Source organism: Phenylobacterium sp. LjRoot225, assembly GCF_964252855.1.
GTDB lineage: Bacteria > Pseudomonadota > Alphaproteobacteria > Caulobacterales > Caulobacteraceae > Phenylobacterium.
The window spans coordinates 1-111,033 of sequence record NZ_CAXUPL020000001.1 but is presented as its reverse complement, the minus strand read 5'-3'; the positions used below and the strand labels follow the sequence as shown (position 1 = coordinate 111,033).

The following is a 111,033-nucleotide window of genomic DNA, read 5'->3' as shown; positions in this document are numbered from 1 at the left end:
ACGGGCGCTTCTCCACGCCGGAGTAGAGCATCCGGCCGCCATCGACGATGAACGGCTGACCCGTCGCGTAGGAGGAGTCATCGCTGGCGAGGAACGGCGCCATCCGGGCCATCTCTATCGACTCGCCGACGCGCTTGAGCGCCGTCACCCTGAGCATGAGTTCGTCGGCGGTCGCCAGGCCGCGGGCCTTCATGTCGTCGCGCTGGGACGCCGCCAGCGGCGTCTGGGTCGCCCCCGGACAGAGCGCGTTGACGCGGATGTTGTGCGGCCCCAGCTCGGCTGCGGCGACCCGGGTCATGGCGGCCGGTGCTCCACCTTCAGCTGGCCGTACCAGGCGAAGGTCATGAAGACGTTGGAGGCGACCAGCATCAGGATGGGCGCGATCGCGGTCCAGGTTGCCGGCATCAGCCGCACGGCTCCGTCGATCATCGGCGGGGGCTCCCTGAATCATGGGGTGGGCCGCATCGGGGCGGTCGGCGACTCGATCGCCGCCGCCTGTCTGCTGCGGACGCGCCGCGCGCCCATCCAGGGAACGGCGCGGCGGGACGCGATCTAAGCCGGAACTTCCGGCTCCTCCTCGCCCATCGCGGCGGAAAAAGCCTCGAAGCTGATCTCCGCCTTGGCGATCAGCAGGCTGCAGTGAAGATAGTCGGTCAGGTAGGCGCCGCTCGGACCCGACCACCAGCGCTGCAGCAGGTTTTGCTTGCGGTGCCCCACGACCACCAGGTCGGCTTTGATCTCACGGGCGTAGGCGGCGATCTCCTGGGCAGGCTCGCCGCGCACCAACTTGCCCTTCACGTGCAGGCCGAAGCGTCCGAGACCGCGGACCGCCTCTTCGAGCAGGGTCTTATAGGTGTCGTCCTGGTGCGCCATGGCGCCGGCGTAGGCGCCCTCGGCCACCCTCATCCCGGGGCTCTCAGGCACCACGGCGAGGATGAAAAGTTCGGCCCCGAGCTGGCGGACCAGCAAGGCGCCTTCGCGCAGCGCGGTTCGCCCCTCGCGCGAGCCGTCGTAGGCGACGATGACCCTGTTATACAATCTTCGCTTCCTCCCGCCTTAAGCGGCCTGGACTATATTAGAGCATCCCCAATAGAAATGCACATCGACGCTCTTTGGCTCACCGCCGCGAAAGCCCGCGCGAAGGGTCACATTGCCGCAACCTGGACTGCGCCCGACCAATACCAGTGTTCTTCTAGTAGAGCGCAACGACCTTGTCGCAATCGGCGCGTAAATATCAGAACCTTATGCCCGCCATGAGAGCGGGCGTCGGAGACCCTCGCCCATATGTCGATCCTGCAGCAGGTTTCTTCTCCTGCAATCTTGGAATCGACGCAGGCTATTTTCCGAAACAACAGGCTGCTTGTGGCGGATGCGCGATGGTGCTTTGTGCACCCGGCCCGCTCCGGGCGTTCCTTTCGCGAGACTTGGGGCCTCATGCCTTCGAAATTCCTGGCCGCGCCTGGACTTGCTCTGCTGCTGCTGCTGCCCGGGTGCGCCAAGAAGCCGGCAAACGCGGCCCAACCGGCCCCGGAGGCCGGCTATGTGACGCTCAAGGCCGAGGCCGCGCCGCTGGAAATTGAGCTGTCGGGCCGCACCACCGCCTACGAGACCTCGGAGGTCCGCCCGCAGGTCTCGGGCCTGATCCAGGCGCGCCGGTTCACCGAGGGCTCGATCGTCCGCCAGGGACAGACGCTCTACGAAATCGATCCCAGCCTCTACCGCGCCTCTGTCGCCCAGGCCCAGGCCAACCTCGCCAACGCCGAGGCCAACCGCGCCGCAGCGGAGGCCAAGGCCGCCCGCTACAAGCCGCTGGTCGCCATCGAGGCGGTCAGCAAGCAGGACTACACCGACGCCGTCGCCGCCGCCCGTCAGGCCGCCGCGACCGTGCAGCAGACCCGAGCCGCCCTGCAGACCGCGCAGATCAACCTGAACTTCACCCGCGTGCCCGCGCCGATCGGCGGCCTCGTCGGGCGCTCGGTGGTGACCACCGGGGCCCTGGTCACCAGCGGCCAGACCACCGCGCTGACGACCATCTCCCGGCTCGACCCGATCCTGGTGGACATCCAGCAGTCGAGCGTCGACCTCGTGGCCTTGCGCAGCCGGCTGGCCTCGGGCGGCGCCCTGCCGTCCGGCGCCGCCGTCCAGCTGCTGCTGGAGGATGGAAGCGTCTATCCGCAAACCGGCCGGGTCGAGTTCACCGAGCCGCTGGTCGATCCGAGCACCGGCACGGTGACCTTGCGCGCCCGCTTTCCCAATCCGCAAAACCTGCTGCTGCCGGGCATGTTCGTCCGCGCCAGGCTGGTCCAGCTCACAGTGCAGAACGCCATCCTGGTTCCCCAGCAGGCGGTCTCGCGCACGCCGCGGGGCGACGCCTCGGTGCTGGTGGTCGGCAAGGACAACCGCGCCGCGCTGCGCCAGATCAAGGCCGAGCGCAGCGTCGGCGACAAATGGCTGGTCACCGACGGCCTGGCCGCGGGCGAGCGGGTGATCACCGAGGGCCTCATCCGCATCAAGCCCGGCCAGGCCGTGCGTCCGGTCCAGGCCGGCTCGCCGACGCAGCGTCCGGCCAACCAGGCTCAGGCCGCGCAGGGCGCCTCGGCCCGATGATCTCACGCGTCTTCATCGACCGCCCGGTCTTCGCCTGGGTCATCGCCATCGTCATCATGCTGGCGGGCATAGCCGGCATCAACTCGCTGTCCGTCGCCCAGTACCCGGACATCGCGCCGCCGACGATCAACGTGCGCGCCACCTATCCGGGCGCCTCGGCCGAGGTGCTGGAGACCAGCGTCACCCAGGTCGTCGAGCAACAGCTCACCGGCCTCGACGGGATGCTCTATTTCCAGTCGACATCGAGCTCGTCCGGCCAGGTCAACATCACCGTCACCTTCGAGAAGGGCGTCGATCCCGACATCGCCCAGGTGCAGGTGCAGAACAAGGTGCAGCAGGCGCTGGCCCGGTTGCCGCAGGAGGTCCAGCAGCAGGGCCTGACCGTCACCAAGTCGAACGCCGACTTCCTGGCGGTGGTGGCGGTCTATGACGGCAGCGACCGTGCCGCCAGCGCCGACGTCCAAGACTATCTCGTCTCCAACATGCAGGAGCCGATCGGCCGGCTGGACGGCGTGGGCGACCTCAACACCTTCGGCGCCCAGTACGCCATGCGCATCTGGCTCGACCCCTACAAGCTGGCGAGCTTCAGCCTGATGCCCAGCGACGTGACCACCGCCCTGGAGGCGCAGAACACCCAGGTCGCCGCGGGCGAGATCGGCGGCCTGCCCTCGGTCACCGGCCAGCAGCTGAACGCCAGCGTCACCGCCCAGTCGCGGCTTTCGACGCCCGAGCAGTTCCGCCAGATCATTCTCAAAACCCAGAGCGATGGGTCCAAGGTGACGCTCGGCCAGGTCGCCCGCGTCGAGCTCGGCAGCGAGAGCTACAGCACGATCGCCCGGCTGAACGGCCACCCGGCCGCGGGCCTCGGGGTCAATCTGGCGCCCGGGGCGGACGCCTTGAAGACCTCGGAGCTGCTGCACGCCGAAGTCGCGCGGCTCGCGAAGGACTTCCCCGCCGGCTACAGCTACGCCTTCCCGAACGAGTCCACCCCCTTCATCAGGCTGTCGATCCACGAGGTCGTGCAGACCCTGCTCGAGGCGATCCTGCTGGTCGTCGTGGTGATGTTCATCTTCCTGCAGAGCTGGCGCGCGACCCTGATCCCGGCGATCGCCGTGCCGATCGTGCTGCTCGGCACCTTCGGCGTGCTGGCCGTCGCCGGCTACAGCATCAACACCCTGACCTTGTTCGGCCTGGTGCTGTCGATCGGCCTCCTGGTCGACGACGCCATCGTCGTGGTCGAGAACGTCGAGCGGGTGATGGCCGAGAACCCCGGAATGTCGGCCCGGGAGGCGACCATCATCTCCATGGGCCAGGTGCAAACGGCGCTGATCGCCATCGCCCTGGTGCTGTCTGCGGTCTTCCTGCCGATGGCCTTCTTCGGCGGCTCCGTGGGGGTGATCTACCGCCAGTTCTCGATCACCCTGGTCTCGTCGATGGTGCTGTCGGTGGTCGTGGCCCTGGTGTTGTCGCCGGCGCTCGCCGCAACCCTGCTCAAGCCGCCTGGCGAGGAGCGCCACGACAGCAATGTGCTCGACCGGATGCTCGGCCGCTTCGGCGAGCGCTTCAACGCCTGGTTCCACCGCACCGCCGACCGCTATCAGCGAGCCGTCGCGGCGGTCACCGCGCACACCCGGCTGGCGCTGATCGTCTTTGCAGCGCTCTGCGCCGTGCTGGTGGTCGTCTTCGTGCGCCTGCCGACCAGCTTCCTGCCGCAGGAGGACCAGGGCGGCGCCCAGCTGCAGTACACCCTGCCGCCCGGCGCGACCCGGGAGCGGACTCTGGCCGCCGCCAAGGCGATCGAGACCTATTTCACGACCCAGGAACGCGCCAACACCCGCCACCTGTTCACCGTGATCGGCACGGGCCCGGCGGGCACGGCGCAAAACACCGGGCGCGGCTTCCTGGCGTTCCAGCCCTGGGACGAGCGCAAGGGCAAGGCCAACACCGCCCAGGCGATCACCCAGCGGGCCACCCAGAATCTGTCGTCGCTGCGCGACGGCCGCTTCATCGCCCTCAACCCGCCGCCGGTGCGGGGCCTCGGCCAGTCCAGCGGCTTCACCATGGAGCTGCTCAACACCGGCGACCTCAGCCGCGCCGAATTCAAATCACGGCTCGACCAGCTGCTGGCCGCCGCCGGGAAGGATCCGACGGTCACCGCCGTGCGGCAGAATTCGCTCGAAGACACCCCCAGCCTGCAGATCACGGTCGACAACGCCAAGGCCGGGGCGCTCGGGGTCACCCAGGCGCAGATCAACAACACCATCAGCGCCGCCTGGGGCGGTTCCTACGTCAACGACTTCGTCGACCGGGGCCGGGTGAAGCGGGTCTATGTGCAGGGCGACGCGCCCTACCGCAGCCGACCGGAGGATCTCAACGCCTGGTTCGTGCGCACGACCAGCGGGACCATGGCCCCCTTCTCCAGCTTCGCCACCACCGCCTGGACCGTGACCCCGCGCAGCGTGCAGCGCTTCAACGGCGTCACCGCCTACGAGATCCAGGGCGACGCAGCGCCTGGCAAGAGCACCGGCGAAGCCATGACGCGCATGACCGAGCTGGCGGCCCAGCTGCCCGGCGTATCGGTGGATTGGAGCGGCCTCTCCTACCAGGAGCGGCTGTCGGGCGGGCAGGCGCCGCTGCTCTACGCCGTCTCGCTGCTGGTGGTCTTCCTCTGCCTGGCCGCGCTTTACGAAAGCTGGACGGTGCCGCTGGCGGTGCTGCTGGTGATCCCGCTCGGCCTGCTGGGCGCGACCCTGGCCGTGGCGCTGCGCGGCCTGTCGAACGACGTCTTTTTCCAGGTCGGGCTGCTGACCACCATGGGACTGTCGGCGAAGAACGCCATCCTCATTGTCGAGTTCGCCGAGGCGGCCGAGAAACAGGGCAAGAGCAGCCTCGAGGCGGCGCTGGAAGCCGCCAGGCTGCGGCTGCGCCCGATCCTGATGACCAGCCTGGCCTTCATGTTCGGGGTGCTGCCGCTGGCGATCGCCACAGGCGCCGGCGCCCAGAGCCGACTGGCCATCGGCACGGCGGTGATCGGCGGCATGCTGACCGCCACCCTGCTGGCGATCTTCTTCGTGCCGATGTTCTTCGTCCTGGTCCGCAGGCTGTTCCATGGCGGCGCCGATCACGAGCCGGAGCCCGCCCGCGACGCCCACGACGGACCGGCGCAAGACGGCGGGGCGGTCCCGGCGTGAAGCACGCCCTCGCCCTCGCCGTCGCAGGTTTGGCGCTGTGCGGCTGCACGCTGGAGCCGCACTACGTACGCCCCGTCCCGGCCATCCCGGCGGCCTGGCCCAAGGGCGAGGCCTATCCGCCCGCCGCGGCCGAACCGGCGCCGACGCTCAGCTACCGCGACCTCTTCAAGGACCCGCATCTGCTGGCCCTGATCGACCAGGCCCTGGCCGGCAACCAGAACCTGCGCGTGGCCATGGCCAACGTCGAGGTCGCCCGCGCCCAGTATCGGGTGCAGCGCGCCGACCTCTTCCCCAGCCTCGACGCCGGAGCGGCCGCCGGCCAGAGCCGCTCCCGTTCGACCTCCACCGGCGCGGTCGGCGTCCAGCGCAGTTACCAGGGCGACCTCGCCGCCGCCTTCGAAATCGACCTGTTCGGTCGGCTGCGCAGCCTCAGCCACGAGGCCCAGGAGCAGTATCTGGCGACCGCCGCCGGCGCGCGGGCCGCGCGCCTGACGCTGGTCGGCGAGGTCGCCCAGGCCTATCTGACGCTCGCCGCGGATCGCACCCTGCTCGCCATCTCGGCCGACACCGTCGCCAGCGCCGCACGGACCGTGGCCCTGACCCAGGCCCGGCTGGAAGGCGGCGTCGCCGCGCGCACTGACCTCGCCCAGGCCCAGACCCTGATGGAGCAGGCGCGCTCCGACCAGGCGCAGCTCACCACCCAGGTCGCCCAGGACCGCAACGCGCTCGAGCTGCTGGTCGGCGGCCGCGTCGCCGACGACCTGCTCCCAGAGGCGATCGAGGCCGTGGACGGTCAGCTCGGGGAGGCGCCGGCCGGCCTCGATTCCCGCATCCTGCTGCGCCGCCCCGACGTGGCCGAGGCCGAGCACGCCCTGCGCGCCGCCAACGCCCAGATCGGCGCCGCCCGCGCCGCCTTCTTCCCGACGATCAGCCTGACGGGGCTCGCCGGCTACGCCAGTCCGCAGCTCGGCGGCCTGTTCGCCGGCCGCAACGCCACCTGGCAGGCCCAGTCCGCGGCCAATCTGCCGATCTTCACGGGCGGGGCCAACGTCGCCGGCCTCGCCGGCGCCAAGGCCTCACGCGAGGCGGCGGTCGCCAACTACCAGCTGGCGGTCCAGTCCGCCTTCCGCAACGTCGCCGACGCGCTCGCCCGTCGCGGCACCATCGACCAGCAGCTGGCGGCGCAGCAGGCGCTGTCCGCCGCGGCCGCCACCAGCTACCAGCTCTCCGACGCCCGCTACCGCGCCGGAGTCGATCCCTACCTCGACGCCCTGGTCTCCCAGCGCACCCTCTACAGCGCCCGCCAGAGCCTGACCCAGACCCGGCTGGCCCGCGCCCAGAACCTCGTCGCCCTCTATGAGGCGCTGGGCGGCGACGCCGCGATCGACGCCCTGCCTGTCGGCGGGCCTGCGTTGCGGAACTGAGGCTTGATGCGCCGAACCCGGTTCGGCGATTGCGGAACGCCTGGCTTAAGGCCGGCGGACGCTACGCCGCGGGCGAGATCCGCAGCTTGAGGCCTTCGAAATAGCGCCAGCCGCTGGCGACCGCCAAAACCGCCGCGAACATCGTCCCGTGCACCAGCCTGTCGGTGAGGGAGCCGTACCGGAAGACGTAGCGGACAGCGCTCTTCATCTCCCAGGTCAGGCGTTTCGGGTGTTCGGGCTTCAGGAAGCCACCAAAGCGCTCCTTCCAGTCGCGCATGTAAAGGTCGTGCGTCTCGGGCTGCAGGACCCGCTTGGCGTAGTAGGCGCCGCGGCCCAGGTCGTAGGACCGGATCTGGGCCGTGATGTCTTTCTGCTTGCGCCGATGGTGGTGGTGGACCTTCGGGCGGGGGTCGTAGAGCCCCGCATAGCCCGCCCAGATGACCGCAGCCGCCGCGTCGATGTCTTCGGCCGGGAAGTCGGTTCCCGCTCCGAGGGCGCGGTCGAAGCCGTCGACCGCCTCCAGGGCCGCACGGCGGAAGGCGATGTTGGCGCCCTGGAAGGAGCCCGTACGGACCAGCGTCCGCGGCTCGATCCGGACGGGGTGTTCGCGCAAGTCGAGGGTGATGGGGGCGTCATCGGGGTCGTAGAGCAGGATCTGTCCGCCCGCGACGCCGATGTCCGGGTTCTCGGCGAACAAGGCCCAGATCTGGTCCACATAGTCCGGCGCCAGGTAGCAATCATCATCGGAGAGGGCGACGATCTCCCCCCGGGACAGCCGCCAGCCGGTGTCGCGCGCCGCGCCCAGGCCGCGCTGGCCTTCATGGGCGTAACGAAAGCGCGGGTTCTCGGCGCAGGCGGCCAGGATGACCTCCCGGGTCTGGTCGGTCGAGCCGTTGTCTAGGAGGATCGCCTCCCACGGGATGCTGGTCTGGATTTCGTTCAGGGAACGGAGCGTTCCGTCGAGCTTGTCGCCTCGATTGCGCGTGCAGACCAGCACCGACACCTGCGGCGCGCAAGAAGCGTCACCGGGTTTCAACTCTGACGCGTCGCTCATGGCCTCATTTTACTAAGGCGCACCGTCATCTCGCAAGCGCGCATCCTGCGGCAGCCTCATTCTCTTGCCACCGCTGGCCGGCCGCAGCCTGATTCCGCAGCGACGGCGCCCAGAATGCGGCCGAGAAAAAATGAGGGATCAGGACGCCGGGAATGGCGAGGCGATTCGGCCCTGCCCGGACGCAGCGCCTTCGTAGCCGTTGCAGTCGGCCCGGGGGAGCGGCTACAGAGAAATAGGTCCGCGGGGGCTTTGTAAAACATCCGCCGGCCCTGTAGAACACAAGGCTGGTTTTCTGATTATCCAGCAAAATCAATACGCCGGATTAGCTCAGCTGGTAGAGCAGCGGTTTTGTAAACCGAAGGTCGCGGGTTCGAGTCCTGCATCCGGCACCACCCCCATCTCCAGACCCGCCATGTCCGCCGCCATTCCTGTCGCGCCGCCCGTCTGGGTCGAGGACCTGTTCCAGCAGGCTGACGCCGCGCGCCGGGAGGGTCGGCTGGCGCTGGCGCTGGCCATGTACCGGCGGGTCGTGGCCGCCTGGCCTGACCATCCCATAGCCTTGCAGCACCTGGGCGCCGTGCTGAACGTCCTGGGCGAACGGCCCGAGGCCGAGCGGGTGCTGCATCATGCGACGGCCGTCAATCCGCGCGATCCGGCCGCGCGCCATGCGCTCGGCGTCGCCCTCATGGGCCAGGGCCGCTACGCCGAGGCGGGTCCACTATATGCGGCGCGCTTCGACCTGCCCCAGCTGGGCCTGCAGCGTCCGGCGGGCCTGCCCTGTCCCGAATGGCGCGGCGAGCCCCTCGCCGGCAAGCAGCTGGCGGTGTTTCCGGAGATGGGCCTGGGCGACGCAATCCAGCACGCCCGCTTCGCCGCCCTGCTGCGCGACCGCGGCGCCCACGTCTCGCTGCTCTGCCTGCCCGCTCTGGCGCGCCTGTTCGCCGACAGCCTGCCCGGCGTCCACGTGGCCGCCGCCGCCGGCAAGGCCGAGTTCCCGGACCCCGACTACTGGGCGATGAGCGGGGCGCTGATGTTCATGCCGGGGATGAGCCTGGAGACCCTGCCCGCCGCCCCCTATCTGCGGGCGCCCAGACCGCTCGCCGACGGCCCGGCGCCGACCCGGCCGCCGGGCTTGCGGATCGGGCTGGTGACCGCCGGCAATCCCGAGCACAAGAACGACGCCAACCGCTCGCTGTCGCCGCAGCTGGCCGCGGGGCTGCGAGCCGCCCTGCCCGGCCAGATCGTCGACCTCGCCCCGGCCGCCACAGGCGCGCGCGACTTCGCCGACACCGCCGCGGTGATGTCGGATCTCGACCTGGTGGTGAGCGTCGACACCTCGGCCGCCCATCTCGCCGGCGCGCTCGGCAAGCGCGCCTTCGTGCTGATCCCGGCCATCAACACCGACTGGCGCTGGATGCATGGGCGGACCGACTCGCCCTGGTACCCCAGCCTGCGCCTCTATCGCGCCGACCTGCGCGCGGGCTGGGCGCCCGCGATCGAGCGGCTGGTGAGCGACGTCCAGGCCGAATTCGGCGGCGGCTGACCCCAGGCCCTCCGAACGCTTGCATCGCGTCCCGATCCAGGCGAGTTGCGCGCCACGGGCCTGGCTTCAGCTTGGCCATTCTCGCCAAGGAGCCTCCTGTATGCGTCGCCTGGTCGCTACGTCCATCGCCCTCGGTCTCGCCGCGACCCTCGCGGCTTGCGGCAAGTCCTCGAACCAGGACCAGGGCGCCCAGACGACCGAGGCCGTCGCGACCGCGCCTTCGCCGGAAGAGCTGAAGAAGATCCAGGCGTCGCTGCCGGCGCCCTACAACACCGCCGACCTGACGAACGGCGCGGCCAGTTTCGCGCTCTGCGCCTCCTGCCACACCATCACCTCCGGCGGCCCCAACCTGACCGGCCCGCACCTGCACGACGTCGTCGGCCGCAAGGTCGGCTCCGTCGCCAACTACAACTACTCCGAGCCGATGAAGACCGCGGGCTTCACCTGGGACGCCGCCCGTCTCGACAGCTGGCTGACCAATCCGCGGGTCATGATGCCCGCGACCAAGATGAGCTTCATCGGCATGAAGAACCCCAAGGACCGCGCCGATCTCATCGCCTATCTAATGGTCAACAGCGCGGCAAAGCCGCAATAACTCTACCGCCAGACGCTTTTCTAGAGTCAGCAACCTTGACGAGCATTTCGGGCGAGAGCATCGTCATCTGGTCGAGGCTCTTGCATCTGTCATCGACACTCTCCTCTCGCGCCGGCGTCCCCCAAGGCCGGCGCGGCGGCGCCGTACGACAGGCCCCCCTCCGTCCGGCGAAGCACCTCCTGGCCTTCCCACGCTCGGGAAGGCCTTTTCTTAGGTGGTCCTCACCCGCGCGACGGCGTCCAGCCAGTGGGCGTAGGCGGCCTCTCGAGGGCGCCGCCCAAGCTCCGGAGCGAAGTCGTCGGTCGCCGGCCGCGCGCGCGCCGCCGCCTCGACGTCCGGATAGAGGCCCGCGCCCAGGCCTGCGAACAGGGCCGCGCCGAGCGCCGTCGTCTCCTGGTAGGCCGCGCGCGCGACGCCCACGCCGGTCAGGTCGGCGAGCCGCTGGCCGAAGCCGTCGCTTTTCGACATGCCCCCGTCGATGCGAAGCTCCACACCGCCATGGAAGGCGTCCGGCGCGTCCGCGCGCATCGCCTCGATCAGGTCGCGGGTTTGCAGGGCCGACGCGTCGAAACAGGCCTGGGCGATCTCGGCCAGGCCTGAGTCACGGGTCAGGCCAAAGATCGCCCCCCTCGCGTCCGGATCCCACCAGGGCGCGCCCAGGCCGGTGAAGGCCGGGACCAGCACCACCCCGTGGTGGGGACGCGCCTGGGCGGCCAGCCGCTCGACGCCCTTGGGCCCGCCGGGCACGCCGAGTTGCTCGTTCATCCACTGGATCGCGGCGCCGGCGACGAAGATCGCCCCTTCCAGCGCATAGGTCGTGCGGCCGCCCAGCCGGGCCGCCACCGTCGTCAGCAGACGGGCGCCGGACTGCGGCGCCGTCTCGCCGGTGTTAAGAAGCAGGAAACAGCCCGTGCCGTAGGTGGCCTTCATCTCGCCGGGGCGGACGCATCCCTGCCCCATCAGCGCGGCCTGCTGGTCGCCCGCCACGCCTCGGATCGGGATCGACCGGCCGAGCAGGCCGGCGTCGGTCTCGCCGTAGTCGTCCGCACAATCCTTCACCTGGGGCAGCAGGCTCAGCGGCACGTCCAGGAGCGCGCCCATCTCCTCCGACCAGGTCTGGGCGCGGATGTCGAACAGCAGGGTGCGCGAGGCGTTGGTGGCGTCGGTGGCGTGCACCCGCCCGCCGGTCAGCTTCCAGATCAGCCAGGTGTCGATCGTGCCGGCCATCAGTTCGCCGGCCGCGGCCCGCGCCCGCGCGCCGTCCACCCGATCCAGCACCCAGCTGAGCTTGGTCCCCGAGAAATAGGGGTCGAGCAGCAAGCCGGTCACCGCCGTCACCTGCGCCTCGCGGCCCTCCCGGCGCAGGCGCTCGCAGGCCTCGGCGGTGCGGCGGTCCTGCCAGACGATCGCCGGATGGATCGGACGGCCGGTGGACCGCTCCCAGACCACGATCGTTTCACGCTGGTTGGTGAGACCGATCGCCGCAACCTCGCTCATGGCGCGGCCGGATTTTTCCACCGCCTCGCGCATCACCGCCACCGAGGCCTCGAAGATCTCCTCCGGGTCATGTTCGACCCATCCGTCCTGCGGATAGCTCTGTTTGAGAGGGCGGCCGGCCTCGGCCAGCGCGTTCCCGGCGGCCTCGAAGAGGATCGCCCGGGTGCTCGTCGTGCCCTCATCGAGCGCGAGGATCAGCGGTTCAGCCATCAGCGCAACATTCCCGCGGCCGATTTCGGCGACAAGTCCTGACCTAGCTTAAGCATGTTTTCATACGGTCTACGCAAAAAGGAGAAAGGCTATGCCGACTCAGAAAGAGGGGGATCGGGCTTTTGGCCGCGATCGAAAGCCAAGAACGGCTTGTCAATCTTGCGAGGACCCGCACACCGGCGGATCGCGACCGGCTGTTGCTGGCGCTTGCGGACCTGTGCCGCGTCGGCGGCGACGGCGGCGGAGCGGCCGCGAATCCGGCTGTCCAGGACCTGCTGTCCACCATCTTCCTTAACCTCGTCGTCGAAGCCGAGCGCGACATGCGCCGCCGGCTCGCCGAAAAGCTGGCGGACGCCGAATGGGCGCCCTCCGCCCTGATCAACGTGCTGGCGCTCGACGAGATCGACGTCGCCCGACCGATTATCGCCGCCAGCCCGGTCCTCAAGGACGAGGACCTGATGCGCCTCCTGCTCGAGGCGACGATCGAACACCAGATCGAAGTCGCGCGCCGCCCCAGGCTCGGTCGGCCGGTGGTCGCCGCCATCCTGCGCCAAGGCGAGCCGGCGGTTCTGACCGCTCTTGCCGGCAACACCACCGCCGATCTGACCGACGCCGACATGCGCGAGCTGGTCGCCGAGGCCCGCCGGGTGGCGGCCCTGCGCGTGCCGCTCGCCGGCCATCCCAGACTGACCAGCGAACTGGCCCTGCAACTCTACGTCTGGCTGGGCCAGGCCATGCGTCAGGCCCTCGTCGAGCGCTTCCGTCTCGACCAGGACGCCCTGGACGAGGCCCTCGCCGAGACGGTGCGCGAAGCCCATGGCGGCGTCCGGCCTTCCGACGACGGCCTTGTCGTGGTGGCCCGGGAGGGCGAGCGCCAGGAGATGGAGCGAAGGCTCGTCGAAAAGCTGCACGTCGCGGGTCAGCTTCGGGCCGGCTACCTTGTCCGCGCCCTGCGCGAAGGCCGGCTGAGCCTGTTCGCCGCGGCGCTCGCCAAGCTTGGCGAGCTGGTCCCTGAACATGTGAGCGAGGCGCTGGACGCCGCCACGCCGGAGCCGCTGCAGCTCGCCTGCGCCGGCGTCGGCATCGACCGCAGCGCCTTCCCCTCCATCCTGCTGATGGTCCGCGGCCTGAACGCCGGACGCCCCGGCGCCGCCACCGAAGGCCCGCCTCCAAACCCGAACGGCATCACCTTCGTCATGCGCCCCGCCAAGCGCCGGTGAGGCCTCACGGTCTTTTTTGGCGCTGACGAAAGACTCCGGCGACGCGCCGGCGTAGGTTTGCGGTCCAGCAGCAGGGCATTCGCGCCATGCCGATCTACACCTTCTACCCCTGCCGGCCGGACGGTTCGTCGGCCACCTTCGAAGCCTTCGAGCTGGCGAACGACGCCGAGGCGCAGCGGCGCGCCCTCGCGCTTCTTCCGCAGCACCCGACCTGCGCCTTCGTGACCGTGTGGCAGGGCGACCGCGAGGTGATGGGGCCCCCGCAGCCGGCGCATGCGAAAGGCCGTTGAAGACGGCGCACGGCGCAGCTCGGCCAACGGCGATTTCCTCACCGCCGCAAAGGCCCGCCGACATCAAATCCGCTGACACGATAGAGGCCGCGCCGAGGTCCGAGGCGTTTGACAACCGCCGCGGCTTGCCCGCTTCCTGACCACTCCATGTTCAAAGCCGAGCCCCCTTTGTGACCCGCATCGCCTTCGTCGCCAGCGAACGTCCTGAGGCCCAGGACGCCCGCGCCAAGCTCGCCCGCCACTACGGCGAGGTGCGTCCGGAGGAGGCCCAGGTGATCGTCGCCCTCGGCGGCGACGGTTTCATGCTGGAGACCCTGCACGCCCAGATCGACTCCTGCACCCCGATCTACGGGATGAACTGGGGCACGCTCGGCTTCCTGATGAACGAATACAGCGAAGACGGCCTGCTGGAGCGCATCAGCGCCGCCGAGCGGACGGTGGTGCATCCGCTGAGGATGGTGGTCGCCGACATGCACGGCGGCCTGCATCGGGCGCTCGCCTTCAACGAGGTGTCGCTGCTGCGCCAGGCCCGCCAGACCGCCAAGCTGCGCATTTCCATCGACGGCAAGGAGCGGCTGGCGGAGCTGTTCTGCGACGGGGCGCTGGTCTCCACCCCGGCGGGCTCCACCGCCTACAACTTTTCCGCCCATGGCCCGATCATCCCGCTCGACGCCCAGGTGCTGGCGCTGACGCCGATCAGCGCCTTTCGGCCGCGCCGCTGGCGCGGCGCCCTGCTGCGCCACACCGCCAAGGTGAAGTTCGAGATCCTCGAGGCCGACAAGCGGCCGGTCAGCGCCGTGGCGGACAACTTCGAAGTGCGCGACGTGCTCGAGGTCCACGTGTCCGAAGATCGCGACCTGGCGCTGACGATGCTGTTCGACGCCGGCCGCAGCCTGGAGGAGAGAGTCCTGGCGGAACAGTTTTCTTCCTAAGTACTTCCGGTTGCAGCCTGCACCTCTTGTTAACGGCTAGGGCACTAGCGTGGCCGCGAGCGGCAGGAGGCCACTTTCGTGAGCGACCAGAACAGCGGGCAAATGATCCAGGTGCCGAACACCCTTCGGCTCAAGGTCGCGGGATCCGGCCGCCTGGGCGCCCTTGATCCCGCAGCGATCGCCAAGGCCGAAGCCGCGCTGAAGAGTCTCTCGGGCAACTTCGCCCAGTGGCTGCAAGACGAGATCACCAAGCTTGAAACTGCGCGCCAGGCGATCCGCACCGACGGCGTGACCATCCAGACCATGGAGTCGCTCTACATTCGCGCCCATGACCTGAAGGGCCTGGGCACGACCTACGGCTTTCCGCTCATCACCCGCATCGCCGCCTCCCTCTGTGTGCTGACCGACGACGAGGAAAAGCGCGCCCGCGCGCCGATGGCGCTGGTCGACGCCCACATCGACGCGATCCGCGCCGCCGTGCGCGACGACATCAAGACCGACGAACATCCGGTGGGCCGCGCGCTTGCTGAAGAGCTCGAAGTTCGCGTCACCGCGGCGATGGCCTAGGCCTTTTTAGCGCTCCACGCCGGAGCGCGACGGTCCCCAAACCAATCCGAGTTTCAGGCGATCTGCGCGACGGCTTCCGTGCGCAGCGAGTCCGACAGCTGATCCATCCTGTCGAGCAGATAGTCGACGTCATCGCGGCTGGCCGGCTGCGGCGTGGTCAGGAACCGCTGCAGCATCTTCTCCTGGAAGCGCTCCTGGTCGCGGGCGCCGCCGTCGAGCTCCACCGAGTGGAAGGTGTCCACCGCCGCGCGGAAGGCCGGATACAGCCGGGCCGGCAGGCCGGCGCGTTCGTAGATCGCCCGCAGGCCCAGCGGCCCCGCATCGTGGATCATCAGCCAGGTGCGGTGATGCGGCACGCCGGCGAGCTCGGAGATTCCCCACTCGAAGAAGGTCATCGAGCCGTTCACCAGCCCGCGCAGCAGCAGCGAGGCGGTGAGCCGCTGGGTCTCGTTGAGATGGGCGACGAAGCCCTTCATGTCCGCCGTGCGGCCGGCCTGGTCGATCAGGTCGACGTTCGCCCGTTCGGCGGTGTCCATGGTGATCTGCAGCGCCGTCTCCGGCTGGAGCGCATGGCGCTGGACCAGGTGCTCGCGGACCTGGTCGCTGACCAGGGCGATCAGCCGCTCGGTCACCGCCAGCGGCAGCACCTGACGGTAGGCCACCGTGGTCAGCACCCGCTCGGAGGCCTCGAACCGCTGGATGACCTTCTGCAGCCCGCTCTCGGAAAATTCGGCCGCCTCGTTGGCGCAGGCGGTGACCACCGCCCGTTCGGCGCCGGTCTCGGCCAGGGAGTCGGCGACCTTCGGCGACAGCTTCGGCCGCTTGGCCACGGCGACCTGGCGGACGGGACCGCCGAGCCGCACGATCTCCACCAGATCCTCGTCGGTGAACGCGGGCGAGAAGCTGAGAACCGGCAGGGCCACGCCCTCCACGTCGCGCGCCAGCCGCATCGCCACGTCGCGCGGCAGCAGGGGGGATTTCTTCAGCGTCAGCGAGAGCGCCCGGCGCACCAGCTCGGCCGCGTCACCCGCCATGATCCGCAGGATCTCTCCCGCCAGGTCGCGGTCGTCCACCGACAGCGGAACCGAATCGATCGTCCGGCAGAGTTTGTGAGCCGCCGCGGCGCGCTCGTCCGGCGTCGCCCCTTTCACCAGCGTACGGATGTCGTCTTCCGTCAACGCCGAGCGTGTCGTCGCCATAGTCGCCGAATTCCCCCACCTGCAGGATCGAAATCCCACGAGTCGAGCTTCCTCCGGTAAGCTTAACGAGCCGTGTGCACGGTGAAGCTGTGTTTGTCGCAGGTGTCGCAGGGGTTCGGACCGCGCCGCGCCCCGTGTTAGGAGCCGCCCCATGAACCAGGATTCTCACCACAACGCCGGGAACGACAACGACGCCGACTCTGGCGGCTTCGACGTCGACGACTGGACCCGGCTCGCGCCCTTCACCGGCCGGGTGGCGACGCTGGAAGACGTCCAGGCCCGCCGCGCGGTCTTCGCGCTGAGCGACACCGAGGCCCCGCGCCCGCTCGACATGCCCCTGCCCCAGCCGGTCATCTGGTGGGATGACGACGGCGAGCAGGCCGCCGTGGCCGTCCAGGCGGAATCCCACGCGACCTCCGAAGGCGAGACCATGGACGTCCTGGGCCTGATCCTGGCCGACGGCGCCTCGGCCGTCGCCCTGCTGGAGGATGTCGACCTGGTCGACGACAGCGACCCGACCTGGCGCGACCTCGTCGCCAGCGTGGTGGGCGACGTCAACGGGGACGAGGACTAGGACCGCCGCGAGATCGCCGCCGACCGCCGTCAGCTGTCGCTGGAGTCCGAGAGCATCTTCAGCATTTCGCTGGTGAACATCGAGCTGGCGAGACGCGAGCCGACGCCCAGTTGGTCCGACGGCTGGGAGCCGCGCAGGATCAGCGACACCAGGGCGTCCTGCTGGCGCTCCCGGTCCGTGCGGCGGGCCGAGGCGTACTGCAGGAAACCGCCGTCCTCGTCGATCGAGGGCGCCGCCTCGGGCGGGGTCGCCCCCGCCGCCCCGCCGACCTTGGCGAGGTTCGCGTAGACCTGGGCGACCGACGTCGGCTGGCCATTGCGGTAGAAGATCGACTTGTTGGCGCGCGCAGCGTCCGGAAACAGGTGGGCCGCCGCCGCGCCCGGGTTGTTCTCCACCGCCTCGATCAGCCGCGCCGACCCCTGGGGCCCCAGGAAGTGGGCGGCGTAGAGTTCGCCCGAGGTCGGCTGGCGTCCCGTCCGCCCCTTCAGATAGGCCGCGTGGTCGGAGGCCAGTTCGCCGGCCATCAGCGAGGAGGCGTGGGGATCGAGCCGCAGGTCCATCACCGCCTTGCGCGCCTCGGCCCCATTGACGTGAAAGCGGCCGTCGGACCCCTTGGTGATCAGTTGCGAGTAACGCGCGTAGCCGTGCTTCGAGCCGTGCAGCTTGAGGGTGGAGAGCCAGGTCTGTTCGACGAATTGGAACAGGCCCGCGGCGGAGGAGGCGCCGGATCTGGCCCGGGGGTTCATCCCGCTCTCGCGCCCGGCGGTCTTCATGAGGAAGCCGAAGTCCACGCCTGTCGCCTTGGCGGCGCGCTGGATCGCCCCCTCAACGACGCTACGGATTCCCTCGATCGCCATGGGGGATTCCTCGGCCCTTATGGTTAACGAGCCGCTAACCCCTGGAGAACGCCGACCGGAGCCGTTGAGCGGGCGAAGTTGACGCAACGTAAGGTCTTCCTTGACGTTGCGTAAAGTCGGGGGTTCCCTCTTCGATAACGCAACCCGGTTGCGACAACGAAATGTAGGGAGCGCGCCTTGGTTATTCGTCAGCCCTTCCCGTTCGCCTTCCACTTGTCCGCGCCGAAAATCCCGCCGCACCACAGCTGGCGGTCGGCATATCCCTCGCCCTGCACGTCGCCGCCGGCGCCTATCTCGCCTACATGAAGTTCACGCCGCCGGCCGAGGCGCCGCCCGCCCCGCCGATGGTCATCGACGTGCCGATCATCGACTGGCCGGCCGTCCAGCCGGATCCGGCCAAGCCGGTCGAGACCCCGCCCAGGGCGCACGCGCCGATCGTCCGCGAAATCCCGCAAGCGCCGGTCCCGCTCGCCCCGACGCCGCCGACGATCCAGCTGACCCCGTCCCAGCCGATCACCCTGCAGCCGGCGACGACGGAGCTTCCGGCCCCGCCAGCCGAGCCGCGCGTGGTCCGGCCGACCTGGCTGCGCGCGCCCTCCGCCGACGAGCTCGCCCGGGCCTATCCGGAACGGGCGGCGCGGGCCGGGATCGACGGCCGGGCGGTGTTGAACTGTGCGGTGACCGCCACCGGCGGCGTGCGCGACTGCCGCGTGGCCAGCGAAACCCCCGGCGGCCAGGGCTTCGGCGAGGCGGCGCTGAAGCTCACGCGCTTCTTCCGGATGAGCCCGCAGACCATCGACGGCCACCCCGTCGAGGGCGGCCAGGTGCGGATCCCGATCCGCTTCAACCTCGACTAGCCGAAGCGCGCCGGGTCCAGGCGCGCCGCGTAGCGGCCGGGGTCGCGCCCGGTCGCGAGTGCGGCCGCCAGTTGCGCCACCAAGGGCGCGAGCAGCCAGCCGTTGCGCCGCGCCCCGGTCGCCAGCAGGACGCCCGCGGCCTGGCTGAAGCCCACCAGCGGCAGGCCGTCGGGGGTTGCTGCGCGCAGGCCCGCCTGCAGCTCGGGCGCCGCCCGGGCCAGCGCCGGAAACAGGGTCGCCCCGGCCGCCAGCAGCGGGGCGGCCTTGGCCGGGTCCGGCCGGACGTCGGCGACGCCGGGCTCCATGGTGGCGCCGATCGCCAGACCGCCGTCGGCGGGGGTGACGTAGACCCCCTCTCCGCGCACCGTGACGCCGGTGAGGTCGGCCATGCGGGCGCGCAGGATATGGCCCTTGATCGGCGACAGGGCCGCCGCCTCGGGGGCGATTTCGGCGAGTCCGGGCGCCGCGCCGGCCGCCAGCACCAGCAGGTCCGCCGCGCCCCGTCCCTTGACCGCCGTCGCCTGGAAGCCGACCCCAGCCGCTGCGGCTGCGACCCGCAGCGCGGCCAGCGCCGCGCAGGGGTCGAGCCGCCAGTCCTCGCGATTGAGCAGCACGCCGTCGAGGTCCTCGGCCAGACCCGGCGCAAGATCCTCAGCGGTGCGGCGCGGGATCTCCGTCGCAAACAGTCCGAGCGTCCCGAACGCCGCCTGCAGTTCGTGCAGCCAGGCGCTGCGGCCGGCCGCCAGCGCGCCGGTGCGGTCCAGGCGGACGCCGCTGCGGGCCTCCAGCGCCGGCCACAGGTTCCGCGCGGCGAGCAGCAGGTCGAAGTGGTCCGCGGCCGCGGAATCCAGCACCGCCTCGAACGAGGGGGCCACCATGCCGCCGGCGACTGCCGAGGCGTTGACGAACGGCGGCCCCGGATCGCAAACGGTGACCTCAAAGCCCGCATCGGCCAGCGCCAACGCGCAGCTCAGGCCCAGCGCGCCCGCCCCAGCCACCGTCGCCGTCGCTTTCTTGCTCATGGCGCTAACCAGCGGGTTCGACGGCGAAAATCAAGCGGAACCGGCATGAGGCGAAGGGGTTGATGGGCGTACGCAATCGCCCACCACGTCACTGGAGCCGACCATGGCCACGCCCATCCCCTCCACCCACGGCAAGACCACGACCAAGCGCTCGACCACGGCCAGCAAGTCCAAGACCGCCGCCGCCTCGGGCGGCAAGGACGCCGTCGCCCTGCTGAAGGCCGACCATCGCGCCGTCGAGAAGCTGTTCAGCCAGTACGAGACGGCTCGCAGCGAGGACCGCAAGGAGCAGATCGCCCAGCAGCTCTGCCTCGAGCTGCGCGTCCACATGCAGATCGAGGAAGAGATCTTCTACCCGACCTCGCGCGAATTCCTGAAGGACGAGGACATCGTCAACGAAGCCATCGTCGAGCACCAGTCGGCCAAGGACCTGATCGAGCAGATCGAAGGCATGGAGCCCGCCGACGAAATGTACGACGCCAAGGTGACGGTGCTGCAGGAAATGATCGAACACCATGTCCAGGAGGAGGAGAAGGAATACTTCCCTCAGACCCAGAAGACCGAGATGGACATGAAGGCCATCGGCGAACAGCTCGCCGCCCGCAAGGAAGAGCTGATGGACGAGATGGGCGACGGGGCCCTCGCTACCCACTAGGTCCCGCGATCTCCCATGGCCGAAGCCCTGGATCCCGCCATCCCGGCCGCGGTGGACGAGCTCGCTGAGCTCGTCCTTCGCGAGGCCTGCGACCGGGGCCTGATGCTGACCGCCGCGGAAAGCTGCACCGGCGGCCTGCTGGCCTCGCTGCTGACCGATATCCCGGGCCGGTCGCACGCCTTCGAACGGGGTTTCGTGACCTATACCGACGAGGCCAAGCAGGAGATGCTGGGCGTGCGGCCGGCTGTGCTGGAGACCGACGGCGCCGTCTCCGAAGCCGCCGCCCGCGCCATGGCCGAGGGGGCGCTCGCCAACTCCCACGCCCATCTCGCCGTCTCGATCACCGGATTTACCGAGGGCGGCCCGGGGCAGCCCGCGGGTCTGGTGCACTTCGCCAGCGCGCGGGCCGGCGGCGCCACCCGTCACCGGGTCGAGCGGTTCGGCGACATCGGCCGCGCGGCTGTGCGGCTGCGCGCCCTGGAGACGGCGCTGGGCATGCTGCGGGACGAACTGATGGGAACGGCGGCGGCCGCGGACGCGGCCTGATCATCGGCGACCGCGAATCTCCCTCCCGCGCGTTTCAGCGCCACCCCTTGTGCCACTCCGGCTCTCCGGCATAGCGCTTGGCGAGGAAGTCGACGAAGGCGCGCACCTTGGGCGCCAGGTGCCGGGCATGGGGGTAGACCGCATGCAGATGGATCAGCTCCGGCTCGAAGTCGCAAAGCAGCGCCGTGAGCCGACCGGCCCGCAGATCTTCCGCCGCCGCGAAGGCCGGCGTGCGGGTGACGCCGAACCCTGCCCGCGCCGCCGCCACGCAGGCCTGGGCGCCGGAGAACCGCAACCGCCCCTCGACGCGCACGTCGCGGGGCGCGCCGTTCACGCCAAAGCGCCAGAGCGAGGGGTCGGGAACGTTGGTGTCGATGATCGCCGTATGGCCGGCGAGCTCCTCGAGCGTCGTCGGCGCACCGGCCCGGGCCAGATAGTCCGGCGAGGCGCTGGCCACCATCCGGACCGCCGCCAGCTTGCGCGCCACCAGCGAGGAGTCGCCCAGCTGGCCGATGCGCACCGCGACGTCGAACCCCTCCTCCACCAGGTTGACCATGCGGTCGGTCGAGGAGACGTCGAGCGAGACGTCCGGATAGGCGGCGGCGAACTCCAGCAGCGCCGGCGTCAGCTCCGCCGTGCCGAAGGTGACCGGAGCGGAGATCCGCAGCAGGCCGTGCGGCCCGGCCTGTTCGCGCACCGAGCTCTCCAGGGACTGGAAATCCTCCAGCACCTGCCGCGCGCGTTCCAGGAAGGCGCGGCCGGTGTCGGTCAGCGAGACGTCCCGGGTGGTGCGGTTGAGCAGCCGCGCGCCCAACCGGTTCTCCAGGCGGGCGACGAGCTTCGACACCTGGGCCGAGGAGACCCCCAGCCGCCGGGCGGCGTGGGTGAAGCTGCGCTGGTCAGCAACGGCGATGAATGCATTGATCTCGTCGAGCCGGTCCACGCCGATTGTTTCCTGTTCGGAAGAACAATGCTTCGACAGGGCAGGATTATCAACGGCGGAGCATGGCCCATCTTGGCCATGTCACGCCGCTAGGAGAGTCTCCATGTCCCAACCCCGCACCGTCGCCGTCATTGTCGGCAGCCTTCGCAAGGACTCCGTCACCCGCAAGGTCGCCCGCGCGATCGAGGCGTTGGCGCCGACGAACCTGAGGTTCGAAGAAGTCCCGATCGGCGACCTGCCGCTTTACAACCAGGAGTACGACGAGACCGATCCGCCGGCGGCGTACCAGGCCTTCCGCGACCGGATCCGGGCGGCCGACGCCGTGCTGTTCGCCACGCCGGAGTACAATCGCGGCCTCCCAGGGGCGCTGAAGAACGCCATCGACGTGGGGTCTCGACCCTATGGCCACAGCGCCTGGAACGGCAAGCCGGCCGCCGTGGTCAGCGTCTCGCCGGGCGCGATCGGCGCCTTCGGGGCCAACCACCAGCTCCGTCAGTCCCTGGTGTTCCTGAACATGCCGACGCTGCAGCACGAGGCCTATGTCGGCAACGCCTTCAGCCTGTTCAGCGAGACCGGCGAGCTCGTCAACGAGGGCACGGCCGGGTTCCTGACCGCCTTCGCCCAGACCTTCGCCGACTGGGTCGAGAAGAACGCCGCGACCTGACCCGGACCGCAGAAGGAGCCGCGCCATGCGACTGCCCACCTACTTCATCCCGCACGGCGCAGGCCCCTGCTTCTTCATGGCGTGGACCCGCGGCCCGGCGGACACCTGGGACAAGACCGCGGCCTGGCTGAAGGGCCTGGTCGCAACCCTCCCGGAGCGGCCCAAGGCGATCCTGGTCGTCTCGGGCCACTGGGAGGAGGCGGTCTTCACCGTGGGCTCCGGCGAGCGGCCGCCGCTGATCTTCGACTACTCCGGCTTCCCGGAGGCGACCTACCAGCTGCGCTTCGACGCGCCGGGCTCGCCGGTCCTGGCCCGGCGGGTTCGCGACCTGCTCGGCCAGGCGGGCTTCCCCACCGCCGAGGACGCCGAGCGCGGCTACGACCATGGGGTCTTCGTGCCGCTGAAGCTGGTGACGCCGGACGCGGACATCCCTGTCGTCCAGCTCTCGCTGCGCGCGGACCTGGACCCTGAGGCTCACCTCGCCGCGGGCCGCGCGCTCTCGCCCCTGCGGGACGAAGGGGTGCTGATCGTCGGGTCGGGCATGAGCTGGCACAACATGCGCGGCTTCAGCCCGGCCTTCACCGGTAAGTCGGAGGCCTTCGACACCTGGCTGTCCCAGGCGATGACCGATCCGACCCGGCGCGAAGAGGCTATCCGCCGCTGGTCGCAAGCGCCCTACGCGCGCGAAGCCCACCCGCGCGAAGAGCATCTCGCGCCGCTGTTCGTCGCCGCCGGCGCCGCCGAGGGCGAGCCGGGCCGGCACGCCTTTCGCGACCTGGCCATGGACGTGGTGATTTCCGGCTACGCCTTCGGCTAGACCGCTCAGGCCGCGGCTTCGGCGTCTCGCTCGCCGCCATCGTCGAGGGCAGCCTGCAGGGCGGCGAACAGGCGGCTGGCGGCGATCGGCTTGGAGACGAAGCCGTCCATGCCGGCGGCCAGGTATCGTGCCACCTGATCCTGCATGGCGTTGGCCGTCAGCGCCACGATCGGGGTGCGCGGGCGGCCCTCGGACAGCTCCCGCGCCCGGATCTCCAGGGTCGCCGAGGGTCCGTCCAGGCGCGGCATCTCCACATCCATCAGGATCAGGTCCCAGGGCTCCCGGGCCCAGGCCTCCACCGCCGCCGCCCCATCGGAGACCATCACCGGCTCGACGCCGATCTGGTTCAGCAGGGTCTTCAGGACCAGCTGATTGACGTTGTTGTCTTCGGCCGCCAGCACCCGCAGCGGCCGCTCCGACGCCGCATGGCTCGGCGCCGGCGCCTCGTCCGGGACGCGAACGGGGGCGGCCTGCTCGACCTTCGGCAGCGGCAAGCTGACCGTGAAGCTCGCGCCGCGGCCCGGGGCGCTGCGCACACGGATCCGACCTTGCATCAGTTCGGAGAGCTCGCGGCAGATCGCCAGCCCCAGACCGGTGCCCCCGTAGCGCCGGGTGGTGGACGCCTCGGCCTGTTCGAAGGCCCGGAACAGCTTGCTCTGCTGCTCCTTTGTCATGCCGATGCCGGTGTCGCGCACCTGGATCTGCAGACGGCCGCTGCGCCGGCCGACAATGATCGCCACCGAGCCCCGGTCGGTAAACTTCAACGCATTGGAGACCAGGTTGTAGAGGATCTGGCGAACCCGCATCGGATCGCCGCGATAGGCCCCCCGAGCCCCCGGCAACACCTTGAGTTCGAACGCCAGGCCCTTGTTCTCCGCCACCGCCTGGAAGGTCGAATGGGCCGCCTGGGCCAGCTGCGAGACGTCGAACTCGCCGTCCTCGAGCGTGAGCTTGCCGGCCTCGATCTTCGACAGGTCGAGCACCTCGTTGAGGATAGCCAGCAGGCCCTCGCCGGACTGCTGGATGATCTCCAGGCGCTCACGCTGGACCGGCTCGAGGCGCGACTTCGCCATCGCCTGGGCCATGCCCAGCAGGCCGTTCAGCGGGGTGCGGATCTCGTGGCTGATGGTGGCCAGGAAGGCGCTCTTGGCCCGGTTCGCCGCCTCGGCCTCTTCCTTGGCCTGGATCAGGGCGCGCTCCTGGCGCTTGCGCTTGGTGACGTCCTGCTGGGCGCAGACCAGGCGCAGCGGTTGTCCCTTGTCGTCGCGGATCAGGCTCGCGGCGCTGGCGGCCCAGACTTCGCGATCGTCGGCGCGGTGGACCCGGTACTCCGGCAGGAAGGGCGTGCCGTCCGCGAGGGATTGCTTCCACGCCGCGACCACCGCCGGGCGGTCGAGCGGATGGATGGCCGCCCAGGGATCCGCATCCAGCTGGGCATAGGTCTGCGGGCTCTCGAAAAAAGCCTCCGAGTCGCCGACCCGACAGATCTCTTCCCGGTCGAAGTCGAGCTCCCAGACGTGAAGCTTGGCGATCTCGACGGCGAGCTTCAGCCGCTCTTCCGAGCGCGTGGTGCGGTCCATCGCCTCGACCATCTGGGTGATGTCGTGGGCCACCATGATCAGCCCGCCGACCTCGCCGCTGGCGACCCGCCAGGGCGCGACCTGGGCCTGCAGCCAGGCCGTGCCGCCGTCAGGACGCGGTATGGCGGCCTTCTCGGCGAACAGGGTCTTTCCGAGGAGGCAGCGATCGAAGGCCCAGCGCCAGGGCTCGAACACCTCCGACGCCAGCTCGTACACGGTCCGGCCGAGCGCCTCCTCGGGAACCAGCTTCCGTTCCTGGAACCAAACGGGGCTGGCGTGGATCAGGCGCATCTCACGATCGGTGAGCGCCAGAGAGATCGGCGCGGACTCGACGATCGAGGCCAGGGTCTCGCGCGCGACGTCGCGCGCCTGGGTCGCGCCCACCCGGGTCCACTCGTCGGCGACAAAGTCGGCGAGGTCCTGCAGACGCGCCGCCAGCACAGGATCGTAAGGCTTCGCCGCAGGCCCGCCGACCACCAGGGTCCCCGGGATCTCTCCGCTCTCCAACCGGATCGGCGCCGCGACGTAGAGACGCAAATGACCGGCGTCATGAGCGGTGCAGAGAGGGCCCAGGACGGGATGTTGGCTCATGTCCTCGACCCAAAGCAGTTCGCCGCTCTCGGCCACGGACCGCGTTCCGGGCGCCTCCATCGGCTTTCCGTCGGGGTCCTCGCACCGCCAGGTCCGCCCCTGGTCCACCAGGATGATGTCGGCGCTGCTCGCATCGAGGCCGAACAGGGCGCCCGCCAAGCGACGCGCACGGTCGAACACCGGGCCGGAACGCGCCAGCTCGGGAGGCACGCCGGTCGGCGCCTCGTTCGGTTCGCCCGACCTTCGCTCCACCTGCTGCCCGTTACCCGCCCCCATGAGGTGGATTGTGGTCGCTGGAGGTTAAACCCGTCTTTCGGCAGAACAGCGTTTGCTTAACTGGTAAAGAACCATACCGCTGGTGGTGGCCACGTTGAGGGAATCGAAGCCCTGGGCCATCTCGATCCGCACGGTCCGCGTGCGGGCGAGCAGCTCCGGCGCCAGGCCGGGCCCCTCCGCGCCGAACAGGGCCGCCACCCTCGGCCCGCAGGCGAGATCGGCCAGCTCCACCTCGCCGCGGGGCGACAGCGCCACCACCTCCAGGCCGGCGGCGGCCAGGGTCTGCGCCAGGTCCTGATCGACGTCGAGGCGGGCGAAAGGGGTGGTCAGGGCCGCGCCCACCGAGACGCGGATGGCCTTGCGGTAAAGCGGGTCGCAGCAGGCGGCGTCGAGCAGCACCGCCTCGGCGCCGAAGGCCGCGGCGTTGCGGAAGATCCCGCCCATGTTGTCGTGGTTGGCGATGGCGCTGAGGCCCACGACCAGGGCGCTGGGCCCCAGCCGCGCCAACAGTTCGTGCGGCGTGATCGGCTGGCGCTGGCCGATCCCCAGCACGCCGCGGTGCACCGGAAAGCCGGCGATCGCATCCATCACCCCCTGCGGCGCCGCATAGACCGGAATGTCCGGCGCCAGGGCGTCGAGCACGGGCTGCAGGCCCGCCAGCCTGGCCTCGGCGACCAGCAGGGAGCAGATCGGATGCCGTCCGGCCCGGACCAGCTTCTCCAGCACGACCCGGCCCTCGGCCACGAACAGGCCTTCCCGTCCCACCAGATCGCGTTCGCGCACCGCGCGATAGGGCGCGATCCGCGGATCGCCCGGGTCCGAGACAGGAATGACGAGAGCCATGGGGCGCCTTGTGACGCCCTGGCGGCCGGTTGGCGAGCCCTGGCGTGGTCTAACCGCCGGCCTCCAGCTGGTGCAGCGCTGGCGCCACCTCGTCGAGCAGCTCGCGCGCCAGATAACCGACCCGGCCGATCCGGCGACTGAGCCGCACGCCGGCCTCGGCGTGGGCCGAGACGCCCCAGACTGCGGCCTGCACGGGGGCGGCCCCGCGGGCGATCAGACCGGCGATGATCCCGGCGAGCACGTCGCCGGAGCCGGAGGTGGCGAGCCCCACCCCGCCGCCCGGATGACGCCAGGCCTTGCCGTCCGGGCTGACGATCAGGGTCGCCGGCCCTTTCAGAACCACCACCGCCTGCAGCCGCGCGGCGGTGCGGCGGGCGACGCCGAGCGGATCGGCGGCGACATCGGCCTTCTCGACCCCGGCCAAAGCGGCCATTTCGCCGGCGTGCGGCGTCAGCACCATCTCGCCGGCGTGGCGGCGGGCGCGGCGCGGATCCTGGGCCACGCCCTGCATGGCGGCGGCGTCGACCACCAGGGCGGGCCCCTCGGTCTGCAGGAGCCGCAGCACCAGTTCGCCGGCCGCGTCGACGTCCAGCATGCCCGGCCCGATCACCGCCGCCTCGCAGCGGGCGAAGGCGTCGGCCAGCTCCGCCGCCGCCAGCGGGGCGAGCTCGCCGCCCACGGTCTCCGCCGCCGGGATCACGCGGGCTTCCGGAATCGCCATCGCCAGGCCGAGGCTGAGCGAGCGTGGCGCGCCGATCTGCAGCTTGCCGGCGCCGGCGCGCAGCGCCGCCACCGCCGTCAGCAGGGTGGCCCCCGCCACCTGGGCGCCGGCGGCCAGCACCAGCACCCGCCCACGCGCCTCCTTGTCGCCGTGCTCGGCGAGACTTCGTGGCCGCCAGCCGCGGAGAAGCTCAGGGGTGACCTGGAGCGCCCCGCTCATCTCGCAGCGACTGGCGCATCCGGCTCGCGGGTCACCGGCGCGCCGGCGCGCTCGAGCGGCGCGGTGAAGTTGTAGGCGGCGAGCTTCAACTCGCCGTTCGGGCCGACCGCGCAGTCGAGGCGATAGTCGGTGACCGAACAGTTGGCGACGTCGGCGGCGGAGTCGATCGCCAGGATCTCCGCCTCGGTCATATTCTCGATCAGGTAGCGCAGGCAGAGCACCACGACCTGATGGCTGACGATCATCACCCGGCGGCCGGCGTAGTGCAGTGAGAGGGTGTCGAGGGCGCTGCGCAGGCGCAGGATCACGTCGCACCAGCTCTCCCCGCCCGGCGGCCGATGATAGAACTTGCCCAGCAGGCGGCGGAACTCGGCCTGTTCGGGATGCAGCTCGGCGATCCCGGCGCCGGTCAGCCGATCCAGAACGCCGAACTCCTTCTCGCGCAGCCGCTCGTCCGGCGTGGGCCGATGCGCATCGGCCGAGACGCCCCGGCACTCGAGGATGATGTCGGCGGTGCGCCGGGCCCGCAGATAGGGCGAGGTCAGCACGACCTCCGGCTTCTCCGTCTCGGGCTGGGCGGCGAACCAATTGCCAAGCGCGCAGGATTGCTCCTCGCCCAGCTTCGACAGCGGCACATCGACGTCGCGTTCGGCGATGTCGATGCGGCCCAGCCCCGAGGCGGTGGCCAGGTTGCGGGCGACATTGCCGGCGCTTTCGCCGTGGCGGACGATCCAGAGCCGTTCAGGCCAACGCAGCGCCACGCTTCACCTCATTGCTTGCGCCGGCGGACCGGCGTCCCGCCCATCAACGCCAGCCTGGCCGATGGGCTCCGTTGAACCGCTGCCTGGAGAAGCTTTCTCTATCCGCGTGTCCGATCCGGACGGATCGCCGCCGCCGTCAGCGCAGGCTCACCGGCTCGTCGGGAAAGGCGAGCTGCTCGCGCGCACGCCAGTCGTCGGAGACATAGTTGACGATCACCGATCGCCGCACGCCGGTGATCGGTCGCGGCTCGAACCCGTGCCAGGTGTTGTCGGACGGGACGAACAGCAGCGCCGCGTTCCACTCGAAGGCGGCGCGGTCGCGCCAGGCCCCCGGGCGCTCGTAGAGGTCGGTGCCCAGATCGCCCTGGCCTTCGGCCGGCAGCTGGATCAGCAGGGTCAGCGCCTTGACGCCCAGGTCGGTGTGCGGCTCGAGCCAGAAGCCCTCGACGTCGAGCGCGTATTCGATGCGCAGGAAGGTGCGGTCGAGCTCGGCGCCGATCAGATCGGCCATGGCCCGGACGACCTGCGGCGCCTGGAAGGCCTGCGCCACGCCGCGGATGATCGGACTGTGGTCCAGCACCCGCCCGGCGAAATAGTGGCGGTGGTCACTATGCAGCTCACGCTTGCCCGAGGGCGCGCCGACGTCCGGCGCGTCGAAGGCCAGCGCCGCGAGCGCGCGCGCCACGGCTTCGGGAAACAGTCGGCTCAGCCGCCAGTTCGGATAGGGCTGATCGTGGCGAACGCCGCTGGCCAGGCTCGCGACCAGGCTGCTTGCGATCTCACGATGCAATCCGGCGTCCACAAGCACTGCCGTCATCGCCGTTTCATCGGCTCCTGAGGTGAATCGCAACATATATGCTCAGACGACAGCGCAGCGCGCATTCCTCAGGGTACGCCGTGTTTTGCACGCGCCCTGCAGAGACTGGGTCACAGGCTCGAGCGCTCCATTCCGCCGCCCAGGAGACGTCCATGACCGCCAAGACCGTCGTCGCCCAGCATGCCCCCCGGCGCGACGACATCGGCGATCTCATGACGCGCCGGCCCCTGCCCGGCCCGCACCTCGCGCAGATCGACCCCTTCCTCTTCCTCAACCACCATGGACCGCAGACCTATCCGCCGGGAAACCGCGGCCTGCCGTTCGGGCCGCATCCCCACCGCGGGTTCGAAACCGTGACCTTCATCCTGGAGGGCGAACTGGCCCACCGGGACTCCGCCGGCCACGACAGCGTGATCCGCGCGGGCGGCGTGCAGTGGATGACCGCGGGCTTCGGCGTGGTCCACTCCGAGCTTTCGCCGGACAGCTTCCTGCGGGAGGGCGGGCGTCTGGAGATCCTCCAGCTCTGGGTGAACCTGCCGGCCCGGCTGAAGATGTCGACGCCGCGCTACCAAGGCGCCCAGCGCGCGGAGATCCCCGCCCTGGTGTCCGACCGGGGGCGCAGCACCGTCAACCTGATCGCCGGGAGCTGGAGCGGCCAGACCGGGCCGATCGCCTCGCTGACCGGCGTGTTCATGACGACGATCGAGCTGAAGGCCGGCGGCCGGACCGGCTTCGGTTCGCTCGCCCGGCGCAACGTCTTCCTCTACCTGGTGCGTGGCGCGGTCAGCGTGAACGGGGTGGCCGTCTCGGACGCCCGCCTTGTCGAGCTGGACCTCCTCGGGGACACGGTCGAGATCCTCGGCCAGACGGACTCCGTCCTGCTGTTCGGCCACGCTGCGCCGATCGGCGAGCCCGTGGTCGCCCATGGCCCGTTCGTGATGAACACCCGCCAGGAGATCGCCCAGGCGATCGGCGACTATCAGGCCGGCCTGTTCGACGGCGTGCGCCTTTAGGCCGATCTACTCCGACGCCTGGACCCGCCTGACCCAAGCCGCGAGCCGTCCGAAGGTCAGCCCCTGGATCACCACCGAGAAGATCACCACGGCGAAGGTGATCGACAGCATCAGGCTTTGCCCCGGGCCGCGCGGGATGCTCAGCGCCAGGGCCAGCGACAGCGCGCCGTGCAGGCCGCCCCAGCCCAGGATCAGGCCCGCGTGGCGTTCCTGCTGGCGCACCTGGAAATAGGCCCCCCAGGGCAGCACCACGGCGAACCGCGCCGCCAGCACCAAGACAATCGCCGCCAGCTGCAGCCCGGCGAGCCGCGCATTGAACGGCACCACCAGCACCTGCAGGCCGAGCAGCAGGAACAGCAGGGCGTTGAGGATCTCGTCCACCAGCATCCAGAAGCTGCGCACGTAGCGGCGGGTGGTGTTGCTCATGGCGGTGCGCAGGCCGCGGTCGCCGACCAGCAGGCCCGCGGCGACCACGGCGATCGGGCCGCTGACCTCGATCGCCTGGGCGACGGCGTAGACCGCCGCGGCCAGGGCCAGCGACAGGGTGACCTCGACGGCGTAGTCGTCGATCGCCCGCATCGCCCAGATCACCACGGCCCCTGAGGCCGCGCCCAGGAGCCCGCCGCCCAGGGCCTGGACCAGGACCTCGCCCATGGTCGCCAGCGGACGCACGTCAGCGCCCCCGGCGGCGATGGCGAGGGCGGCGGTGAAGACGATGATGCCGACACCGTCGTTGAACAGGGCCTCGCCCTGCAGCACCACTTCCAGGGTCTTGGAGAGACTGCCCTCCTTCACGGCGGCGAGCACGGCGACGGGGTCGGTGGGGCTGATCAGGGCCCCGAAGACGATGGCCCAGGGCAGGCTGAGCGGCAGGCCGATCAGGCGACCGGCGAGCCACAGCCCCCCGCCGACGACCGCGGTCGAGGCCAGGACGCCGACGGTCGCCAGCAGCAGGACCGAGAGGCCGCGTCGGCGGAGTTCGGAAAAATCGACCTGCATGGCGCCGGCGAACAGCAGGAACCCCAGCATGTGGCCGATCACGGTCTGCGGGAAGTCGAGCCCGACCACCGACGAGATCATCGCCGTCCCGCCTTCACCCGACCCCAGCCGGGCGACCAGCAGCAGGAGCCCGGCGTTCAACAGGCCCGCCAACACCATCACCGTGGCGATGGGCCAGTGCAGCAGACGGGTGTTGATCCAGCCGAACAGGCCGACGAGGACCAGGAACACGGCGGCGAGCTGGGGACCTGTCATGAATGGATAATCTTCTGGTCCTCGGCGTCGCGCGGGCGTGGCGCGCCCAACGTCAAACGCAGCGCGGCCGTTAAGGTTGGCTGAGCGCCCGCGCCTAGGCTCCAGGGCGCCGCTGCGCTATGGCGGCGCCATGCGGACGGCGGTCTTCCTCGAAGCGGTCTGGCGCGAACCCGCTGAAGTGCTGGGCGCGCTCGGCGAACGACCCTGGGCGATCGGCCTGCTGACCGGCGGAGCGGAGGCGGGCTGGTCCTATGTCGCCGCCGAGCCGGCCGCCAGCCTGGTGCTCACCGCCGCCGATTCGCAGGACCCGATCGACGCCCTGGCCGCCCTCGCCGGCCCGCCCGCCGAGACCGATCCCGCCGGCCCGCCCTTCCAGGGCGGGGTCGCCGGCCTGCTCGGCTACGAACTGGGCGACCGGTTCGAGCCCTTGGGCCTCCTGCGCCACGACGGCTGGCCCGACCTCGCCTGCGCCCGCTACGACGCCCTCCTGGCCTTCGACCACGCCGCGCGGCGCGTCCTGGCGATCGGGCGCGGCGAAAGCCGGGCCGCAGCCGCGCGCCGCGCCGCCGCGGCCCGGGCCTGGCTGGACCTGCCGGCCCGCCCGCTCCGCCCGCTGGGGGTGAAGCTCGAGGCCGATCCGCCCGCGGCCTATGAGGCGGCGGTCGCCGAGACGGTGCGGCGGATCGCGGCCGGCGAGATCTTCCAGGCCAACCTCGCCCGCAGCTGGCGCGGCCGGCTCGCCGCCGACGCCCAGCCGATCGACCTGATGATGCGGCTGGCGGCGTCGAGCCCGGCGCCCTTCGCCGCCTATCTGCGCCTGCCCGACCGGGCGATCGTCTCCAACTCCCCGGAGCGGTTCCTCCGGGTCGACCGGCGCGACGGGGCGCTGCTGGCGTCAACCCAGCCGATCAAGGGCACCGCGCCGCGCGGCGCGACCGCGGCCGAGGACGCCGCCCTCGCCGCCGCCCTGGCCGCCTCGCCGAAGGACCGGGCCGAGAACCTGATGATCGTCGACCTGATGCGCAACGACCTGTCGCGCGTCTGCGCGCCGGGCGCGGTCAAGACGCCCGAGCTCTTCCGCCTGGTCAGCTTCGCCAACGTCCACCACCTGGTCTCGACGGTGACCGGCCGGCTGCGACCGGGCCGCAGCGCCGGCGACCTGCTGCGCGCCGCCTTCCCGCCTGGCTCGATCACCGGCGCGCCCAAGGTTCAGGCGATGAAGGTGATCGCCGAGCTGGAGGGACCGCGGGGCCCGTTCTTCGGGGCCATGGTCTGGCTGGGAGTCGACGGCGCGATGGACAGCAATGTGCTGATCCGCACCGCAGCCTTCGTGCAGGACGCCGAGGGCTGGCGGGTGGAGGCCCGGGCGGGTGCGGGCCTCGTCGCCGACAGCGTGCCCGCGAGCGAACGCGCCGAGACCGAAGCGAAGATCGCCGCGCTCGCCGCCGCGCTCACCGCAGCTCCGGAAGGCCCGAATAGGGAATGACCGACCAGTCCGGCGTGTCGCAGCTTCGCGCCACGCGGGGAAAATAGGCGCCGACGTAGAGACCCTTGGCGGTCATGCGCCAGGCTGGGAAATTCCAGACCTGAGGGTCGGAGTAGTCGCAGTCCTCGCCCTCCGTCGGCGGCGCCATCTCCGCCGGGTGGAAGCGCGCCAACAGAGTGACCAGGCCGGGCGCGAAAACCTTGGTGCGATAGTCGTACCACGCCTCGGTGTCGGCCTTGGGCGCGGGCGCCGGCCAGAACTTCAAGACGTCGTCCAGCGACAGCTCCCGCCCCGTCCGGGCGTCGAAGGCCCGGCCCATCATCCCGAAATCGGGGTGCGCCGCCCGGGCGCAGCTCCAGGCAGATCGCCACGCGTAGCTGACGTGGGCGTCCGAGAGATAGACGTCCGTCGCGGCGGCGCTCTCGACCCCCGGGCCGCCGTCGGCGCCCGGACAGGCGAAGTAGTCCCGGACGTAGTCCCATTGCTCGCGCGCCATGGCCCGGTTCATTTCGGCCATGGCGGCGGGGGCGTAGCCGCGCTCGATCCGGAAGAGGCTGAGGCCGCTGAGCGGCTCGACGTACCAACGGATCGTCCTGCGCCCGATCTTCTGGACCTTCTGCGGCCGCAGGCTGAGGCCGGACAGGCGAAGGCGTTCGTAGAGGTCGGGCGTCGCCGGCGCGTTCGCCGGAAGCCGGCTGGCCGCCCCGGGCGCCGCGACACGCAGCGCCACTGGAAGCGTGCGACCCTTGGCCGTGGTGAGGACGCCGACGTAGCCCGGACCGGATGGACGGAGGCTCAGCTTGTCGCCCGTCGTATCCGCTGACAGCTCCAGGACGCCGTCTCGGTCGCTTCCATCAAGGCCGATGTCGAGCCTGGCGCGACGATAGAAATAGGCGCCGGAGACCCTCTGCGCGTCCGGCTCGAGTTGCATCACCACCGCGGCCGCGCCGACAGTCCCCACGTAAACGCGTGCGGGCGCCGCATCCTCAGCGCGGGCGCTCGCCGCCGCCAAGGCGAAGGCGGCCAGCGCCGCGACAGCCATCCCTCGCATCGACCTCAAAAGCGGCCCCTCCCCCTGCACGACGTCCGTCGCACGCGCTGAAATGAATAGCGGCCACACTAGCCGAAGCCTGTCGAGCGCAGAACACCTCGTTCGGCGCGGTCGCCACGTTCCGGGCCTGGGCTCGTAGGTTTTGTTGCGCCCAGTCCTCCCCCCTGATCCTTCCGTCGAAAGGAATGCCGCGACACAAATCGGCTTTCCAACAAATAAATGGGGCAATCTGATCTGATGATCATCAGGGACGCTGGAACAGGATTCGAAAGACATCCCAACTACATTTGCGATGCGTCATGGGGCCGATACCCTGGGCCGTTGGGCTCAGGGACATGGGTGCGCGCCTTGGTCATTCTGGGAGCGGCAAAAAGCCGACCTCAGGTTGCGCTGCTTTCCTTTCTGTTGAAGTTTCCCGGGGGCGGCATTAGATCGGACTGCGGCTTTGCTCGAGCCGCCTATCAAACAGGTGAAGCCGGATGACGGGTCGGTTGACGCCTCGGCCGGTCCTTCGGCCGCTTGAGGCGGTCGTACGCCGCTTGCGGCACATGTGCCCGTTGTCGGACGCGGAGCTTGGCCTCCTGCGCAGCCTGGGCGCCCACCGCGAACGTCACGCCACAGGCGAAGAGCTGGTCTCCGAAGGCGCCGCCGCCTGCCGTCCGCGATTCCTGCTGTCTGGGTGGGCCTGCCGCCAGCGCGTGCTGCCCGACGGCCGCCGCCAGATCTTCGGCTTTCTGCTCCCGGGCGACGGGTTCGCCCTGCACCGACGCTTCAGGCCGGAGCTTTCGACCATCGCGGCGCTCACGGCGCTGGAGACCGTCGACGCCGAGCCGGCGCTGGAGGCCGTGGACGGGGGCCGCGCACCCGGGCTGGCGCTCGCGCTCGCCGCCATCGAACCGATCGAGCAGAAGCAGTATTTCGACCACATGATGCGGCTAGGCCGGCAGACCGCCTACGAACGGGTCGCCCACCTCCTGCTGGAGCTGCAGCGGCGGCTCGAGATCGCCGGCCTGGGCGACAGCCAGCGGTTCCCCCTGCCGCTCACCCAGGAAATGATGGCCGATGCGCTGGGCCTGAGCATCGTCCACGTCAACCGCACCCTGCAACAGCTCCGTCGCGAGCGCCTGATCGAGCTGCGGTCCGGCGTCACCATCCTGCTGCAGCGCGACCTTCTGGCCCGCATCGCCGACTTCCAGCCGCCGCCACTCCGCACGCCGCCAGCCGCCTCGGCTACAGCCAGTCCGCGCGCCGAGGTGAGAGACGCATCGGCGCCGAGCGGCCCCTAGGACTTGGCGAAGAGGTCGGCGTAGGTCTGGCGCAACAGGTTCTTCTGCACCTTGCCCATGGCGTTGCGCGGCAGCTCGGTGACGAACAGGATCCGCTTGGGCGCCTTGAAGGCGGCGAGCTGGGCGCGGGCGGCGGCGATCAGCGCCGGCTCCTGGCCCTGGCCGATCACCACCGCGACCACGCCCTCGCCGAAGTCCGGATGCGGCAGGCCGATCACGGCGCTTTCGACCACGCCCGGCATCTCGTCGAGCACCAGCTCGACCTCCTTGGGATAGACGTTGTAGCCCCCGGAGATGATCAGATCCTTGGCCCGGCCGGAGATCCAGACCCGGCCGTCCGGGTCGCGCCGGCCGACGTCGCCGGTGATGAAGAAACCGTCGGCGGTGAACTCCTCGGCGGTCTTCTCGGGCATCCGCCAGTAGCCGGAAAAGACGCTGGGGCCGCGGATCTGGATGACGCCCGTCTCCTCAGCCCCGCCGATCCGCAGCTCGACGCCCGGCAGGGGAAAGCCGACGCTGCCGGCGACACGGTCGCCGTGCAGCGGATTCGAGGTGATGATCGCCGCCTCGCTCATGCCGTAGCGCTCGAGGATGCGCTGGCCGGTGCGCGCCTCGAACTCGGCGAAGGTGGATTCCAGCAGCGGCGCGGAGCCGGAGATGAAGACCCGAACGCGTCCAATGCTCTCCCGACCGAAGGCGGGATTGGCGAGGAGTCGGGTGTAGAAGGTCGGCACCCCCATCATCACCGTCGCGCGCGAAAGCCCCGCGAGCACCTCCGCGTCGACGAACTTCGGCAGCCAGACCATCGGGCAGCCGCCCAGCAGGGCGCAATGCAGGGCGACGAACAGGCCGTGGACATGGAAGATCGGCAGGGCGTGCAGCAACACGTCATCGGGCGAAAAACCCCAGGCGTCGTAGAGGGCGAGCGCATTGGACGCCAGATTGCCGTGGCTCAGCATGGCGCCCTTGGAGCGCCCCGTGGTGCCGCTGGTGTAGAGGATGGCGGCGAGGTCCGAGGCCCTCCGCGGCGTGGTCGCCGGCGACGGTTCGGCCGGCGCGCCGGCGAGGAAGGCCGCGGGATCGGTGACCAGCAGCTTCGGCCCGGCGTCGGCGCGGAAATAGTCGACCTCGGCCTGGGTGTAAGCGGCGTTCAGCGGCAGGAAGACCGCGCCGGCTTTGAGCACGCCGAGATAGAGCATCACGCCCTCGACGCTCTTCTCCGCTTGAAAACCGATCCGGTCGCCAGGCTGCACGCCTTCGGCGATCAGCCGCGCGGCGATGCGGCCCGCGCCGGTTTCCAGCGCGCCGTAGCTGACCTCCGAGCCGTCGCTCAGCAGGAAGGCCGGCCGGCTCCGGTCGGCGGGGAAACGGGAGGCCAGCAGGACGTAGAGGTTCTCGGACATGGGAGCTTCGTTAGCGAAGACGGCGTCCGGCCGCAAAGCCCCTCCACCACTTCGTGGTCCCCCTCCCCTAACGGGGGAGGAGATTCGACGCAGCGGCGCGCGCTCTCCTCCCCCTCTGGGGGAGGGGGACCGCGAAGTGGTGGAGGGGGCCGCGCCGCCCTACCCCGTGTTCCGCAAGCCCGCCGCGACGCCGTTGATGGTCAGGTGGATGCCGTTGCGGACGGCTTCGCTGTCGTCGCCGGCGCGCAGGCGGCGGATCAGCTCGATCTGCAGGTGGTTGAGGGGGTCGATGTAGGGCAGCCTCGCGCGGATGACGGCGGCGAGGTCGGGGTTCTTCTCCAGCAACTGCGACTGGCCGGTGATCTTCAGCACCGCCTCGACGGTCTTCTCCCACTCGGCGCGGATCTGGTTGAAGACCGCGTCGGCCAGATTGCGGTCGGGCACGAGGCTGGCGTAGCGGCCGGCGATCGCCATGTCGCTCTTGAAGAGCACCATCTCCATGTTGGCCAGCGTCGCGGCGAAGAAGGGCCAGCTTTCGGCGAACTCGGCCAGGGTCTCCAGCGGCACGCCGGCCTGCTCCACCGCCGAGCCGAAGCCGTACCAGCCCGGCAGCATGGCCCGCGACTGCGACCAGGAGAAGACCCAGGGAATGGCCCGCAACCCCGCCAGGGTGCGCGCGCCCTGCCGCGCGCTCGGGCGGCTGCCGATGTTCAGGTCGGCGATCTCGCTGATCGGGGTGGCGGCATGGAAATAATAGACGAACCCCGGGGTCTCGACGATCTTTCGGTAGGCCGTCAGCGACGCCTGGGCGAGCGCGTCCATCGCCTCGCCACGTCCCTGCCCCAGTTCGTCGGCCGGCGGCCGACGCAGCGACGCGATGACCACGCCGGCGGTCAGGGTCTCCAGGCTCTGCCGGGCGAGCTCGGGATCGGCGTATTTGTTGGCCACCACCTCGCCCTGTTCGGTGATGCGGATGCGGCCGCCGACGGTGCCGGCCGGCTGGGCCAGCAGGGCGTCGAAGCTGGAGCCGCCGCCACGGCCCACCGCGCCGCCGCGGCCATGGAACAGCTGCAGCTTCAGCCCCGCTCCGTGCACCACCTTGGCCAGGGCCCGCGAGCCCTGGAACAGCTCCCAGGTCGAGGTCAGGTAGCTGCCGTCCTTGTTGGAGTCCGAATAGCCGATCATCACCTCCTGCAGCCCGGGCGCCTGGAGAAGCCCGTGGATCAGCGGCAGGCCGAGATAGCGCTTCATCGTCTCGGCGGAGGAGCGGAGGTCCTCGATGGTCTCGAACAGGGGCTCGGCGAAAATCCCGGTGCGCGCCGGCTCGCCAGGGGTGAAGACCCCGACCTCCTTCAGAAGCACATAGACCTCGAGCAGGTCGGAGACCGAGGTGGTGTTGGAGACGATATAGGCGCGGATCGCTTCGACGCCGTAGAGCCGCGTCACCTCGGCGGCGACGCCGAGCGTCTCCAGCTCCCGCCGGGTCTCGTCGCCATAGGCGGCGTAGGGCGAGGCGAGCAGCCGCCCATGGCCCAGCTCGCGGATCAACAGGTCGCAGCGGGCCGCCTCGTCGAGGGCCGCATAGTCGGGGCAGACGCCGGCGGTCTTGAGCAGCTCGGCCACCACTCGCTCGTGCACGGCCGAGTTCTGACGCATGTCGAGCGTCGCCAAGTGGAAGCCGAAGATGTCGACGGCCCGGATCAGCTCCGGCAGCGGGCCCGCGTCGAAGACCTCGCCATGCTGGACCTTCAGGGACTGCAGGATGGTCTGCAGGTCGGCCTTGAACGCCTGGGATGTGGCGTAGGGCTCGGCCTCGAGGGTCGAAGGCCTGGGCGGCGTCTCGTCGGTCAGGCGGCGATAGGTGGCGGCGAGGCGTGCATAGACGCCTGAAAGCGCGAGCCGATAGGGCTCGTCGGCCCGTTGCTTGGAGGGGTCCTGCGCCTGGGCGGCCAGGGCGGCCAGCTCGGGCGTCACCGCCGTCAGCTCCGCCGAGATCGAAAGTTCGGCGCCCAGCGCATGCAGCTGGTCGAGATAGAGCTGCAGGGCGGCCTTGGCCTGCCAGGACAGGGCCTGACGCATCACCTCGCCGGTGACGAAGGGGTTCCCGTCCCGGTCGCCGCCGACCCAGGAGCCGACCTTCAGGAAGCTGGCCAGGTCCTTGACGTCCAGCACCTCCTGCCAGTGGGCGTAGAGCTGGGGCAGGACGGTCAGGAAGCTCCGCTCGAAGAAGGAGACGGCGTTCCAGATCTCGTCGGAGACGGCGATCTTCACCCGCCGCAGCAGACGGGTGCGCCAGAAGATCGAGACCTGCCGGGCCAGCTCCCGCTCGACGGCGGCGCGCTCAAGCTCGCCGGACGCCTCGTCCAGCCGGTCGAGTTCGTGGGTGATGGCGCTTTCACGGTCCAGCACGCTCTTGCGTCGGACCTCGCTGGGGTGGGCGGTGATCACCGGGGCGATCAGGGCGCAGGCCAAGAGCTCGCGCACCGCCTGCGGGTCCACGCCCTCGGCGCCCAGGGTTCGCAGCGTGCCGGCCAGGGTGTCGGGACGGGTGTCGCCGGCCCGGCCGCGGCGGCGCTGGATGTGGTCCTCGGCGATGTTGGCGATCTGCAGGAAGCAGGCGAAGGAATGGGCGAAGCGCACGGTTTCGGCGAGCGACAGCGCGCCCAGCCGCTCGCCCATCAGCCGGGCGGCCTCGTGCGTGCCCTCGCGGTGGAAGGCGACGGAAGCGCGGCGGATGTCCTCGATCTGGTCGAACACCGCCTGGCCGTCCTGGGCGCGGATTACGTCGCCGAGCACACGGCCAAGATAGCGGACGGCTGAGCGGAGCTGGTCGGGCAGCGGCTGGGTCATGCGGGATCAAAACGCCAAGCGCGCGGCCGCGTCATCTGGTTTCCGCCACACGCCTCGGCGATAGTTCGCCCAAGTCACAAAGGACGGCGCATGACCCCCGAGGAGTCCCTGGCCCGCATCCGCCGCTACGACGCGCGCCTGAAGGCCTTCGTGCGCACGTTCGACCCGCCGCTGACCGGGGACATGGCGGGGGGGCCGACCTTCGCGGTCAAGGATTTGATCGACGTGGCGGGCGCGCCCACCGGCGGCGGGGCCATGGTCCCGCTGGATCCCAACCCGCACAGCCACGCGGTCGTCGTCGAGCGGCTGCTGCAGGCCGGCTGGAGCGCCGTCGGCAAGACCCACACCGTCGAGCTCGCCTTCGGCGCCTGGGGCACCAATGCGGCGGTCGGGGCGCCCTGGAACCCCTGGGACGCCAAGGTCCACCGCGCGCCGGGCGGCTCCTCGTCCGGCTCGGCCGTCGCCGTAGCCGCCGGCCTCTGCGACGCAGCGCTCGGCAGCGACACCGGCGGCTCAGTGCGCATTCCGGCGGCGATCTGCGGCGTCGTGGGTCTCAAGCCCGGCCGCGGCCTGGTCAGTTTGAGGGGCGTGCACCCGCTGAGCCCTGCGCTGGACACCGTGGGAACCATCGCCGCCGACGTCGCCACCGCCGCGCGGATGCTGGGGCTGATGTCCGGCCCCGACGGAGCAGCGGCCGAGCGCGACCCCTTCGACCCCGATGAGGCCCTGGCCGCCGACGTCCGCGGCCGCCGCCTGGCGGCCAGCCCGCCCGACCACCTCGGCGTCCTCCATCCGGAGGTCGCGCGCCTTTATCTTGAAGCCCTGGACAAGCTCCGCGGCGCCGGCGTGACCGTCGACATGGTCCCGCCGCTCAAGGCGCTGGACGAGTCCTTCGCGCCCAACGGCCTGATCATGGCGGGCGAAGGCTGGCGGCACTGGCGCGACCGAATCGCGGCCCAGCGGCCGGTGATGGATCCCTGGATCGTCCGGCGCTTCGAATCCGGCCGCGGCTTCACCGATCGCCACCTGGAGGAGGCCCATGCGCGGCGCGCCGCCGACCAGGCCGCCCACTACGACTGGATGGCGCCCTACGACGGGCTCGTCTCGCCCACCTGCCCGATCCCGGCCCCGCCGATCGCCGAGGTCGACGAGACGACCTCGCCGCTGTCGCGCCTGACGCGGGCCGCCAACTATCTGGACCTGCCGGGGATCACCGTCCCCTGCGGCCTGACCCACGAGGGCCTGCCGGCCGGCCTGCAAATCCTCGGCAAACCCCGGGACGAGGCCGCCGTGGTCAGCTTTGGCGCCGCTTTCGAGCGGGTGTCCGGCTGGAACGGGCGGCGGCCGGATTTGAGCGGGTTCGAGGGCTAGCGCCGCCCCCCGGGCCCCGTCCCGGCCACCCATGAACGTCGAAGGCGCTGGACGATCTCCGTCTCGCCGTGTGCATGGGTTCCCGGCACGAGGCCGGGAATGACGATAGCGGAGGGGCGGAGCCGGGCGATGACGGAGAAGGGCGGCCCCTCACTCGTCCCTGAGCGCCGGCGCCGGCCGTTTTGACAGGGCCTGAAACGCCGCGAGCAGGCCGCCCAGGCCCGCCAGCAGGGCCGCGCCGGCGAGCAGCGCCGCGACGCCGGCCCAGTCGACGCGCCAGTGGGCCTGGAAGACCTTCACCACCACCGGCCAGGCCGCCGCATAGCCGAGCGCCACGCCCGCGATCCCGGCGATCAGGCCGACCGCGCCGTACTCCAGGCCGTACGCGGCCAGGATCTGCCCGCGCGACGCGCCCAGCACCTTGAGGATGGCCGCCTCGCGGATCCGCGCCCGGGCGCGCGCGGCGATCGCGCCCGCCAGCACCAGCAGCCCCGCGAGCGCCGCCACCGCCGCCGCGCCGCGCACGGCCAGGGCCAGGCGGCCAAACAGCTCCGTCGCCGCCTCCAGCTGCTCGCGCACCGAAATCACGTTCACTTCGGGAAAGTCCGCGCCCAGCGCGCGGACCGCGGCGGCCTCCTGGGCGCGGCTGGCCTTGGCGATGGCCACCTCGTGCAGCTCTGCGCCGGCGAGCGCGTTCGGCGTCAGCACCAAGGGGAAGCTCGCCCCGAAGGCGCCGAACTCGACCTTGCGCAGCGCCGCCACCCTGGCCTCGACCTCACGGCCAAGCACCGAGAGGGTGACGCTGTCGCCGACCTTCAGCTGGGCGGCGCGGGCCACCTCCACATCCATCGCCAGCAGCGGCGGTCCGGCGTAGTTCGCCGGCCACCAGCGGCCTTCGACGACGGCGGCGTTCGGCGGCTCAGGCCCGATCGCCGAGAGGCTGACGTCGTTGTCATAGGCCCACCGCTCCCCCTCGGGGATCTGCTTGCGGTCGACGGGGCGTCCGCGCAACAGGGTGATCCGCCCGGTGAGGTAGGGCGCGCGCAGATAGGTCTCACGGGTCAGCGGGCTGGCGAAGGCCCGGGTCAGCGCCTGGTCGAAGGCCTGGGCCCGCTCGGCCGGGATGTCGGTGAAGACCAGGGCCGGCGCGGTCTGCGGCGCGACCTCGGCGACCTCGCCCAGCAGACTCGACTGGATCAGCACCACCGCCGACAGGAGCGCCACCCCCAGGCCGATGGCGGGAGCCGCGGTGCGCGCCGCCGAGCGCGGTCCGGCGAGGTTGGCGAGCGCCAGGCGCCACGGTCCCTGCGCCGCGGACCTGAGGCGGCCCGCCACCACGGCCGCGCCGCGTCCCAGCAGCCAGAGCAGGGCGAAGGCCGCCGCCACTCCGCCGATCATGATCCCCGCCGCCAGCCGGCTGGGCGCCGCGGCCACCGCCAGGGCGGCCAGGCCCGCGGCCGCCAGCACCGCCCCGACCGCCTCCGGCCCGAAGCGGACGCCGGCGGCCAGGTCGCTGCGGAACAGGCTGGCCGGCGGGGTGGCGCGGGCCCGCCCAAGCGGGGCCAGCGAAAAGGCCGCCGCCGACAGCAGGCCGAAGGCGCCCGCCTTGAGCAGCGGCCAGGGATAGACGGCGAACAGCGCCGGAACCGGCAGGTCGTTCTTCACCACCGCGCCCAGGACCAGCGGCGCTGCGGCGCCGAGCGCCAGTCCGATCGCCACGCCCAGAGCCGCCAGCAGGCCCACCTGGACGAGGTAGAGGTTGCGCACCAGGGCGCCATCCGCCCCCAGCGCCTTCAGGGTGGCGATCACCGGCTTGCGCGCCTCGAGATAGGCGCTGACCGCGCCGAAGACGCCCAGACCGCCCGCCACCAGCGAGGCCAGGCCGATGAAGCCGAGGAAATATTCCAGCTGGTCGATCAGCCGGCGAATGCCGGGGGCGGCGTCATTGCGGTCGCGCACCCGGCCGTCGGAAACCTTCACCGCCCGGGCCAGAGCCGCCTTGCCGGCGGCGAGCGGAACGCCCGGCTTCAGCGCCAGCCGCGCGGTCTCCACGAACGGCAGGCCAGGTGCGGCGAACCCGCCCTGCTCCACCACCTCGATCCGGGTCAGGACGCGCGGCCCGAGCGCGAAGCCGCGGGACATCCGGTCCGGCTCCTGCACGAGCACGGCGCGGGCCACCACCGGCGTATTGCCCACCAGGAACCGGTCGCCGAGCTTCAGCTGCAGCCGGTCGAGCAGGGCCTGCTCCACCGCGGCCCCGGCGGCGTCGCCCTCGGGCGTCAGCGCTTGCGCCAGCGAGCCCGCACCCACGAGCTTGACCTTTCCGGCCAGCGGATAGTCGCCGCCGACGCCGCGCAGCTCGACCAGCCGGCGCTCGCCCGAAGGCGCTTCGGCCATGGCCCGGTTGGCAAGGGCATAGGAGACCTGGCCCAGGCCCTCGATCGCCGCGCGCTCGGCGGGCGTGAAGTGGCGCTGGCGCACGGAAACCGCCAGGTCGCCGCCGAGGATCTCGCGCGACTGGCCGGCCAGCCCCTGGCGGAAGGCCTCGGCTGTGGAGCTGGCCGCGGCGATCGCCGCCACGCCCAGCGCCAGGCAGGCCAGGAAGATGCGGAAGCCGCGCACGCCGGCGCGCAGCTCGCGCGCGGCGAAACGCACGGAAAGCGGGATCATGCGGCGTCGGCCACCCGTCCATCGCGCAGCCGCACGGCCCGGTCGGCGCGCGCCGCCAAACGCTCGTCGTGGGTCACCAGCACCAGGGCCGCGCCCGTCTGGGCGGTCAGGTCGAACAGCATGTCGGCGACGCGGCCGGCGTTGGCGGCGTCGAGATTGCCGGTCGGCTCGTCGGCGAACAGCAGCGCCGGAGCCGGCGCCAGCGCCCGGGCCAGCGCCACCCGCTGCTGTTCACCGCCGGACAGCTGGTGCGGATAATGCCGCCTTCGCTCGCCCAGGCCCACACGCTCCAGCCAGGTCCGGGCGGTGGCCGCGGCGTTCGGCGCGCGGGCGATCTCGAGCGGGGCGGCGACATTCTCCTCCGCCGTCATGCTGGGCAGCAGGTGGAAGGCCTGGAAGACCAGGGAGACCCGCCCGCGCCGCAGGCGGGCGCGCCCGTCCTCGTCGAGCCGGGCGAGGTCCTGGCCGAACAGCAGCACCCGGCCGCCGCTCGGCTGTTCGAGACCGGCGGCCACGGCGATCAGCGAGGACTTGCCCGAGCCCGAGGGCCCGACCAGGGCCACCCGCTCGCCGGCGGCGACGCAGACGTCGAGGCCGCGCAGGATCTCCACCGGCCCCGCCGCCGACGGCAGGGTCAGCGCGACGTTTTCCAGGACCAGCAGATCGGCGGCGTCGGACAATGGCGATCTCGTACGTTGGAGCGGGGGCGGCTCCCCCCTAAATAGGACGTCGACATGGTCGACACATCCGCGCCCTTCGTTTCCCGCCGCACCCTGCTCGCCCTGCCGCTGCTTGGGCTCGCGAGTCCGGCGCTGGCGGCGCGCGGCAAGGTCGTCACTCTGCTGGGCGACTCGATCACCGCAGGCCTGGGGCTTCCGGCCGCCGACGCCCTGCCCGCCCAGCTGCACCTGGCGCTGAACCGGTTGGGGGTCGCCAATATCGTGCGCGGCGCCGGCGTGTCCGGCGACACCACGGCCGGCGGCGCCGCGCGGGTCGACTTCAGCGTTCGGCCGGACACCGCCGTCGTCGTCGTGGCCCTGGGCGGCAACGACCTGCTGCAAGGTCTCGATCCGCGGGCGACCCGCGCCAACCTGGAGAAGATCCTCGGCCGTCTCGCCGCGCGCCGCATGGGCGTGGTGCTGGCCGGGATCACCGCGCCGCCGGAGATCGGCCGCAGCTACGCCCGCGACTTCAACGCCATCTTCGCCGACCTCGCCAGGACCCGCCGCCTCGCCTTCTATCCGGACCTGCTGGCGGGCGTCGGACGCAATCCGGCGCTCAAGCAGTCCGACGGAATTCACCCCAACGCCCAGGGCGTCCGGCTGATCGCCAGCCGCCTGGCGCCAGTGGTGGCCAAGGCGCTGGCGCAGCGGGCCTAGTAGGATCCCTTCTTCGCCAGAACCGCCTGCACCGTGCAGGCGATGATGTAGGCGTCGAGGCCGGCGTGGCGGCGGCGGGCGTAGAGGCTGTCGAGGGCCACGCGGGTGCGGTAGCTGGTGTCGTTGCGGCCGCTGACCTGCCACAGGCCGGTGATCCCTGGCTTGACGGCGCAGTAGTGGTGGAAGCGACGGCCATATTTGGCGACCTCCGCCTCGACGATCGGACGCGGGCCCACCAGGCTCATGTCGCCGCGCAAGACGTTGAGGAGTTGCGGCAGCTCGTCGAGGCTGCTCTTGCGTAGGAAGGCGCCAAGCGGGGTCACGCGCGGATCGCGGCGCAACTTGTGATCCAGCTCCCATTCCGCGCGCGCCGTCGGATCGGACGCGAGCAGATCGGCCAGCCGCTTCTCGGCGTCGACCGCCATGCTGCGGAACTTCAGGCAGTAGAAGGGGCGGCCGTTCCAGCCGATCCTTCGATGGGCGAAGAGGATCGGCCCGCCATCCTGCAGATAGATGGCCAGAGCAACCATCAGCATCACCGGAAGTAGAAACACCAGCAATGCGAGGGTTACGCCAACATTCATTAGCGCCGTAAACGCCTGATCCGAGAAGCGTCTTTCAATGACACGTCCCGAGGTCGACGCTGAAGACTGAGCGTAGGCAATTTCGGACATTTTCTTTTTTTCGGAAGCAAGCTGGACGGAGACATCCCCGCCACGACCGACCGCTCAACTCATCGCTTCGGCGGCAGGTTCCTAGCTAGGACGCGCATTTTTGGCAGAGTTGCGCAAAAGCGACAGTCTCACTCCCGGCAAAATTGTACAGCTCTTTCTACGCCACCGGGCATGGGGAAATGTCAGCCGTAGGCCGGACGCGATTCGAAACGCTGCGGACCGCCTCGCAGGGTCATCTCGACAGCCTGCTGCGCGCCGTCCCGGCTCACGTCCGCGCCGCCGGCGACCGTTCTGCCGTCCTCATCGATAACGCTCCAGCGCCACCCTTCCTCCACCTGGCACAACGAGTAGGCGAACGACGGCAGCACTTGCATCGCAACCTCCAGACACACGCCACGTCCAAACACCCACTGGCTCAGTTGGTTTCGGAGCGTCGATCACATCTTCGCACCTGCAGCATATCATGACGCAAGTGCGAACACGCAAGCTAAGCTTCGGAGTCGTCCTGCCGCTCTGTTGTGAAGCTTCGCTCGCCGGTCGTGCCGTATTTCGCGGCGATCCGAGGGTCAGGCGCGGCCGGGACGGCCCCCTGGAATGGCTAGACGCGCAGGCCCTTGGCTGTCCACCAGGCGACGAAAACCGCCGCCGCCGCGACAAGCACGGCCCGCCAGACGGGCGCAAACGTCAGGGCCGGGTCGGTCTCGAACTTGCCGCGGCCGGTGACCATCGGCCGGACCAGGTCGGCGCGCTTGTAGACCGCGTAGAAGATCACCGCGGCGATGTGCAGGACGACCAGCGCCTGCAAGGCCGAGAAGCTCAGGTGATGCGCCTTGGCGAACACCCGGCCGGTGTCGAAATCCACCCGGTCCGACAAGGGGCCGGACTCCAGCCCGTCGATGTCCACCGAGAACAGGCCTGAGACGACCTGCACGATCAGCGCCGCCAGGATCGCCAGCACGCTCCAGGCGCCCAGCGGATTGTGGCCCGGCATGGCCTTGTGCGCGCGGGACGGCAGGGTGCGGACGTAGGCGAGCGTCGCCCTGGGCCCCCTCACGAAGCTGGCGAACCGCGCGCTCCCCGAACCCAGGAAGCCCCAGAGCAACCGGAACACGATAAGGCCCAGCACGGTGTAGCCGGCCAGCCGGTGCCAATCCATGCGACCGGTCTCGCCGGCCCACCAGGCGAAGCCGATCGACGCGACGAGCGCCCAGTGGACGATCCGCGTCGGCCCATCCCAGAGCCGCGCAGGGACCACCGGCGCGCTGGAGCTGTCCCGCATCAGTGTTTGTCCGGCACGCGGTACTTCTCGTGGCAGTTCTTGCAGGCGCCGCCGGTCGCCTGGGCCTGGGCCTTGATGGCCGCGCCGTCGCCGGCGACGGCGGCCTGCTGCAGCTTGCCGGTCGCGGCCTGAAGCTTCGCGACGGCTACGGCGAAGCCCTGGGGATCGCTCCAGACTTCCGACTTGGCGTCCGTCTTGACGCCGCTTTCCGCGCCGCTGCCCTTCGGGAACCAGTTCGGCATCTGGCTGGCCAGGGTGTTCAACTTCTGAGCGTTGGCGGCGATCAGCGCCGTATCGGGGGAACCCTTCTTACTCTCGTCGAAGATGGTTTTGAACGCCCCGCCGACCTGCTTGTAGTTCTGGTGCCGCCCCGCCGCGGCCTTGCCGGCCGGCGTGTTGGGAACCGGGCCTGTGTCGTGGGCCAGGGCCACGCTTGCGACCATCGCGCCGCTGACGGCGACGACCGCTGCCGTTTTGCCGAACCTGAAGCTCATGTTGGGGCTCACCTTCCCTGAGGAGACGAAGCGGAGATTGACGGCGCGTCGCAGGCGCCGTCAACCGCCGGTGGCCCCTCAGCGCCGCGAGGCGGTCTTCACCGGCGCGCCCTGCTTCGCGGCCTCGGCGATCAGGCCGGCGCAGTTGGCGTCCTTGGCCAGGCCCGGGTCGACGAAGGGCAGGATAAGCGCGAGCGGCGACAGCACGGTCGCCAGGGCCGCGGCGGCCCCGCCCTGGGCGATCGCTCCGCCCGCCTGCACGCCGAGCTTGGGCCGCAGCAGCGACCCCTTGATGGTGACCGGCACCTTCAACCGAACCACTTGGAACTTCTTCGGGCGGCCCTGGGCCGCCAGATCAAGCCGTTCCTTGTCCATGTCCACCGTCCCCGAGCCGGTCACCAGCACCGGACCGGTGTCGAAGACGATCCGGTCGGCGTTGAACACCCCGTCCACCGCCTGGAAGTGCGCCACCCCGCAGCGGATCGGCGTCGACTGCTCGTCCTTGGACAGCAGCAGGCCCAGCCCCTTGACCACGTTCACGCCGAGCAGCTCGGCGAACGCCTTGCGGATCTCGCCGCTGGGAACGGCCAGCATGACTTCGCCATTGGCGTTGGCGAAGGCCTTGTGGACGGAGTCGCCCGCGCCGCGCAGCCTGGCCCGGCCGACGAAGACCCCGGTGACCGGCGTCCCGCCGCCGACGCGGATCGGCAGCAATTGCTCGATCCGGGCGTTCGACAGCCTCAGATCCAGGGCGGTGACCGGGGTCGCCTTGCGGGCGTCGAGCTGGATGGAGCCGCCGATGCGGCCCCGCGGCAGATCGAAGGCGATCGGATCCGCCGTCAGGAGACCCGCGTCGAGCTTCACATGCGCCGAGCCCGACCGCAGATTCACCGGGGCGTTGTGGATCGAGGCGGCCCGATAGGCGACGTCGGCGTCGATCGAGCGGATGCGGTCCACCTTCAGCGTCGAGTCCGGCAGCAGCCGATCCTGGGTCCGCATCACCCGCGCCGTCGCGACCTGCGCCGGCGAGGCCACCTTGCCGGTCTTCGGCGCGCCGCCGAACAGGGCGCCCAGGTCGGCGAAGTCAAGGCTCCGGGTGTGCAGGTCGGCCTTCAGCAGGGGCCGCGGGCGACCGGTCTCGACCGAAAGCTCGCCCGCCAGGTCGGAGCTGCCGACCCGGCCGCCGAGGCCGTCGATCCGCCAGATCCGTTCGTCGCGTGAGAGCCGGCCATGCAGGTTGTAGGGCGGGGTGTTCGGCAGGGCGACGCCGGTGAGGGCGTAGAGGTCGGCGAGATCGGGACCGCGCGCCGTGGCGTTCATATAGAACTGGCCGAGGTCGAATGGCTTGGGCACCGCGCCGCGAGCGGTGACATAGGTCTGCCCGGCGCGAATGTCGGCGTCGAACGGATAGGGCTTGGCCCGGTCGATGTTCAGGAGCGGGCCGCCGGTCACCTGGAGGGTGAAGGGTTCTTCGTTCAGCCGCCCCTCGCCGCGCATCACGAAACCGCGGTTGTTCGCGCCGAGCGCCTCGCTGGCGTTCAGCGTGCCGGTGAAGTTCAGATGCTTCGGCGCGTCGCGGTAGCTCAGCCGGCCGTCGTGGATGACGAAGTCGCGGATTGGCGGCAGCTTCAGCGGCTGCGCAGTCTGGCGGCCGTCCGAGAAATCCCAGTTCTTCCGGCCCTGGGCGTCGCGCAGGAGGGCGATCCGCGGCTGGTCGAACCTCAGAAGCCTAAGATCCACCTGACCGGTGAGCAAAGGGATCAGCCGGATCTGCACGCCGATGCGGCCGATGTCGGCCATCTTGCCCGGCCCCGCCCAGCCCGGGTTGGCGATGCGCACCCCGTCGACCGTGGCCCGCGGCTGCCATGAGAAGGGATGGACCTTGAGGTCGCCGGCGATGGTGACTTCGCGGTGCATGCGCGCTGAGGCCAGTCGCGCCACCGGCCCGCGGAACCAGTTCCAGTCCCAGATCGCGATCAGGATGGCCACGGCGATCACCAGCAGGGCCAGGATCCCACCGGTCCAGGTCAGCGCCTTGCGGCTGGGGGGCTTGATGCGGCCCATGGCGAGCCGATCTCGCGTCGAACGCCAGTGCTCACGGGTCCAGGCCCCGGCGCGCTGCAGCGGCCGGCGCTCGCCCGAGCGGGCGGTGGGCGGCGTCGCGCCGGGTTCGCTACGGCCTGAGGGTCGTGGGGTCGGGTCGGCGTCGTTGGACACGGGGTGAGCTCCCACAGCGCCCCCTGGACGGTTGAACGCACGCGCCCCTGCCCCCAGTTCCCCTCAACACCTAATGGGTTACGCCCCGTCCCGAGACTGCGGCCCGCGCCGTGGCGGCGAGGATCCGCAGGTCGAACGCCAGCGAGCGCCGCTCGAGGTATTCGATGTCGAGCTTCACCTTCTGCGGGATCGGCAGCTCGTCGCGCCCGTTGACCTGCGCCCAGCCGGTCAGGCCCGGGCGCAGCCGGTGGACGCCGCCCGCCGTGCGCAGCGCCACCAGGTCGTCCTGGTTGAAGAGCGCCGGCCTCGGTCCCACCAGGCTCATGTCGCCGATCAGCACGCTCCAGAGCTGCGGCAGCTCGTCCAGGCTGGTCCGGCGCAGGAACCGGCCGATGGGCGTGACCCACTGGTCCGGATCGTCAAGCAGGTGGGTGGCCACGTTCGGCGCGCCGACGCGCATGCTGCGGAACTTCGGCATGCGGAAGATCCGGTTGTCGCGACCGACCCGGCGCGACCAGTGAAGGGCCGGTCCCCGGCTCTCAAGCGGGATCGCCACGTAGAGCCCCAGCAGCACCGGCGACAGCAGCACCAGGCCCGCCGCCGCGCCCGCGATATCCAGCGCCCGCTTCACCCTTCGCCCTTGCTCCAAGCCCCGCCGCCAGACACCTCTGGCCAGCGGCATTTAGGCCGGGAGTCGGGCGCCGGCCAAGTCAGTGCGGCTTCGCCTCACTGTCGCGCGACTTGCGCTTCGGCGTAGGCGGCGGCGCGGGCTTCGCCTCAGGTTTCGTCTTGGACTCGGCCGCCAGCACGGGTTTCTCGGGGATTGCGGCAGGCTCCGGGGCCACGACCGGTTTGGACGCCTGCGCGATGTCGGCGGCGGGCGCCGGCTTGGGGACAGCGGCAGGCTTCGGGGCCGGGACGGGCTCGGGCGCCTGCGCGAGAACTGGCTTGGGGACAGCGGCAGGCTCCGGGGCCGGGACCGGCTCGGGCGCCTGCGCGAGAACTGGCTTGGGGACAGCGGCAGGCTCCGGGGCCGGGACCGGCTCGGGCGCCTGCGCGAGAACTGGCTTGGGGGCAACGGCAGGCTCCGGGGCCAGGTCTGGCTCGGGCGCCTGCGCAAGGTCGGCCGCGAGGGCGGGCTCGGAGATCAACGCCGCCTCCAGCACCGCGGCGCTGACCGGCGCGGACTCGCCGCCGACCGGCAGGGGCGGGTCCTTGTCGCCGGCCAGGGCCACGGCGACGGGGCCGCCGACGGCGGCGGCGATGGCTTCGGTCGCGGGTTCCAGAGCCGCCTCGACCGCCTCAAGGCTTGTCGGCTGCATCCAGCGGGTCATCCACCACCAGGCGGAGCCCAGCAGGGCGGCTCCAGCGAAATAGCCCCAGAGCGGCGAAGCCGCCCCCACTATCACCTCCGGCCGAAACAGCGGCGGGAGCTCGACTTTCGTGGGCCACGACTGTTCAGACACGACAGGCCTCCTGGAGCGTTTATGTTGCGGCGCACACTATCATGCTAAGCGATTTCGCTTGTGCGAAATGTTGTGATCTCGAGGCCCATAGACACGGCGCTTAAAGGCGATAGACGCGCGCCGTTCCGCCCTCCCCCAGGGTTTCGGCCGTCCAGCGGCAGACCGTGTCGAGGAAAGGCTCCAGGCCCTTGTCCGGACCGACCAGCACCAGGGCGCAGCCGTTCATTCGCATGGGATCGGCGAGCGGCCGCATGCGCGTCTCCGCCGCCAGGATCGGCGCGTCAGTCGCATCCTCCAGGTCCCGCAGGAAGGCGTCGAAAGTCTCCAGGTCCTTCAGCGGCAGCCAGACCAGCACCTGGGCGGCCGGATTCATCCGCACCACCGCCGCGGCCGTCCGCACCACCTGGGCATAGTCGTCGGCGCGCTCGAACGGCGGGTCGATCAGCACCAGGACCGGGCCGCCCGGCGGGCAGCGCTCGACAGCGACCGCGAAGCCGTCGGCGCAAAGGCTCTCGGCCGCTCTGCGTCCCTTCAGCGCCGACGCCTTGAGGGTCTGGGCCAGCTCGGCCTGCTCCGGCGGGCGCAGCTCGCAGCCGAGATAGCTGTCCTGCGGTCTGAGCGCCTCGGCCGCCAGCCAGGGGGAGCCGGGATAGCGGGCGAGCTTGTCCCCGCCGTTCAACCGTTTCACCGCCGCAATCAGGGGCGCGAACTCGGCCGGCGCGTCGCGCGCACTCGTCAACCGGCCGATCCCCGCCTCCGCCTCGCCGGAGCGCTGGGCTTCCGGACCGGCGAGGTCGTAGAGGCCGGCGCCCGCGTGGGTGTCGATGATGCGCAGCGGGGCCGGGTCGGACGCTGCGGCCGCGATCAGCTGCAACAGGGCGGCGTGCTTCACCAGGTCGGCGAAATTCCCGGCGTGGAAGGCGTGGCGGTAGTTCAACGGTGCTCCAGACAGGCGGGAAAAGGAACCGGCTTCGCGCATACCACGTTGGCGGCTAGCCGAAGGAGCCGCCATTCTGATGCCCCGGGACATTCCCGCGCCCGCCGCGCCCCTGTCGGAGGGCCCCGAGCACGCAGACACGGCGGGCCTCGTCTATGTCAGCGACCAGGATCCCGGCATCCGCCGGAAGAAGGCCGGGACCGGCTTCGGCTACGTCCGCCCCGACGGCGAAGCCGTGAAGGACGAGGCGACGCTCGACCGGATCCGCGCCCTGGCCATTCCGCCCGCCTGGACCGAGGTCTGGATCAGCCCGAAGCCGCGCGGCCACATCCAGGCCGTCGGCCGCGACCAGAAGGGCCGCAAGCAGTACCGCTATCACGACCGCTGGCGGCAGGTGCGCGACAGCCACAAGTACGACCGGCTGATCGCCTTCGGCCGCGCCCTGCCCAGGCTGCGGCGGCGCATCGAGGCCGACCTGTCGCGGCGCGGCCTGCCGCGGGACAAGGTGCTCGCGGCCGTCGTGCGGGTGATGGAGATCACCCTGATCCGCGTCGGCAACCCGGCGTACGCCCGGCAGAACAAGACCTTCGGCCTGACCACCCTGCGCGACGGCCACGCCACGATCGACGCCGGCCAGACGATTTTCGAGTTTCGCGGCAAGAGCGGCAAGACCCACCGCACCGGCTTTCGGGACCGTCGGCTCGCCCGCATCGTCAAGGCCTGTCAGGACCTGCCCGGCCAGCGCCTCTTTCAATATCTGGGCGAGGACGGCGAACAGCACGCCGTCGAGAGCGCCGACGTCAATCAGTACATCCGCGAGGCCATGGGCGATGACGTCTCGGCCAAGGACTTCCGCACCTGGGCCGGCACCCTGATGGCGGCCCGAGCGCTGATCGCCGCCGAACCATGCGCCAGCGCCGGCCAGGCCAAGCGGACGATCAGCACCTGCGTAAAGGCGGTGGCCGGCGTGCTCGGCAACACCGCCGCCGTCTGCCGCGGCGCCTATATTCACCCCGCGGTGCTGCGGGCCTACGCCGACGGGTGGCTGCAGCTGAAACCGGCCCGGGACGACCGCGACTTCGAATTGGCGGTGCTCCGCTTCCTACAGGCCGCCCGCGACCGCGACCTCGGCGGCGAGACCCAGGCGACGCGCGACATGGTGCGCAGCGCGCCAGCGGGATCCTCCGCCGCCGCCTAGGCCCAGACGCCGCTCCCCCCTTCGGGGTCCCCCTCCCCCTGTGGGGAGGAGAGTCGCGGCCGCAGCTTCTTTCTCCTCCCCCTCTGGGGGAGGGGGACCCCGAAGGGGTGGAGGGGGCTGCGCCGGCAGGCCTACCGCCGGTACGCGAAGCCGGCCCGCACGGTGCGCGGCGCGGCGTAGCTGGTGACGCCGTCGGCGGTCTGACCCACGGCGAGATCTTCGTCGGCCAGGTTCTCCGCCGCCAGATAGACCTCGGCCCGGGGCGAGACCTTCCAGGCGGCGCGGGCGTCGAGCTGGAGCCCCGCCTTCAGCTTGCGCGAGTTCAGGTCGTCCTCGTAGCGCAGGCTTTCGTAGCGCAGCTCCGCCGAGAGGCGAAGCCGTGTCCGCACCTGCCAGTCGAGACCGCCGGTGGCGGTGAAGGCCGGCGCCTGGGCCGGGCGCTTGCCGGTGAGCTGCGGGGCCCCGTCGCCGCCGTCGACCCGGGCGTGGGTGTAGGCGAAGGCCGTGCGCCAGCTCAACGCCGGGCCGACCACTCCCTCGGCCTCGCCCTCCAGGCCCCAGGCCTTGATCAGGCCGGCGTTCTGGCGTTGGCGCAGCACGCCGCCAGCGGGGATGAAGCCCGCCGTCGGGAAGGTGGCCGGCCCTGCGCCGATGGTGACATTGGTGATTGGGTCGGACAGGCGGTTGTAGAAGGCCGTCGCGCTCCAGCGGACCGCGCCGGACCCGCCGGGGCCCGCGCCGCCCGCCCCCGCCTCCACGCCCGCCAGCCGCTCGGGCTTCAGGGACGGATTGGCCTCGGTGACGTCATTGCCGACCCGGAAGGGCCGGTGCAGCTCGTTCAGCGTCGGCGGCCGAAAGCCGGAATAGGCCGCACCCCGAACCCAGAGGTCCGGGGCCAGGCTGTAGCGCACGCCGAAGCGGGCGGTGGGCATGACGCCGTCCGAGCCGCGCGGGTGCTGGTCGAGGGTCGGCGCGCCGGTCGCCAGATCCTGCTCGTGACGGGTCGCCCGGTCCGCCCGCCAGGCGTCGACCCGCACCCCGCCGGTCACCAGCCAGGGCGCGGCGGTCCAGTCGGCGTCGACGTAGAGACCGGCGACGCTGGTCTCGCCGCCCGCCTTGCGCAGGCGGGTGAAGCCGCCGTTCAGATAGCGGAAGCGCTCGAACTCCACGCCGCGCGACAGCCGGGCGTCCGCCCCGGCCTCCCAGCCAAGGCCCCCGCGCCCGCCCTGCAAGGCGGCGTTCAGGCCGTAGCCCTGGGCCGGGGTGGAATACTGATTGTTCGCGGGCGTCGTCGTGTTGCGGTCGGCGGCGACCGCCACCGAGCTGTTGGAAAAGTCGCTGGCGCGCATCCAGGCCTGCAAACGCCAGCCCGGCGCCTCCGCCTGCCGCGGCCGCGCAAGCGTGAAGGTCGCCGAGGCGCCTGAGGCTTCCGAATAGGCGCCCGCCAGGCCGGAGCCCCGGCGCTCGTTATAGACGCCGAGCCGCGCGGCCCCCTCTGATTCGCCGAAGGCGTGCTGGACGCGAACGGCGTAGGCGGCGGTCCGCAGGTCGAGCGGCCGGTCCACCGCGCCGGCCCGGCCGCCGCGCACGGGCGTATAGCCCGAGCCGCTCTCGCCGCTGGCGGTGATCAGCAGGCCGGGCCCGCCGACCGCCGCCGCGGCCCGATAGGTCGACCGCTCGCCGACGGAGACGTCAAGCGCCTGCACCCCCTCGCCGGCGCCGCGCTCCTGCAGGGCGACGATCCCGGTCAGCGCGCCCGCGCCATAGGATCCCGCGCCGGCGCCCCGGACGATGGTCGCGCCGGCCAGCCCTTCCGGCGGCAGGGCGCTCCAGATCACCCACCCCCCGAACGGATCGTTCTGCGGCGCCTCATCCAGGGTCACCAGCGCCCGCCCCGCGCCGGACGGCGCGATGGCCCGCAAGGAAAGTCCCTGGGTCGTCGGGTTGGCCCCGAGACTGGAGGTCCGCCGGAACAGCGACACCCCCGGCGTATGGGCCAGCGCCTCGTCCAGCCGGGCATTGAGGCGCAGCACCGCCGCCGGCAGGCGCACGACGTCGAAGGCCGCCTCTCCGGCGAGCGGCGCCAACCGCGGCGCATAGACGACGACGGCTTCGGCCTGAGGCGGCAGGCTGGGCGGCATGGCGGAGCGCTCCGAGAATCGAGGACCTTATCTAGACCATGCCGCGCCGGCGCCGGAGACCTGCGCGTGCAAGGGCGTCAGCCTGGTCCGCAACCGCGGCGTCCGGCGCCTTGTGATTCGTCGACAAGGTTCGTTGGCTGCGGATCCCTGCCCCGCCCGCGTCTATGAGACGCCCGCCTCATAGGCTAGGGCGCCCGAATAGGGCGCAAGGCCAAGTTCTCGTCGGGGGCTCGAAATTTGTGCTTGAATATCAAATGGAGGGCTTTCAGCTTCCGGCTCGACGCAGGGCACGTTAGTTCGCCCAACGTCAAAGAGGAACGCCGTGAGGGGGTTGGCAGCAACCTCAATACGGACAGAAAACCTAAATGTTTCGAGTTGCAACTTTGGCGGCAGTGGCCGCCCTCCTCGCCGCCGCTCCGGCGTCTGCGAAATCCATCCACATCTCGACCGCCGGCAAGTCGTCGGATGAGGTCAGGGCGGAGGTCGTGAAGGCCGCCGTCAATCTCTGCCGTGCGGAAGTCGGCGATTCCTCCCTCGCCTACTATCTGCAGGCGCCGTGCGTCCGTTCGACGGTCAAGGCGGCGCTCAAGGCAGGCAACGTCCCGACGGAAGTCGCTTCCCGCTAGACGGGGATCAAGCGTTCGGCCGGCGCCTCACGGCGTCGGCTGCGGCGGCCTGGGTGCGCCAAACGCGCGCCCAGGCTTCCGGGGGCGCCGGCCGGCCTCCCCGTCCTCGCGTTCGTAAGAGGACCGGGCTTTCGCCGGTCGGCAGCGCCCCTCAGGGCTGCAGGCCCATGTCGATATCGCAGCGCTGATCGCGCGCACGCGCCTCGACGACCGTGGCCACCAGGACCGGCGAGGCGCCGGGCTTGGCGGTGTCCAGCACCACATTCAGCGCCCGCCGGCCGGGCGCGTTGCAGAGGGTCTCGCGCGAGGCCAGCCCGCCATCGGCCGCCCAGGCGGTCTTCGCCGGACCGAAGCCTTCCGGCCGCGCGGCGATCGCGTCGAGCGCCGAGCGCCGAACCTCCGCCGGATCTCCCCCCGTCACCGTCACGGCGCACAGGTTGGGAGAGGCCTCGCGGTGGAGGGAGACGTCCTGCCCCTTGCCGTCGACCACCGGCGCCTTGTCGATCACCGCCGCCAGGCAGGCCCCGACGGCCGAACGGGTCTCATAGACCGGGTCCGCGAAGGCCGCGGGCGCAGGCGCCAGGCTTGCAAGGACAACGAAGATCGCCAGGCGCATTCAGGGGCTCCGGATGGACGCTGTCATTGCGATGCCGCGCGAAAGCGGCGCGGGTGTGACGTCGCCCAACCCGCCGAGCCATCGAAAGATTCACCGACCGCAATCTGCGGTTTACCCCTGTGAGCCACTGATAGCGATCGGCTCGGTGAGGTGCGAGCCGCGCGGCGCGGAGGGGGCCTGTGCTGAAATCCTTGCGAGGCGTGCTCGCCGAAACCTCGCCCATCGATCCGACGGCCGCGTTCGGCGCCGCCGACTGCGGCCGACCGGGCGCCCCTGAGCGGCGGGCCTGGGGCCAATGGGCCTGGGCGGCGGCCGCCTGCCTCGTCGTCCTGGTCTCCGTCGCGCCGCTGCTGGTGGTCGATGTGCCTGCGGTGCTCGACTATCCCAACCACCTGGCCCGGTTCTTCATCCTCGCCCACCCGGACGACCCGATCCTGGCGCAGATGTATGCGCCGCGCTGGGCCCTCCTGCCGAACCTCGGCATGGACGTCCTCGGCCGGGCGCTGCTGTCCGTCGTCCCGCCCCATGTCGGCGGCCGCATCCTCCTGGGGCTGAGCCTGCTCGCGCCGCTCGCGGGAGCCGCGCTCTATGCGCGGGCGGCGTTCGGCCGGTGGACCTGGTGGTCGCTGGGGGCCGGAACGATCGCCTTCAACGGCATCTTCTTCCTGGGCTTCATGAACTTCCTGCTGTCGCTTGGCGTCGCGCTCGCCGGAGCCGCGGCGTGGCGCGTCTGCCGGCGCGGACAGCGACCAAACATCGTCGCCTTGACCGGCGCCCTGGCGGCTTTCACCGCCTTCTTCTGCCACCTCTTCGGCTTCGCCTATTTCGCCGTCCTCATTGCGGCCGAGGAAGCCGAGACGCTGCTCCGCTTGCGGAAGGACGGCCAGCTCACCCGGCGACGCATGCTGTCGACCGCGACCCTCCTGGCGGCGGCGCTGGGCCCGACCCTGGCCCTCTACGTGCTCAGCCGACGCCCCACCGAGGACGATGGGCTGGTCTGGTGCTGGCGCGCCAAGGACCTGCAATGGCTTATGCCCTTCATGGGCTACGACCGCTGGGTGACCATCGGCAGCGCCGTCGTCGCCTCCGGCGTGATCGTGCTGATCTGGCGTCGTTCGCGACGCGCCGGAGGGGTCGCCCTGGCGTTCGCGACCCTCATCGTGGCGTTCCTTTTCGCCCCCTTCTCCGCGGCAGGCGGCACATTCGTCGACACCCGTTTTCCGCTGATGGCCGCCTTGCTGCTGTTCGCCGGCCTGACGCCGCAGCTCTCGCGGCGGGCGGCGATGGCCGTCGGGATCGCCTTCGCCCTGCTGATCGTCGGCCGTTCCGCTCACGTGACGACAAACTGGCAGGGCCGCGCCCGCGACCTGGCCGACCTTCGGACGAGCCTGGCCTACATCGAGCCGGGGTCGAAGATCTTGCCGGTCCTGACAGACTGGCCCGTCAAGCCGCCGCCGCGGGACGGACGGGTCCTGCCGAACGTCGCGCCCCTGGACGGACATCTGGGCGCGATCGTCGTCATCGAGCGCCGCGCCTTCTGGCCCCTGCTGTTCGCCGACCCCAGCCAGCAGCCTCTGAGGGTGAAACCGCCCTATGACCAGCTCGCCCAGTCCTTGAACCCGAGGGCGGCGCCCTGGCGATACCTCTATGATGAGCCGCCCCCCACGCTCGGGGTCCAACCATATCCCTGGCTCGCCGATTGGCGGGCGCACTTCGACTACGTCCTGCTCGTGGGACCGAAAGCTCCGCCAGGCCGCCCACCCAGCGGCCTGGTGCTGGTCCGCGCCGGCGAGGCGACGTCGCTCTATCGGATCATTCGGCCGCCGCACTGATCGCGCCGATGAAGGGCCGGCAGGGCGCCTGCCGTCAGCCGATGCGGCGGGCGGGAACTGCTGCGCGATCACCGTTGCAGCAGGGCCTCTCGCATCAGCGGCGGCGGGACCGGGCCCATTTGCATATAGCGCTCATGGAATTCCTTGGCCTGGTAGGCCGGGCCGCGCGCCGCCTTGTAGGCCTCGCGCAGCTCGATGATCGACGACTTGCCGAGGTTGTAGGTGATCGCCTGGGTCGGCCACTTGGAATAGCGGTAGATCGCCTTCTCGGCCCGGTCGAACACCGCCCGCGCGGCGGGATCGCCGGCGGCCCGGCCCCGCGCGCCCGGCACGAAGTCGACGTTGGCGTTGAAGTAGTCGACGGCCTCGTCGTAGCTCATCCGGCCGGTGTGGATGCCGACGTCGACGACGATGCGCACGGCGCGCAGCAGCTGGCCCTGCAGTTCGTAGAGGTGTTCGGCGGGCGTGTAGAAGCCGTGCGGCCGGCCCGGCGCCGGCAGGCTCATCAGCTCTTCGCTGTAGAGCGCCCAGCCTTCGGTGGCCGGGGAATCCCCCCACATGGACGAGGAATCCTCGACCGCGCCGGGCGTGAACCAGCGGATGTTGCTGATCCCTGCGGCGTGCTCGATCATGTACTTGTAGTGCCAGTCGTGCCCCGGGAAGCCCTCGTGCACGGCGGTGTCGGCGACCGAAGCCCGGTTGTTCTCGCGCAGGGCCGCGGCGTCGTTGCCGGTGGGCGTGAGATAGAAGCGCCCGACGCCGGATTTCTTGAACGTCGGGGCCGGATAGTAGGCCGCGTCGATCGCCGCGCGCAGCACCGGCGGGGTCGGGAAGACATCCAGCCGGTAGGTCGCCGGCACGTCGAACAGCTTCTGGTCCCGGCCGTACTGGACCGCCCGCCGGCCGGTGTCGACGTACCAGGCGAGCAGCTCGTCGTCGGTCTTCGGCGAATCCTTGCTGAGATGCTCCATCACCTTGCGGACCGAGGCGTTCTTCTCGTCCAGGCTCCCGAACGGCAGGCCAAGACCGTCCGCCGCGGCGACCTCCTGGGCCACCTCGTACACCTTGGCCTGATAGAGGGCGGTCTGCGCCTTGCCATAGGCGAACAGCTCGCCCGCGCCGCGGGTCTCACGCAGGTTGTTGCGCAGGCGCCATTCGTATTCCGGCTCGCCCGCCGCGAAGCGGTCCTGGCGGTCGCCGGCGGGATAGAGTCCGCGCAAGGCCTCGGAAAAGTCGAGAAACGCCTTCTGCGCCGCTGCACAGACAGGGGTGAGCGCGGCCAGGGTCTTCGCCCGGAACGGCGCCGCGCCAAGGTAGGTCCCCGCCTGATCGACCAGGGCCTTGTGGAAATAGTCGGCGGCGTCACGGGCGGCGACGACCCCGTCGCGCTCGACCATCCGCCAGTCCGGACGATTCCCGCTGGCCGCGCCGGCCTTCAGATTGGCCAGGGCCACCGACAGGAAGCTCGGAATGGCGCGCACCCGCGCGACCACCAGGTCCCATTCCGCCTCCGTCCCCAGACGGCCGCCGGCGAACTCCGTCATCTGCTGCATCTGCCAATCCACGCCGCGGAAGGGTTCGGCGAGATAGGTGTCCACCGCCCGCTCGTGATAGCGGCGCTCCTGCTGGTGCAGCATGAAGCCGACCTGGGCGCGGAGCATCTTCTGGTCGACGCGCTCCTGGCTGCTCAGAGTCGCCGGCGCGATGGCCCGGTCCTCGGCCAGGATCTCACGATAGAAGGCCGCTTCGCGCGCCAGCGCCTCGGGGCGGTAGTCGCGCAGGCGGCCGTTAATGGTCGCCAGCGTCGGGCTGTAGCCGTCGCCGCCGAGATAGGTGGCGCTCACCGGATTGAGCCGCAGCGCTTCCAGGAAATAGCGATCGCGGACCCGTGCGAAGGCGCTCTTCGGCCCAGGCGCCGCCCGGGACGCCGCTTTGGCCGCCGCATCGGTCGCGCGTGGCAGGACGGCGAAGGCGACAGCGGCGGAGGCGCCGCGCAGCAGAAGGCGTCGATCCATTGGTCTTCCTGAGATTTCGGGCGCGGGCGCAGCCCGTAAGCGGCGCCCATTCTCGCCAAAGCGCGGGGTGGAGCAAGCAAGGGGTCACAGGAAATCCCGCGACTTAGGGGAGAATTTTTCCGCCGGACCCGAGCTGTCGGGCGTCTCATGCCTCACGGCGCAACGACCGAGTCTCTGCAACGCCGTTCCTTCAGCCCTTCCAGAGATCGAGATCGTCGTCGCACGACTCGGCCTGCGCCACCGGCGTTCGCCACAAGTCGGGCGCCTGCGCCGCTTCGACGCCGAGTTCGAACGTCCGCTTCATGCTGGGGGTGTCGAAGTTGAGCATGCCGCCGTTTCCGGTGGCGGCCGGCGACGCTGGAATCGACACGACGCTGAGCGGGAGGCTGTGCGCGGCGCAGAAGGTGGTCGCGACGTTCAGGGCCTGGCGATAGGACACCCGCAACATGGTGTCGAAGCTGCGCAACAGGATCGCGCCGACGCCCGGAGGCGTGGTGCTCGGCGCCGGAGCCAGCACGGTGTTGATGATCACATAGATCCGCCCGCGGCGCAGCCGGCGCCCCAGCTTGCGCCAGTGAAGCAGCGCTTCCGGCATGACGAACAGCGGTGCGGACACGCCCCCGTCCACATGCATCTCCTCATACGACACCCCGTCGGCTTCGACCTTGAACCGGCGCGGCGGGAACAGGCCCGGCAGGCTGGCGGAGGCGACGAGGACCTCGCGGAACATCTGGGTCGCGGCCGGTCCGCCGCGCATCGCGATCTCTCCCATGTCCCAGATGCAGGGCGCTTCGCGGTCGATATCCGTCGTCGCGACCAGGAGGCGCCGGCCCAGCCTGTGCTGCTTGGCGACGGCCGCCACCAGTTCGTCGTCCATGAAGGGGTGGACGAGGCTTTCCAGCGCCTTGGCCCGGTAAAGCCCCCCGTCCAGTCCCGCCGCCAGGCTCAGGAGCCCAAAGGATTCCGCCGCATGCCCGCCGGTGTAGGCCTCGCACAGCCGGTCGTCCCACTCCGGTCCCAGGAAGGCGAAGGGCGCGATGAGGGCGCCGGTGCTGACGCCGGTGACGATCGAGAAGCTGGGCCGTCGCCCGGACCGGGTCAGGCCGACCAGCACGCCCGCGCCAAAGGCGCCCCCTGCAGCGCCGCCCGAGATCGCCAGCAGGTCGAAATCGCCGCCCTCCCAGGCTGATCTCGGAATGGAGAGACGATCGGCCGCCAGGTCCAACGAAGCCTCGGCCTGTTCGACGCTGAGCCGCACGCCCTCGAACCCCTTCGGGCTCGCCGTCGGGATCCCAGGCCCTGGCAGCCGGACGCGACGGCCTCGCCAGCCCTTGGGCTCCGCATCCGGTCCTGAAGCATCCACCATGGCTTCTCCGCAACGACCCGACGCCGCAATCCTAGAACGACGCGCAGCGTTTGAAAGGGAACGCTGGCTGGCGGAGAGAGATGCGGCTCGCCCCGCAATCGTGCGGGGCGAGCCGGCTGGCGCGGCCGTAGGCGGTATTCACCGCCTGGCTGCAAGCGGTCATTGGCTAGTGGGCCGGCGTCAAATCAGCAACTGCTGCAATACTGATGTATTTTCCGCAAAAATATATGAGATGATTTCTGGCCTGCAGACACTCTAAACACGAACTCAGTAAAACCGGTTAGACACCACAACGGCGAAAATGTTGCTCAGGTCCGAGTTGATCGCGACCTTCCATTCGGCAGGTCCGGTCTTGAGACGATGGACCCGACCCCCGCATGAGCAACACCCCGACTCGAGCCCTTCGCTGGTTGGCGAGCGCAGCCCCCGTCGCCCTGACGGCCGCCATCGCGTCGGCGGCCCATGCCGAAGACGCCCCTGGCGCGGCGGCGATCGACAGCGCCGCCGTGGCCGAGATCGTGGTCACCGGCCTGCGCGGCCAGCCGCGCAGCGTGACCGACAGCCCGGTCCCGATCGACGTCATCGGTCCAGCCCAGCTCACCGCGACCGGCAAGGTCGGACTGAAGCAGATCCTCTCGTCAGCGATCCCCTCGCTCACCCTGCCCGCCCAGAACGGCGGCGGGACCTCGGCCAGCGTGCCGCCCTACGCCGTCCAGGGGCTGACCGGCGACTACGTCCTGGTGCTGGTGAACGGCAAGCGGCGCCATCCGACGGCGCTGATCAACAACCTGGCGACGCTCGGCGGCGGCTCCACCCCGGTCGACCTCGACTTCATTCCGCAAAGCGCCATCGAACGGGTCGAGTACCTGCGCGGCGGCGCGGCGGCCCAGTACGGCTCCGACGCCATCGCCGGGGTCATCAACATCATCCTGAAGAAGAACGGCGACGGCGGCGGCTCGGAGACCACGGTCGGCCAGTCCTATCGGTCGACCGGCAAGCTGGTGCAGGAAAACCTCGACTGGGGCGCACGTCTGTTCGGCGGCACGATCCACTACGCCCTCTCCGCATTCCAGCAGGGCGCGGCCCCGGCGAACGACAACGCCACGGGCGTCCTCTATCCGCTGGTCGACGGGGCGCTGGACCCGCGCGAGGCGACCGCCGACCGCAAGGCCTTTTCCCGCTCCTATGGCCGTTCGACCCTGAACACGACGGTCAACTTCGCCTACGACTTCACCGCCCCGATCGGCCGCGACTGGGACGTCTACAGTTTTTCGACGATCAGCCGCCGGGTGATCAAGGACGCGCGCGGCGCCTTCCGCCCCGACGACCTCTCGTCCCTGCCCGCCATCTTCCCGGACGGTTTCCAGGCCTACCGGCGCATCCACGAGACCGACTTCCAGGGGACCATCGGCCTGAAGGGCGCCCTCGCCGGCTGGACCTGGGATGTCAGCTCGAGCTTCGGCCGCGATGACGCGCGGCTCAACGCCACCAACACCTTGAACGCCTCGCTCGGCCCCTCGGTCAACCAGACCCGCTTCTACATGGGCAAGCAGGTCTTCGAGCAGTGGACCAACAACCTCGACGCCACCCGCAGCTTCGAGGTCGGCCTGGCCAAGCCGCTCGACGTGTCGTGGGGCCTGGAGCACCGGTGGGAGCAGTTCGCCGAGATCGCCGGCGAGCCCAACTCCTACATCAACGGCGGCTACCAGGTGCCGGACGACGGCACGCCCTTCGGCGACCTCTATCACGGCCGCTTTCCACAGGCCGGCCTGCAGTCCTTCACCGGCACCACGCCGGCCGACGCCAGCACCCACAGCCGCAACAACCTGGCGGCCTATATCGACCTCGGGAGCAATGTGACGGAGGCCTGGTACGTCGGTCTCGCCGCCCGCGGCGAGCACTACGACGACAGCTCCGGCGACTCGCTCAGCGGCAAGGTCTCGACGCGCTACGAGATCCTGCCCCGTCTGGCGGTCCGCGGCTCGGTCAACAACGGCTTCCACGCTCCGTCGCTGGCGCAGCAGTGGTTCTCGACGACCCAGAACACCACCGTCGTGGTGAACGGCCAGGGCGTCTCGGCCCAGTCCAAGTTCCTGCCGGTCGACAGCCCGATCGCCAAGGCGCTGGGGGCCACGCCGCTGCGGCCGGAGACCTCGGTGAACTATTCGATCGGCCTGACGTGGGAGCCGACGAGCCGCCTGCGCTTCACCGTCGACGCCTACCATATCGACATCCGCAACCGCATCGTGAAGTCCTCGCCGAACTTCAGCCTGACCCCGGCCCAGGTCGCGGCGCTGGGTTTCCCGGGCCTGACCTCGGCCCAGTTCTTCACCAACGGCGTCAACACCCGCACCCAGGGGATCGACGTCGTTGCGGAGTACCAGCAGCCGCTCGGCCGCTTCGGCCAGGTGCAGTGGAGCGCCATCTACTCCGGCAGCGGGACCAAGATCACCCGCATCAAGGCCGCGGCGGCCAACTTCAACGCCCTGGCGCAACGTCAGCTCGTCAACCAGACGCCACGATACCGCCTGGCGCTCGCCGGGGACTGGACCCTGGACCGCTGGGACGTCCGGCTCACAAACACCCTCTACGGCCGCTACGTGGAGCCGGTGAACAACACCGTCGACGAGCTCTTCCACCCGAAGTGGGTCACCGACATCGACATCAGCTACAAGGTCTCGCCCAGGGTGAAGATCGCCGTCGGCGCCAACAACCTCTTCGACGTTTTTCCGGACAAGGTCCCGGCTGATATTCTCGCCAAGACCGCGAACGTCGACTCCGTCCTGATCGGCGCCCCGGGCTACACCCTGGCCGGCTACGGCCTGCCGACGAGCGGCGGCGGCGTCTACGGCACCATCGCCCCCTATGGCCTTCTCGGCGGCTTCTACTACGCCCGCATCGGGGTGAAATTCTGATCCGAGAGGTCGGGTCACATCTATTCTCGGACATCATCAGCATCTCGAGAAAAGGGCATTAGATCGCGCAGCTCAAGTCTCTCAGAATTCAGCAGCCCCAAGCCTGGCCGAAGACTGAAGGAGACTTGAGATGAGCGCAGCTGTCCGCGAAAAGACGCCTGAACAGCAGATCGCCGACCTGGAGATCCGCCCCCTGCAACCCACGCTCGGCGCCGAGATCAGCGGCGTCGACCTCAGCCGTCCGATCTCGGACGCGACGCGCGACGCCATCAAGGCGGCCGTGCTGAAGCACAAGGTCGTCTTCTTCCGCGACCAGGCGCTCACCGACGACCAGCAGGCGGACTTCGCCGCCCGCTTCGGCCCGCTCTACACCCACCCCAGCGCCAAGCGGCACGACAACATCGCCCCGCTGCACCGCATCGCCGCGGCCGACTTCAACGCCCGCGAGCTGGTCCCCGACCCGACCAGCGTGGAGTCCGGCTACCACACCGACACCAGCTGGCGGCTGGTGCCGACCTGGGGCGCGGTGCTGCGCGCGGTGAGCGTGCCGGAGATCGGCGGCGACACCATCTGGGTGGACGCCAACCTCGCCTACCAGGGCCTGCCCGACGCGTTGAAGGCGCGGCTGGAGGATCTCCACGTCACCCACGACTTCCGCCACGCACTCGAGCCGCTGGGCCACGACTATCCCATCGTCTCGCACCGCGTCGTGCGCACCCATCGCGAGACCGGGCAGAAGATCCTCTGGGTCAACTTCACCCAGCGGCCGCACATCCTCGGCCTCGACATCGCCGAGAGCAAAGAGCTGCTGCAGACCATCCTCTACCACTACAAGAAGCCGGAAAATCAGGTCCGCTTCTCCTGGCGGCCCGGCTCGGTGGCCTTCTGGGACAATCGCGCGGCCGTGCATTACGCCGTGCGCAACTACGGCGACTTCCCGCGCCTGATGCAGCGGGTGCTGATCGCCGACGAGCCGCTGTACGCGGATCTCTGATCGCACCTTCGGTCGTCATCCCGGACGGCCGCAGGCCGATCCGGGACCCAGGGGCGGCCCCTGGGTCCCGGATCTACGCTGCGCTTCGGCCGGGATGACGCGGATGTTTGGAGGTTCCGCGCCGCCTCACAGAACGGCTTCGCCGACCCCTTGGACCAAAGTCGCCGCGACATCACGCGCGACCCCCGCCGCCTGACCGCGCAGGTCAGGAACCGAGGTCATCTCCCAGAAGGCGCTGCGGGTCAGCGGGCCGACGGCGTAGAGGCCGGGCGTCGCGGCGCCTCCATGGTCGAGCGGGCGCGAGCCCGGGTCGACGTCGAGGCCCAGGCTGCAGACGTCCGGACGGACGAGCCTGCGGCGCAGCAGGGCCTCGATCAGCCGGTCGTCGGCCAGGCGGATCTCGCCGCCATGTCCGGTGCAGTTCACCACCGCATCGACCATCAGGGTCTGCGGCCGGCGGGTCCCACGGGCGCGCCATTCGACCCGCACCTCGTCGCCGACCCGCTCCAGCCGCAGCAGGGTTCCCGCGCCGATCGCCAGCTCGCCGCTCTCGCGCAGGTCCTCGATCTTGTGCGCCACGGGCGGCGCCATGCGATGGCGGTGGACGTCCCACCAGGGGCGCAGGTGGCGCAGGAACTGGCGTCGTTGTGCGAGAGACCATGAGGTCCAGAGGCCGCGGACGGAGCCGCGAACTTCGTCGATCACCTCGCGCCAGTCTCGATCCGCCGACAGACGCCGCGCCTGGCGCAGCACCTCGAGCGGCGATCCGACGACATCGGGGCGGCCGGGCGCCGGCGGCGCCGCGCCATGGCCTCGCGGCAGCAGGCCGCGGCGGGAGATCGCCGTGAAACGGCGGTCCGGGCGGCCGAGCGCAAAAGCCACGTCGACCATGGTCAGCCCGGTCCCGATCAGCAGGACATGACGGCCGAGATCGGCGCTCCCGTCGAACCGCCAAGGATCGGCGACGTAGCGCGGCGACGTGAGCAGTTCGGGGCTGACCGCGGCCGGCGGCGCAGGCGGCAGGGATCCCAGCGCCAGCACCACGGCGTCCGCCTCGATCGTGCGCCCCATCGCCGTATCGATCCGCCAACCGGCCCCCGACGGCCGCACGTCGACCGCTTCGTCGGCCTCCAGCAACAGCCTGTCGACGCCGAAGGCGCCCTGCACGGCGTCGGCCAGCAGGCTCTGCAGATAGTCGCCATAGACGCCGCGGGTGACGAAGGCGCCTGTCGTCCGCTGGCCGTCGCGCTGCGACAGCCAGCGCACGAAATGATCCGGCTGATCCGGCAGGGCGCTCATATTGCCGACGCGGACGTTCAGCAGGTGCTCGGGGTTGTTGGTCGCATAGGCCAGGCCGCGTCCGAATACCCCGCCGCGCTCGATCAGGCGCACCTGAGGACCGTCCGGCGCGGACAGCAGGTGGACGGCGGTCAGCAGGCCGCTGAAGCCTGCGCCGATGATCGCGACAGTGGGACGCTCGGACACGGAGGGACGCCTGGAGACTGAGAGTTACAGAATGCGGCAGACCTCTTCGAACGGCAGCCTGGGCAGCCGCTCGAAGAGGTTTTCCTCGGAGCCGTAGCCGAGGTTGCAGATGAAGTTGGTCCGCCAGCTCGTGTCGGCGAAGAATACGGCGTCCACCCCCTTGGCGTCGAAGCCCGACATCGGACCGCAGTCGAGGCCGAGCGCGCGGGCCGCCAGGATCAGATAGGCGCCCTGCAGGGTCCCGTTGCGGAAGGCGGTCTCCTGAGCGACCGCCGGATCGCCGAACCAGTCCTTCACCCCCGGAGCATGCGGGAAGAGCCGGGGCGCGTGCTCGGCGAACTTCAGGTCATAGGCGACGAGGGCCACCACCGGCGCGGCCAGGGTCTTCGGCCGATTGGCGTTGGAAAGATGCGGGGCGAGCCGGGCCTTCGCCGCCTCGGTCGTCAGGAAGACGAACCGGCCGGGCGACAGGTTGGCCGAGGTCGGGCCCCACTTCAGCAGATCGTAGAGCTCGCGGATCAGCGTCTCGGGGACCGGCTCCGGCCGCCAGCCATTGCGCGTCCGCGCGGTGCGGAAGAGCTGGTCGAGCTCGGCCTCGGAGAACGTCTGGCTCATGATTCACTTTCCGGCTGAAGGTCGATGACGGCCGCGTTCATCAGGTCGGCGAGCCGACTGATGGTGGCATGGGGATTGGCCCGGGTGTGGCGCACGTAGGCGACCTGCGGCAAGCCCGGCAGCAGCTCCGCGGCCTCCCGCGCCAGAGTTCGCTCGGAAAAGACGCGCGTCCGGGCGGTGACGCCCAGGCCGGCGTCGACCGCCGCGCGCAGCACCGAAAGGCTCGGCGTCTCCAGCACCACGCGATAGCGCCGGCCCGACGCGTCGAGCGCCGCGAGCGCGGCGTCGCGGAAGCGGCACGGCTTTTCGAGCACCGCGATCGGCAGCACCTCCTGCTCCACCAGCGCATCCTCGCCGAGCCAGATGGTCGGCGCGACCCGGATGGCGGCGATGTCGTCGGCCGCGCCCATGCAGAGGACGACGTCGAGACGATCCGACGCCAGGGCGTCGAGCAGCTCCTGCGAGCCGCCGACGCGGACCTGCAGTTGGGTGTCGGGGTTCAGCTGAGCGAAGCGGGCGAGGACGCCCGACAGCAGGGTCTCGGCGAAGTCCTGCACCAGGCCGACCCGGGCGGGTCCCGCCAGGGCGTCGCCGGTCAGGGCGGAGACCGCGCGGTCGTTCATCGCCAGGATGTCCCGGGCGTAGGCCAGCAGGGTCTGGCCGGCCGGGGTCAGCACCAGCCGGCGCCCGTCGCGGTGGAAGAGCGGCGCCTGGACGGTGTCTTCCAGCCGCTTCATCTGCAGGCTCAGGGCCGACTGGGTGACGAAGACCCGCTCGGTCGCTCGCAGCATCGAGCCGGAATCGACGATCGCCGCGAAGCTTCGCAGAAGCTCGGTCGGCAGGTTCACGGCCATGGGTCGCGGTCCATCTATGAGAAACTCTAAAGCGTCCCGTCAGGGAATGTCTATTGAACGAGTAGGGATTAGAGGTCTTTCTCGTTCGAGGCAAAGCGCAATTTGCTTGGCCGTGAAGATAGGCGGGAGCCGTTTAGTGTCTCTACTGACGCTTGATAGAAAAGCTGCACCATTCAGTCTCCCGGCCTTCCGCTGGCGCGAAGCGCGCTGGCTCTCGCCCGTAGCCCTTCTGCTGCTCTGGGAGCTCGGCTCGCGCACGGGCGTCATCCCGCCGCGCATCCTCGCCGCGCCGTCCGCCGTGGCGGAGACCTTCTTGCAGATGACGGTGAGCGGCGAACTGCCTGGCAACCTTGCGGTCTCGCTGGCCCGCGCCGCGACCGGCCTGGCCCTGGGGCTGCTGTTCGGCGTGACGTTCGCCCTGATCGCCGGCCTCACCCGCACCGGAGAGACCGCCGTCGATCCGCTGATGCAGATCAAGCGGACCATTCCCGTGGTGGCCCTGACGCCGCTGTTCATCGTCTGGTTCGGGATCGGCGAGACGGCGAAGGTCGCCCTGATCGCCGTGGCCACGGTCGTCCCGATCTACCTCAACCTGTTCGCGGGCATCCGCGGCGTCGATCCGCGGCTGATCGAAGCCGGACGCAGCTTCGGCCTCAGCCAGCGCGAACTGATCGTCCACGTGATCCTGCCGGGCGCCCTGCCCTCCTTCCTGGTCGGCCTGCGCTATTCGACCGGCATCGCCCTGCTGATGCTGGTCGTCGCCGAGCAGATCAACGCCTCGGCGGGCTTGGGCCACCTGATCAACAACGCCCGCGACTTCATGCGCACCGACGTCATCGTCGTCTGCCTCGTCGTCTATGCGTTCCTCGGTCTCGCCGGCGACCTGGTGGTGCGCGCGCTGGAAGCTCGCGCGCTCGCCTGGCGTCCTTCCTTCGTCAAATCCTGAATCCCTTCTTCGGAGGCTTCGCATGGCCCAGCCGCTGATCCGTCCCGCCGCCCCGCAGACCTCGCCCGTCGGCGACACGGCGGTGCGAGTCCGCAACTTCACCCGCCGGTTCGGCGCGGTGACAGTGCTCGAAGGCCTCGACATCGAGATCCGCCGCGGCGAGTTCGTCGCCCTCCTCGGCCGCTCCGGCTCGGGCAAGACCACGCTCCTGCGCACCCTGGCCGGCCTGGATCCGACCGATGGCCAGGACGTCGCCGCTCCGCCCGCCCGGGCGGTGGTGTTCCAGGACGCCCGGCTGCTGCCGTGGAAGAAGGTCTGGCGCAACGTCGCCCTCGGCCTCTCCGGCTCCGACGTCCGCGCCCGCGCCGAGGCGGCCTTGCGCGAAGTCGAGCTCGACCACCGGGCCGACGCCTGGCCGTCCACCCTGTCGGGCGGCGAATCCCAGCGCGCCTCGCTGGCCCGTGCGCTCGTACGCGAGCCCGGCCTGCTGCTGCTGGACGAACCCTTCGCGGCGATCGACGCCCTGACCCGGTTGCGCATGCACGACCTGGTGCTGTCGCTCTGGCGGCGCCATGCGCCGACCGTGCTGATGGTCACCCACGACGTCGACGAGGCGATCGCGCTCGCCGATCGGGTTCTCGTCCTGGAGAACGGGCGCATCTCGGCGGAGGAGCGGATCGAGCTCGACCGTCCCCGCGCCATCGACCACCGGTTCCAGGCCATCCGCTCGCGCCTGCTCGGCAAGCTCGGCGTTGTGCAGCCCATCCCCGAGCCGCCGCCGGCGCACGAAGGCGCGTTGCTGGCCTTCCCGACGGGAGAGGTGGTGGCGTGAACCTGCCGTTCGCGCTCCGACGCCGGGGCGCGGATCTCGAGGACATCCTGCCTGGGCTCACTGCGGCCTTTGCGGCCACGGCCGCGGCGCACGATCGGGACTCGAGCTTTCCGTTCGAAAACTTCACCCAGCTGCATGAGACGGGCCTGCTGGCCCTGACCGCGCCGACGGCGTTCGGCGGCGGCGGCGCGGACCTGGCGACCACGCTCAGGGTGATCGAGGCGGTCGCCCGCGGCGAGCCGGCCACAGCGCTCGTCCTGGCGATGCAGTACATCTTTCACGCCGCCCTTCCCGAATGGCCGGGCGTCCCCGACCACCTGAAGACAAACCTCGTCCGTGACGCCGTCGAGCGGGGCGCGCTGATCAACGCCCTGCACGTGGAGCCCGAGCTCGGCACGCCGGCCCGCGGCGGCCTGCCCGCGACCGTGGCCCGGCGCACGGTCGACGGCTGGCGGCTGAGCGGTCGGAAGATCTACGCCACCGGCGCGCCGGCGCTCAGCTGGATGCTGGTCTGGGCCCGCACAGACGAGGCCGCGCCGCGGGTCGGAAACTTCCTGGTCCCGCGCGAGGCTCCAGGCTGGCGCATCGAGGAGAGCTGGGATCACACCGGCCTGCGCGCGCGCGCCAGCCACGACGTGATCTTCGAGGACACGCCCCTGCTCGACCAATACGCGCTCGCGCCGAGGCCGGCCGGCGCGTCCCCGCCGGCGCTGGATCCCGTCATGGCCGTCTGGGCGCCCGTGTTGACGGCGGGGATCTACCACGCGGTCGCCGTCGCCGCCCGCGACTGGTTCGTCCGCTGCACGGTGGATCGGCGTCCCGCCAACCTCGGCGCTTCGCTCTCCACCCTTCCCCGCTTTCAGGAGCTGGCGGGCGCCATCGACGGCCTGCTGCTGCAGAACCGCACCCTGCTGGACGCCGCCGCTGCGGGACGGCTCGCCCCGGACCAGGGCGGGCTGGTGAAGCATCTGGTCACCGAGAACGCCATCGCCGCGGTCGAGAAGGCCATCGCCGCCACCGGCAATCCGGGGCTCTCGCGCCACAACGACCTGCAGCGGCACTATCGCGACGTCCTCTGCGGGCGCGTGCACACCCCGCAGGCCGACGTCGCCCTGGCCGCCGCCGGCAAGGCGGCCTTCGCCGCCCTGGGCTAGGCGCCCACCAGCATGGCCTGACGACGCTGGCTCGCGACAGCGATGAGCAAGCGACTGGCGTCACGTATTCTTCGACCTAATAGCTGATATTAGTAAATACCAATCTAGCGCCCTACATTGCGCTTATCAGTTAAAGTCGTTTGAGATATCGCTTCATAACAGACGTTATCCCCGCCAACTGCTGGGGTATCTTACGTCTATGCAACGACTTCGCTCTGGAACTCTTCGCACCGTCTTGTTGGCCAGCGTCGCCCTCGCCACCGGGCTTTCCGGTCGAACCTCCGCCCACGCCGCGGAAGGCGCCGCTTCGGAGACCGCGGAATCCGCCACCCTCGCGGAAGTGGTGGTCACCGCCGAGCGCCGCTCCACCACCCTCCAGGACACGCCCATCGCCCTCACCGCCTTCAGCCCGCAGACGCTGGCCGAACGCCATATTCAGAATGTCCGCGACCTGGCCGGCCAGGCGCCCAATCTGAGCATCAGCCGGGTGACCATCAGCCACACCACCCAGACCTATTCGCTGCGCGGGGTCGGCGAAAGCGATCCGATCCAGGAGCCGGTGCTCGCGGTCTACGTCGACGACGTCTATGCGCCCCGCCAGATCGGCTCGATGATCGAGTTCAACGACCTGGAGCGGATCGAGGTGCTGCGCGGGCCGCAAGGCGCCCTGTATGGCCGCAACTCCAGCGCCGGGGCGCTGCGGATCATCACCCGCGACCCCGACCGGGCCCTGCGGGCCAACGCCGAGATCGGCCTCGGGAACTTCGGCGCGATCGAGGCGCGAGGGCTGATCGAGGGGCCGATCAGCGACGACCTCTCGGGCAGCCTGTCCTTCATCCACCACAGCCGCGACGGGATCACCCACGACCCGACGCTCGGCCACGACGTGAACCGGATCGACGTCGACGCCTACCGCGCCAAGCTGCGCTGGACGCCGAACGAGCGGCTGGACGCCCTCCTGACCCTGAACGCCGTCCGCGACCGCAGCGACAGCCGCTCCTACATCCCGGTGCGGCAGCCCGGCGGCGGCTTCCGAAAGAACGTCTCCTATTCGGAGGTCGAGCCGCGGCAGGATCTGGACCAGATCTCGGGCTCGGCGCGCATCACCTACAAGCTGACCGACCAGCTGCAGCTGAAGTCGGTCAGCGCCTACGGCGGCTTCGACCTCAACCCCGTCTATTACGAGAACGACGGCGAAGCGGCGCTGATCCAGAAGAACCTGATCCACTACAACGACCAGTACGCGACCCAGGAAATCCAGCTGAACGGCGACTTCGGCCGGGTCGCCTTTTCGACCGGGGTCTTCTACCTGCACGAACGCTTCTTCGTGCAGCGCGACGGCTACAGCCGCAGGAGCGCCCTGGCGACCGACCCGACCACGACGCCCGCCAACTACAACTTCCTGCGCGCCCACAACATCACCAACACGGACGCCTATGCGGTGTTCGGCGAGGCGACCTGGTCGCTGAGCGACAAGCTCAAGCTGATCACCGGCCTGCGCTGGACCCAGGAGACCAAGAGCTTCACCTTCGACAACGCCGTGCTCAACCTGGCGGGCCAGGTGGTCGCGCCCTCGATCAAGGGCAAGGCCCACGACACCTGGGTGGCGATCACGCCCAAGGTCGTGGTGCAGTACGAGTGGTCGCCGGAGCTCAACAGCTACCTCTCCTATTCGAAGGGCTTCAAGTCGGGCGGCTACGACAACCGCGCCACCCGCCTGGACCTGGCGGTCCTGCCCTTCGCGCCGGAGGAGGTGATCACCTACGAAGGCGGGTTGAAGACGCGCGCCTTCGACCAGCGGCTGAGCGCCAACCTGGCGGTCTTCTACAACGACTATCGCGACCTGCAGGTCTCCTTCTACGACCCGGCCTATGTCGGCAGCCGCCGCGGCAACGCCGGCCAGGCCCACACCTGGGGGGTCGAGCTGGAGACCCAGGCCGCGCTGACCCGCAGGCTCTCGGCCCAGCTCGCCGGCGGCTATCTGTTCGCCATCTACGACAGCTACAAGGGCGCCGGCGGTGCGGGCGTGAACGCCGACGGCAATCGCCTGCCAGGCGCGCCGCGCTGGACCCTGTCGGGGGCGATGACCTGGGACGTGCCGGTCGAGCTGCCCGGCGCGCTGCAGCTGAACGTCAACGCCCAGTACCAGACCGTGACCTATTCCAGCGCCACGCCGGCGGCGGGGGGCCAGAACCGGGTTCCGGCCCAGGGCTTCCTGAACGCGGTGGCTGCCTGGACCGCGCCGAACCCGCGCTGGTCGGTGGTGGCGTCCGCCCGCAACCTGCTGGATTCCCAAAAGCCGGTGAGCTCCACCTATACGCCGAGCACCAGTGTCTACTACCTGAACTACCCCGACCCGCGGACCGTCACCCTCTCCCTTCGGTACCGGCTATGAGCGGCGACCTCTATCGGCTGCGCAGCTTCGTCACCGGTTTCGCCGCCCTGCTGCGCCGAAACCCCGACGAACCTGCGATCCTGAGCGAAGGCGGACAGCTGCTGTCCGCCCTGGTGGCGCGGGACGACTGGCTGCCGGACGCCTACGCCCAGCCGGATCCGGAGCGGTATCGCCAGTACCTGCTGCATGGCGACAGCGCCGAGGCCTTCTCGGTCGTCAGCTTCGTCTGGGGCCCGGGCCAGGCGACGCCGGTGCACGACCACACGGTCTGGGGCCTGGTGGGCGTTTTGCGCGGCGCCGAACTGTCTCAGCCCTACGCGCGCACCCCCGACGGCCTGGTCCCGCAGGGATCGCCCGCGCGGCTCGAGCCTGGACGGGTGGAGGCGGTCTCGCCCCGCATCGGCGACATCCACCGCGTCGCCAACGCCTTCGACGATCGCGTCTCGATCAGCATCCACGTCTACGGCGCCAACATCGGCGCCGTGCGGCGCGCCACCTACGACGCCCAGGGCCGGCCGAAACCCTTCGTCTCCGGCTACGCGAACACCACGCTCCCCAACCTCTGGGACCCTTCCGTGAGCCCCCCTGCATGATCTCCGAGACTGCCCCCGCCGACGTCCGCCTGGACCTCATCGCCCGGCGTGAGATCGCGCTGATCGACCTGCGCGAGGAGGATCCCTACGCCAAGGACCACCCGCTGTTCGCCGCCAACCTGCCGCTCGGCCGGCTGGAGCTGGAGGTGCTGGACCGGATCCCGCGCCTGGATGCCCGCATCGTGCTCTACGATGACGGCGAGGGCCTGGTTCCGCCGGCGGCGCGGCGCTTGCGGGCGCTCGGCTATTCGCGGCTCTCCTCCCTGGCGGGCGGACTGGAGGGCTGGCGGCGCGCCGGCTACGAGCTGTTCCAGGACGCCAACTCGGCCAGCAAGGCCTTCGGCGAACTGGTCGAGGCGCGGCGGCATACGCCGTCCCTGCCGGCCCCCGACGCCAAGGCGCTGATCGAGTCCGAGCCGAACCTGGTGGTGCTCGACGCCCGGCGCTTCGAGGAATACCAGACCATGAGCATCCCGCGCGGGGTGAGCGTGCCCGGCGCCGAACTGGTGCTGCGCGCCCGCGAGCTGGCGCCGGATCCCACGACCACCATCATCGTCAACTGCGCCGGCCGCACCCGTAGCATCGTCGGCGCCCAGTCGCTGATCAACGCCGGCCTGCCGAACCGGGTCTTCGCGCTGCGCAACGGCACCATCGGCTGGACGCTGGCCGGCCAGACCCTGGAGCACGGCCAGAGCGATCGCTTTCCCGAGATCGCCGACGCAAAGGCCGCCGAGGCCCGCGCCGCCGCCCGCGACGTCGCCTACCGCGCAGGCGTCCGCACCATCGACCGGCGCGGGCTCGACATCCTGGCGCGGGAGACGACCCGCACCCTCTACCGCTTCGACGTGCGCACGCCCGAGGAGTACGCCGCCGGCCACCTGGCGGGTTTCCGCAGCGCGCCGGGCGGCCAGCTGGTGCAGGAGACCGACGTCTTCGCCCCGGTCCGCGGCGCCCGCATCGTGCTCGCCGACGACCGCGGCGTGCGCGCCGACATGAGCGCCTCCTGGCTCGCCCAGATGGGCTGGGAGGTCTATGTGCTCGACGGCTTCGAGGGCCCGCGCCAGACCGGCCCCTGGGCGCCGACCCGGCCGGTTTCGCCCAAGGTGCAGAGCATCAGCGCGGCCGAACTGGCCGCACAGATCGAACTCGGCGCCGTCACCCTGATCGACCTGGCGCCGAGCCCCATCCACCGGCGCGGCCATATCCCGCGGGCCTGGTTCGTCGTCCGCAGCCGGCTGGCGGAGGCCCTGGGCGGCGTCCCCGGCGGCTTTCCCTACGTGCTGACCTCGCCCGACGGCGCGCTGGCGCGCTTCGCCGCCGCCGAGTTCGAGGAGCTCACCGAACAGACGCCGCTGGTGCTTGAGGGCGGGACCGAGGCGTGGATCGCCGCCGGCCTGCCGCTGGAGACCGGGCTGCAACAGCCTGCCAGCCCCGCCGACGACGTCTACCGCCGCCCGTACGAAGGCACCGACAATCCAAAGGAAGCCATGCAGGCCTATCTCGACTGGGAATTCGGCCTCGTCGAACAGCTCCGCCGGGATGGCGCGCACGGCTTCTACGTCATCTGAGGAAACGCCAAGATGTCACTCACCCTCTATTTCGCCGCCGGCTCCTGTTCGCTCCCCGCCCTCGTCGGTCTCGAAGAGGCCGGCGCCGAGTTCGACGCTGTCCGCCTGGTCCTGCCCGACGGCGACCAACGGCGCCCGGAATACCTGGCCATTCATCCGCGCGGCCGGGTGCCTGTGCTGGTGATCGACGGGGTGGCGATCGGCGAGAACATCGCCGTGCTGACCGCTATCGACCGGCTGTTCCCCCAGGCCCGGCTGCTGCCGGCTGGCGATCTGGTCCAGGTCGCCCGGGCCTACGAGCTGCTCGCCTGGTTCGCCAGCGGCGTGCACGTGGCCTTCGCCCATTTCGCCCGGCCCGAGCGCTACACGCAAGACACCTCCGTCTGGCCGGCGCTCAAGGAGAGCAGCCGCGAGAACATGCGGGCCGCCTACGCCGAGATCGAAGCGCGGCTGGCGGACGGGCGCAGCTGGCTGCTCGGCGAGAGCTTCAGCCTGGCCGACCCCTACGCCCACGTCTTCCACCGCTGGGCTCCGCGGTTGGAGATCGACCTGAACGACTATCCCGCCTTCCAGGCCCACGCCCAGCGCGTGCAGGCGCGGCCCTCGTTCCAGCGCGCCGTGCTCCACGAGACGTCGGAGCGGAGGCTCGTCCCGGCCTGAGGCTTCAGCGCCGCTGATAGGCGGCATGAGAACATCTCGCTCGCGCACCTTAATCCTATTGTTACGATAGGTTTTAAGCGCACACGACCAGGAGACAGCTCATGCCTGTGGAGTTCATCGGCCTCATCGGCTCCAACGGGGCCTCGGAAACCCGGCCGAACACTGGCCCCGTGATCGACGTCGCCCATGTCGAGGCGGTCGCCAAGGCGCATGAGATCGGCGGCTTCGATCGCGCCCTCGTCGCCTTCGGCTCGCAGTCTCCGGAAAGCCAGCTGATCGTCGCCCACGCGGCGCACGTGACGGAGAAGCTCGGCTTCATGATCGCCCACCGACCGGGCTTCACCGCGCCGACCCTGGCCGCGCGCCAGCTGGCGACCCTGGACCAGTTCACCGGCGGCCGGGTCGCCGTGCACATCATCACCGGCGGCGCCGACGAGGAGATGCGGCGCGACGGCGACCACCTGACCAAGGTCGAGCGCTATGCCCGCACCGACGAGTACCTCGACATCGTTCGCCGAGAATGGACCAGCGAAACGCCGTTCGACTACACCGGCCAATACTACAAGGTCGAACAGGCCTTCGCCGCGGTGAAGCCGGTGCAGACGCCGCACATCCCGATCTACTTCGGCGGCTCCTCGGACGAGGCGATCACCGTGGCCGGCAAGCATGCCGACATCTACGCCCTGTGGGGCGAGACCCACGCCCAGGTGCGCGAAACCATCTCCCGGGTGCGCGCGGCCGCCGCCCGGCACGGCCGCGAGATCCGCTTCTCCCTGTCGTTGCGGCCGGTTCTGGCATCAACAGAAGAGGCCGCCTGGAAGAAGGCCGACGACATCGTCGCCCGGATCAAGGCGCTGCGGGAGAAGGCGGGACTGCCGACCAGCGGGCACAATCCCGCCAACGCCGGCTCGCAGCGGCTGCTGCAGACCGCCGCCCAGGGCGCACGTCTCGACAAGCGCCTGTGGACCGGGGTCGCCGCGGTGACCGGGGCGCAGGGCAATTCCACCGGCCTGGTCGGCACGCCGGAGCAGGTCGCCGACGCCCTCCTCGACTACTACGACCTCGGCGTCTCGACCTTCCTGATCCGCGGCTTCGATCCGCTGGAGGACGCGGTCGCCTATGGCCGCGACCTGATCCCGCTGGTGCGCGAACTGGTCGCCGAACGCGACCTGCGCCTCGCCGCCGCGGCGGGCTGAGGTCCGCCATGTCACAGGCCGCGGTCGAGACCCCGGAAGCCTGCGAGGTGGTGCGGGTCTGGCCGCGCGCTAAGCCCGCGGCCTTCGACGCAGGCCTGCGCCGACTGGCGACGGCGGCGGCGATCGTCGCCTGCAACGGGGCAGACGGACCCCGCGGACTGCGGACGACCTCGCTCGCCACGGTCTCCGCCGCCCCGCCCCGTCTGCTGTTCAGCGTCGACAAGTCCGCCTCGGCCCATGAGGCCCTGATCGCCGCCGAGAGCGTCTCGATCTCCCTGTTGGACGCCGAACAGCGCGACGTGGCCGCGGCCTTCTTGGCCGATGCATCCGACCGATTCGAGCCCGCGTCCTGGCGCCTCGCCCGATCGACTCCGCCCGAGCTTAGGGACGCTCTGGCGGCCTTCGCGGGCCCCATCCGCTGTCGCATCGACGCCGGCGCCGCGACGATCTTCATCGTCGACATCTCCACCGCCCATAGCCGTGAGGGCGAACCGTTGGTCGAGCTCGCGAGCGAGCTACGAACCCTGGCCTGAAGGCTGGCGCGGCGGCGCGCGCATGCGCCGAACGCCCCGAGGTCCGCCTACTCCGCCGGCACCGCCAGCGCCTCGCGAACAGCCTCGAGGATCGGCCCGGCTTCCGTCCGCACCAGCCAGTCCGGGCTGACGTCGGCGAACTTGATCCGGCGGTCGGTGCCAATCACCAGGGCGGTGGCCTGCGGGATCTCCCAGGTTCCGGTGCCGATGGTGTCGCCGATGAAGGTCCCCTTGGCCTGGGCGGCGGCCTGGGTCGCGGCGTTGGCGGTGTAGAGGACGCCCAGCTTGCGGCCGAGGACGTTGTCGCGGTCGGTGGCGACCTGGAATTTCAGGTCGTGCCGGCGCTTGATCTCGACCAGGCGCTCGGGGATCTGCGGGCTCGCCGCCACCAGGGGGACGCCCAGGGCCGCGAGATGCGGCGCCAGGGCCCGGCTGTAGTAGGGCAGCGCGATGTTGCAGGCCGGACAGCCTGCAAAACGGAAGAGGATCAGCACCGCCGGCCCCTTGGCCGTCAGCCCCTCCAACGTCAGACGCTCGCCATCCACCTCCTCCAGCTCGAAGGCCGGCGCGGGATCGCCCGCCTTCACCCAGCGCGCCGTCTTGGCCGCCTCCACCAGATCGAGGCGCTGATTGATGTTGAGCTGCAACTGGGCGGGCTCCCACGTGCGCTCGCGCTCGGCGTGAAGCTCGGCCAGCAACTGGCGAAGCGAGATCGTGGACATGGTCAGCTCCTCTTGGGGGATGGACGTTGGATCTTGGCGCTCATGGCGCGGCGATCTTGAAGCTCGGATCGAAGGCGGCCTTCACGTCGGGCGCCGCCTTGATCGCGCCGGCCGCCTGGAAGCGCTTCAGCACCTCGCCCTCCTCGGCGATCACCGCCTCGTCGATCAGCCGCGGGAGGCGCAGGTTCAGCGCCACCGTCTTGCGGGCGATCTCCTCGTCGAGCCCGGTCTCCTGGGCCAGGACCTTGGCGTAGGCTTCCTGGTGCGTCTGGGCCCAGATCTCCGCCCGACCGAGCCGGAGGAGATAGTCCTGAAGCTGGGCGCGCTTGGCGGCGATCGCCGGCGTGCTCGCCGCCTCGAAGGCGTAGCCGGTCAGCAGGCCGCGGCCGTTCGTCAGGACGCGGGCGCCTTCGTCGCGCACCGCCAGCGGCAGATAGGGCGCCCAGGTCGACCAGGCGTCCACCGCCCCGGTGGCGAAGGCGGCCTTGGCGTCCGACGGCGCCAGGAAGACGATGGTCACGTCCGAGGGCTTCAGGCCGGCGCGCTCCAGCGAGCGCAGCAGCAGATAGTGGCCGATCGAGCCGCGGCCGGTGGCGATGCGGCGGCCTTTCAGCTCCGCCTCGCTGCGGATCGGGCTGCCCTTGGGAACCAGGATCGCCGTGGCCACCCCGCCCTGGGGGTTGGCGGCGGCGTGCACCGCCTTGATGTTGGCGCCGCCGGCGTAGGCGAACAGGAAGGGCGCATCGCCGACCAGGCCGACGTCGACCGCGCCCGCGGCCAGCGCCTCCAGCAGGTTCTGGGCGGCGGGGAAATCACTCCACTCGACGCGGTAGGGCGCGCCGTCCAGCGCCCCGGAGGCGATGAGCAGCGCCTTGTCCCCGCCCTTCTGGCTGCCGACCTTCAGGACCGGCTGGGCGTCGCCCTGCGGCTTGCCGCAGGCGGCGAGGGTGAAGGCGAACAACAGGACGGCGGCCTGCCGCGCCCGACGCCGCCAGCCGGCTTCTCCGCTCCGGGGGTCGGTCCGACGAGGGCGTAAGGGATGCATTCCTGTCTCCGCGTTGGAAAAGCGCCGCGACGTCCGGGAGGGGGCAGAACCGGACGCCGCGGCCACCCGCGTTCGACCAAGACCGCGCGCGACGGGGGAGGGCGTCGCACCCAGATCTCAGCCGCGAAGCCAGTTCGCCGACAGCGCCATCGGCGGGCGCTGCACGGCGAACTCACCCCTTGCGGACTTCTCCTCGGACGACGTTCGCCGTCTTCGCCAATGAAGCCGAGCCAGCCCGCTGCCGCCAGGGCAGTAAATCTGAGAGCGACCCGAGATAATACTAAATCGTTTCCACGAATATCTCCCTTGAATCCTTCGAATATCCCATCCCAAGGCTGGCGCTACGAATAGGCCTGTCGCATGGCTGCATCCCGCGCGCCGCGCCGCCCGCAAGACTTCCTATCAGATAAAGTCATAGAACCACGCGAACCTCCACGAGGTCCGACCATCCCAAGAATTCCACTATCTTCTTATTTTTACTCATATAGATAGCCGAATTCCGATGCCCTCAAGCCACGTCTCGAAGATAGAGTTTCGCCATTACGTCATCAGAAAAATTGAATTCATGACTCCACACGAGACACCTCAAACGTGTAGCTGAAGCCGCCCGGCGGAAGATTCTCCAGGCGTCAGTTCAGTATTGAGGAATCTCATATTAATGATTAGTCGTCGCGATATACTCGGTCGCGCGGCGGCGGCGGGCGGATACGCCGCCGCCTTCCTGTCGCTTCAGGGCCTGGGCCTGCTGGCGACCTCGGCCGCGCAGGCCGCGCCGGAGCTGCCGGCGCGTTTCGGCGCGGGGCGGCGTGTGATCGTCCTGGGCGCGGGGATCGCCGGTCTGGTGACAGCCTACCGGCTGGAGCGCGCCGGCTTCGACGTCCTGCTGCTGGAGGCCCGCGACCGGGTCGGCGGACGCAACTGGACCATCCGGGACGGGACCCGGGTCGAGCTTGTCGGCGAGGCGGACCAGGTCGCCCGGCTGTCGGAAGGGCTCTACTTCAACGCTGGTCCGGCGCGGATCCCGAGCCATCACCAGGGCCTGCTCGGCTACTGCCGCGAGCTCGGCGTGACGCTGGAGGTGGAGGTCAATTCGAACCGCACCGCGCGCCTGCAATCCGACCAGGCCTTCGGCGGCCGCCCGATCGAACAGCGCCAGGCGGTCAACGATCTGCGCGGCGGGCTTTCGGAGCTGCTGGCCAAGGCTGCGAACCGTGGCGCCCTGGACCAGGAGCTGACGGGCGCCGACAAGGAGCGGCTGGTCAGCTTCCTGCGCAGCTACGGCGACCTGGCGCCCGATCTGGTCTATCGCGGATCAGAACGGGCCGGCTACGCGACCCCGCCAGGCGCGGCCGACCAGAAGAGCGCCGCACGACCGCCGCTCTCCCTGCGCGATCTGCTCGGCGACCCCGCCCTGCCCAACATCCTGTTCGAGGAGAACATCCTCATGCAGGCCACCATGCTGGAGCCGGCGGGCGGCATGGACCGCATCCCCTACGCCCTGGCCAAGGCGCTGCGCCGGCCGCCGCGCCTGGGGGCGGAGGTGCGGGCGATCCGCCAGTCGGCCCGCAGCGTCGCCGTCACCTGGCGCGACCGGGCGAGCGGCGCCGAGACGGTGGAGCATGGCGACTACACCGTGGTCACCGTCCCGTTGAACATCCTGGCCAAGATCCCAACCGACCTGCCGGCGCCGGTGCGCAAGGCGATCGCCCGGGCGGTCTACGACCACGCCGCCAAGGTCGCCTTCGACGCGCCGCGGTTCTGGGAGGCCGAGCAGATCTACGGCGGCCTCTCCTTCCCCGACGGCGGGACCGGCGTGGTCTGGTATCCGTCGAGCGGCTTCCACGCGCCGCGAGGCCTGTTGGTCGGAGCCTATGTGGCCGGACCGACCGCCGCGGCCTTCGAGACCCGCAGCCTCGCCGACCAGGCCGCCCTGGCCCGCGCCGCGGTGGAGCGGCTGCACCCCGGCCACGGGGCCGACCTGTCGAATCCCATCGTCGTCGACTGGAGCAAGACGCCGTTCAACCTCGGCCCCTGGCTGCACTGGGAGGCCGACGGCAACGATCCCGCCGCCTACCGCCTGCTCAACCAGCCCCAGGGCCGGATCTTCCTCAGCGGCGCCCACCTGAGCCAGCTGCCCAGCTGGCAGGAAGGCGCCGTCGCCGCCGCCCACCGCACCGTCGGCCTGATCGCCGAACGGGCGCGGGCGGATTCCCTCGTCCGCAGCTGACATTCCGGAGACTTCCCATGCTTCGCTACACGCCCCTCCTCGCGGCCGCGATCCTGTCGGCCGCCGCGCCCGCGGGCGCCGCCGAGATCGTCCGCACCTCCCTGCCCGGAGGCTCCATCCCGATCGCGGCCGCCGTCACCGTGCCGGCCGGAACCAAGCTGGTGTTCGTCAGCGGCGCCCTCCCCGCGCCCGGAACGCCCGGATCGACCGAGGCGCAGTCCGCCTCGACCCTCAGCCGCATCGAGGCGACCCTCAAGGGCCTCGGCCTCAGCCTCGCCGACGTGGTCTCCGCCCGGGTCTATCTCGTCGGCGATCCGCAGAAGGGCGGCGAGATCGATTTCGCCGGGCTGAACGCCGCCTGGGGCCGGGTCTTCGGGACCGCGGAGCAGCCGAACAAGCCCTCCCGGACGACGGTCAAGGTCGCGGGCCTGGTCGCCCCCGGCGCCCTGGTCGAGATCGAGGTCATCGCCGCCAAACCCGACTGAAGCGGGGAACGGGGGCCGACGCCGCCGACTAGGCGGCCTGAACTTCAAAACTGGAGAGATCGATGAAGAAAATGACGTACGTCGCCTCGGCGGCGGCGATCGCCCTCGCCTGGGCGGCAGGTCCCGCGAGGGCCGAGACGGTCGCCGCCGAGGCCGCCGCCGGGAGCGCCACGCTGGATGAGGTGATCGTCACCGGCACGCGGCTCACCGGCGTCCGCGCCCAGGACAGCGCCGCGCCGATCGAGGTGATCGACGCCGAGACGCTGCAGCGCACCGGACGGACGGAGCTCGGCCAGGCGCTGGCCAGGGTGGCGCCCTCGTTCAACGCCCAGAGCTTCGGCGGCGACGCGGCGAACCTGACCCTGTCCGCACGCCTGCGCGGCTTGAGCCCCAACCAGACCCTGGTGCTGATCAACGGCAAGCGACGGCACGGAACCGCCAACCTTTCGGTGCTCAGCGGAGCCTACCAGGGCTCGGCCGCCGCCGACCTGAACTTCATCCCGCTGTCCGCCGTCGAACGGGTCGAGGTGCTGACCGACGGGGCGGCGGCGCAATACGGCACCGACGCCATCGCCGGCGTCATCAACATCATCCTGAAGGCCGACAATCATGGCGGCGAGCTCGGCGCCACGGGCGGCCGCTACTTCGCCGGCGACGGCGACACTGGCGCCCTGAGCGCCAACCTGGGCCTCGCCCTGGGTCAGAACGGTTGGCTCAACCTCAGCGGCGAGACGCGCTATCACGACTTCACCGATCGCGGCCGCGCCGACCAGCGCCTGCTCAACGCGACGACCATCGCGGCGAACCCCAGCTGGGCGCAGATCCCCGGGTTCCCGCATCTGAACCGGATCTTCGGCGACGCCCGCTACGCGCTGACGAACGTCGCCGCGAATGGCGGCTACAGCTTCGGCGACCATCTCGAGGCCTACGGCTTCGCGACCTACGGCCACAAGTACGCCGCGGCCTATGAGAACTACCGCCTGCCCAACCGCATCCCGAGCGTCTGGCCACAGGGCTTCTCGCCCAAGCTGACGAGCAAGGAGGACGACCTGTCCCTCACCGGCGGCCTGCGTGGCCAGCTGGGCGGCTGGGACTTCGACCTGAGCTCGGTCTATGGCCGCGACGAGGTGGCGATCAACGTCACCAACTCGGCCAACCTGTCGCTGTTCGCCGACACCGGCGCCACGCCCACGGCCTTCCACAACGGCGACTTCATCTCCAGCCAGTGGACCCAGAACCTCGACATCCGGCGCGGCTTCGACGTCGGCTGGGCGAGCCCGCTCAACTTCGCGCTGGGACTGGAGCAACGCCACGAGACCTATGAGATCAAGGCCGGCGATGCGGCCTCGCGCTACAAGGCGGGCTCGCAGTCCTATCCCGGCTTTGCGCTGACGGACGCGGGCCATCACAGCCGCGACGCCTGGGCGGCCTATGTCGACCTGGCGGCCAAGCCGGTGGAGAAGCTGCAGCTGGAGGCGGCAGGCCGCTACGAGCACTTCAGCGATTTCGGCGACACCAGCATCTTCAAGGGCACCGGTCGCTACGACTTCACCGACGCCTTCGCCATCCGGGGCACGGCCTCGACGGGCTTCCGAGCCCCGACCTTGGCGGAGTCCTACTACTCGGCCACCAACGTCTCGCCGACCACCGCCTTCGTCCAGCTTCCGCCGAACTCCGCCGCGGCGCGGCTGCTCGGGCTCGCCCCTCTGAAGCCGGAAAAATCGAAGAACTATTCAATCGGCTTCGTCACGAGGCCCGTCCCCGGCCTCACGGCCAGCCTCGACGTCTATCAGATCGAGCTGAAGAACCGGATCGTCGGCTCCGGCGGCGTCTACGGTCTGCTGGGCGGAGCGGTGCGCTCGGCGGCCGTCACCGCCGCCATCGCCGCCAACGGCAATGTGCTGGATCCCACGGTGACCACCACGGGCGTCAGCATCTTCACCAACGCCGTCGACACCCGCACCCGCGGCGCCGAGCTCCTGCTCGCCTACCCCACCGACCTCGGCGACCTCGGCAAGATCCAGTGGACGCTGACGGGCAACTACAACAAGACCAAGATCACCGGGGTGCGCCCCCCGCCCGCAGCGATCGCGGCCTCCGGCCAGCAACTGATCACCATCGGGGCGCAATCGATCCTGGAGTCCGCCTCGCCCCGCTACAAGGTCGCGCTTTCGGCCCTGCATACCCGCGGCCCCTGGAGCGTGAACCTCGTCTCCACCGTCTACGGCAAGAGCTCCCAGCTGTCCGACCCGGGAAATGGGACCTACTATCGCCAGGAGATCGGGGCCGCGGTGATCGTCGACGCCGAAATCGCCTACGAGACCGAGAACCGCGTGCGCGTGGCGGTCGGCGCCAACAACCTGTTCGACCACTACCCCGACCAGGTCAGCAGCGCCGAGCTCGCCGCCGCCGTGGGGGCGGGTTCGGGGGCGGTCAACATCTACCCGACCTTCTCGCCGTACGGCTTCAACGGCGGCTACTACTACGGCAAGGTCAGCTACAGCTTCTGACCGGAGGCGGCGTCGCGCATCGTACAATCCCAACCGCCGTAATCCCGACAAGGTAGGTTGTAATTCTAACGATTGTAGGCAAGGTGTTCTGCAACTTGGGCTTGCTCAAGACTGGAGTCCTGCGATGCGCGACTACCACCTCTCTCTCCTCGACGTCGCGGGCCGCGAACGCGCGGCCTTCGCCTTCCCCGCCGAAAACGACCGCGACGCCGTACGCCTCTCGCAGCAGGCCGCCGAGGGCGGTCCGGCTTCGCTGTGGAGCGGCGCTACCCTGCTCCTGCGGCTCGACGCCTTCACCGAGATGGATCGCGGCGCGGCCGCGTGGTCGACCTCCCTGGCGGTCTGACGGCGTCGCCGCCGTCATTGGCGGCGGCAATGCAAGTCTTGAGAACTCTTCGTTATTCCGGGGACCTGCCCTCTACTAGGTAGCAGCCTGGAATTCTCGGAGGGTCCCATGACTCAACCCCAGGCTCGACAGCTGAAGCTCGGCGCCATTCTTTCTGGCGTGGGTTCGGACCATTACACGTGGCGCGATCCGGAGCTGCCCGGCGACGCCAGCATCGACATCGACTGGTACATCGAGAACGCGCGCCTGGCGGAGGCCAGCAAGTTCGACCTGGCCTTCATCGTCGACAGCCCCTTCATCACCCCGGACACCGCGCCGCACTTCCTCAACCGGCTGGAGCCGCTGACGCTGTTGTCCGCCCTGGCGGTCTCGACCTCCAAGATCGGCCTCGTCGGCACGCTCACCACCTCCTACTGGGAGCCCTACAACGTCGCCCGCCAGTTCGGTTCGCTGGACAACATCAGCAAGGGCCGCGCGGGCTGGAACGTGGTCACCACGGGGCTGGAGGGCGCGGCGCGCAACTACGGCCGCGAGGAGCACTTCGACCACGCCGTCCGCTATCGCCGCGCCAAGGAGTTCGTCGAGGTCGTCCAGGGCCTCTGGGACAGCTATGAGGACGACGCCTTCCCGCGGGATCGAGCCGCCGGGATCTTCCTGGACAAGTCCAAGCAGCACGCCCTGAACCACAAGGGCGAGTTCTTCTCGGTGGCCGGGCCGCTGGCGCTCAGCCGGTCGAAACAGGGTCAGCCGGTGATCTTCCAGGCCGGCGACAGCGACGAGGGGCGCAACCTCGGCGCCCAGATCGCCGAAGGAACCTTCACCAGTTCGGACAGCTTCGAGACCGCACAGGCCTACTACCAGGACCTCAAGCGCCGCGCCGCCGCGCTCGGCCGTGATCCGGACCGGATCATCGTCCTGCCCGGCCTCTTTCCGATCATCGCCGAGACGGATGAAGAGGCCGAGGCCCTGGCCGCGAGCCTGGAGGGCGAGGTCAAGATCGAGAAGTTGCTGGTCGAGCTCGGCCGGGCCTTCGGCTACCACGACTTCAGCCGCTATCCGCTCGACGGCCCCTTCCCGGACGTCAGCAACCTCAGCCTCAACAGCTACAAGGGCCGCGCCGAGCGCATCGTGCGCACCGCCCAGGACGAGGGCCTGACCCTGCGCGAGACGGCCTATCGCTTCGGCCGCTTCCGCTCGTCCTTCGTGGGCTCTCCCGAGACCATCGCCGACGAAATCGAACGCTGGTTCCGTGGCGGCGCCGCCGACGGCTTCCTGCTGCGGGTCGGCCGGCCGCGGGAGTTCGCCCTGTTCCGCGAGCGGGTCGTCCCCCTGCTGCAGGCCCGTGGCCTGTTCCGCACTGAATACGAGCACGACACCCTGCGCGGCCACCTCGGGCTCGAGGTCCCGGAGAACCGCTGGTCCCGGACCCAGTCCGCCCTCGCCGCGGCCGAATAGCGGCGCGGGAGGAGCTGGACCTTGGCGCGACATCGGACGGCCGAAGCGCTTTCGGAGCTCGAGGTCACCCGGGCGATCTCGCGCACCCCGCAGGATCAATTCGTCATCTGGACCGGCGACGCCGCCGGCAGCCAGGGCGGCTCCCTGCGCTCCCGGGCGCTGGGTCTCGTGGACGAGGCCTGGCGTCCGATGGCGCTCCGGGCGTTGCTGCTGCGGGCGGTCGAGATCGAGCCGGGGGCCGGCCTGCACCCCGACGTGGTCCGCAGCGCCGTGCGCATGCACCAGAGCGCGCGGCCGAGCGCCTATTTCCTGGCCCGACGCACCCTGGGCGGCGACTATCTGGCGGTCACCGACATCCCCTACCCCGCCGGCCCCGCCCCCGGGGGCCTGAGGCGACCGCTGCCGGCGGGCGCCCTCTTGCTGGGCCGATACGGTCAACGGTTCACGGACGAGGACGCAGCGCCAATGCAACGGCGCGCGGGCTAGGCGGGCGGCGCAACCTAGCCGCCTCGCGACTTGCGGCCGCGCGTGCTCGGCTTGGCCGGCACGGTCTTTCCATACTCTTCCCACCAGGCTGTCAGGGCCTCCATAGTGGGAGCGAGCCCGCGAGCCTTGCGCGTCATCTCGTATTCGACGCGCGGCGGCACTTCGGCGAACACGGTGCGCGAGACCAGCCCGTCCGCTTCCAGCTCCCGTAGCTGAGCCGTCAACATGTGCTGAGTGATGCCGGGGATCGCCTTCCGCAGCTCCCCGAAGCGGTAGATCCGCTGATTGAGCAGCCACATGATTTCCAGCTTCCACTTCCCCGAGAGCATCGCGAACGCGCGCCGCATCTCGTCCTGCATGGTGAAATCACTCTCGGCCATCAGTCTGGTTTTCCATACTTACTGTCTAAAATTCATCCTACTTGCGCTCATTCATCCTGCACTTCAATTTCCATACACGCTCTTGGCGATGCTGGGAATGGACCAGCGGGCGAGGCGCTAACTGAACGAGACAGTATCGCCGGAACATCAGGCGAGCAGGAAAGCCTATGATCGCAACTTATACATATTGGATCAGCACAACACTATTGTCGTTGCTATATCTATCGTCGGCGACCTTATACATCACCAAGAGAGACTTCGTCCGGCAGGCCCAAGCCGAGCTAGGCTACCAGGCCGCCCACCTCGTGCCGCTCATGATCGTGGTGAAGATCCTCGGGCCGGTTGCGATCCTGTCGCGCGTCAGCTTGCCGCTCAGCGGCCTCGCCTATGCCGGCATCTTCTATCACCTGATCTTGTCCGGCTTGGCGCACCTCGGCGTGCGCAGTCTGAAGGGCGCCGTGCCGGCGGCCGTGGGCCTGCTGCTGCTGGCCGCTTCCTTCACCACGCAGAACGCCGCTCGCGACGTTCCCTCGCCCTACGCGCCGGCAGTCGCGGCGCACCGATAACCTTCCGAATGGAGATGAAAATGGGTCGACTTGACGGCAAAATCGCCATTGTCACGGGCGCCGGTCGCGGTATCGGCCGCGCCACCGCCAAGCTGTTCGCCGCGGAAGGCGCGAAGGTCGCGATCCTGTCGCTGACGCCGGCGAATATTGACGCTGTCGTGGCCGATATCGAGGCCGCAGGCGGCGCCGCCCTCGGGGTGCGCTGCGACGTCAGCGACGCCGACCAGATCAAGGCTGCAGTGGATACGGTGGTCGCCACCTTCGGTGGGATCGACATCCTCGTGAACAACGCCTTCGATCCGTCCGTAGTGTTCTCCACCGTGCTCGATCTGTCCGTCGAGCAGCTTCAGCGCAATTTCGATGTGGGGCCGATCGCCTACCTGCGCATGATGCAGGCCTGCTATCCGCACCTGAAGGCCAGCGGAGAAGGCCGCGTCATCAACTTCGGATCGGCGGCCGGTATCGTCGCCCTGCTGCCCTACGCTCCTTACGGCATGGCCAAGGAGGCCGTGCGCGCCCTCACCCGGATGGCCGCGCGCGAGTGGGGGCCGGACAATATCACCGTCAATAACATGCTGCCGGTCGCAGACACCTGGGGCGCGGCGGACGTTCCTCCGCCAAACGTGCCGCTCGGACGCTATGGGTCGCCGGAGGAAGATATCGCGCCCGTCGTTCTCTTCCTCGCCAGCAAGGATGCCCGGTACATCACGGGTTACAGTCTCACACCCGATGGCGGGATGATCATCGACAGTGCGCGCTGAAGTTCACGGCACAACATCGAAGCGGTGTTCCACGATCTATCAAAGCTATGATTGATGCGCCGGCTGCGAAGCGCGGCCTGGCTGCGCTCGCTGATCGGGCAGCCCACGAGGCTCGGCCCATTGACACCAATTCGGCGTAGGCGGCGGCCCCCTACGTGTCATTGGCGCCACCCAGGGAAAGTCACGGAAAACTAGGACAAATTATTCGCAGCGAAATTTCCAATAACTCATAACATCTACAAGAATATATCGGTTTTATTCAATCACGCCCCGAGGTTTCTCCCCAGCAACACGGCACGCTGAAGCCGCCGTGAAGAAACCGGGGAATTCCATGACTATCTTCGACACGTCGCGGCGTCTGACGACGGCGTTGCTGGGGGCCGCTTCGTCTCTCGTCATCACCACCGCGGTCCAGGCCGCCGACGCGGCCGAGGAGGCCGCCGGCGCCCGCCTCGAGGAGGTGATCGTCACCGCCCAGCGCCGCTCGGAGAGCCTGCAGCGGACGCCGATCGCAGTCACCGCCTATTCGAAGGAGGCCATCGAGCAGCAGAAGATCGCCACCTTCCGCGACCTGTCCGGCCGCGTCCCCGGCCTGCTCGCACCCAAGCGCTCCACCGCCTACACCACCCAGCAGTATTCGATCCGCGGGATCGGCGAGATCGACACCTATCCGGAGCCGTCGGTGGCGGTCTATGTCGACGACGTCTACCTGGCCCGCACTGTGGGCTCACTCTACGACACCCCGGATCTCGAGCGGGTCGAGGTGCTGCGGGGGCCGCAAGGCACACTCTACGGCCGCAACTCCAGCGCCGGCGCCATCCGCTTCATCACCAAGGACCCGACCTCGACGCCGGGCGGCGAAGTCGGCCTGACCTACGGCAGCTACGACAACTTCGAGCTCCGCGCCCGGGTGAACGGCCCAATCCTCGCCGACGACAAGCTGAACGGCGCCTTCTCGGTGATCCGCCACACCCGCGACGGCTGGACCTACTCGATCCCGCTGCGCCAGCACGTCAACGACCTCGACCTGACGGTGCTGCGCGGCAAGCTCAGCTCCAAGGTCACCGACAAGTTGACGGCGGTCGTCAGCGCCGACGCCATGTGGGACCGCTCCAGCCAGAGCTACTATTCGCCGATCAACCAGCCGGACGGCGTCCCAGGCGGCGGCAAGCCGGACCCGAACCTCACCTGGTCGGACACCCTGCCCTACAACAAGACCACCGTTTACGGCGGCTCGCTGACGCTGAAGTACGAGATCGACGACCACCTGACCCTGAAGTCGGTCACCGCCGTGCGCGGCATGCACGGGCCGATCTACTACGACAACGACGGCGTCACCGCGATCAAGGGCGACAGCTACGCCGGCTTCGACCAGCACTACCGCACCCAGGAGCTCGACCTGAACGGCGAGTACGACCGGGTGAACTTCGTGGCCGGCCTCTATTATTTCTACGAGTACTTCCACAATCACCGGCTCAGCCAGTCCGCCGGCAGCCCGCTCGATAACGTCGGCACGGTCACCCACACCAACAACTATCTGCGGACCGAGAGCTGGTCGGCCTTCGGCCAGCTGAACTACAAGGCCACCGACAAACTCACCGTGACGCTGGGCGGCCGCTACACGACGGACCGGCGGCGCTTCGACAACTTCGGCCAGCAGGGCGTCGGCGTCGGCCTGCACGATCCGCAGGACTGGGGCTACGATCCCGGGCGTTGGGCTCCCCTCTACGGCGCCTTCCAGACCACCTTCGACGCCCATGCGCCCTGGACCAAGTTCTCCAGCTTCACGCCAAAGATCGGCGTCCAGTACCAGTGGACGCGGGACCTGCTGAGCTACGCCTCCTATTCGGAAGGCTTCAAGAGCGGCGGCTACGATCTGCGGACCAATTCGCTGGTGGGCTCGCTCACGCCTTACCAGCCGCAGATCACCAAGGCCCATGAGCTGGGCGCCAAGTCGCGCTGGCTGGACGGGGCGCTGTCCGCCAACCTCGCGATCTTCTACAACAAGATCAAAGATTTTCAGGTTCGCGCCACCAGCACCGCCGCCCTCGGCCAGGTCAGCAACCAGCTGATCAACGCCGGCGACGCGGAGTCCTGGGGCGGCGAGTTCGAGGTCGCCGCGCGGCCCGTCGACGGCCTGCAGATCAACGCCTCGGCGGCCTACCTCAAGACCCGCTACGCCACCTTCACCGCCACCCTGCCGCGCAACGTCGCCGGGCGCACCACCCTGCTCGGCCTCGACTTCCCCTACGCCCCGGAATGGCAGTTGAGCCTGGCCGCCAACTACAAGCTGCCGCTGAACACCCCCGGCGCCTGGCGGATCGGGGCGGACGCCCAGTACGAGTCCTCGCGCTACGTCGACATCTACAACACGCCCCAGACCCGGGTGCGGGCGCAGACCTTCGTCAACGCCACGGTCAACTACACCTCGGCCGACGAGGCCTGGCGGCTGGGGGTGCGGGCGCAGAACCTCTTCGACCTGCAGCGGCTGCAGGCCGGCGGCTATTCGCCGGCCAACGCCGGCGTCAATCCGCTCTACTACGCGGCCTACAACGAGCCGCGGATGATCAACGTCTTCGTCACGCGCAGCTTCTGACCGGAGGGCGGCCGGCCTCGTCCGGCCGCTCATACCGCTCATCAAGATTGCTCGTTTTTCGGCCTTTCCGGCCAAGGCTAAGCACAGGGCAGGCATGACCAGCTCCAACCATCTTCAGGGATCCGCAGACCACCCCGACCGGCGCCAGGCGCTGGGCTGGGTGATGGCGCTCGCCGCCCTCGGCGCAGCGGGTCCCGGCTGCGCGCGCAAGTCGACGGCCAAGGCCAGCCAGGTCCTGAAGGTGGGCGACCAGCGCGGCGCGCAACACGCCCTGCTGACCGCCGCCGGGGTGCTGAACGACGTGCCCTACGAGATCCAGTGGATCCAGATGCCCGCCGCCGCCCCGCTGCTCGAAGCGCTGTCGGCCGGCGCCATCGACCTGGGCGGAGTCGGCGGCGCGCCCTTCGCCTTCGCCTACGCGAGCGGCGCGCCGATCAAGGCTGTGCTGGCCACGCGGCTGCGGACCGTCACCGCCGGACTGGGCCGCAGCTCGGCCATCATCGTGCGCCCGGACTCCCCGCTCCGCACGGTCGCCGACCTGCGTGGGCGAAAGCTCGCCACCATCAAGGGCTCGGCCGGCCACGACATCGCGCTGCGCATCCTGGAGAAGGCGAAGATCGATCCGAAGAGCGTGCACTTCGTCTTCCTCAACAACGGCGACGCCAAGGCCGCCCTGGCCTCCGGCGACATCGACGCCTGGTCGACCTGGGGCTCCTACGTCGGCATCGCGGTGGAGGAGGACGGCGACCGCATCCTGGCCACCGCGGAAGGCGTCATCGTTCCGGGCGCCGTCGCCGGCTTCCAGGCGGCCAGCGACGCCGCAGTGGCCGACAAGGCGCCCCTGCTCCGCGACTTCCTGGGCCGTCTGGCGCGGGCGCATGCCTGGGTGAAGACCCACCCGGACGCCTACGCCGCCCAGATCGCCAAGGAGACCGGCGTTCCCCTCGCGGTCGCCCGCTACAATGTGAGCTACGCCTTGACGACCGACTACACGCCGATCGACGCCGAACTGATCGAGGAGCAGCGCCGGACGCTGGAGCGCTACCACGCTGCCGGGGTGATCGACGTCATGCCGCCCGTGACCGCCGCCAGCTATCTGAACACCTTCAGCGACGTCGTCCCGCGCCCCGCTCAGCCAACGGCGGCAGGCTGAGCCGATGTCAGACCTCGTCGAAGAACAGATCCGCGCCTACGACGCCCTGTTGCTCGGGTCCTGCGCGAGCCCGCAGGCCCTGCGCGACCTGGCCGCCCTCGGGCGCGTGCTCGACCTTGACCTCGACCCCGGCGCTTCGGCCGCGGGCCTCTGGGCGCGGCTCCGTCCCTTGATCGTCGACCAGCCGACGTCACGCCAATGACCGCGTCTCCTGCAAGCAACCAGGCGCGCGAGCGCCGGTTCACCCTCGCTGCGTTCGCGACGGGGCTCGCCCTCGCCTGGGCGGCGCCGAGCATCGCCGAAGTCGCAACCCTGAATCCGGCGCCCACCGCGGCGGACTGGGCGGCGATCGCCCGGCTGCCGGACTGGAGCGGCGTCTGGAGCCCCTCGCCTCTGGTCAGCGGCGGTCCGGGGTTCACCGATCCGCCCGCCTGGACGCCAAAGGCCGCAGCGCGGGTGGCGCGCATGCGCGCCGCCGAGGCCGCCGGTCGGCCGCAGAACATCTACATCGACTGCCTGCCGGAAGGCATGCCGAGCTTCAACCTGATGACCCTGAACGCGACGGAGTTTCTGTTTACGCCCGGCCGCGTGACGGTGCTGAACGAGTTCGACGGCAACCGCCTACGGCGAATCTGGACGGACGGGCGTCCGCATCCGGTCGACCCCGACCCCACCTTCAACGGCCACTCGATCGGCCGCTGGGATGGCGACACCCTGGTGGTCGACACCGTGGCGATCCACCCCGAGACCTTCATCCCGCTCGGTCAGGCGATCGGGGTGCCCAACAACGGCGACGCCCATGTGGTGGAGCGCATCCGCCTGACTGGTCCCGACACCCTGGAGATCGTCACCGAGATCAGCGCGCCGCACGTGCTCACCAAGCCCTGGCGCACGACCCGCACCTGGACCCGCAAGCGCGACCGGCGGTTCGACATCGTCGAGGCCTCCTGCCGCCAAGGCGACTTCCTGGAGGATGCCGACGCCGACGGCTTTGCGGTCTTCATCCCCATTCCGAAAGACGAAGGCGGCGCGCCGCTGCCGCCGTCGCCGCCCAACGACAAGAAATGATCCGTCGAAACCTCCTCGCCCTGCTCCTGGCCGTCTCAGCGCCGTCCGCCGCCGGCGCCCACCACTCGTTCGCCATGTACGACCAGGCCAAGGTCGTCGCGCTCAGCGGCGCGGTGAAGGCCTTCCAATGGACCAATCCGCACGCGGTTCTCTGGATCATGGTCGCGCCGAAGGGCGGCGGACCGGCGGAGCTGTGGCCGGCCGAGTTCCCGACCAGCCCCGGAAACCTCGCTCGCATGGGCTGGTCCAAGACCTCGGTGAAGGCCGGCGACAAGGTGACCATCGAGATCAATCCGCTGCGCGACGGCCGCCACGGCGGCTCGCTGAAGAAGGTCACCTTGGTCGACACCGGCAAGGTGCTGACCATCGGTCCGATCCCACAGGCCAAGCCATGAACCGCCTCGCCGTCGCCCTGGCCTGTGTTCTGGCGCTCGCGCCCGCCGCCGTCAGCGCCCAAGCCGGCAAGCCGATCCGAGACTGGCCAGCCGTCGCCAAGCTGCCCGACTGGAGCGGCGTCTGGGCGCCCGACGTCATCGATCAGAACGCCCAGGTCAAAACCAATCCGCCGCCGTGGACGCCCGCCGTGGCCCAGCAGGTCAAGGCCCTGGAGGCGCGCGAGCAGGCCGGCAAGCCCAAGGGCCTGTTCATCGACTGCCTGCCCCACGGCATGCCGGCGCTGATGTTGGTGACCCACAATCCCGTCCAGTTCGTCTTCGAGCCCGGCCGGGTGCTGCTGCTGGGGGAATCCGACGGCAACCGCCTGCGCCGGATCCACACCGACGGCCGGGCGCATCCGGAGGACCCCGATCCGAGCTTCTTCGGCCATTCCGTGGGCCGCTGGGAGGGAGACACCCTGGTCGTCGACACGGTGGGCGTCCTGCCCCAGGCCTATATCGCCGTCAGCGAGGCCGTCGGCATTCCCAACGACGGCGACCTGCACGTAGTCGAGCGGATCCGCCTGGAAGGTCCCGACATCCTGGTCGACGACCTGACCATCACGGCGCCGCAGATCCTGACCGGCCCCTGGCGGACGCGCCGCATCTACAATCGCCAGCGCGACCCCGCCTCCGAGATCGTCGAGGGCGTCTGCCTCCAGGGCCGCTACATCGACGGCAAGGACGCCGACGGCCACGCCGCCTTCATCGCCCTGCCCGCCGGCCAGGACGGCGCGCCCGCGCCCCCGCCATAGGACTTCGCATGACCCGCCCCGCCGCTCTCGCCGCCGCGATCGCCCTCGGCCTCGTCGCCGCGCCGGGCCAGAGCTTCGCCCACCACTCCTTCGCCATGTACGACACCAACCGGGCGGTGACGCTGAAGGGCGCGGTGAAGGCCGTTCAGTGGACCAACCCGCACGTGGTCGTCTGGGTCGAGGCGGCGCCCGCCGCCGGCGGCCCGTCGCAGACCTGGACCATCGAGGCGACCAGCCCCGGCAACCTCGGCCGCATCGGCTGGACCCGGAAATCGCTGAAGGCCGGCGACAAGGTCGAGGTGGAGATCGCGCCGCTGCGGGACGGCGGGCATGGCGGCTCGCTGCGCAAGGCCAAGCTGGTCGGCACCGGTCAGGCGTTCAGCGGCAACTGGGTCCAACCCGGCAAGCCTTGAGCCGCGACCGGTTTCGCGCCGGCAATCCGACACTTGAGAACAATGAATTCGTCCGCCTTCCGGCAGGCGCCTAGGCTGTACGAAGACTTCAGACGGGGTGTTCCCATGTCGCGCCGCGACCAATTGAAACTCGGCTTCATCCTGCACGGCGTCGGCCCCGGCTGGTCCGATTGGCGCCATCCCGACGCGCAGATCGACGCCAGCACCAGTTGGAGCTTCTACAAGCACCAGGCCCAGGTGGCCGAGGCCGGCAAATTCGACTTCCTGTTCGTCGCCGACAGCCTGTTCATCACCGCCGGATCGAGCCCCCACTACCTGAACCGCTTCGAGCCGCTGACCATCCTCTCGGCGATCGCCGGCGCGACCTCGCGCATCGGCCTGGTGGCGACGGTGACGGCGACCTACACCGAACCCTTCAACCTGGCCCGGCAGCTGTCCTCGCTTGACCACATCAGCGGCGGCCGGGCGGGCTGGAACGTGGTCACCTCGTGGCTGGACGGCACCGCCGCCAACTTCAGCAAGGCCAAACACCTGGAGCACGACGTCCGCTATCGGCTGGCGGGCGAGCATCTCGACGTGGTCCAGGGCTTGTGGGATTCCTGGGAGGACGACGCCCTGGTCGCCGACAAGGAGACCGGCCGCTTCGTCGACCCGGACAAGCTGCACGCCCTCAACCACAAGGGCGAGTTCTTCCAGGTCAAAGGCCCGCTCAACATCAAGCGCTCGCCGCAAGGCCAGCCGGTGATCTTCCAGGCCGGCGCCTCGGAGGACGGCAAGACCTTCGCCTCCGGGCGGGCGGACGCCATCTTCATCAGCTTTGACGAACCGGAGGCGGGCGTCGCCTATCGCAGCGAGCTGAGGGCGCGCGCCGCCGGCCAGGGGCGCAATCCGGACGAGGTGCTGATCCTGCCCGGCATCCGGCCGATCGTCGGCGAGACGGAGGCCGACGCCGAGGCCAAATACCAGGAGCTGGCGGGCCTGACCTCGATCGAGAATGCGCTGAGCGCGCTCGGCCGTCCGTTCAACGACCACGACTTCCGCGTCTACGACCTCGACGCCCCTTTCCCGCAGGAGGTCGCCGTCCACGGGACGAACAGCAACCAGAGCGCCGCCGAACGCATCCTCAAGCTGGCCCGCGACGAGAACCTGACCCTGCGCGAGACCGCGCTTCGCTTGGCCACCCCGCGCAGCCATTTCGTCGGCACGCCGAGCCAGGTCGCCGACGCTCTCCAGCGCTGGTTCGAGGCCGGGGCCGCGGACGGCTACATCCTGTTCGAATCCCTGCCCGGCCAGCTCGAGCTTTTCGTCCAGACGGTCGTGCCGATCCTGCAGGATCGCGGCGTCTACCGCCGCGATTACGAGGGCGCGACGCTGCGCGAACACCTCGGCCTGTCGTTCCCGGAGAACCGCTACGCCGCCCGGCGTCATCCCCTGGCGGCGGAGTAGCCGGCGCATGGACCTGCAACTCGCCGGCAAGCGCGCCGTGATCACCGGCGCCAGCCGCGGGATCGGCAAGGCCATCGCCCGCCAGCTCTCCCGCGAAGGCGTCGACCTGGTGCTCGCCGCCCGTCACGGCGACGCCCTGCTCGCGGCGGCCGAAGAGATCGCCTGCGAGACCGGACGCCGGGTCCGGCCGATCATCGCGGATACGGGCCTAGACGCCTCCGTCGACGCCCTGATCGAGGCGGCCGTCAGCGAACTCGGCGGCCTGGACATCCTGATCAACAACGCCGCGACGCCGGGCGGGGCCGCGCCGGCCGGCCGGCTGGCGGAGGTCTCGGGCCAGGCCCTGCTCGACGACGTCAACGTCAAGGTCGGGGGCTATCTGCGCACCGCCCGCGCGGCGGCCCCGCACCTGACCGCCGCCGGCTGGGGGCGGATCGTCAATATCGGCGGACTGGCCGCGCGCAAGACCGGCCACTACGTCGCCTCGATCCGCAATGTCGGCGTCTCCGCCCTGACCAAGAACCTCGCCGACGAGCTGGGGCCGCTGGGCGTCACCGTCAACGCCATTCATCCCGGCGCCACCCGCACCGAGAAGACCACGCCGGAGGCGGCCGAGAAGGCCGGTCGCGGCGTCACCATCGGCCGCATCGTCGAGGCCCAGGAAATCGCCTTGCTGACCGCCTTCCTCGCCTCGCCGCTCAGCGCGGCGTTGAACGGCGAGACGCTCCAGGCCGGCGGCGGCGCGCCGGGCGTCATCGACTACTGAGCGCCGTCCGATGTCCCTCGCAACCTTCAGCCAGGCGCTCGGCGCCACCCCCGTCAGCGTCTTCCTCCAGTCGGTCAGCTGGATCGTTCCGACCGTCCAGACCGTCCACATCCTGGCGATCAGCGTCGTGCTGATCTCGATCCTGCTCGTCGACCTCAGGCTGCTCGGCGTCGTGGGGCGCGACACCGCGGTGATCGCCGTGGTCGACCGCTTCGTCGTCTGGCTCTGGTGGGCCCTGCTGGCGCTGGCGCTCAGCGGAACCGTGCTGGTGGTCGCCGAGCCGGACCGCGCGCTGACCAATCCGGTCTTCCAGACCAAACTGATCCTGATCGCCATCGCCGCGCTGGCGACGCTCGCCATCGAGCGTCCGATCGCGCGCGACCCCGGCTTCTGGGACGCCTCGGCGTCGCGCACGGCGCTGGCCCGGTCCCTGGCGGTCGGCTCGCTCGCGGCCTGGCTAGGCGTGATCGTCGCCGGCCGTTGGATCGCCTACGTCCTTTGAAGGCCGCCATGACACTCGCTCCCCTTCTGACCGCCCTGGAGAACACCCCCTGGGCGCTGGCGATCAGCGAAGGCTCGTACCTGTTTCCAGCGATCGAAACGCTCCATGTCATCGCCCTGACGGCGGTGTTCGGCTCGATCTTGGTGCTGGACCTCAGGCTGCTCGGCGTGTTCGCCCACCATCGGCGCGTGACCCGGCTGGCGCGCGAACTGTTGCCGCTCACGTGGGTCGCCTTCGGCCTGGCCGTGGCGACCGGAACGCTGATGTTCGCCTCGGCGGCGACGCGCTACGCCGGCAACACCCCCTTCCAGATCAAGGTCGTCCTGCTGCTGCTGGCGGGCCTGAACATGGCCGCCTTCCATGGCGGCGCCTTCCGACGGGTGCAGGACTGGGACGAGGCCCAGCGGACGCCGCCGGCGGCCCGCCTCGCCGGCGCCGCCTCGCTGACGCTCTGGATCGGGGTGATCGCCGCCGGCCGCTTCATCGGCTTCACCGACGTCGCCGGGCCCTAAAGCGAGGATGGGGGAGGCGCAGATGGCGGACCGCCCGCAAAGGCGGCGCTGGCGCGCCGCCGCCGTCGTCGCGGCCACGGCCCTGAGCCTGCTGGGCGGCGTCGCCCTGGCCGGCAAGCTGGTGAGCGACCGCCTCGTCGCCGCCGATCCCGATGCGCTGGCTGCGAACGCCGCGAGCGTGCGGTTCGGTCGCGCACACGGCGCCCTGCTCTTCCGGGAGCATTGCGCCGCCTGCCACGGCGCCGACGGACGCGGCGACCCGGCCGCGGGGGCCGCGAACCTCGCCGACCGCGACTGGCTGTACGGCTCGGGCAGGACGAGCGAGATCGAAGGCGTGATCGCCCACGGGATCCGCGCCGAAGCGCCGAAGACCTGGAAGCTCGCCGACATGCCGGCCTTCGGCCGCGCCCGGCCGTCGGCCGCCGATCCGACCCTGCAGCCGCTGGCGGCGGGCGAAGTCTCCGACCTGATCGACTACCTGCAGGCCGTCGAAGGTCGCGGTCCTGGCGCCCCAGCCGCCGAGCGCGGCCGCGTGGTCTACACCGCACGTGGCTGCCACGACTGCCATGGCGCCGACGGCCAGGGCGATCCCGGCATCGGCGCGCCCAACCTGGCGGACGACGTCTGGCTCTACGGCCACGGCGGACGCGAAGACATCCGTCGCAGCCTGCTCGACGGCCGACGCGGACGCTGCCCGGCCTGGGCCGACCGCCTGTCGCCCGGCGAGATTCGCCAAGTCGCCCTCTACGTCCACAGCCTGTCGGAGACTGCGAGATGACGGCCGTCGTCGAACCCGAGGTCAAGGCCGCCCCCCAGGCCGCCTGGCGCCGGTGGGACCGCATCAGCCCGAAGCGGTCGCTGACGCTCTGCGCCGTCGGCGCGATCGTCGGCCTGGCGGCGGCCGGGGAGGCCCTGTTCACCGCACGCGGCGCCACCACCCTGATCGTCCCGGCCGAGGACGTCGCCCTGGTCAACGGCCAGGCCATCTCCCGCAGCGACTACCTGGCAGGGCTCCGCGCCCTCTATGACGTCGCCCCGTCCGAGGCGACGCCCGCCCAGAGGCGCAAGGTCCTCGACGACCTGATCACCGAGGAGCTGATGGTCCAGCGCGGTCGCGAGCTGGATGTCGCGGCGGCCGATCCCGACGTGCGCGCCGCCACGGCCAACGCTGTGGAGCAGAGCGTCGCCGCCGACGCCCTCACCAAGATCCCCGCGCCCGAGGCGCTGCGCGCCTACTACGCGGCGCACAAGGACCGCTACGCCGACGAAGGGGTGATCGTCGCCCGCGACCTGGTCTTCCCTCCCGCCGTCGCCACGGCGGCAGGCCGGGCGCTGGCGGCGGGCCGCCCCGCCGAGACCGTGCTGGCGCAATTCGGCGGCCGCGACGGCGCGCGCACCCAGGGCGAGGAGTTCTATTTCGCGGCCCGCATCCACCTCGGCGAGGCCCTGTTCGACGCCGCGCGCCGCACCCCATCCGGAAAGGTCTCCGCGCCGGTCGTCCAGCCGGATGGAACCCATTTCGTCCAGGTCCTGCGCAACCGCGCACCCACGCCGCTCAGCTACGAGGCCGCCCTGCCCAGCGTCCGCGACGACTACATCCAGGCGGCAATCAAGCGGCTGCAGACGCAGCACGCCGAGTTCCTGCGCAAACGGTCCTCCATCCTCGTCGCGCCGGACTTCAGATGACGCGGCTGCTGCGCCTTCTGACCCTGGCGGCCGCCGTCCTCGCCGCTACGGCCGCCGCCGCCCACGTGCGCAGCGAGAGCCATTCCGTCTGGGAGATCAACGGCCGGAACGTCGACCTGGTGATGACCCTGCCCAGCCTGGAGACGGCCCGGCTGAGCCGCGGCGGCCAGCCTTCCGACGCCGACCTGTCGCGCTATCTGGCCGAGCGGGTCCATCCGCTCGCTGACGGCCGGCGCTGCGCCCTGGTCCCGCCGGTCCACGCCCTGGGCGCACGCGCCGGCTACCGTCGCTTCGACCTCACCTTCACCTGCCCGGACGTTCGCAACCTGGCGATCCGCACCCAGGCCTTCTTCGAGGTCGCGCCGGGCCACCTGGACTACGCCCAGGTCCAGAACGCCCAGACTGGCGCCTTCACCGAACAGCTGATCACCCGCGACCGCCAGACCGTGCAGGTCACCGGCGGCGAGGCCGACCGTCTGAAGGCGGCAGGCTTCCTCGACTTCGTGCGGATGGGGGTCGTCCACATCCTCACCGGGGTGGACCACATGGCCTTCCTGGTGGGGCTGGTGCTGATCTCCCGGCGGCTGAAGGACCTGCTGTTCGCGGTGACCGGCTTCACCCTGGGCCACAGCCTGACCCTGGCGCTGGCGGTCACCGGCGTGATCCGGCCGCAGGCTGACTTCATCGACGCCCTGGTGGCGCAGACCATCGCCTTGATCGGCCTGGAGAACATCGCGGTCCAGGCGAAGCGGCCGGCGGCGGTGGCGGCGGGATTGGCGGTGACGCTCGCGGCCATGCTCGCCCTGAAGCTCGCCGGCGTCGGAGCCCTTCCGGTTCTCTTGCTGCTGGGCGCCGGCCTGTTCGGCGCCAACTACCTGCTGATCTCCGGCCAGGTGCACGACGCCGTGCGCCTGCGCCTGGCCATCACCCTGGTGTTCGGCCTGATACACGGCTTCGGCTTCGCCGCCGGCCTGCTGGACGAGCCGCTGCCGCCCGAACGGCTGGCGGAGCTGCTGTTCGGCTTCAACGTCGGAGTGGAGGTCGGCCAGCTGACCATCGTCGCCGCCGTCTGGGTCCTGGCCTGGAGCCTCGGGCGGCTGAAGGTCGCGCCGCCCCGACCAATCGTGGTCGATAGTTCGGCCGCCGCCCTGGTCGGCGTCGGCGTCTTCTGGTTCGTCACCCGGGCGATCTGACCCTGCATCGCAAGCAAATCCGAAGGCGTGGACGCGGCTGAAGCTTTCGCAAAACTGATAAGTACTTATTCCGCAACCGAAGACCGCCAGCCTCGGCAAGCAGATCTAAGTCCAGCCTCAGACAAACTGCATTGCACGTCAGCTCCCCTCAGGGCTTCTGGATCCGCGCCCCACAACATTCGCGCGCACCACCCACCCCGAGATCTCCGATGCCGATCCACACCGTCCACGAAGGCGAAAGCTTGTCGCGGCCGCCGGGCGACCCGCCTCCGGTGCTGATCATCCCCGGCCTCAACAATTCCGGCCCGGACCATTGGCAGAGCCATTGGGAGGCGGCCTTGCCGAACGCTCACCGCGTGGAGCAGTCCGACTGGGACCGCCCCACCCTTGGCGAGTGGGTCGCAAGCCTGGTCGACGCCATCCGCGCCCATCCCGGCGCCATCCTCGTCGGCCACAGCCTCGGCTGCGCGCTCATCGCCCACGTCGCGCATCTGAGAGGCCGCCGCGGCATCACGGGCGCCCTGCTGGTCGCCCCGGCGGACGTCAACCGCGCGGGGCCGGCGGGGCGACTGCTGCAAGGCTTCGGGCCCATGCCGCGCGGACGCCTGCCCTTTCCTACGACCGTGGTCGCCAGCCGCAATGATCCCTACGCGAGCTTCGAACTCGCCCAGGCGCTGGCCCGCGGCTGGGGCGCGGACCTGGTCGACCTCGGCGCGGCCGGTCACATCAATGTTGAGTCCGGCCACGGCCCGTGGCCGGAGGGCCAGACCCTGCTCGACCCGCTGATCGACCAGGCGCGCACGGCGCAGGCCTGACCCACCTATTGGCAGGCGTCAGCCCTGGCTTCAGGACATCTCGTTTGAAGCGGCCGCCCCGCGCTCCCTAACCTTCGCCTTATCGACCTGCCCGGTCATGGAGGACGCCTTGCCCCTCGACGTCGTTACCCAAGCCCGCGAACCCGCCGCCGGCGAGGCGCTCGCCGGCCGCTACGGCAAGGCCGACGCCCCGCCCCGGATCCACTGGAACGACACGATCGCGCGCCTGCTCGCGCATCGGTCGGTGCGCGCCTACCGCCCCGATCCGCTGCCGGAAGGGACCGTCGAGACCCTGGTCGCCGCCGCCCAGTCAGCGGCGAGCTCGTCCAACCTGCAGCTCTGGAGCGTGGTGGCGGTGCGAGACCTGAAGCGTCGCACGGCGCTGGCCGAGCTCGCCGGCGGCCAGAAGCATATCGTCCAGAGCCCGCTGATCCTGGTCTGGATCGCCGACCTGGCGCGCGGCCACGCGATCGCCGAAGACGCCGGCCAACCGGTCGAAGGATTCGAATTCCTGGAGAGCTTCACGGTCGCCGCCGTCGACGCCGCCCTGGCCGCCCAGAACGCGGTGGTGGCCGCGGAATCCCTTGGGCTCGGCACAGTCTACATCGGCGCCTTGCGCAACAAGCCGCTCGAGGTGGCCAAGCTCCTCGACCTGCCGCCGCACGCCGCCGCGGTCTTCGGCCTGGTGGTCGGCTGGCCCGACCTCGCGGCGCCCGGCGAGGTCAAGCCCCGCCTGCCCCAGGCCGCCGTCCTGCACCAGGAACGCTACGCCCTGGAACCGCAACGGCCCGCCATCCTCAGCTACGATGAGACCTCCCGCCGGTTCCAGCACAGCCAGGGCCAGCAGCCGGTCGGCTGGATCTCCCAGATCCTCGCCCGCAGCCGCAGCGCCGAGGCGCTGAACGGCCGCGACCGCCTGCGCGAGGCGCTCGGAGCCCTGGGCTTCAAGCTGCGGTGAAATCCACGGTCCCTGATCAGTCCGCCGAAAGGAACAGGGCGGAGGTCCAGATCCGGGACTGGTCGCGCTGACGGGCGTTGACGAACAGGCGGTGCTCGGCGGCCGGTGTGAGATCCAGATCCCGCACCGGAACCTTCAGCGAGACATCGCGCGACAGCGGCGCCTGGGTCACGGGCTCGATGGCCAGGAGCAGCTCGGCGCCGCCGCCTTCATGCGCCGTCCCCTGCCCCGCCGCGAGGGCGCGTCCCTCCGCCGCCAGCCTGAGGTCCGGGAGATCGGCGTGGCGCGGCGGCTGCAGCGCATCGCCGACTTTGACGTAGCCGTGGATGTGCGCCTCGACCTCGATCTGTGCATCGGCGAGGCCGCCGACGGTGATCTCGATCGCGTCGATGTCGCCGTTGGTGACCGTGGTGAAGGCCACCGTGTTCTGGCTCTGGCGCCACAGCCGCTGCTCGGGGTGATCGAAGCCGAACGGCGCAGCGTCGAGGATCGGGGTCCCGGTGACGCGGATCACGCCGGTCCACCAGGCGCCGCGATAGCGATCCTTGATGCGGGCGCCGCCCAGTCGCACCCGGAAACGGCGCGGCGATACGCCGAGCCGCGCCGCCTCGTCGCTGCGCCAGACCAGCCGGTCGGCGTCATGGATGGCGATCTCCTCCCAGCCTTCGTCGCCGAGCAGGCGGAGGTCCAGGGTCCCGTCGCGGTCCAGCCGGCCTTCCGACCCCATAAAGACATCGCCGTGGGAGAGGACCGCCACGGTGCGCTCCCCCGTCGTGGCGAAGGTGCGTCGAGCCCGTAGCGCGCGCGCCACCGACGCGCGATCAAAGGTCTCGGCGAACACCCCCGTCAGCCCGCCGCGCGAGCCGAACACCGCCGTGCCGGGAACGCCCCCGCCGCAACGGCCCTGATGCTCGTCGCTGTTCGCCGCCGCGCCCAGGCGGTAGCCGCGGCTCAGGGCATCGGCGTAGAACCAGGGGAACTGGCCCCAGGCCGAGCCGATCTCGATCAGCCGCTCCAACTCCGGATGGTGCCAGTCGAGAATGCAGCGGCGGCCGCCGACGTGGGGCATCAGCAGGTGCCCCTCCGGATCCTTGGCGTAGGCGGCGTAGAGCTCGTCGACCGGCCAGGTCCCCGGGCGGATCCCGCCCGCCGTCCCCTCGTTCCAGTCCGCCGAACGCACCATCCGGCCCTGGTCGTCGAAGGGGAATTCCGGTTTGCGGCCGTGCAGGAAGATGACGTTGCGGTCGCCGCCGGCGCTGGAGTTGCCGCACCATTCGGTGCCCGGGAAGCAGACGAACCGGCCATCCTCGTTGAGCGAATGGATCAGCTCGACGGCCTTGTTCCAGCGATCCTCGGTGATGTTGAAGTCGTTGGCGGTGTAGCCGAACACGTCCAGCCCGGCGACGTCGCGGCCGTAGCTGAGGTTGTAGGAGGTGTCGTTGGTCCCGACGGTGTCGTCGGAGTGGACATGCAGGTCGGCGTAGAGCGGCGCGGCGGTCGCCTCGACCGTCACGTAGCGGGTCACCGGCGCGACGCCCGCCTGGCCGATCAGTTCGGCCGAGAGGCGCCACTCCCCCGGCTGATCGAGCCGCAGGTTCTCCAGGCGGCGAACCGCCCAGCCGGTTTCGGCGAGGGCGAAGGGATGCGCGGTCTCCGCGCCGTCCGGCCCCGTCAGCCTGAGGACGCCGGCCGCCGGCAGATCCCGGCAGGTGTTCCCCCAGGCGTCGTCGGCGCGCAGGATGCAGGCGAACGGACGCTCCGGTGATTGAAGCCGTGCCGCGATCAGCTGCAGCGAGGCCGGCGCTCCGGGGACGATGTCGATCAGGCGGTCGCCCGGGACCTCGGCGAACTTCGAGCTGCCCAGCGGGTCGATGAACATCCGGAAGCGGAAGTCCTTTTCGACGAAGCTCTGCACCCGCGTCCCCGCCCCGCCCTGCCGCCGGTCCCCCAGCCGGATGACGATGCGATCGCCCGGATTGAGGTAGCCGTCGACCACGTCGATCAGGATGGCCTTCTGGAACGGCCGCTCGTGGCCCTTCTGGTCGAAGCGCACCGCCAAATGGCGGACCGTCGCCGGCGACTGCCCCGGAACCAGATCGCCCGCCTGGTACTCGGCCGAGACGAAGTTGGCGGCGGTCGGATCGCTGGTCTGGAAAAGCGCCCAGTCGGAATAGAATTTGAAGGCCAGCTTCAGCCAGCCGCCGTCGGCGAGCCCGGCGCCGCCGACCTCGTAGGTCAGGGTCAGCTCCGTCCACTCGCCGGCCGTCAGCCTGTCGCGATCGCAGCGAACGGCTCCAAGAAACGGGCGCTGCTTGTTGCGAGCGTAGAGCCCTTCCGGCGCATGATAGAAGCCCGCCTCGCGCGGAGGATCGAAGTGTGGCGCCATGCTGGCTCCTCTAGATCGGGCGCCGACTAATACAATATGATACAAGTTGCGCAAGGCGGCCGCCTCGGCGACGCGGCCAAGGTCAGAGGATCGATGCAGAGAGACGCCCCGACTTCCCTCTACGCCCAGATCGCCGCCGCCCTGCGCGAGGACATCGCCGCGGCCCGGTTCGAGCCCAGCGGCCGGCTGCCCTCGGAGGAGGCGCTGCGCGCGCGCTTCGGCGTCAGTCGCGTCACCGTGCGTCTGGCCCTGGCGGAGTTGGAATGCGAGGGCCTAGTCGACCGGCGCAAGGCCAAGGGAACCTTCACCCGCGGCAAGCAGGTGCGCCACGCCCTGGATACGCTGCGCAGCTTCCACGAGTCGCTGAAGCTCCAGGGGTTCCGGGCCGAAATCAGCCTCATCAAGGCCGCCCTGGACACGGACGCCGACGCGGCGTCCCTGGGTTTCCGGGTCGAGCGGCTGCACCTGGCCGACGGCAAGCCGATCGCCGTCGGCGTCAGCCGTCTGCCCTCGGGATTGAAGGACCTCGACTGGGACGAACTGGCGAACCAGCCGCTCTACGCCGTCTTCGAGGCGCGGCTTGGCGTCGTCCTCCAGAGGGCCGAGTTCGCGGTCGGCGTGGGCGTCGCGGACCCGGCGATCGCCGACCTCCTGGGAGTCCGCGCCGGCCAGCCGCTGCTGACCCTGGAGCGATCTTCGTTCGACGCCGAGGGCCGATGCGTCGACCGCTCCACCTTCCACGTCCGGCCGGAGCGTTACCAGTTCACCATCAGCAGCCGTTATTGACGGCTGGCGTCGTCAGGCCTTCGCCCGCTCCAAGCGCCACTCCGCCAGGCTCTTCAGGATCAGGGTGATGACCGCCAGGATCGCCAGCAGGCTGGCTGCGGCGAAGGCGCCGGTGGCGTTGTAGTCGTTGAACAGGGTCTCGATGTGCAGCGGCAGGGTCTCGGTCTTGCCGCGGATCTTACCGGAGACGACCGACACCGCGCCGAATTCCCCGATCACCCGGGCGTTGCAGAGCAGGACCCCATAGAACAGCGCCCAACGCACGTTCGGCAGGGTGACCTTCAGGAAGGTCAGGAAGCCGGTGGCGCCCAGGGTCAGGGCCGCCTCCTCGCCGTCCACCTCGTGGCCCTGCATCACCGTGATCAGCTCGCGCGCCACGTAGGGGGCGCTGACGAACAGGCTGGCCAGGAAGATGGCCGGGGCGGTGAACATCAGCCGCCAGCCGTGTTCGCCGAGGAACGGTCCCAGCAGCCCCTGCGAGCCGTAGAGGAAGAGGTAGGCCACGCCCGCGACGACCGGAGAGACCGAGATCGGCAGCTCGATCAGGGTCGCCAGCGCATCGCGCCCGGGAAACCGGTGCCGGGTGATCAGCCAGGCCGCGCAGACGCCGAAGAAGGTGTTGATCGGAACCACCACCAGGGCCGTCAGCACCGTCAGCTGCGCGGCGTGCACGGTGAAGGGATCGGAGATCTTCTCGAGGTAGACCGCCCCGCCCATCGCCAGGGCGCGGGTCAGCAACATCGCCAGGGGCGCGCCGAAGATCAGCAGGGCCAGCAGCCCGCCCGTCGCGAGAAGCGCGAGCCGCAGGCCCGCGGTGTCGCCTACACGCTGGCTCATCCGCGGCTCTCCCGCCGGCGACGTTCGAACTGCAGGCTGTTCACCAGGAAGAGGGTCGCAAACGACGAGGCCAGCAGGACGACGGCGAGCGCGGCGGCGGCCGGATAGTCGAACTCCTCCAGCCGAATGTTGGTCAGCAGGGTCGTCACCTCCGTCTTGAACGGAAGATTGCCGGCGATGAAGATGACCGCGCCGTATTCGCAGAGCGCGCGGACGAAGGCCATGGCGCAGCCGGAGACCAGCGCCGGCTGCAGCGACGGGGCGAGCACCCGGGCGAAGATCTGCCCATGGCTGGCGCCCAGGGTGAAGGCGGCCTCCTCCTCCGCCCCGTCGAGCTCTTCGATAACCGGCTGCAGGCTGCGCACGACGAACGGCAGGCTGGTGAAGGCCATGGCCACCGCGATCCCGGCGGGCGCATAGGCCACCTTCCATCCGAGCGGCTCCAGATACTGCCCCGCCCACCCCGTGGGCGCGAAGATCGCCGACAAGGTGATGCCGGCGACCGCCGTCGGCAGGGCGAACGGCAGGTCCATCAGCCCGTCCAGCAGCCGGCGTCCGGGGAAGCTGTAGCGGGCGAGGATCCAGGCGAACAGCGACCCAGCGACGGCGTTGAAGGCCGTCGCTGCCAGGGCGCAGCCGAAGGTCAGCCGGTAGCTGGCGAGCGCCCGCTCCGAGGTGATCCCGCGCCAGAGCTCGGCCGGGCCCAGACCGGCCGCCTTCCAGAGCAGCGCGGCCAGAGGCGCCAGGATGATCACCCCGAGATAGGTCAGGGTCACGCTCGCCGTCAGGCGGAAGCCCGGCATGACGCGTCGCCGCCTGACGAGCGATCGGGCGCTGCCGGCAGGCGCCGCAAAGCTGACCATCGAAGGCGCGAGCCTAGCGGTTGAGGATCTGGTCAAGGACGCCGCCGGGGCCGAGGTGCTCCTTGGCGACCTTGTCCCAGCCGCCGAGCGTCTGCTCCACGGTCAGGATCTTGGTCGGCCGGAACTGCTGGCGGTAGTTGGCGGAGACCGAGCGGTCGCTCACCCGATAGAAGTGCCGCGCCAGGATGTTCTGCGCCTGCGGCGTATAGAGGAACTTCAGATAGGCCTCAGCTGCCGGGCGGGAGCCGCGCTGGTCGGCGACTTTGTCGACCACGGCGACGGGGAACTCGGCCAGCAGGCTGACCGGCGGGGTCACCACCTGCACCTTGTCGGTGCCGACCTCCTTGGCGGTTCCGAGCGCCTCGGCCTCGAAGGTCACCAGCACGTCGCCTTGGCCTTTTTCGACGAAGCTGGCGGTCGCCGCACGGCCGGCGGCGTCGAACACCACCACATTGGCCAGCAGGCGGCGCGCGAAGTCCTTGGCCTTCGCCGGGTCCTTGGTCTTGTCGAGCGCATAGGCGTAGGCCGCCAGATAGGTGTAGCGGCCATTGCCCGAAGTCTTCGGGTTGGGGATCACGATGCCGACGCCCGACCTCGCCAGATCGTCCCAGGTCTTGATGCCCTTGGGATTGCCCGCCCGCACCAGGAAGGCCGGCAGCGAATAGTAGGGCGAAGAGCGGTTCGGCAGCCGTGTGCGCCAGTCGGCGGCGATCAGACGCCCCTTGTCGTAGAGCGCCTGCACGTCCGTCACCTGGTTGAAGGTGACGACGTCGGCCGGAAGCCCTTCCAGGACGGCGCGCGCCTGCGAGGAGGAGCCGCCATGCGACTGATTGACCTTGATGGTCCCGCCCGTCGTCTTCTTCCAGGAGGCGATGAAGGCCGGATTTATCTCCGCGAAGGTCTCGCGCGAGATGTCGTACGAGACGTTCAGGATCTCGCTGACCGCAGCCGCGGCTCCGGACGCCGCCGACAGCATGGCGATGCCGGCGAGCACGCCGGCGATACGGGTCTTCATGATCTCTCCCCCAACAGCTTGGCCGGCCGCGCCGACAGACCATCCTGATATTCCTATGGGCGAGATAGGCAATTGACCTGTCGCACAGAAATTCTGCCGCCGCCTCAGGCCACCTGCGAGGCGTGTCGTCGCCGATCCGGTGCGGGGTCTGGCGCCGCTGTTGACGCCTGGGCAGCCGGCCAGCCACCGTACAGGCCCTCGGGGAGCCCGCGGACACTCGAGAAAGTTCCCTTTTCGTTCTTGCGGTTCAGCGACCTTTCGCACATCCTCTGATTGGATAACCGGGCCATACGCACACGTGTCTCGACGATGCGCGGCCGGGTCGGGCTGGAGGGGTTTGAATGGGGGTGCGTCTGAACTGGCTCGCCGTGGAGGGCGCCGACAAGGCGACTCTGCTCGCGCGATTGGGGTTTGTGGAGTGCGGAATGGCGAGCGACGAGCTCAGCTCGCCGCTCGCCTGCGCCGTGTTTCCGGGCGGGTGGTTTATGCTGGTGTCCGAGGATATGGGGCTCGACCTCGACGAGGCGCTGCCGCTCGCGTCCACAGACGGGCTCGCGCTGGGCTGCGAGGTGGAAGAGCACGTGATGTTCAGCCGTCTGCGCGCCTTCCGCGGCGGCGCGAAGGCCTGGGTTGTGACCCATGATCCGGACGTCGACCCGGGCGGCGTGGCGGTCGAGGGCGAACCGCCGCCGCCGTTTTTGGACCTGCGCGCGGCGCTTGCGGCTGAGCAGGCGGAAGACGGCGACGAGGAGGTCGACCACATGTTCGACCTGCCCGCCCGCTTGGGCGAGCAGCTCTGCGGCTACGCCTATAACGAACCGCGCCCCGTTGCATGGAAGCTCTTGGAGCGCTCCGGAAGGACGCGGGGGGCCGAGGTTCCGCCGCAGTTGCCCCATGCATTCACGTCGGAACTTTTGCCGCTACTGCAGGCCGCCGGCTGGACGCGCGCGGCGCAGGATCCGGACTATCGCGGGCGTGTCTGGGACGTCACCCGTGTCATTGAAGGGCGCCGGCAGCTGCTGAGCTTCATCTGGAGCGAGGACGGGCCGCAGCTCCAGTTCGAGACCAGCTTCCTGGTCCTCGGGGGAGCCCGCTGGACCGACCAGGCGCTGGTCGCCGGCGAGATCCGTCCGGTGCGCGCCGGCGGCCAGGCATCGGGAAAATCCCTTTGGCGGCGCATCGCCGACCAGTTCCGCACTGGCGGCGGCGAACAGCCGATGCCTGACGACCGGCTGGCTCAGCTGGTCGCGCGCGTAAAGGAAGATCTGGCGGCCATCGACGCCTTCCTGGCCTCAGGCGATCACGGCCCACGCATCCTCGTCAGCAGCGGCTCCGCCGATGGACTGCGGCCGAGCGTCGGCTAAGCGGATTCGCTCATCCGGCCGCCCTCGCACAGATCGCCCTCGACGGGCGCCCCCCCGGCTCGAGGC

General features: G+C 70.2%; 101 protein-coding genes, 1 tRNA gene and 1 pseudogene (1 of these 103 only partly in view). 61 read left to right on the top strand and 42 right to left on the bottom strand.

Annotated elements, in window-relative coordinates:
• From ACSQ2B_RS00515 to ACSQ2B_RS00505, 3 genes and pseudogenes are all read right to left on the bottom strand, one after another.
• A protein-coding gene (locus ACSQ2B_RS00515; protein ID WP_436046487.1) for an SDR family NAD(P)-dependent oxidoreductase crosses the window boundary here: on the bottom strand, positions 1-298 show its 5' portion. 2 nt of this gene lie to the left of the window's left edge; the window shows 298 of its 300 coding nt (coding positions 1-298); the start codon lies at positions 296-298; only part of the stop codon is in view: it crosses the left edge, with 1 base visible at position 1.
• 2 nt (positions 299-300) lie between these two features.
• Positions 301-405, bottom strand: a pseudogene (locus ACSQ2B_RS00510) (DMT family protein); the annotation flags it as partial.
• Between the two features lie 147 nt (positions 406-552).
• Positions 553-1,038, bottom strand: a complete 486-nt coding sequence (locus tag ACSQ2B_RS00505) for a universal stress protein (protein WP_436046486.1) — start codon at positions 1,036-1,038, stop codon at positions 553-555.
• A 396-nt stretch (positions 1,039-1,434) separates the two neighbouring features.
• Between ACSQ2B_RS00505 and ACSQ2B_RS00500 the strand changes: the two genes are divergently transcribed.
• From ACSQ2B_RS00500 to ACSQ2B_RS00490, 3 genes are read left to right on the top strand one after another with little or no spacing between them, the layout of a single operon-like run.
• Positions 1,435-2,607 (top strand): efflux RND transporter periplasmic adaptor subunit, encoded by a 1,173-nt coding sequence (locus tag ACSQ2B_RS00500; RefSeq protein WP_436046485.1) that lies wholly within the window; start codon positions 1,435-1,437, stop codon positions 2,605-2,607.
• A complete protein-coding gene (locus ACSQ2B_RS00495) occupies positions 2,604-5,798 on the top strand; it encodes an efflux RND transporter permease subunit (RefSeq protein WP_436046484.1) in 3,195 nt (1,064 codons plus the stop codon). The genes ACSQ2B_RS00500 and ACSQ2B_RS00495 overlap by 4 nt, the downstream gene beginning before the upstream one ends.
• Complete coding sequence (locus ACSQ2B_RS00490) at positions 5,795-7,222, top strand: efflux transporter outer membrane subunit (RefSeq protein ID WP_436046483.1); 1,428 nt, start codon at positions 5,795-5,797, stop codon at positions 7,220-7,222. Before ACSQ2B_RS00495 ends, ACSQ2B_RS00490 begins: the two co-directional genes overlap by 4 nt.
• Positions 7,223-7,283: 61 nt before the next feature.
• On the opposite strand, the gene ACSQ2B_RS00485 is transcribed toward ACSQ2B_RS00490, so the two are convergent.
• A complete protein-coding gene (locus ACSQ2B_RS00485; RefSeq protein ID WP_436046482.1) occupies positions 7,284-8,276 on the bottom strand; it encodes a glycosyltransferase in 993 nt (330 codons plus the stop codon).
• Positions 8,277-8,592: 316 nt separating this feature from the next.
• Here ACSQ2B_RS00485 and ACSQ2B_RS00480 point away from each other — a divergent pair.
• The 3 genes from ACSQ2B_RS00480 to ACSQ2B_RS00470 all read left to right on the top strand — a co-directional run bounded on the left by ACSQ2B_RS00480 (position 8,593) and on the right by ACSQ2B_RS00470 (position 10,414).
• Positions 8,593-8,668: transfer RNA gene (locus ACSQ2B_RS00480), tRNA-Thr, on the top strand.
• 20 nt (positions 8,669-8,688) lie between these two features.
• Positions 8,689-9,819: a tetratricopeptide repeat protein gene (locus ACSQ2B_RS00475; protein WP_436046481.1), complete on the top strand. Its 1,131-nt coding sequence runs from the start codon at positions 8,689-8,691 to the stop codon at positions 9,817-9,819.
• A 100-nt stretch (positions 9,820-9,919) separates the two neighbouring features.
• Positions 9,920-10,414 carry a c-type cytochrome gene (locus ACSQ2B_RS00470; RefSeq protein ID WP_436046480.1) on the top strand — a complete coding sequence of 165 codons (495 nt, stop codon included), beginning with the start codon at positions 9,920-9,922 and terminating at the stop codon, positions 10,412-10,414.
• Positions 10,415-10,624: 210 nt separating this feature from the next.
• Here the strand turns inward: ACSQ2B_RS00470 and glpK are convergent, their stop codons facing one another.
• On the bottom strand, positions 10,625-12,121 hold the full coding sequence (gene glpK, locus ACSQ2B_RS00465) for a glycerol kinase GlpK (protein ID WP_436046479.1): 1,497 nt from the start codon (positions 12,119-12,121) through the stop codon (positions 10,625-10,627).
• A 122-nt stretch (positions 12,122-12,243) separates the two neighbouring features.
• On the opposite strand from glpK, the gene ACSQ2B_RS00460 reads away from it, so the two are divergent.
• The 4 genes from ACSQ2B_RS00460 to ACSQ2B_RS00445 all read left to right on the top strand — a co-directional run bounded on the left by ACSQ2B_RS00460 (position 12,244) and on the right by ACSQ2B_RS00445 (position 15,130).
• Positions 12,244-13,341: a DUF2336 domain-containing protein gene (locus ACSQ2B_RS00460; protein WP_436046478.1), complete on the top strand. Its 1,098-nt coding sequence runs from the start codon at positions 12,244-12,246 to the stop codon at positions 13,339-13,341.
• Positions 13,342-13,427: 86 nt separating this feature from the next.
• Positions 13,428-13,631, top strand: a complete 204-nt coding sequence (locus ACSQ2B_RS00455; RefSeq protein WP_436046477.1) for a hypothetical protein — start codon at positions 13,428-13,430, stop codon at positions 13,629-13,631.
• Positions 13,632-13,801: 170 nt separating this feature from the next.
• On the top strand, positions 13,802-14,563 hold the full coding sequence (locus tag ACSQ2B_RS00450) for an NAD kinase (RefSeq protein WP_436046476.1): 762 nt from the start codon (positions 13,802-13,804) through the stop codon (positions 14,561-14,563).
• 102 nt (positions 14,564-14,665) lie between these two features.
• Positions 14,666-15,130, top strand: coding sequence for an Hpt domain-containing protein (locus ACSQ2B_RS00445; RefSeq protein WP_436049538.1), 465 nt, complete (start codon positions 14,666-14,668; stop codon positions 15,128-15,130).
• Positions 15,131-15,183: 53 nt separating this feature from the next.
• Here the strand turns inward: ACSQ2B_RS00445 and ACSQ2B_RS00440 are convergent, their stop codons facing one another.
• The gene (locus ACSQ2B_RS00440; protein WP_436046475.1) at positions 15,184-16,329 is read right to left on the bottom strand and encodes a DUF2336 domain-containing protein; all 1,146 of its coding nucleotides are present in this window, start codon (positions 16,327-16,329) and stop codon (positions 15,184-15,186) included.
• Positions 16,330-16,480: 151 nt separating this feature from the next.
• Here ACSQ2B_RS00440 and ACSQ2B_RS00435 point away from each other — a divergent pair, with 151 nt between their 5' ends.
• A complete protein-coding gene (locus ACSQ2B_RS00435; protein WP_436046474.1) occupies positions 16,481-16,903 on the top strand; it encodes a hypothetical protein in 423 nt (140 codons plus the stop codon).
• A 29-nt stretch (positions 16,904-16,932) separates the two neighbouring features.
• On the opposite strand, the gene ACSQ2B_RS00430 is transcribed toward ACSQ2B_RS00435, so the two are convergent.
• The gene (locus ACSQ2B_RS00430; RefSeq protein ID WP_436046473.1) at positions 16,933-17,760 is read right to left on the bottom strand and encodes a transglycosylase SLT domain-containing protein; all 828 of its coding nucleotides are present in this window, start codon (positions 17,758-17,760) and stop codon (positions 16,933-16,935) included.
• A gap of 302 nt (positions 17,761-18,062) precedes the next feature.
• On the opposite strand from ACSQ2B_RS00430, the gene ACSQ2B_RS00425 reads away from it, so the two are divergent.
• Positions 18,063-18,617: an energy transducer TonB gene (locus tag ACSQ2B_RS00425; protein WP_436046472.1), complete on the top strand. Its 555-nt coding sequence runs from the start codon at positions 18,063-18,065 to the stop codon at positions 18,615-18,617.
• On the opposite strand, the gene ACSQ2B_RS00420 is transcribed toward ACSQ2B_RS00425, so the two are convergent.
• Positions 18,614-19,639, bottom strand: coding sequence for an NAD(P)/FAD-dependent oxidoreductase (locus ACSQ2B_RS00420; RefSeq protein WP_436046471.1), 1,026 nt, complete (start codon positions 19,637-19,639; stop codon positions 18,614-18,616). The genes ACSQ2B_RS00425 and ACSQ2B_RS00420 overlap by 4 nt on opposite strands.
• Before the next feature lie 103 nt (positions 19,640-19,742).
• Here ACSQ2B_RS00420 and ACSQ2B_RS00415 point away from each other — a divergent pair, with 103 nt between their 5' ends.
• On the top strand, positions 19,743-20,294 hold the full coding sequence (locus ACSQ2B_RS00415; protein WP_436046470.1) for a hemerythrin domain-containing protein: 552 nt from the start codon (positions 19,743-19,745) through the stop codon (positions 20,292-20,294).
• Between the two features lie 15 nt (positions 20,295-20,309).
• Entirely contained in the window at positions 20,310-20,840 is a 531-nt protein-coding gene (locus ACSQ2B_RS00410) for a CinA family protein (protein ID WP_436046469.1), read from the top strand.
• 34 nt (positions 20,841-20,874) lie between these two features.
• On the opposite strand, the gene ACSQ2B_RS00405 is transcribed toward ACSQ2B_RS00410, so the two are convergent.
• Positions 20,875-21,783, bottom strand: a complete 909-nt coding sequence (locus ACSQ2B_RS00405) for a LysR family transcriptional regulator (protein ID WP_436046468.1) — start codon at positions 21,781-21,783, stop codon at positions 20,875-20,877.
• A 103-nt stretch (positions 21,784-21,886) separates the two neighbouring features.
• Here ACSQ2B_RS00405 and ACSQ2B_RS00400 point away from each other — a divergent pair, with 103 nt between their 5' ends.
• Positions 21,887-22,447 (top strand): NADPH-dependent FMN reductase, encoded by a 561-nt coding sequence (locus tag ACSQ2B_RS00400; protein ID WP_436046467.1) that lies wholly within the window; start codon positions 21,887-21,889, stop codon positions 22,445-22,447.
• 25 nt (positions 22,448-22,472) lie between these two features.
• Positions 22,473-23,264, top strand: coding sequence for a DODA-type extradiol aromatic ring-opening family dioxygenase (locus ACSQ2B_RS00395; RefSeq protein ID WP_436046466.1), 792 nt, complete (start codon positions 22,473-22,475; stop codon positions 23,262-23,264).
• Positions 23,265-23,269: 5 nt separating this feature from the next.
• Here ACSQ2B_RS00395 and ACSQ2B_RS00390 read toward each other — a convergent pair whose 3' ends face one another.
• From ACSQ2B_RS00390 to ACSQ2B_RS00370, 5 genes are all read right to left on the bottom strand, one after another.
• Positions 23,270-25,711, bottom strand: coding sequence for an ATP-binding protein (locus ACSQ2B_RS00390; RefSeq protein WP_436046465.1), 2,442 nt, complete (start codon positions 25,709-25,711; stop codon positions 23,270-23,272).
• A 24-nt stretch (positions 25,712-25,735) separates the two neighbouring features.
• A complete protein-coding gene (locus ACSQ2B_RS00385) occupies positions 25,736-26,554 on the bottom strand; it encodes a TrmH family RNA methyltransferase (protein ID WP_436046464.1) in 819 nt (272 codons plus the stop codon).
• A 49-nt stretch (positions 26,555-26,603) separates the two neighbouring features.
• Positions 26,604-27,494, bottom strand: a complete 891-nt coding sequence (locus ACSQ2B_RS00380) for an NAD(P)H-hydrate dehydratase (RefSeq protein ID WP_436046463.1) — start codon at positions 27,492-27,494, stop codon at positions 26,604-26,606.
• Entirely contained in the window at positions 27,491-28,255 is a 765-nt protein-coding gene (locus ACSQ2B_RS00375; RefSeq protein ID WP_436046462.1) for a histidine phosphatase family protein, read from the bottom strand. The genes ACSQ2B_RS00380 and ACSQ2B_RS00375 overlap by 4 nt, the downstream gene beginning before the upstream one ends.
• Before the next feature lie 136 nt (positions 28,256-28,391).
• Positions 28,392-29,072 (bottom strand): hypothetical protein, encoded by a 681-nt coding sequence (locus ACSQ2B_RS00370; RefSeq protein ID WP_436046461.1) that lies wholly within the window; start codon positions 29,070-29,072, stop codon positions 28,392-28,394.
• Positions 29,073-29,224: 152 nt separating this feature from the next.
• On the opposite strand from ACSQ2B_RS00370, the gene ACSQ2B_RS00365 reads away from it, so the two are divergent.
• Positions 29,225-30,085: a pirin family protein gene (locus ACSQ2B_RS00365; protein WP_436046460.1), complete on the top strand. Its 861-nt coding sequence runs from the start codon at positions 29,225-29,227 to the stop codon at positions 30,083-30,085.
• Between the two features lie 6 nt (positions 30,086-30,091).
• Here ACSQ2B_RS00365 and ACSQ2B_RS00360 read toward each other — a convergent pair whose 3' ends face one another.
• Positions 30,092-31,339 (bottom strand): cation:proton antiporter, encoded by a 1,248-nt coding sequence (locus ACSQ2B_RS00360; RefSeq protein ID WP_436046459.1) that lies wholly within the window; start codon positions 31,337-31,339, stop codon positions 30,092-30,094.
• A gap of 130 nt (positions 31,340-31,469) precedes the next feature.
• On the opposite strand from ACSQ2B_RS00360, the gene ACSQ2B_RS00355 reads away from it, so the two are divergent.
• Positions 31,470-32,825, top strand: coding sequence for an anthranilate synthase component I family protein (locus ACSQ2B_RS00355; RefSeq protein ID WP_436046458.1), 1,356 nt, complete (start codon positions 31,470-31,472; stop codon positions 32,823-32,825).
• Here the strand turns inward: ACSQ2B_RS00355 and ACSQ2B_RS00350 are convergent.
• A complete protein-coding gene (locus tag ACSQ2B_RS00350; RefSeq protein ID WP_436046457.1) occupies positions 32,791-33,867 on the bottom strand; it encodes a hypothetical protein in 1,077 nt (358 codons plus the stop codon). The genes ACSQ2B_RS00355 and ACSQ2B_RS00350 overlap by 35 nt on opposite strands.
• Positions 33,868-34,355: 488 nt before the next feature.
• Here ACSQ2B_RS00350 and ACSQ2B_RS00345 point away from each other — a divergent pair, with 488 nt between their 5' ends.
• Complete coding sequence (locus ACSQ2B_RS00345) at positions 34,356-35,162, top strand: Crp/Fnr family transcriptional regulator (protein ID WP_436046456.1); 807 nt, start codon at positions 34,356-34,358, stop codon at positions 35,160-35,162.
• Here the strand turns inward: ACSQ2B_RS00345 and ACSQ2B_RS00340 are convergent.
• The gene (locus tag ACSQ2B_RS00340) at positions 35,159-36,565 is read right to left on the bottom strand and encodes an AMP-binding protein (RefSeq protein ID WP_436046455.1); all 1,407 of its coding nucleotides are present in this window, start codon (positions 36,563-36,565) and stop codon (positions 35,159-35,161) included. The genes ACSQ2B_RS00345 and ACSQ2B_RS00340 overlap by 4 nt on opposite strands.
• A gap of 159 nt (positions 36,566-36,724) precedes the next feature.
• Entirely contained in the window at positions 36,725-39,415 is a 2,691-nt protein-coding gene (gene ppc / locus ACSQ2B_RS00335) for a phosphoenolpyruvate carboxylase (protein WP_436046454.1), read from the bottom strand.
• 90 nt (positions 39,416-39,505) lie between these two features.
• Here ppc and ACSQ2B_RS00330 point away from each other — a divergent pair, with 90 nt between their 5' ends.
• Complete coding sequence (locus ACSQ2B_RS00330) at positions 39,506-40,786, top strand: amidase (protein ID WP_436046453.1); 1,281 nt, start codon at positions 39,506-39,508, stop codon at positions 40,784-40,786.
• Positions 40,787-40,936: 150 nt separating this feature from the next.
• Here ACSQ2B_RS00330 and ACSQ2B_RS00325 read toward each other — a convergent pair whose 3' ends face one another.
• Entirely contained in the window at positions 40,937-43,456 is a 2,520-nt protein-coding gene (locus ACSQ2B_RS00325; protein WP_436046452.1) for an ABC transporter permease, read from the bottom strand.
• Positions 43,453-44,136 (bottom strand): ABC transporter ATP-binding protein, encoded by a 684-nt coding sequence (locus tag ACSQ2B_RS00320; RefSeq protein ID WP_436046451.1) that lies wholly within the window; start codon positions 44,134-44,136, stop codon positions 43,453-43,455. The genes ACSQ2B_RS00325 and ACSQ2B_RS00320 overlap by 4 nt, the downstream gene beginning before the upstream one ends.
• A 54-nt stretch (positions 44,137-44,190) precedes the next feature.
• On the opposite strand from ACSQ2B_RS00320, the gene ACSQ2B_RS00315 reads away from it, so the two are divergent.
• Positions 44,191-44,835, top strand: a complete 645-nt coding sequence (locus ACSQ2B_RS00315; protein WP_436046450.1) for an arylesterase — start codon at positions 44,191-44,193, stop codon at positions 44,833-44,835.
• On the opposite strand, the gene ACSQ2B_RS00310 is transcribed toward ACSQ2B_RS00315, so the two are convergent.
• The 8 genes from ACSQ2B_RS00310 to rlmJ all read right to left on the bottom strand — a co-directional run bounded on the left by ACSQ2B_RS00310 (position 44,832) and on the right by rlmJ (position 51,902).
• A complete protein-coding gene (locus ACSQ2B_RS00310) occupies positions 44,832-45,419 on the bottom strand; it encodes a sugar transferase (RefSeq protein WP_436046449.1) in 588 nt (195 codons plus the stop codon). The genes ACSQ2B_RS00315 and ACSQ2B_RS00310 overlap by 4 nt on opposite strands.
• Before the next feature lie 272 nt (positions 45,420-45,691).
• Positions 45,692-45,883, bottom strand: a complete 192-nt coding sequence (locus ACSQ2B_RS00305) for a hypothetical protein (RefSeq protein WP_436046448.1) — start codon at positions 45,881-45,883, stop codon at positions 45,692-45,694.
• 224 nt (positions 45,884-46,107) lie between these two features.
• Positions 46,108-46,788, bottom strand: a complete 681-nt coding sequence (locus ACSQ2B_RS00300) for a cytochrome b/b6 domain-containing protein (protein WP_436046447.1) — start codon at positions 46,786-46,788, stop codon at positions 46,108-46,110.
• On the bottom strand, positions 46,788-47,282 hold the full coding sequence (locus ACSQ2B_RS00295) for a c-type cytochrome (RefSeq protein ID WP_436046446.1): 495 nt from the start codon (positions 47,280-47,282) through the stop codon (positions 46,788-46,790). Before ACSQ2B_RS00295 ends, ACSQ2B_RS00300 begins: the two co-directional genes overlap by 1 nt.
• Before the next feature lie 78 nt (positions 47,283-47,360).
• Complete coding sequence (locus tag ACSQ2B_RS00290; RefSeq protein WP_436046445.1) at positions 47,361-49,499, bottom strand: AsmA family protein; 2,139 nt, start codon at positions 49,497-49,499, stop codon at positions 47,361-47,363.
• A gap of 70 nt (positions 49,500-49,569) precedes the next feature.
• Complete coding sequence (locus tag ACSQ2B_RS00285) at positions 49,570-50,130, bottom strand: sugar transferase (RefSeq protein ID WP_436046444.1); 561 nt, start codon at positions 50,128-50,130, stop codon at positions 49,570-49,572.
• Positions 50,131-50,209: 79 nt separating this feature from the next.
• The gene (locus ACSQ2B_RS00280) at positions 50,210-50,965 is read right to left on the bottom strand and encodes a hypothetical protein (protein ID WP_436046443.1); all 756 of its coding nucleotides are present in this window, start codon (positions 50,963-50,965) and stop codon (positions 50,210-50,212) included.
• 100 nt (positions 50,966-51,065) lie between these two features.
• Entirely contained in the window at positions 51,066-51,902 is an 837-nt protein-coding gene (rlmJ, locus tag ACSQ2B_RS00275; RefSeq protein WP_436046442.1) for a 23S rRNA (adenine(2030)-N(6))-methyltransferase RlmJ, read from the bottom strand.
• 79 nt (positions 51,903-51,981) lie between these two features.
• On the opposite strand from rlmJ, the gene ACSQ2B_RS00270 reads away from it, so the two are divergent.
• Positions 51,982-53,100, top strand: a complete 1,119-nt coding sequence (locus ACSQ2B_RS00270; protein WP_436046441.1) for a DNA topoisomerase IB — start codon at positions 51,982-51,984, stop codon at positions 53,098-53,100.
• 131 nt (positions 53,101-53,231) lie between these two features.
• On the opposite strand, the gene ACSQ2B_RS00265 is transcribed toward ACSQ2B_RS00270, so the two are convergent.
• Positions 53,232-55,241: a TonB-dependent receptor gene (locus ACSQ2B_RS00265; protein WP_436046440.1), complete on the bottom strand. Its 2,010-nt coding sequence runs from the start codon at positions 55,239-55,241 to the stop codon at positions 53,232-53,234.
• Between the two features lie 383 nt (positions 55,242-55,624).
• On the opposite strand from ACSQ2B_RS00265, the gene ACSQ2B_RS00260 reads away from it, so the two are divergent.
• Positions 55,625-55,867, top strand: coding sequence for a hypothetical protein (locus ACSQ2B_RS00260; RefSeq protein ID WP_436046439.1), 243 nt, complete (start codon positions 55,625-55,627; stop codon positions 55,865-55,867).
• Positions 55,868-56,018: 151 nt separating this feature from the next.
• Here ACSQ2B_RS00260 and ACSQ2B_RS00255 read toward each other — a convergent pair whose 3' ends face one another.
• A complete protein-coding gene (locus ACSQ2B_RS00255) occupies positions 56,019-56,483 on the bottom strand; it encodes a hypothetical protein (protein WP_436046438.1) in 465 nt (154 codons plus the stop codon).
• Between the two features lie 179 nt (positions 56,484-56,662).
• Here ACSQ2B_RS00255 and ACSQ2B_RS00250 point away from each other — a divergent pair, with 179 nt between their 5' ends.
• Positions 56,663-58,315 (top strand): hypothetical protein, encoded by a 1,653-nt coding sequence (locus tag ACSQ2B_RS00250; protein ID WP_436046437.1) that lies wholly within the window; start codon positions 56,663-56,665, stop codon positions 58,313-58,315.
• Positions 58,316-58,383: 68 nt separating this feature from the next.
• On the opposite strand, the gene ACSQ2B_RS00245 is transcribed toward ACSQ2B_RS00250, so the two are convergent.
• Both ACSQ2B_RS00245 and ACSQ2B_RS00240 read right to left on the bottom strand, forming a co-directional pair.
• Positions 58,384-60,330 (bottom strand): DUF885 domain-containing protein, encoded by a 1,947-nt coding sequence (locus ACSQ2B_RS00245; RefSeq protein ID WP_436046436.1) that lies wholly within the window; start codon positions 60,328-60,330, stop codon positions 58,384-58,386.
• A gap of 190 nt (positions 60,331-60,520) precedes the next feature.
• Entirely contained in the window at positions 60,521-61,696 is a 1,176-nt protein-coding gene (locus tag ACSQ2B_RS00240; protein WP_436046435.1) for a patatin-like phospholipase family protein, read from the bottom strand.
• Between the two features lie 377 nt (positions 61,697-62,073).
• On the opposite strand from ACSQ2B_RS00240, the gene ACSQ2B_RS00235 reads away from it, so the two are divergent.
• On the top strand, positions 62,074-64,611 hold the full coding sequence (locus ACSQ2B_RS00235) for a TonB-dependent receptor plug domain-containing protein (protein ID WP_436046434.1): 2,538 nt from the start codon (positions 62,074-62,076) through the stop codon (positions 64,609-64,611).
• 130 nt (positions 64,612-64,741) lie between these two features.
• Entirely contained in the window at positions 64,742-65,605 is an 864-nt protein-coding gene (locus ACSQ2B_RS00230) for a TauD/TfdA dioxygenase family protein (protein WP_436046433.1), read from the top strand.
• Positions 65,606-65,731: 126 nt separating this feature from the next.
• Here ACSQ2B_RS00230 and ACSQ2B_RS00225 read toward each other — a convergent pair whose 3' ends face one another.
• From ACSQ2B_RS00225 to ACSQ2B_RS00215, 3 genes are read right to left on the bottom strand one after another with little or no spacing between them, the layout of a single operon-like run.
• On the bottom strand, positions 65,732-67,090 hold the full coding sequence (locus ACSQ2B_RS00225; protein WP_436046432.1) for an FAD/NAD(P)-binding protein: 1,359 nt from the start codon (positions 67,088-67,090) through the stop codon (positions 65,732-65,734).
• Positions 67,091-67,114: 24 nt separating this feature from the next.
• Complete coding sequence (locus ACSQ2B_RS00220) at positions 67,115-67,705, bottom strand: malonic semialdehyde reductase (protein WP_436046431.1); 591 nt, start codon at positions 67,703-67,705, stop codon at positions 67,115-67,117.
• Positions 67,702-68,559, bottom strand: a complete 858-nt coding sequence (locus tag ACSQ2B_RS00215) for a LysR substrate-binding domain-containing protein (protein ID WP_436046430.1) — start codon at positions 68,557-68,559, stop codon at positions 67,702-67,704. Before ACSQ2B_RS00215 ends, ACSQ2B_RS00220 begins: the two co-directional genes overlap by 4 nt.
• A gap of 136 nt (positions 68,560-68,695) precedes the next feature.
• Between ACSQ2B_RS00215 and ACSQ2B_RS00210 the strand changes: the two genes are divergently transcribed.
• The 9 genes from ACSQ2B_RS00210 (at position 68,696) to ACSQ2B_RS00170 (ending at position 78,436) form a co-directional block, all read left to right on the top strand.
• Positions 68,696-69,505, top strand: coding sequence for an ABC transporter permease (locus tag ACSQ2B_RS00210; protein ID WP_436046429.1), 810 nt, complete (start codon positions 68,696-68,698; stop codon positions 69,503-69,505).
• 22 nt (positions 69,506-69,527) lie between these two features.
• Entirely contained in the window at positions 69,528-70,337 is an 810-nt protein-coding gene (locus ACSQ2B_RS00205) for an ABC transporter ATP-binding protein (protein WP_436046428.1), read from the top strand.
• Complete coding sequence (locus ACSQ2B_RS00200) at positions 70,334-71,491, top strand: acyl-CoA dehydrogenase family protein (RefSeq protein ID WP_436046427.1); 1,158 nt, start codon at positions 70,334-70,336, stop codon at positions 71,489-71,491. The genes ACSQ2B_RS00205 and ACSQ2B_RS00200 overlap by 4 nt, the downstream gene beginning before the upstream one ends.
• A gap of 235 nt (positions 71,492-71,726) precedes the next feature.
• Entirely contained in the window at positions 71,727-73,886 is a 2,160-nt protein-coding gene (locus ACSQ2B_RS00195; protein WP_436046426.1) for a TonB-dependent receptor, read from the top strand.
• On the top strand, positions 73,883-74,479 hold the full coding sequence (locus ACSQ2B_RS00190) for a cysteine dioxygenase (RefSeq protein ID WP_436046425.1): 597 nt from the start codon (positions 73,883-73,885) through the stop codon (positions 74,477-74,479). Before ACSQ2B_RS00195 ends, ACSQ2B_RS00190 begins: the two co-directional genes overlap by 4 nt.
• Entirely contained in the window at positions 74,476-76,047 is a 1,572-nt protein-coding gene (locus ACSQ2B_RS00185; protein ID WP_436046424.1) for a rhodanese-like domain-containing protein, read from the top strand. Before ACSQ2B_RS00190 ends, ACSQ2B_RS00185 begins: the two co-directional genes overlap by 4 nt.
• Positions 76,048-76,059: 12 nt before the next feature.
• Positions 76,060-76,707, top strand: a complete 648-nt coding sequence (locus ACSQ2B_RS00180; protein WP_436046423.1) for a glutathione S-transferase family protein — start codon at positions 76,060-76,062, stop codon at positions 76,705-76,707.
• Between the two features lie 101 nt (positions 76,708-76,808).
• Positions 76,809-77,903, top strand: a complete 1,095-nt coding sequence (locus ACSQ2B_RS00175) for an LLM class flavin-dependent oxidoreductase (RefSeq protein WP_436046422.1) — start codon at positions 76,809-76,811, stop codon at positions 77,901-77,903.
• Between the two features lie 8 nt (positions 77,904-77,911).
• Positions 77,912-78,436, top strand: coding sequence for a flavin reductase family protein (locus ACSQ2B_RS00170; RefSeq protein ID WP_436046421.1), 525 nt, complete (start codon positions 77,912-77,914; stop codon positions 78,434-78,436).
• Between the two features lie 47 nt (positions 78,437-78,483).
• On the opposite strand, the gene ACSQ2B_RS00165 is transcribed toward ACSQ2B_RS00170, so the two are convergent.
• Entirely contained in the window at positions 78,484-79,158 is a 675-nt protein-coding gene (locus tag ACSQ2B_RS00165) for a peroxiredoxin-like family protein (protein ID WP_436046420.1), read from the bottom strand.
• A 40-nt stretch (positions 79,159-79,198) separates the two neighbouring features.
• The gene (locus ACSQ2B_RS00160) at positions 79,199-80,203 is read right to left on the bottom strand and encodes an ABC transporter substrate-binding protein (protein WP_436046419.1); all 1,005 of its coding nucleotides are present in this window, start codon (positions 80,201-80,203) and stop codon (positions 79,199-79,201) included.
• A 658-nt stretch (positions 80,204-80,861) separates the two neighbouring features.
• Here ACSQ2B_RS00160 and ACSQ2B_RS00155 point away from each other — a divergent pair.
• The 6 genes from ACSQ2B_RS00155 (at position 80,862) to ACSQ2B_RS00130 (ending at position 87,712) form a co-directional block, all read left to right on the top strand.
• The gene (locus ACSQ2B_RS00155; protein ID WP_436046418.1) at positions 80,862-82,430 is read left to right on the top strand and encodes a flavin monoamine oxidase family protein; all 1,569 of its coding nucleotides are present in this window, start codon (positions 80,862-80,864) and stop codon (positions 82,428-82,430) included.
• A 17-nt stretch (positions 82,431-82,447) separates the two neighbouring features.
• Positions 82,448-82,915, top strand: a complete 468-nt coding sequence (locus tag ACSQ2B_RS00150; RefSeq protein WP_436046417.1) for a Rid family hydrolase — start codon at positions 82,448-82,450, stop codon at positions 82,913-82,915.
• Positions 82,916-82,977: 62 nt separating this feature from the next.
• Positions 82,978-85,425 (top strand): TonB-dependent receptor plug domain-containing protein, encoded by a 2,448-nt coding sequence (locus ACSQ2B_RS00145; RefSeq protein WP_436046416.1) that lies wholly within the window; start codon positions 82,978-82,980, stop codon positions 85,423-85,425.
• Positions 85,426-85,549: 124 nt separating this feature from the next.
• Entirely contained in the window at positions 85,550-85,771 is a 222-nt protein-coding gene (locus ACSQ2B_RS00140; RefSeq protein WP_436046415.1) for a hypothetical protein, read from the top strand.
• 108 nt (positions 85,772-85,879) lie between these two features.
• Positions 85,880-87,226 (top strand): LLM class flavin-dependent oxidoreductase, encoded by a 1,347-nt coding sequence (locus tag ACSQ2B_RS00135; RefSeq protein ID WP_436046414.1) that lies wholly within the window; start codon positions 85,880-85,882, stop codon positions 87,224-87,226.
• Positions 87,227-87,247: 21 nt separating this feature from the next.
• Positions 87,248-87,712 (top strand): hypothetical protein, encoded by a 465-nt coding sequence (locus tag ACSQ2B_RS00130; protein WP_436046413.1) that lies wholly within the window; start codon positions 87,248-87,250, stop codon positions 87,710-87,712.
• Between the two features lie 14 nt (positions 87,713-87,726).
• Here the strand turns inward: ACSQ2B_RS00130 and ACSQ2B_RS00125 are convergent, their stop codons facing one another.
• Positions 87,727-88,092: a winged helix-turn-helix transcriptional regulator gene (locus tag ACSQ2B_RS00125; RefSeq protein WP_436046412.1), complete on the bottom strand. Its 366-nt coding sequence runs from the start codon at positions 88,090-88,092 to the stop codon at positions 87,727-87,729.
• Positions 88,093-88,259: 167 nt separating this feature from the next.
• Between ACSQ2B_RS00125 and ACSQ2B_RS00120 the strand changes: the two genes are divergently transcribed.
• From ACSQ2B_RS00120 to ACSQ2B_RS00035, 18 genes are all read left to right on the top strand, one after another.
• Positions 88,260-88,658 carry a DoxX family protein gene (locus ACSQ2B_RS00120; RefSeq protein WP_436046411.1) on the top strand — a complete coding sequence of 133 codons (399 nt, stop codon included), beginning with the start codon at positions 88,260-88,262 and terminating at the stop codon, positions 88,656-88,658.
• A gap of 20 nt (positions 88,659-88,678) precedes the next feature.
• The gene (locus ACSQ2B_RS00115) at positions 88,679-89,419 is read left to right on the top strand and encodes an SDR family NAD(P)-dependent oxidoreductase (RefSeq protein WP_436046410.1); all 741 of its coding nucleotides are present in this window, start codon (positions 88,679-88,681) and stop codon (positions 89,417-89,419) included.
• A 331-nt stretch (positions 89,420-89,750) separates the two neighbouring features.
• Complete coding sequence (locus tag ACSQ2B_RS00110; protein ID WP_436046409.1) at positions 89,751-92,015, top strand: TonB-dependent receptor; 2,265 nt, start codon at positions 89,751-89,753, stop codon at positions 92,013-92,015.
• A 94-nt stretch (positions 92,016-92,109) separates the two neighbouring features.
• Entirely contained in the window at positions 92,110-93,168 is a 1,059-nt protein-coding gene (locus ACSQ2B_RS00105) for an ABC transporter substrate-binding protein (protein ID WP_436046408.1), read from the top strand.
• Positions 93,169-93,172: 4 nt separating this feature from the next.
• A complete protein-coding gene (locus ACSQ2B_RS00100) occupies positions 93,173-93,370 on the top strand; it encodes a hypothetical protein (RefSeq protein WP_436046407.1) in 198 nt (65 codons plus the stop codon).
• Positions 93,367-94,236 carry a hypothetical protein gene (locus ACSQ2B_RS00095; RefSeq protein ID WP_436046406.1) on the top strand — a complete coding sequence of 290 codons (870 nt, stop codon included), beginning with the start codon at positions 93,367-93,369 and terminating at the stop codon, positions 94,234-94,236. The genes ACSQ2B_RS00100 and ACSQ2B_RS00095 overlap by 4 nt, the downstream gene beginning before the upstream one ends.
• Entirely contained in the window at positions 94,233-94,631 is a 399-nt protein-coding gene (locus ACSQ2B_RS00090) for a DUF6152 family protein (RefSeq protein WP_436046405.1), read from the top strand. Before ACSQ2B_RS00095 ends, ACSQ2B_RS00090 begins: the two co-directional genes overlap by 4 nt.
• Positions 94,628-95,425, top strand: a complete 798-nt coding sequence (locus ACSQ2B_RS00085) for a hypothetical protein (RefSeq protein ID WP_436046404.1) — start codon at positions 94,628-94,630, stop codon at positions 95,423-95,425. Before ACSQ2B_RS00090 ends, ACSQ2B_RS00085 begins: the two co-directional genes overlap by 4 nt.
• A gap of 8 nt (positions 95,426-95,433) precedes the next feature.
• Positions 95,434-95,838, top strand: coding sequence for a DUF6152 family protein (locus tag ACSQ2B_RS00080; protein WP_436046403.1), 405 nt, complete (start codon positions 95,434-95,436; stop codon positions 95,836-95,838).
• Between the two features lie 105 nt (positions 95,839-95,943).
• Positions 95,944-97,284, top strand: coding sequence for an LLM class flavin-dependent oxidoreductase (locus ACSQ2B_RS00075; protein WP_436046402.1), 1,341 nt, complete (start codon positions 95,944-95,946; stop codon positions 97,282-97,284).
• A gap of 7 nt (positions 97,285-97,291) precedes the next feature.
• Positions 97,292-98,050, top strand: a complete 759-nt coding sequence (locus ACSQ2B_RS00070; protein ID WP_436046401.1) for an SDR family NAD(P)-dependent oxidoreductase — start codon at positions 97,292-97,294, stop codon at positions 98,048-98,050.
• Between the two features lie 10 nt (positions 98,051-98,060).
• Complete coding sequence (locus tag ACSQ2B_RS00065) at positions 98,061-98,552, top strand: DUF6644 family protein (protein WP_436046400.1); 492 nt, start codon at positions 98,061-98,063, stop codon at positions 98,550-98,552.
• An 8-nt stretch (positions 98,553-98,560) separates the two neighbouring features.
• Positions 98,561-99,064 (top strand): DUF6644 family protein, encoded by a 504-nt coding sequence (locus ACSQ2B_RS00060; RefSeq protein WP_436046399.1) that lies wholly within the window; start codon positions 98,561-98,563, stop codon positions 99,062-99,064.
• A 22-nt stretch (positions 99,065-99,086) separates the two neighbouring features.
• Positions 99,087-99,842 carry a c-type cytochrome gene (locus ACSQ2B_RS00055; RefSeq protein ID WP_436046398.1) on the top strand — a complete coding sequence of 252 codons (756 nt, stop codon included), beginning with the start codon at positions 99,087-99,089 and terminating at the stop codon, positions 99,840-99,842.
• Entirely contained in the window at positions 99,839-100,750 is a 912-nt protein-coding gene (locus ACSQ2B_RS00050; RefSeq protein ID WP_436046397.1) for a peptidyl-prolyl cis-trans isomerase, read from the top strand. Before ACSQ2B_RS00055 ends, ACSQ2B_RS00050 begins: the two co-directional genes overlap by 4 nt.
• Positions 100,747-101,943 carry a HupE/UreJ family protein gene (locus ACSQ2B_RS00045; protein WP_436046396.1) on the top strand — a complete coding sequence of 399 codons (1,197 nt, stop codon included), beginning with the start codon at positions 100,747-100,749 and terminating at the stop codon, positions 101,941-101,943. Before ACSQ2B_RS00050 ends, ACSQ2B_RS00045 begins: the two co-directional genes overlap by 4 nt.
• A 209-nt stretch (positions 101,944-102,152) precedes the next feature.
• Positions 102,153-102,758: an RBBP9/YdeN family alpha/beta hydrolase gene (locus tag ACSQ2B_RS00040; protein ID WP_436046395.1), complete on the top strand. Its 606-nt coding sequence runs from the start codon at positions 102,153-102,155 to the stop codon at positions 102,756-102,758.
• Positions 102,759-102,867: 109 nt separating this feature from the next.
• On the top strand, positions 102,868-103,716 hold the full coding sequence (locus tag ACSQ2B_RS00035) for a nitroreductase family protein (RefSeq protein WP_436046394.1): 849 nt from the start codon (positions 102,868-102,870) through the stop codon (positions 103,714-103,716).
• A 16-nt stretch (positions 103,717-103,732) separates the two neighbouring features.
• Here ACSQ2B_RS00035 and ACSQ2B_RS00030 read toward each other — a convergent pair whose 3' ends face one another.
• On the bottom strand, positions 103,733-106,102 hold the full coding sequence (locus ACSQ2B_RS00030) for a hypothetical protein (protein ID WP_436046393.1): 2,370 nt from the start codon (positions 106,100-106,102) through the stop codon (positions 103,733-103,735).
• A gap of 93 nt (positions 106,103-106,195) precedes the next feature.
• On the opposite strand from ACSQ2B_RS00030, the gene ACSQ2B_RS00025 reads away from it, so the two are divergent.
• The gene (locus tag ACSQ2B_RS00025) at positions 106,196-106,888 is read left to right on the top strand and encodes a GntR family transcriptional regulator (protein ID WP_436046392.1); all 693 of its coding nucleotides are present in this window, start codon (positions 106,196-106,198) and stop codon (positions 106,886-106,888) included.
• Between the two features lie 12 nt (positions 106,889-106,900).
• Here ACSQ2B_RS00025 and cysW read toward each other — a convergent pair whose 3' ends face one another.
• The 3 genes from cysW to cysP form a co-directional block, all read right to left on the bottom strand.
• Positions 106,901-107,725, bottom strand: coding sequence for a sulfate ABC transporter permease subunit CysW (cysW, locus tag ACSQ2B_RS00020; RefSeq protein ID WP_436046391.1), 825 nt, complete (start codon positions 107,723-107,725; stop codon positions 106,901-106,903).
• Complete coding sequence (cysT, locus tag ACSQ2B_RS00015; protein WP_436046390.1) at positions 107,722-108,528, bottom strand: sulfate ABC transporter permease subunit CysT; 807 nt, start codon at positions 108,526-108,528, stop codon at positions 107,722-107,724. The genes cysW and cysT overlap by 4 nt, the downstream gene beginning before the upstream one ends.
• Before the next feature lie 73 nt (positions 108,529-108,601).
• A complete protein-coding gene (gene cysP, locus ACSQ2B_RS00010) occupies positions 108,602-109,603 on the bottom strand; it encodes a thiosulfate ABC transporter substrate-binding protein CysP (protein WP_436046389.1) in 1,002 nt (333 codons plus the stop codon).
• 341 nt (positions 109,604-109,944) lie between these two features.
• On the opposite strand from cysP, the gene ACSQ2B_RS00005 reads away from it, so the two are divergent.
• On the top strand, positions 109,945-110,967 hold the full coding sequence (locus tag ACSQ2B_RS00005) for a hypothetical protein (RefSeq protein ID WP_436046388.1): 1,023 nt from the start codon (positions 109,945-109,947) through the stop codon (positions 110,965-110,967).
• Positions 110,968-111,033: the final 66 nt, after the last annotated feature.

What these genes read in the sequence shown, in the direction of transcription:
- ACSQ2B_RS00500 (WP_436046485.1), top strand. Translation starts at nt 1,435, where the DNA reads ATGCCTTCGAAATTCCTGGCCGCGCCTGGACTTGCTCTGCTGCTGCTG.
- ACSQ2B_RS00495 (WP_436046484.1), top strand. Translation starts at nt 2,604, where the DNA reads ATGATCTCACGCGTCTTCATCGACCGCCCGGTCTTCGCCTGGGTCATC.
- ACSQ2B_RS00485 (WP_436046482.1), bottom strand. Translation starts at nt 8,276, where the DNA reads ATGAGCGACGCGTCAGAGTTGAAACCCGGTGACGCTTCTTGCGCGCCG.
- ACSQ2B_RS00475 (WP_436046481.1), top strand. Translation starts at nt 8,689, where the DNA reads ATGTCCGCCGCCATTCCTGTCGCGCCGCCCGTCTGGGTCGAGGACCTG.
- ACSQ2B_RS00470 (WP_436046480.1), top strand. Translation starts at nt 9,920, where the DNA reads ATGCGTCGCCTGGTCGCTACGTCCATCGCCCTCGGTCTCGCCGCGACC.
- glpK (WP_436046479.1), bottom strand. Translation starts at nt 12,121, where the DNA reads ATGGCTGAACCGCTGATCCTCGCGCTCGATGAGGGCACGACGAGCACC.
- ACSQ2B_RS00455 (WP_436046477.1), top strand. Translation starts at nt 13,428, where the DNA reads ATGCCGATCTACACCTTCTACCCCTGCCGGCCGGACGGTTCGTCGGCC.
- ACSQ2B_RS00445 (WP_436049538.1), top strand. Translation starts at nt 14,666, where the DNA reads ATGATCCAGGTGCCGAACACCCTTCGGCTCAAGGTCGCGGGATCCGGC.
- ACSQ2B_RS00440 (WP_436046475.1), bottom strand. Translation starts at nt 16,329, where the DNA reads ATGGCGACGACACGCTCGGCGTTGACGGAAGACGACATCCGTACGCTG.
- ACSQ2B_RS00435 (WP_436046474.1), top strand. Translation starts at nt 16,481, where the DNA reads ATGAACCAGGATTCTCACCACAACGCCGGGAACGACAACGACGCCGAC.
- ACSQ2B_RS00430 (WP_436046473.1), bottom strand. Translation starts at nt 17,760, where the DNA reads ATGGCGATCGAGGGAATCCGTAGCGTCGTTGAGGGGGCGATCCAGCGC.
- ACSQ2B_RS00425 (WP_436046472.1), top strand. Translation starts at nt 18,063, where the DNA reads ATGAAGTTCACGCCGCCGGCCGAGGCGCCGCCCGCCCCGCCGATGGTC.
- ACSQ2B_RS00420 (WP_436046471.1), bottom strand. Translation starts at nt 19,639, where the DNA reads ATGAGCAAGAAAGCGACGGCGACGGTGGCTGGGGCGGGCGCGCTGGGC.
- ACSQ2B_RS00415 (WP_436046470.1), top strand. Translation starts at nt 19,743, where the DNA reads ATGGCCACGCCCATCCCCTCCACCCACGGCAAGACCACGACCAAGCGC.
- ACSQ2B_RS00410 (WP_436046469.1), top strand. Translation starts at nt 20,310, where the DNA reads ATGGCCGAAGCCCTGGATCCCGCCATCCCGGCCGCGGTGGACGAGCTC.
- ACSQ2B_RS00400 (WP_436046467.1), top strand. Translation starts at nt 21,887, where the DNA reads ATGTCCCAACCCCGCACCGTCGCCGTCATTGTCGGCAGCCTTCGCAAG.
- ACSQ2B_RS00395 (WP_436046466.1), top strand. Translation starts at nt 22,473, where the DNA reads ATGCGACTGCCCACCTACTTCATCCCGCACGGCGCAGGCCCCTGCTTC.
- ACSQ2B_RS00390 (WP_436046465.1), bottom strand. Translation starts at nt 25,711, where the DNA reads ATGGGGGCGGGTAACGGGCAGCAGGTGGAGCGAAGGTCGGGCGAACCG.
- ACSQ2B_RS00385 (WP_436046464.1), bottom strand. Translation starts at nt 26,554, where the DNA reads ATGGCTCTCGTCATTCCTGTCTCGGACCCGGGCGATCCGCGGATCGCG.
- ACSQ2B_RS00380 (WP_436046463.1), bottom strand. Translation starts at nt 27,494, where the DNA reads ATGAGCGGGGCGCTCCAGGTCACCCCTGAGCTTCTCCGCGGCTGGCGG.
- ACSQ2B_RS00370 (WP_436046461.1), bottom strand. Translation starts at nt 29,072, where the DNA reads ATGACGGCAGTGCTTGTGGACGCCGGATTGCATCGTGAGATCGCAAGC.
- ACSQ2B_RS00365 (WP_436046460.1), top strand. Translation starts at nt 29,225, where the DNA reads ATGACCGCCAAGACCGTCGTCGCCCAGCATGCCCCCCGGCGCGACGAC.
- ACSQ2B_RS00360 (WP_436046459.1), bottom strand. Translation starts at nt 31,339, where the DNA reads ATGACAGGTCCCCAGCTCGCCGCCGTGTTCCTGGTCCTCGTCGGCCTG.
- ACSQ2B_RS00355 (WP_436046458.1), top strand. Translation starts at nt 31,470, where the DNA reads ATGCGGACGGCGGTCTTCCTCGAAGCGGTCTGGCGCGAACCCGCTGAA.
- ACSQ2B_RS00350 (WP_436046457.1), bottom strand. Translation starts at nt 33,867, where the DNA reads ATGGCTGTCGCGGCGCTGGCCGCCTTCGCCTTGGCGGCGGCGAGCGCC.
- ACSQ2B_RS00345 (WP_436046456.1), top strand. Translation starts at nt 34,356, where the DNA reads ATGACGGGTCGGTTGACGCCTCGGCCGGTCCTTCGGCCGCTTGAGGCG.
- ACSQ2B_RS00340 (WP_436046455.1), bottom strand. Translation starts at nt 36,565, where the DNA reads ATGTCCGAGAACCTCTACGTCCTGCTGGCCTCCCGTTTCCCCGCCGAC.
- ppc (WP_436046454.1), bottom strand. Translation starts at nt 39,415, where the DNA reads ATGACCCAGCCGCTGCCCGACCAGCTCCGCTCAGCCGTCCGCTATCTT.
- ACSQ2B_RS00330 (WP_436046453.1), top strand. Translation starts at nt 39,506, where the DNA reads ATGACCCCCGAGGAGTCCCTGGCCCGCATCCGCCGCTACGACGCGCGC.
- ACSQ2B_RS00325 (WP_436046452.1), bottom strand. Translation starts at nt 43,456, where the DNA reads ATGATCCCGCTTTCCGTGCGTTTCGCCGCGCGCGAGCTGCGCGCCGGC.
- ACSQ2B_RS00315 (WP_436046450.1), top strand. Translation starts at nt 44,191, where the DNA reads ATGGTCGACACATCCGCGCCCTTCGTTTCCCGCCGCACCCTGCTCGCC.
- ACSQ2B_RS00310 (WP_436046449.1), bottom strand. Translation starts at nt 45,419, where the DNA reads ATGAATGTTGGCGTAACCCTCGCATTGCTGGTGTTTCTACTTCCGGTG.
- ACSQ2B_RS00305 (WP_436046448.1), bottom strand. Translation starts at nt 45,883, where the DNA reads ATGCAAGTGCTGCCGTCGTTCGCCTACTCGTTGTGCCAGGTGGAGGAA.
- ACSQ2B_RS00300 (WP_436046447.1), bottom strand. Translation starts at nt 46,788, where the DNA reads ATGCGGGACAGCTCCAGCGCGCCGGTGGTCCCTGCGCGGCTCTGGGAT.
- ACSQ2B_RS00295 (WP_436046446.1), bottom strand. Translation starts at nt 47,282, where the DNA reads ATGAGCTTCAGGTTCGGCAAAACGGCAGCGGTCGTCGCCGTCAGCGGC.
- ACSQ2B_RS00270 (WP_436046441.1), top strand. Translation starts at nt 51,982, where the DNA reads ATGCCCCGGGACATTCCCGCGCCCGCCGCGCCCCTGTCGGAGGGCCCC.
- ACSQ2B_RS00265 (WP_436046440.1), bottom strand. Translation starts at nt 55,241, where the DNA reads ATGCCGCCCAGCCTGCCGCCTCAGGCCGAAGCCGTCGTCGTCTATGCG.
- ACSQ2B_RS00255 (WP_436046438.1), bottom strand. Translation starts at nt 56,483, where the DNA reads ATGCGCCTGGCGATCTTCGTTGTCCTTGCAAGCCTGGCGCCTGCGCCC.
- ACSQ2B_RS00245 (WP_436046436.1), bottom strand. Translation starts at nt 60,330, where the DNA reads ATGGATCGACGCCTTCTGCTGCGCGGCGCCTCCGCCGCTGTCGCCTTC.
- ACSQ2B_RS00240 (WP_436046435.1), bottom strand. Translation starts at nt 61,696, where the DNA reads ATGGTGGATGCTTCAGGACCGGATGCGGAGCCCAAGGGCTGGCGAGGC.
- ACSQ2B_RS00235 (WP_436046434.1), top strand. Translation starts at nt 62,074, where the DNA reads ATGAGCAACACCCCGACTCGAGCCCTTCGCTGGTTGGCGAGCGCAGCC.
- ACSQ2B_RS00230 (WP_436046433.1), top strand. Translation starts at nt 64,742, where the DNA reads ATGAGCGCAGCTGTCCGCGAAAAGACGCCTGAACAGCAGATCGCCGAC.
- ACSQ2B_RS00220 (WP_436046431.1), bottom strand. Translation starts at nt 67,705, where the DNA reads ATGAGCCAGACGTTCTCCGAGGCCGAGCTCGACCAGCTCTTCCGCACC.
- ACSQ2B_RS00215 (WP_436046430.1), bottom strand. Translation starts at nt 68,559, where the DNA reads ATGGCCGTGAACCTGCCGACCGAGCTTCTGCGAAGCTTCGCGGCGATC.
- ACSQ2B_RS00205 (WP_436046428.1), top strand. Translation starts at nt 69,528, where the DNA reads ATGGCCCAGCCGCTGATCCGTCCCGCCGCCCCGCAGACCTCGCCCGTC.
- ACSQ2B_RS00190 (WP_436046425.1), top strand. Translation starts at nt 73,883, where the DNA reads ATGAGCGGCGACCTCTATCGGCTGCGCAGCTTCGTCACCGGTTTCGCC.
- ACSQ2B_RS00185 (WP_436046424.1), top strand. Translation starts at nt 74,476, where the DNA reads ATGATCTCCGAGACTGCCCCCGCCGACGTCCGCCTGGACCTCATCGCC.
- ACSQ2B_RS00180 (WP_436046423.1), top strand. Translation starts at nt 76,060, where the DNA reads ATGTCACTCACCCTCTATTTCGCCGCCGGCTCCTGTTCGCTCCCCGCC.
- ACSQ2B_RS00175 (WP_436046422.1), top strand. Translation starts at nt 76,809, where the DNA reads ATGCCTGTGGAGTTCATCGGCCTCATCGGCTCCAACGGGGCCTCGGAA.
- ACSQ2B_RS00170 (WP_436046421.1), top strand. Translation starts at nt 77,912, where the DNA reads ATGTCACAGGCCGCGGTCGAGACCCCGGAAGCCTGCGAGGTGGTGCGG.
- ACSQ2B_RS00165 (WP_436046420.1), bottom strand. Translation starts at nt 79,158, where the DNA reads ATGTCCACGATCTCGCTTCGCCAGTTGCTGGCCGAGCTTCACGCCGAG.
- ACSQ2B_RS00160 (WP_436046419.1), bottom strand. Translation starts at nt 80,203, where the DNA reads ATGCATCCCTTACGCCCTCGTCGGACCGACCCCCGGAGCGGAGAAGCC.
- ACSQ2B_RS00155 (WP_436046418.1), top strand. Translation starts at nt 80,862, where the DNA reads ATGATTAGTCGTCGCGATATACTCGGTCGCGCGGCGGCGGCGGGCGGA.
- ACSQ2B_RS00150 (WP_436046417.1), top strand. Translation starts at nt 82,448, where the DNA reads ATGCTTCGCTACACGCCCCTCCTCGCGGCCGCGATCCTGTCGGCCGCC.
- ACSQ2B_RS00145 (WP_436046416.1), top strand. Translation starts at nt 82,978, where the DNA reads ATGAAGAAAATGACGTACGTCGCCTCGGCGGCGGCGATCGCCCTCGCC.
- ACSQ2B_RS00140 (WP_436046415.1), top strand. Translation starts at nt 85,550, where the DNA reads ATGCGCGACTACCACCTCTCTCTCCTCGACGTCGCGGGCCGCGAACGC.
- ACSQ2B_RS00135 (WP_436046414.1), top strand. Translation starts at nt 85,880, where the DNA reads ATGACTCAACCCCAGGCTCGACAGCTGAAGCTCGGCGCCATTCTTTCT.
- ACSQ2B_RS00125 (WP_436046412.1), bottom strand. Translation starts at nt 88,092, where the DNA reads ATGGCCGAGAGTGATTTCACCATGCAGGACGAGATGCGGCGCGCGTTC.
- ACSQ2B_RS00120 (WP_436046411.1), top strand. Translation starts at nt 88,260, where the DNA reads ATGATCGCAACTTATACATATTGGATCAGCACAACACTATTGTCGTTG.
- ACSQ2B_RS00115 (WP_436046410.1), top strand. Translation starts at nt 88,679, where the DNA reads ATGGGTCGACTTGACGGCAAAATCGCCATTGTCACGGGCGCCGGTCGC.
- ACSQ2B_RS00110 (WP_436046409.1), top strand. Translation starts at nt 89,751, where the DNA reads ATGACTATCTTCGACACGTCGCGGCGTCTGACGACGGCGTTGCTGGGG.
- ACSQ2B_RS00105 (WP_436046408.1), top strand. Translation starts at nt 92,110, where the DNA reads ATGACCAGCTCCAACCATCTTCAGGGATCCGCAGACCACCCCGACCGG.
- ACSQ2B_RS00100 (WP_436046407.1), top strand. Translation starts at nt 93,173, where the DNA reads ATGTCAGACCTCGTCGAAGAACAGATCCGCGCCTACGACGCCCTGTTG.
- ACSQ2B_RS00095 (WP_436046406.1), top strand. Translation starts at nt 93,367, where the DNA reads ATGACCGCGTCTCCTGCAAGCAACCAGGCGCGCGAGCGCCGGTTCACC.
- ACSQ2B_RS00090 (WP_436046405.1), top strand. Translation starts at nt 94,233, where the DNA reads ATGATCCGTCGAAACCTCCTCGCCCTGCTCCTGGCCGTCTCAGCGCCG.
- ACSQ2B_RS00085 (WP_436046404.1), top strand. Translation starts at nt 94,628, where the DNA reads ATGAACCGCCTCGCCGTCGCCCTGGCCTGTGTTCTGGCGCTCGCGCCC.
- ACSQ2B_RS00080 (WP_436046403.1), top strand. Translation starts at nt 95,434, where the DNA reads ATGACCCGCCCCGCCGCTCTCGCCGCCGCGATCGCCCTCGGCCTCGTC.
- ACSQ2B_RS00075 (WP_436046402.1), top strand. Translation starts at nt 95,944, where the DNA reads ATGTCGCGCCGCGACCAATTGAAACTCGGCTTCATCCTGCACGGCGTC.
- ACSQ2B_RS00070 (WP_436046401.1), top strand. Translation starts at nt 97,292, where the DNA reads ATGGACCTGCAACTCGCCGGCAAGCGCGCCGTGATCACCGGCGCCAGC.
- ACSQ2B_RS00065 (WP_436046400.1), top strand. Translation starts at nt 98,061, where the DNA reads ATGTCCCTCGCAACCTTCAGCCAGGCGCTCGGCGCCACCCCCGTCAGC.
- ACSQ2B_RS00060 (WP_436046399.1), top strand. Translation starts at nt 98,561, where the DNA reads ATGACACTCGCTCCCCTTCTGACCGCCCTGGAGAACACCCCCTGGGCG.
- ACSQ2B_RS00055 (WP_436046398.1), top strand. Translation starts at nt 99,087, where the DNA reads ATGGCGGACCGCCCGCAAAGGCGGCGCTGGCGCGCCGCCGCCGTCGTC.
- ACSQ2B_RS00050 (WP_436046397.1), top strand. Translation starts at nt 99,839, where the DNA reads ATGACGGCCGTCGTCGAACCCGAGGTCAAGGCCGCCCCCCAGGCCGCC.
- ACSQ2B_RS00045 (WP_436046396.1), top strand. Translation starts at nt 100,747, where the DNA reads ATGACGCGGCTGCTGCGCCTTCTGACCCTGGCGGCCGCCGTCCTCGCC.
- ACSQ2B_RS00040 (WP_436046395.1), top strand. Translation starts at nt 102,153, where the DNA reads ATGCCGATCCACACCGTCCACGAAGGCGAAAGCTTGTCGCGGCCGCCG.
- ACSQ2B_RS00030 (WP_436046393.1), bottom strand. Translation starts at nt 106,102, where the DNA reads ATGGCGCCACACTTCGATCCTCCGCGCGAGGCGGGCTTCTATCATGCG.
- ACSQ2B_RS00025 (WP_436046392.1), top strand. Translation starts at nt 106,196, where the DNA reads ATGCAGAGAGACGCCCCGACTTCCCTCTACGCCCAGATCGCCGCCGCC.
- cysW (WP_436046391.1), bottom strand. Translation starts at nt 107,725, where the DNA reads ATGAGCCAGCGTGTAGGCGACACCGCGGGCCTGCGGCTCGCGCTTCTC.
- cysT (WP_436046390.1), bottom strand. Translation starts at nt 108,528, where the DNA reads ATGCCGGGCTTCCGCCTGACGGCGAGCGTGACCCTGACCTATCTCGGG.
- cysP (WP_436046389.1), bottom strand. Translation starts at nt 109,603, where the DNA reads ATGAAGACCCGTATCGCCGGCGTGCTCGCCGGCATCGCCATGCTGTCG.
- ACSQ2B_RS00005 (WP_436046388.1), top strand. Translation starts at nt 109,945, where the DNA reads ATGGGGGTGCGTCTGAACTGGCTCGCCGTGGAGGGCGCCGACAAGGCG.